This window comes from Rhizobium sp. CFBP 13726, assembly GCF_014841925.1.
Lineage (GTDB): Bacteria > Pseudomonadota > Alphaproteobacteria > Rhizobiales > Rhizobiaceae > Neorhizobium > Neorhizobium soli.
The window spans coordinates 1,132,024-1,247,366 of the sequence record NZ_JACYUU010000001.1 but is presented as its reverse complement, the minus strand read 5'-3'; the positions used below and the strand labels follow the sequence as shown (position 1 = coordinate 1,247,366).

The 115,343-nt window shown below is 61.1% G+C and carries 99 protein-coding genes (2 of these 99 only partly in view); 55 read left to right on the top strand and 44 right to left on the bottom strand.

Annotated elements, in window-relative coordinates:
- The 8 genes from IFT66_RS06075 to IFT66_RS06040 form a co-directional block, all read left to right on the top strand.
- Positions 1–323 carry the final stretch of a two-component system sensor histidine kinase NtrB gene (locus tag IFT66_RS06075; RefSeq protein ID WP_192076996.1) on the top strand. The gene continues 823 nt to the left of window position 1, outside the view, so the window shows 323 of its 1,146 coding nt (coding positions 824–1,146); its start codon lies off the left edge, out of view; it ends in the stop codon at positions 321–323.
- Complete coding sequence (gene ntrC / locus IFT66_RS06070; RefSeq protein WP_062456396.1) at positions 323–1,774, top strand: nitrogen regulation protein NR(I); 1,452 nt, start codon at positions 323–325, stop codon at positions 1,772–1,774. Before IFT66_RS06075 ends, ntrC begins: the two co-directional genes overlap by 1 nt.
- Positions 1,775–1,992: 218 nt before the next feature.
- The gene (locus tag IFT66_RS06065; RefSeq protein ID WP_192076995.1) at positions 1,993–4,269 is read left to right on the top strand and encodes a sensor histidine kinase NtrY-like; all 2,277 of its coding nucleotides are present in this window, start codon (positions 1,993–1,995) and stop codon (positions 4,267–4,269) included.
- A complete protein-coding gene (ntrX, locus tag IFT66_RS06060; protein ID WP_113110622.1) occupies positions 4,259–5,623 on the top strand; it encodes a nitrogen assimilation response regulator NtrX in 1,365 nt (454 codons plus the stop codon). The genes IFT66_RS06065 and ntrX overlap by 11 nt, the downstream gene beginning before the upstream one ends.
- A 9-nt stretch (positions 5,624–5,632) precedes the next feature.
- On the top strand, positions 5,633–6,493 hold the full coding sequence (locus IFT66_RS06055; RefSeq protein WP_192076994.1) for a D-amino-acid transaminase: 861 nt from the start codon (positions 5,633–5,635) through the stop codon (positions 6,491–6,493).
- Between the two features lie 106 nt (positions 6,494–6,599).
- On the top strand, positions 6,600–6,842 hold the full coding sequence (gene hfq, locus IFT66_RS06050; protein ID WP_007757453.1) for an RNA chaperone Hfq: 243 nt from the start codon (positions 6,600–6,602) through the stop codon (positions 6,840–6,842).
- Between the two features lie 2 nt (positions 6,843–6,844).
- Positions 6,845–8,275 (top strand): GTPase HflX, encoded by a 1,431-nt coding sequence (gene hflX / locus IFT66_RS06045; RefSeq protein ID WP_192077152.1) that lies wholly within the window; start codon positions 6,845–6,847, stop codon positions 8,273–8,275.
- A 272-nt stretch (positions 8,276–8,547) separates the two neighbouring features.
- Entirely contained in the window at positions 8,548–9,819 is a 1,272-nt protein-coding gene (locus IFT66_RS06040; protein ID WP_174196563.1) for an MFS transporter, read from the top strand.
- Between the two features lie 92 nt (positions 9,820–9,911).
- Here IFT66_RS06040 and IFT66_RS06035 read toward each other — a convergent pair whose 3' ends face one another.
- The 5 genes from IFT66_RS06035 to cysG all read right to left on the bottom strand — a co-directional run bounded on the left by IFT66_RS06035 (position 9,912) and on the right by cysG (position 14,816).
- Complete coding sequence (locus IFT66_RS06035; protein ID WP_062456411.1) at positions 9,912–10,727, bottom strand: ferredoxin--NADP reductase; 816 nt, start codon at positions 10,725–10,727, stop codon at positions 9,912–9,914.
- Positions 10,728–10,855: 128 nt separating this feature from the next.
- Entirely contained in the window at positions 10,856–11,365 is a 510-nt protein-coding gene (locus IFT66_RS06030) for a DUF934 domain-containing protein (protein ID WP_062456415.1), read from the bottom strand.
- Complete coding sequence (locus IFT66_RS06025; RefSeq protein ID WP_192076993.1) at positions 11,365–13,038, bottom strand: nitrite/sulfite reductase; 1,674 nt, start codon at positions 13,036–13,038, stop codon at positions 11,365–11,367. The genes IFT66_RS06030 and IFT66_RS06025 overlap by 1 nt, the downstream gene beginning before the upstream one ends.
- Positions 13,039–13,059: 21 nt before the next feature.
- Positions 13,060–13,374, bottom strand: a complete 315-nt coding sequence (locus IFT66_RS06020; RefSeq protein WP_092660729.1) for a DUF2849 domain-containing protein — start codon at positions 13,372–13,374, stop codon at positions 13,060–13,062.
- On the bottom strand, positions 13,374–14,816 hold the full coding sequence (gene cysG / locus IFT66_RS06015) for a siroheme synthase CysG (RefSeq protein ID WP_192076992.1): 1,443 nt from the start codon (positions 14,814–14,816) through the stop codon (positions 13,374–13,376). Before cysG ends, IFT66_RS06020 begins: the two co-directional genes overlap by 1 nt.
- A 224-nt stretch (positions 14,817–15,040) precedes the next feature.
- On the opposite strand from cysG, the gene IFT66_RS06010 reads away from it, so the two are divergent.
- Both IFT66_RS06010 and mazG read left to right on the top strand, forming a co-directional pair.
- Positions 15,041–15,622: a nucleoside deaminase gene (locus tag IFT66_RS06010; protein WP_192076991.1), complete on the top strand. Its 582-nt coding sequence runs from the start codon at positions 15,041–15,043 to the stop codon at positions 15,620–15,622.
- A 17-nt stretch (positions 15,623–15,639) separates the two neighbouring features.
- Complete coding sequence (gene mazG / locus IFT66_RS06005; protein WP_192076990.1) at positions 15,640–16,470, top strand: nucleoside triphosphate pyrophosphohydrolase; 831 nt, start codon at positions 15,640–15,642, stop codon at positions 16,468–16,470.
- 60 nt (positions 16,471–16,530) lie between these two features.
- Here mazG and IFT66_RS06000 read toward each other — a convergent pair whose 3' ends face one another.
- The 3 genes from IFT66_RS06000 to IFT66_RS05990 form a co-directional block, all read right to left on the bottom strand.
- Positions 16,531–16,917 (bottom strand): hypothetical protein, encoded by a 387-nt coding sequence (locus tag IFT66_RS06000; RefSeq protein ID WP_192076989.1) that lies wholly within the window; start codon positions 16,915–16,917, stop codon positions 16,531–16,533.
- Between the two features lie 635 nt (positions 16,918–17,552).
- Positions 17,553–17,750, bottom strand: a complete 198-nt coding sequence (locus IFT66_RS05995; protein WP_062456430.1) for a hypothetical protein — start codon at positions 17,748–17,750, stop codon at positions 17,553–17,555.
- Positions 17,751–17,891: 141 nt separating this feature from the next.
- Positions 17,892–18,347: a DUF3828 domain-containing protein gene (locus IFT66_RS05990; RefSeq protein WP_192076988.1), complete on the bottom strand. Its 456-nt coding sequence runs from the start codon at positions 18,345–18,347 to the stop codon at positions 17,892–17,894.
- Positions 18,348–18,651: 304 nt separating this feature from the next.
- On the opposite strand from IFT66_RS05990, the gene IFT66_RS05985 reads away from it, so the two are divergent.
- Complete coding sequence (locus IFT66_RS05985) at positions 18,652–19,929, top strand: AAA family ATPase (RefSeq protein WP_192076987.1); 1,278 nt, start codon at positions 18,652–18,654, stop codon at positions 19,927–19,929.
- A 5-nt stretch (positions 19,930–19,934) separates the two neighbouring features.
- On the top strand, positions 19,935–20,657 hold the full coding sequence (locus tag IFT66_RS05980) for a hypothetical protein (protein WP_192076986.1): 723 nt from the start codon (positions 19,935–19,937) through the stop codon (positions 20,655–20,657).
- A 508-nt stretch (positions 20,658–21,165) separates the two neighbouring features.
- Here the strand turns inward: IFT66_RS05980 and uvrB are convergent.
- The gene (uvrB, locus tag IFT66_RS05975; RefSeq protein WP_192076985.1) at positions 21,166–24,144 is read right to left on the bottom strand and encodes an excinuclease ABC subunit UvrB; all 2,979 of its coding nucleotides are present in this window, start codon (positions 24,142–24,144) and stop codon (positions 21,166–21,168) included.
- Positions 24,145–24,574: 430 nt separating this feature from the next.
- Here uvrB and IFT66_RS05970 point away from each other — a divergent pair, with 430 nt between their 5' ends.
- Both IFT66_RS05970 and IFT66_RS05965 read left to right on the top strand, forming a co-directional pair.
- On the top strand, positions 24,575–26,053 hold the full coding sequence (locus tag IFT66_RS05970) for a DUF1800 domain-containing protein (RefSeq protein ID WP_192076984.1): 1,479 nt from the start codon (positions 24,575–24,577) through the stop codon (positions 26,051–26,053).
- 2 nt (positions 26,054–26,055) lie between these two features.
- Positions 26,056–27,228 carry a DUF1501 domain-containing protein gene (locus tag IFT66_RS05965; RefSeq protein WP_192076983.1) on the top strand — a complete coding sequence of 391 codons (1,173 nt, stop codon included), beginning with the start codon at positions 26,056–26,058 and terminating at the stop codon, positions 27,226–27,228.
- Between the two features lie 65 nt (positions 27,229–27,293).
- Here the strand turns inward: IFT66_RS05965 and IFT66_RS05960 are convergent, their stop codons facing one another.
- Positions 27,294–27,689, bottom strand: a complete 396-nt coding sequence (locus IFT66_RS05960) for an acyl-CoA thioesterase (protein WP_062456448.1) — start codon at positions 27,687–27,689, stop codon at positions 27,294–27,296.
- Positions 27,690–27,920: 231 nt separating this feature from the next.
- On the opposite strand from IFT66_RS05960, the gene IFT66_RS05955 reads away from it, so the two are divergent.
- The 5 genes from IFT66_RS05955 to IFT66_RS05935 all read left to right on the top strand — a co-directional run bounded on the left by IFT66_RS05955 (position 27,921) and on the right by IFT66_RS05935 (position 34,357).
- The gene (locus IFT66_RS05955; RefSeq protein WP_184653320.1) at positions 27,921–29,750 is read left to right on the top strand and encodes a methyl-accepting chemotaxis protein; all 1,830 of its coding nucleotides are present in this window, start codon (positions 27,921–27,923) and stop codon (positions 29,748–29,750) included.
- Between the two features lie 256 nt (positions 29,751–30,006).
- A complete protein-coding gene (locus IFT66_RS05950; protein ID WP_092660750.1) occupies positions 30,007–31,356 on the top strand; it encodes an extensin-like domain-containing protein in 1,350 nt (449 codons plus the stop codon).
- A 350-nt stretch (positions 31,357–31,706) separates the two neighbouring features.
- Positions 31,707–32,534, top strand: a complete 828-nt coding sequence (locus IFT66_RS05945) for a sulfite exporter TauE/SafE family protein (RefSeq protein WP_192077151.1) — start codon at positions 31,707–31,709, stop codon at positions 32,532–32,534.
- Between the two features lie 126 nt (positions 32,535–32,660).
- A complete protein-coding gene (locus IFT66_RS05940) occupies positions 32,661–33,599 on the top strand; it encodes an ABC transporter ATP-binding protein (RefSeq protein WP_192076982.1) in 939 nt (312 codons plus the stop codon).
- A complete protein-coding gene (locus IFT66_RS05935; RefSeq protein WP_062580942.1) occupies positions 33,596–34,357 on the top strand; it encodes an ABC transporter permease in 762 nt (253 codons plus the stop codon). Before IFT66_RS05940 ends, IFT66_RS05935 begins: the two co-directional genes overlap by 4 nt.
- Before the next feature lie 358 nt (positions 34,358–34,715).
- Here IFT66_RS05935 and IFT66_RS05930 read toward each other — a convergent pair whose 3' ends face one another.
- Complete coding sequence (locus IFT66_RS05930) at positions 34,716–35,918, bottom strand: MFS transporter (protein WP_192076981.1); 1,203 nt, start codon at positions 35,916–35,918, stop codon at positions 34,716–34,718.
- Positions 35,919–35,994: 76 nt separating this feature from the next.
- On the opposite strand from IFT66_RS05930, the gene IFT66_RS05925 reads away from it, so the two are divergent.
- The 3 genes from IFT66_RS05925 (at position 35,995) to IFT66_RS05915 (ending at position 37,953) form a co-directional block, all read left to right on the top strand.
- Positions 35,995–36,996, top strand: coding sequence for an AraC family transcriptional regulator (locus IFT66_RS05925; protein WP_192076980.1), 1,002 nt, complete (start codon positions 35,995–35,997; stop codon positions 36,994–36,996).
- Between the two features lie 69 nt (positions 36,997–37,065).
- The gene (locus IFT66_RS05920) at positions 37,066–37,242 is read left to right on the top strand and encodes a hypothetical protein (protein ID WP_192076979.1); all 177 of its coding nucleotides are present in this window, start codon (positions 37,066–37,068) and stop codon (positions 37,240–37,242) included.
- A 78-nt stretch (positions 37,243–37,320) separates the two neighbouring features.
- A complete protein-coding gene (locus IFT66_RS05915; RefSeq protein WP_207105878.1) occupies positions 37,321–37,953 on the top strand; it encodes a hypothetical protein in 633 nt (210 codons plus the stop codon).
- On the opposite strand, the gene IFT66_RS05910 is transcribed toward IFT66_RS05915, so the two are convergent.
- The 3 genes from IFT66_RS05910 to cobS are packed head-to-tail and all read right to left on the bottom strand — an operon-like array spanning position 37,950 to position 39,697.
- Positions 37,950–38,654 carry a TIGR02281 family clan AA aspartic protease gene (locus IFT66_RS05910; protein WP_192076977.1) on the bottom strand — a complete coding sequence of 235 codons (705 nt, stop codon included), beginning with the start codon at positions 38,652–38,654 and terminating at the stop codon, positions 37,950–37,952. The two genes, IFT66_RS05915 and IFT66_RS05910, sit on opposite strands and share 4 nt — an antisense overlap.
- The gene (locus IFT66_RS05905) at positions 38,651–38,887 is read right to left on the bottom strand and encodes a DUF1289 domain-containing protein (RefSeq protein WP_113167041.1); all 237 of its coding nucleotides are present in this window, start codon (positions 38,885–38,887) and stop codon (positions 38,651–38,653) included. Before IFT66_RS05905 ends, IFT66_RS05910 begins: the two co-directional genes overlap by 4 nt.
- A gap of 18 nt (positions 38,888–38,905) precedes the next feature.
- Positions 38,906–39,697, bottom strand: a complete 792-nt coding sequence (gene cobS / locus IFT66_RS05900) for an adenosylcobinamide-GDP ribazoletransferase (protein WP_192077150.1) — start codon at positions 39,695–39,697, stop codon at positions 38,906–38,908.
- Between the two features lie 209 nt (positions 39,698–39,906).
- On the opposite strand from cobS, the gene cobT reads away from it, so the two are divergent.
- Both cobT and IFT66_RS05890 read left to right on the top strand, forming a co-directional pair.
- The gene (cobT, locus tag IFT66_RS05895) at positions 39,907–40,923 is read left to right on the top strand and encodes a nicotinate-nucleotide--dimethylbenzimidazole phosphoribosyltransferase (RefSeq protein ID WP_062456473.1); all 1,017 of its coding nucleotides are present in this window, start codon (positions 39,907–39,909) and stop codon (positions 40,921–40,923) included.
- A 6-nt stretch (positions 40,924–40,929) separates the two neighbouring features.
- On the top strand, positions 40,930–41,322 hold the full coding sequence (locus IFT66_RS05890) for a diacylglycerol kinase (RefSeq protein WP_113110605.1): 393 nt from the start codon (positions 40,930–40,932) through the stop codon (positions 41,320–41,322).
- A gap of 19 nt (positions 41,323–41,341) precedes the next feature.
- On the opposite strand, the gene IFT66_RS23700 is transcribed toward IFT66_RS05890, so the two are convergent.
- Both IFT66_RS23700 and IFT66_RS05880 read right to left on the bottom strand, forming a co-directional pair.
- On the bottom strand, positions 41,342–42,862 hold the full coding sequence (locus tag IFT66_RS23700; RefSeq protein WP_274604802.1) for an endo alpha-1,4 polygalactosaminidase: 1,521 nt from the start codon (positions 42,860–42,862) through the stop codon (positions 41,342–41,344).
- A gap of 38 nt (positions 42,863–42,900) precedes the next feature.
- Entirely contained in the window at positions 42,901–44,436 is a 1,536-nt protein-coding gene (locus tag IFT66_RS05880) for a sensor histidine kinase (RefSeq protein ID WP_192076976.1), read from the bottom strand.
- Between the two features lie 136 nt (positions 44,437–44,572).
- Here IFT66_RS05880 and IFT66_RS05875 point away from each other — a divergent pair, with 136 nt between their 5' ends.
- The 4 genes from IFT66_RS05875 (at position 44,573) to IFT66_RS05860 (ending at position 47,518) form a co-directional block, all read left to right on the top strand.
- Positions 44,573–45,157 (top strand): thermonuclease family protein, encoded by a 585-nt coding sequence (locus tag IFT66_RS05875; protein WP_192076975.1) that lies wholly within the window; start codon positions 44,573–44,575, stop codon positions 45,155–45,157.
- Positions 45,154–45,804, top strand: coding sequence for a uracil-DNA glycosylase family protein (locus tag IFT66_RS05870; RefSeq protein ID WP_446737874.1), 651 nt, complete (start codon positions 45,154–45,156; stop codon positions 45,802–45,804). Before IFT66_RS05875 ends, IFT66_RS05870 begins: the two co-directional genes overlap by 4 nt.
- 50 nt (positions 45,805–45,854) lie before the next feature.
- Positions 45,855–46,346, top strand: a complete 492-nt coding sequence (locus IFT66_RS05865) for an Lrp/AsnC family transcriptional regulator (RefSeq protein WP_062456489.1) — start codon at positions 45,855–45,857, stop codon at positions 46,344–46,346.
- Positions 46,347–46,462: 116 nt separating this feature from the next.
- Positions 46,463–47,518: an alpha/beta fold hydrolase gene (locus tag IFT66_RS05860; protein WP_192076974.1), complete on the top strand. Its 1,056-nt coding sequence runs from the start codon at positions 46,463–46,465 to the stop codon at positions 47,516–47,518.
- Positions 47,519–47,558: 40 nt separating this feature from the next.
- Here the strand turns inward: IFT66_RS05860 and IFT66_RS05855 are convergent, their stop codons facing one another.
- The 9 genes from IFT66_RS05855 to IFT66_RS05815 all read right to left on the bottom strand — a co-directional run bounded on the left by IFT66_RS05855 (position 47,559) and on the right by IFT66_RS05815 (position 56,104).
- A complete protein-coding gene (locus IFT66_RS05855; protein ID WP_113167581.1) occupies positions 47,559–48,746 on the bottom strand; it encodes a GAF domain-containing sensor histidine kinase in 1,188 nt (395 codons plus the stop codon).
- Positions 48,747–48,956: 210 nt separating this feature from the next.
- Positions 48,957–49,829 carry an NAD(P)-dependent oxidoreductase gene (locus tag IFT66_RS05850; protein ID WP_192076973.1) on the bottom strand — a complete coding sequence of 291 codons (873 nt, stop codon included), beginning with the start codon at positions 49,827–49,829 and terminating at the stop codon, positions 48,957–48,959.
- Positions 49,830–50,005: 176 nt separating this feature from the next.
- Positions 50,006–50,416: a CopD family protein gene (locus IFT66_RS05845; protein ID WP_062456502.1), complete on the bottom strand. Its 411-nt coding sequence runs from the start codon at positions 50,414–50,416 to the stop codon at positions 50,006–50,008.
- A gap of 3 nt (positions 50,417–50,419) precedes the next feature.
- Positions 50,420–50,983 carry a DinB family protein gene (locus IFT66_RS05840; protein ID WP_192076972.1) on the bottom strand — a complete coding sequence of 188 codons (564 nt, stop codon included), beginning with the start codon at positions 50,981–50,983 and terminating at the stop codon, positions 50,420–50,422.
- Between the two features lie 122 nt (positions 50,984–51,105).
- Positions 51,106–52,554: a hypothetical protein gene (locus IFT66_RS05835; protein WP_192076971.1), complete on the bottom strand. Its 1,449-nt coding sequence runs from the start codon at positions 52,552–52,554 to the stop codon at positions 51,106–51,108.
- 173 nt (positions 52,555–52,727) lie between these two features.
- Positions 52,728–53,546, bottom strand: a complete 819-nt coding sequence (locus IFT66_RS05830; protein ID WP_062580912.1) for a class I SAM-dependent DNA methyltransferase — start codon at positions 53,544–53,546, stop codon at positions 52,728–52,730.
- Positions 53,547–53,598: 52 nt separating this feature from the next.
- The gene (locus IFT66_RS05825; protein ID WP_062456514.1) at positions 53,599–54,429 is read right to left on the bottom strand and encodes an ABC transporter permease; all 831 of its coding nucleotides are present in this window, start codon (positions 54,427–54,429) and stop codon (positions 53,599–53,601) included.
- Positions 54,426–55,208 (bottom strand): ABC transporter permease, encoded by a 783-nt coding sequence (locus IFT66_RS05820; RefSeq protein WP_062456516.1) that lies wholly within the window; start codon positions 55,206–55,208, stop codon positions 54,426–54,428. Before IFT66_RS05820 ends, IFT66_RS05825 begins: the two co-directional genes overlap by 4 nt.
- 122 nt (positions 55,209–55,330) lie before the next feature.
- Entirely contained in the window at positions 55,331–56,104 is a 774-nt protein-coding gene (locus IFT66_RS05815) for an ABC transporter substrate-binding protein (RefSeq protein ID WP_425503175.1), read from the bottom strand.
- A 327-nt stretch (positions 56,105–56,431) separates the two neighbouring features.
- On the opposite strand from IFT66_RS05815, the gene IFT66_RS05810 reads away from it, so the two are divergent.
- A complete protein-coding gene (locus IFT66_RS05810; RefSeq protein WP_192076970.1) occupies positions 56,432–58,756 on the top strand; it encodes an OmpA family protein in 2,325 nt (774 codons plus the stop codon).
- 49 nt (positions 58,757–58,805) lie between these two features.
- On the opposite strand, the gene mobB is transcribed toward IFT66_RS05810, so the two are convergent.
- The 3 genes from mobB to IFT66_RS05795 are packed head-to-tail and all read right to left on the bottom strand — an operon-like array spanning position 58,806 to position 60,876.
- Complete coding sequence (gene mobB, locus IFT66_RS05805) at positions 58,806–59,324, bottom strand: molybdopterin-guanine dinucleotide biosynthesis protein B (RefSeq protein WP_192076969.1); 519 nt, start codon at positions 59,322–59,324, stop codon at positions 58,806–58,808.
- On the bottom strand, positions 59,321–59,947 hold the full coding sequence (gene mobA / locus IFT66_RS05800; RefSeq protein WP_199864757.1) for a molybdenum cofactor guanylyltransferase MobA: 627 nt from the start codon (positions 59,945–59,947) through the stop codon (positions 59,321–59,323). Before mobA ends, mobB begins: the two co-directional genes overlap by 4 nt.
- Positions 59,944–60,876 (bottom strand): DMT family transporter, encoded by a 933-nt coding sequence (locus IFT66_RS05795; protein WP_192076968.1) that lies wholly within the window; start codon positions 60,874–60,876, stop codon positions 59,944–59,946. Before IFT66_RS05795 ends, mobA begins: the two co-directional genes overlap by 4 nt.
- Positions 60,877–61,104: 228 nt before the next feature.
- On the opposite strand from IFT66_RS05795, the gene IFT66_RS05790 reads away from it, so the two are divergent.
- Positions 61,105–63,666, top strand: coding sequence for a methyl-accepting chemotaxis protein (locus tag IFT66_RS05790; protein ID WP_192076967.1), 2,562 nt, complete (start codon positions 61,105–61,107; stop codon positions 63,664–63,666).
- 78 nt (positions 63,667–63,744) lie between these two features.
- Here IFT66_RS05790 and moaA read toward each other — a convergent pair whose 3' ends face one another.
- Complete coding sequence (gene moaA / locus IFT66_RS05785) at positions 63,745–64,731, bottom strand: GTP 3',8-cyclase MoaA (RefSeq protein ID WP_113110841.1); 987 nt, start codon at positions 64,729–64,731, stop codon at positions 63,745–63,747.
- A 210-nt stretch (positions 64,732–64,941) separates the two neighbouring features.
- Between moaA and IFT66_RS05780 the strand changes: the two genes are divergently transcribed.
- From IFT66_RS05780 to IFT66_RS05770, 3 genes are read left to right on the top strand one after another with little or no spacing between them, the layout of a single operon-like run.
- The gene (locus tag IFT66_RS05780) at positions 64,942–65,328 is read left to right on the top strand and encodes a gamma-butyrobetaine hydroxylase-like domain-containing protein (protein ID WP_174196587.1); all 387 of its coding nucleotides are present in this window, start codon (positions 64,942–64,944) and stop codon (positions 65,326–65,328) included.
- A 31-nt stretch (positions 65,329–65,359) separates the two neighbouring features.
- On the top strand, positions 65,360–67,183 hold the full coding sequence (locus IFT66_RS05775; protein ID WP_062456538.1) for a monovalent cation:proton antiporter-2 (CPA2) family protein: 1,824 nt from the start codon (positions 65,360–65,362) through the stop codon (positions 67,181–67,183).
- Entirely contained in the window at positions 67,180–67,788 is a 609-nt protein-coding gene (locus tag IFT66_RS05770) for a pyridoxamine 5'-phosphate oxidase family protein (protein WP_062456541.1), read from the top strand. The genes IFT66_RS05775 and IFT66_RS05770 overlap by 4 nt, the downstream gene beginning before the upstream one ends.
- Positions 67,789–67,798: 10 nt before the next feature.
- Here the strand turns inward: IFT66_RS05770 and IFT66_RS05765 are convergent, their stop codons facing one another.
- The gene (locus IFT66_RS05765) at positions 67,799–68,869 is read right to left on the bottom strand and encodes a GGDEF domain-containing protein (protein WP_062456544.1); all 1,071 of its coding nucleotides are present in this window, start codon (positions 68,867–68,869) and stop codon (positions 67,799–67,801) included.
- 264 nt (positions 68,870–69,133) lie between these two features.
- The gene (gene fumC / locus IFT66_RS05760) at positions 69,134–70,525 is read right to left on the bottom strand and encodes a class II fumarate hydratase (RefSeq protein ID WP_113167664.1); all 1,392 of its coding nucleotides are present in this window, start codon (positions 70,523–70,525) and stop codon (positions 69,134–69,136) included.
- A 390-nt stretch (positions 70,526–70,915) separates the two neighbouring features.
- On the opposite strand from fumC, the gene IFT66_RS05755 reads away from it, so the two are divergent.
- Positions 70,916–72,907 (top strand): L,D-transpeptidase family protein, encoded by a 1,992-nt coding sequence (locus tag IFT66_RS05755; RefSeq protein WP_446737865.1) that lies wholly within the window; start codon positions 70,916–70,918, stop codon positions 72,905–72,907.
- 67 nt (positions 72,908–72,974) lie between these two features.
- On the opposite strand, the gene IFT66_RS05750 is transcribed toward IFT66_RS05755, so the two are convergent.
- On the bottom strand, positions 72,975–73,643 hold the full coding sequence (locus IFT66_RS05750) for an HAD-IA family hydrolase (protein ID WP_192076965.1): 669 nt from the start codon (positions 73,641–73,643) through the stop codon (positions 72,975–72,977).
- Between the two features lie 187 nt (positions 73,644–73,830).
- Between IFT66_RS05750 and rpiA the strand changes: the two genes are divergently transcribed.
- The 4 genes from rpiA (at position 73,831) to IFT66_RS05730 (ending at position 78,218) form a co-directional block, all read left to right on the top strand.
- The gene (gene rpiA / locus IFT66_RS05745; RefSeq protein ID WP_192076964.1) at positions 73,831–74,526 is read left to right on the top strand and encodes a ribose-5-phosphate isomerase RpiA; all 696 of its coding nucleotides are present in this window, start codon (positions 73,831–73,833) and stop codon (positions 74,524–74,526) included.
- Between the two features lie 19 nt (positions 74,527–74,545).
- Entirely contained in the window at positions 74,546–75,133 is a 588-nt protein-coding gene (locus tag IFT66_RS05740) for a DUF2059 domain-containing protein (RefSeq protein ID WP_062580883.1), read from the top strand.
- A gap of 135 nt (positions 75,134–75,268) precedes the next feature.
- A complete protein-coding gene (gene gor / locus IFT66_RS05735) occupies positions 75,269–76,657 on the top strand; it encodes a glutathione-disulfide reductase (protein ID WP_192076963.1) in 1,389 nt (462 codons plus the stop codon).
- Positions 76,658–76,844: 187 nt separating this feature from the next.
- Entirely contained in the window at positions 76,845–78,218 is a 1,374-nt protein-coding gene (locus tag IFT66_RS05730; RefSeq protein WP_113110585.1) for a class II 3-deoxy-7-phosphoheptulonate synthase, read from the top strand.
- 66 nt (positions 78,219–78,284) lie between these two features.
- Here the strand turns inward: IFT66_RS05730 and IFT66_RS05725 are convergent, their stop codons facing one another.
- The gene (locus tag IFT66_RS05725) at positions 78,285–80,021 is read right to left on the bottom strand and encodes a pilus assembly protein TadG-related protein (protein WP_192076962.1); all 1,737 of its coding nucleotides are present in this window, start codon (positions 80,019–80,021) and stop codon (positions 78,285–78,287) included.
- 1 nt (position 80,022) lies between these two features.
- Positions 80,023–80,442 carry a TadE/TadG family type IV pilus assembly protein gene (locus tag IFT66_RS05720; protein ID WP_062456567.1) on the bottom strand — a complete coding sequence of 140 codons (420 nt, stop codon included), beginning with the start codon at positions 80,440–80,442 and terminating at the stop codon, positions 80,023–80,025.
- A gap of 187 nt (positions 80,443–80,629) precedes the next feature.
- On the opposite strand from IFT66_RS05720, the gene IFT66_RS05715 reads away from it, so the two are divergent.
- Together IFT66_RS05715 and bluB are read left to right on the top strand one after the other, a co-directional pair.
- Entirely contained in the window at positions 80,630–81,460 is an 831-nt protein-coding gene (locus tag IFT66_RS05715; protein ID WP_192076961.1) for a TolB family protein, read from the top strand.
- Between the two features lie 81 nt (positions 81,461–81,541).
- Positions 81,542–82,243 carry a 5,6-dimethylbenzimidazole synthase gene (gene bluB / locus IFT66_RS05710; RefSeq protein WP_192076960.1) on the top strand — a complete coding sequence of 234 codons (702 nt, stop codon included), beginning with the start codon at positions 81,542–81,544 and terminating at the stop codon, positions 82,241–82,243.
- Here the strand turns inward: bluB and IFT66_RS05705 are convergent, their stop codons facing one another.
- Together IFT66_RS05705 and IFT66_RS05700 are read right to left on the bottom strand one after the other, a co-directional pair.
- Positions 82,244–82,933 carry a hypothetical protein gene (locus IFT66_RS05705; RefSeq protein ID WP_092660813.1) on the bottom strand — a complete coding sequence of 230 codons (690 nt, stop codon included), beginning with the start codon at positions 82,931–82,933 and terminating at the stop codon, positions 82,244–82,246.
- A gap of 85 nt (positions 82,934–83,018) precedes the next feature.
- Positions 83,019–85,337, bottom strand: coding sequence for an NADP-dependent malic enzyme (locus IFT66_RS05700; protein ID WP_062456577.1), 2,319 nt, complete (start codon positions 85,335–85,337; stop codon positions 83,019–83,021).
- Between the two features lie 218 nt (positions 85,338–85,555).
- On the opposite strand from IFT66_RS05700, the gene IFT66_RS05695 reads away from it, so the two are divergent.
- A complete protein-coding gene (locus IFT66_RS05695) occupies positions 85,556–86,371 on the top strand; it encodes a UDP-2,3-diacylglucosamine diphosphatase (RefSeq protein ID WP_062456580.1) in 816 nt (271 codons plus the stop codon).
- A 24-nt stretch (positions 86,372–86,395) separates the two neighbouring features.
- Here IFT66_RS05695 and dgcA read toward each other — a convergent pair whose 3' ends face one another.
- The gene (dgcA, locus tag IFT66_RS05690) at positions 86,396–87,376 is read right to left on the bottom strand and encodes an N-acetyl-D-Glu racemase DgcA (protein ID WP_192076959.1); all 981 of its coding nucleotides are present in this window, start codon (positions 87,374–87,376) and stop codon (positions 86,396–86,398) included.
- A gap of 58 nt (positions 87,377–87,434) precedes the next feature.
- Here dgcA and IFT66_RS05685 point away from each other — a divergent pair, with 58 nt between their 5' ends.
- From IFT66_RS05685 to IFT66_RS05665, 5 genes are all read left to right on the top strand, one after another.
- A complete protein-coding gene (locus tag IFT66_RS05685) occupies positions 87,435–88,640 on the top strand; it encodes an ABC transporter permease (protein ID WP_371816186.1) in 1,206 nt (401 codons plus the stop codon).
- Positions 88,641–88,651: 11 nt separating this feature from the next.
- Positions 88,652–89,497 carry an ABC transporter ATP-binding protein gene (locus IFT66_RS05680; protein WP_342344749.1) on the top strand — a complete coding sequence of 282 codons (846 nt, stop codon included), beginning with the start codon at positions 88,652–88,654 and terminating at the stop codon, positions 89,495–89,497.
- Between the two features lie 8 nt (positions 89,498–89,505).
- Complete coding sequence (locus tag IFT66_RS05675; protein WP_062456594.1) at positions 89,506–90,876, top strand: MlaD family protein; 1,371 nt, start codon at positions 89,506–89,508, stop codon at positions 90,874–90,876.
- A 22-nt stretch (positions 90,877–90,898) separates the two neighbouring features.
- The gene (locus IFT66_RS05670) at positions 90,899–91,507 is read left to right on the top strand and encodes an ABC-type transport auxiliary lipoprotein family protein (protein WP_062458021.1); all 609 of its coding nucleotides are present in this window, start codon (positions 90,899–90,901) and stop codon (positions 91,505–91,507) included.
- 366 nt (positions 91,508–91,873) lie between these two features.
- Positions 91,874–92,212: a hypothetical protein gene (locus IFT66_RS05665; protein ID WP_192076957.1), complete on the top strand. Its 339-nt coding sequence runs from the start codon at positions 91,874–91,876 to the stop codon at positions 92,210–92,212.
- Positions 92,213–92,586: 374 nt separating this feature from the next.
- On the opposite strand, the gene IFT66_RS05660 is transcribed toward IFT66_RS05665, so the two are convergent.
- A complete protein-coding gene (locus IFT66_RS05660; RefSeq protein WP_192076956.1) occupies positions 92,587–99,942 on the bottom strand; it encodes an apolipoprotein A-IV repeat region-like domain-containing protein in 7,356 nt (2,451 codons plus the stop codon).
- A gap of 466 nt (positions 99,943–100,408) precedes the next feature.
- On the opposite strand from IFT66_RS05660, the gene IFT66_RS05655 reads away from it, so the two are divergent.
- On the top strand, positions 100,409–100,777 hold the full coding sequence (locus IFT66_RS05655; RefSeq protein ID WP_062456603.1) for an Hpt domain-containing protein: 369 nt from the start codon (positions 100,409–100,411) through the stop codon (positions 100,775–100,777).
- A gap of 119 nt (positions 100,778–100,896) precedes the next feature.
- A complete protein-coding gene (locus IFT66_RS05650) occupies positions 100,897–101,217 on the top strand; it encodes a 2Fe-2S iron-sulfur cluster-binding protein (protein ID WP_062456606.1) in 321 nt (106 codons plus the stop codon).
- A 448-nt stretch (positions 101,218–101,665) separates the two neighbouring features.
- Here IFT66_RS05650 and IFT66_RS05645 read toward each other — a convergent pair whose 3' ends face one another.
- Positions 101,666–102,280, bottom strand: coding sequence for a DUF922 domain-containing Zn-dependent protease (locus tag IFT66_RS05645; RefSeq protein ID WP_082471927.1), 615 nt, complete (start codon positions 102,278–102,280; stop codon positions 101,666–101,668).
- Between the two features lie 106 nt (positions 102,281–102,386).
- Between IFT66_RS05645 and folP the strand changes: the two genes are divergently transcribed.
- Genes folP through folK form a run of 3 tightly spaced genes read left to right on the top strand, consistent with a single transcriptional unit; the run spans position 102,387 to position 104,129 of the window.
- The gene (folP, locus tag IFT66_RS05640) at positions 102,387–103,253 is read left to right on the top strand and encodes a dihydropteroate synthase (RefSeq protein ID WP_446737864.1); all 867 of its coding nucleotides are present in this window, start codon (positions 102,387–102,389) and stop codon (positions 103,251–103,253) included.
- The gene (gene folB / locus IFT66_RS05635) at positions 103,253–103,618 is read left to right on the top strand and encodes a dihydroneopterin aldolase (protein ID WP_113167795.1); all 366 of its coding nucleotides are present in this window, start codon (positions 103,253–103,255) and stop codon (positions 103,616–103,618) included. Before folP ends, folB begins: the two co-directional genes overlap by 1 nt.
- A complete protein-coding gene (gene folK / locus IFT66_RS05630) occupies positions 103,587–104,129 on the top strand; it encodes a 2-amino-4-hydroxy-6-hydroxymethyldihydropteridine diphosphokinase (protein ID WP_249406345.1) in 543 nt (180 codons plus the stop codon). The genes folB and folK overlap by 32 nt, the downstream gene beginning before the upstream one ends.
- Here folK and IFT66_RS05625 read toward each other — a convergent pair.
- From IFT66_RS05625 to IFT66_RS05610, 4 genes are all read right to left on the bottom strand, one after another.
- Positions 104,119–104,673: a hypothetical protein gene (locus tag IFT66_RS05625; protein WP_062456618.1), complete on the bottom strand. Its 555-nt coding sequence runs from the start codon at positions 104,671–104,673 to the stop codon at positions 104,119–104,121. The two genes, folK and IFT66_RS05625, sit on opposite strands and share 11 nt — an antisense overlap.
- 103 nt (positions 104,674–104,776) lie before the next feature.
- Positions 104,777–105,850 carry a YcjF family protein gene (locus tag IFT66_RS05620; RefSeq protein ID WP_192076955.1) on the bottom strand — a complete coding sequence of 358 codons (1,074 nt, stop codon included), beginning with the start codon at positions 105,848–105,850 and terminating at the stop codon, positions 104,777–104,779.
- Entirely contained in the window at positions 105,847–107,313 is a 1,467-nt protein-coding gene (locus IFT66_RS05615; protein ID WP_192076954.1) for a YcjX family protein, read from the bottom strand. Before IFT66_RS05615 ends, IFT66_RS05620 begins: the two co-directional genes overlap by 4 nt.
- Before the next feature lie 81 nt (positions 107,314–107,394).
- Complete coding sequence (locus tag IFT66_RS05610; protein WP_192077145.1) at positions 107,395–107,904, bottom strand: SixA phosphatase family protein; 510 nt, start codon at positions 107,902–107,904, stop codon at positions 107,395–107,397.
- Between the two features lie 265 nt (positions 107,905–108,169).
- On the opposite strand from IFT66_RS05610, the gene dksA reads away from it, so the two are divergent.
- Positions 108,170–108,589: an RNA polymerase-binding protein DksA gene (gene dksA, locus IFT66_RS05605; protein ID WP_062456626.1), complete on the top strand. Its 420-nt coding sequence runs from the start codon at positions 108,170–108,172 to the stop codon at positions 108,587–108,589.
- A gap of 106 nt (positions 108,590–108,695) precedes the next feature.
- Here the strand turns inward: dksA and IFT66_RS05600 are convergent, their stop codons facing one another.
- A complete protein-coding gene (locus IFT66_RS05600; RefSeq protein WP_192076953.1) occupies positions 108,696–109,784 on the bottom strand; it encodes a flagellar biosynthetic protein FliO in 1,089 nt (362 codons plus the stop codon).
- A gap of 275 nt (positions 109,785–110,059) precedes the next feature.
- Between IFT66_RS05600 and cckA the strand changes: the two genes are divergently transcribed.
- The 3 genes from cckA to alaS form a co-directional block, all read left to right on the top strand.
- A complete protein-coding gene (gene cckA / locus IFT66_RS05595; protein WP_062456632.1) occupies positions 110,060–112,681 on the top strand; it encodes a cell cycle histidine kinase CckA in 2,622 nt (873 codons plus the stop codon).
- Between the two features lie 246 nt (positions 112,682–112,927).
- On the top strand, positions 112,928–114,016 hold the full coding sequence (gene recA / locus IFT66_RS05590) for a recombinase RecA (protein WP_062456635.1): 1,089 nt from the start codon (positions 112,928–112,930) through the stop codon (positions 114,014–114,016).
- A gap of 228 nt (positions 114,017–114,244) precedes the next feature.
- Positions 114,245–115,343 carry the start of an alanine--tRNA ligase gene (gene alaS / locus IFT66_RS05585; protein WP_192076952.1) on the top strand. It continues 1,559 nt past the right edge of the window, so only the first 1,099 of its 2,658 coding nucleotides appear in the window; the start codon lies at positions 114,245–114,247; its stop codon lies off the right edge, out of view.

The window sequence follows — 115,343 nt, the reverse complement described above, 5'->3', positions numbered from 1 at the left end:
TGACCACCGCCTACCGGCCGGGCATCCGCCTGTCGGTTGCCGGCACGCGGGAGAAGATCTCGCTGCCGCTGGAATTTTGCGTCATCGACAACGGTCCGGGCGTGCCGGCCGATATCCTGCCGCATCTGTTTGACCCTTTCATCACCACCAAGACGAACGGTTCCGGCCTTGGTCTGGCGCTGGTTGCTAAAATCATCGGTGCCCATGGCGGCATCATCGAATGCGACAGCCAGCCGCGCCGGACGATATTCCGCGTTCTTATGCCCATGCACAAGGAAGAAGGCGGCGATGGCCGCGCCTTGAACTTCACAGGAAGCGATTAATGACTGCCACGATCCTTGTCGCAGACGACGACGCAGCCATCCGCACGGTTCTCAACCAGGCGCTGACCCGCGCCGGTTATGACGTCCGCATCACATCGAATGCCGCAACGCTATGGCGCTGGATTTCCGCCGGCGAGGGCGATCTCGTCGTGACCGACGTGATCATGCCGGACGAGAACGCGTTCGATCTATTGCCGCGCATCAAGAAGGCACGACCGGATCTTCCGGTACTGGTGATGAGCGCGCAGAACACGTTCATGACCGCCATCAAGGCCTCGGAGAAGGGCGCGTACGACTACCTTCCGAAGCCGTTCGACCTCACCGAGCTGATCGCCATCATCGGGCGGGCGCTGGCGGAGCCGAAGCGCAAGCCTGCCCGTCTCGACGACGATACGCAGGACGGCATGCCGCTGGTTGGTCGCTCGACGGCGATGCAGGAAATCTACCGCGTTCTGGCGCGTCTGATGCAGACCGACCTGACGCTGATGATTACCGGCGAGTCGGGCACCGGCAAGGAACTGGTCGCCCGCGCGCTGCATGACTACGGCAAGCGCCGCAACGGCCCGTTCGTCGCCATCAACATGGCGGCAATTCCGCGCGATCTGATCGAGTCGGAACTGTTCGGCCATGAGAAGGGAGCCTTCACCGGGGCCCAGAACCGCTCGACCGGCCGTTTCGAACAGGCAGAAGGCGGCACGCTGTTTCTCGACGAAATCGGCGACATGCCGATGGATGCCCAGACACGGCTTCTTCGCGTTCTTCAGCAGGGCGAATATACGACGGTTGGCGGTCGCACGCCCATCCGCACCGACGTGCGCATCGTTGCCGCGACCAACAAGGACCTGAAACAACTCATCAACCAGGGTCTGTTCCGCGAGGACCTTTATTATCGCCTCAACGTCGTTCCTTTGCGCCTGCCACCTCTCAGAGATCGCGCCGAAGATATTCCCGATCTCGTCCGGCATTTCATGCAGATGGCGGAGAAGGAGGGCCTCGACGGCAAGCGTTTCGAAACGGAAGCGCTGGATGCGATGAAGGCCTATGCCTGGCCGGGCAACGTCCGCGAGCTGGAAAACCTCGTGCGCCGCCTGATGGCGCTTTATCCACAGGATGTGATCACCCGCGAGATCATCGAAACGGAGCTTCGCTCCGATGTGCCGGATAGCCCGATCGACAAGATGACGGCCCGTTCAGGGTCTCTCACCATTGCCCAGGCCGTCGAAGAGAACATGCGGTCATACTTTGCCGGTTTCGGCGAAAACCTGCCGCCGCCAGGTCTTTACGACCGGGTTTTGACGGAAATGGAGTATCCATTGATCCTTGCCGCGCTGACGGCCACCCGTGGCAACCAGATCAAGGCAGCAGATCTTCTCGGGCTCAACCGCAATACGCTGCGCAAGAAGATCCGGGAACTCGGGGTTTCGGTCTATCGAAGCTCCCGCGGTGCGTAAGCGGTAGCGGCTTTTCTGCCACAATCGCTTGACACTCTTGCCTCATCGTTGCATTTTCGCCACAAAGCGTTGCTTAAACGTCACGCAGATTTACGCTTCGGTCCGAGCCTCCCGGCTTTGCCCGAGCAGCGCGAGTTTTCGTTGCAAATGAATGACTGGCGACTGCGTCCGGATGAGATATCCGCACCTGCCACGCCACGAAGGCCGGGGTTTTGATCATGACGGATGGCGCTGCATTGCAGTCGGCCGAGACAGAGCCGGCAGCTGTGGTTCACGATCGGCGTGCGTCCTTCGCGCTGCCGGGCCTGCTTCTTGCTGGTGGTGCGCTTATCTGCGCCACGCTGACATTGTTCGTGCTGTTGGGCGTAACCCCGGTAGCGCCGACAACCAATGTCGTCATAGCCTCTGCCGCGGTCAATTCGCTGTTCATTCTCGGCCTTGTCTACCTGATCGGCAGGGAGGTCGGACGACTGGTCAAGGCCAGGCGTCGTGGCCGTGCCGCGGCCCGTCTGCATGTGCGCATCGTCGTCCTGTTCTCGTTCGTGGCCATCACGCCGGCCGTGCTGGTTGCGATTTTCGCCAGCCTGACGCTGAGCGTCGGCTTGGATCGCTGGTTTTCGCTGCGCACGCAGTCGATCGTCCAGTCTTCGCAGGACGTTGCGCGGGCCTATATGATGGAGAACGCAAGTTACCTTCAGGGCCAGACCGTCTCGATGTCGAACGACCTTGAGCGGAACCGGGCGATGTATTATCTCGACCGGACCGGTTTCATCGATCTGCTGACCCGTCAGGCACGGGGTCGTGGTCTGCTCGGCGCCTTTCTGGTGCAGGAGGATGGCCAGGCGGTTGCGCAGGCCGACATCAAGACGGAAAAACCGCTTCCGGCCATTCCGCAGGATGCGCTCAAAAGTGCCGCCTCCGGCCAGCCGACGCTGATCCCGCCCGGCATCACCAACCTGGTCGGCGCCGTCATCAAGATCGACACGATCCCGGGCGCGTTTCTCTATACGATCCGGGCCGTCGATCCGCGCGTCATGAACGCGATGCGGCTGATGGAAGAGAACACAGCCGAATACAAGGCGATGGAAGCGGGCCGCATGTCGCTGCAGGTCGCCTTCGCCGTACTCTATCTCGGCTTTGCGCTGATCGTACTTCTCGCCGCCATCTGGGCCGCCATCGCGGTTGCCGACCGTATCGTGCGGCCGATCCGGCTGCTGATCAGTGCGGCAGACAGCGTCGCGACCGGCAATCTCAACGTGGTCGTGCCGGTACGCACTGTCGACGGCGATGTGGGCAGCCTGTCGCGCACCTTCAACAAGATGATTTCCGAGATCCGCAGCCAGCGCGACGAAATTCTTGAGGCCAAGGACGAGGTCGACGATCGCCGCCGGTTTATCGAAGCCGTGCTGTCGGGCGTGACCGCGGCCGTCATCGGCGTCGAGGCCGACCGCCGCATCACCATCGTCAATCCGACCGCGGAAGACTTCCTCGGTGCGCCTGCCGAGGAGTTGATGGGCAAGACGCTGGATGACGTGGCGCCTGAAATCAACCATGTGCTGACCGAGGCGACCGCCCGCTCGCGTGGGGATTTCCGCAAGCAGGTCAATCTGATGCGCAACGGCACCGAGCGGACGCTGTCCGTGCAGGTAACCCGTGAAGAGCAGCGTTCGCCGCAGGATGCCTATGTCATCACGCTGGATGACATTACCGACCTCGTCATTGCTCAGCGCTCCACTGCCTGGGCGGATGTGGCGCGTCGGATCGCGCACGAGATCAAGAACCCGCTCACCCCGATCCAGCTTTCCGCCGAGCGCCTGAAGCGCCGCTATGGCAAGCAGATCGATGCCAGCGACCGGGCTGTGTTCGACCAGTGCACCGATACGATCGTGCGCCAGGTGGGCGATATCGGCCGCATGGTCGACGAATTCTCCTCGTTTGCCCGCATGCCGAAGCCGGCCAAGGAAGATGCGGACCTGCGCGATATCCTGCGCGATGCCATCTTCCTGCGCGAAATGGGTGAGACACATGTGGACTTCATTCGCGAGCTCGGAGATCAACCGCTGAAAGGTCTGTTCGATGCCCGCATGCTGGGCCAGGCTTTCGGAAATCTCGTCAAGAATGCTGTCGAGGCGATCGAGGCGGTTCCGAGCGATCAAGAGCGCGACGGCCGCAAGATCATGGTTCGCGCGGCTCTCGAAAAAGGCCGGGACACGTTCGTCGTCGATATCATCGACAACGGCAACGGACTGCCGACCGAAAACCGGCACCGCATTCTGGAGCCGTATATGACGATGCGCGAGAAGGGCACGGGCCTTGGCCTCGCGATCGTCAAGAAGATCATCGAGGAGCACGGCGGACAGCTGGAGCTGCACGATGCCCCTCACGATTTCGATCATGGCAAGGGCGCCATGATCCGGGTGCTGCTGCCGCATGTCGAGCGGGTGGCAAAGCCCAACACAGATAATAACGATAGGGAACTGGCATATGGCATCTGATATTCTTGTCGTCGATGACGAGGCCGACATTCGTGACATCGTTTCGGGGATCCTGTCCGACGAGGGCCATGAAACGCGAACGGCCCACGATGCGGACAGCGCGCTTGCGACGATATCCGACCGTGTGCCACGGCTCGTCTTTCTCGATATCTGGATGCAGGGATCCCGTCTCGATGGGCTCGCGCTCCTCGAGGAGATCAAGTCCCGTCACCCGGACCTCCCTGTCGTCATGATTTCCGGTCACGGCAATGTCGAGACGGCGGTATCGGCCATCAAGCGCGGTGCCTTCGACTTTATCGAAAAGCCGTTCAAGGCCGATCGGCTGATCCTGATTGCCGAGCGGGCGCTCGAAAACTCCAAGCTGAAGCGCGAAGTGACCGAGCTGAAGCGCCGCACCGGTGACGCAGCAGAACTCGTCGGCACGTCGGTTGCCGTGTCGCAGCTTCGCCAGACGATCGAGAAGGTATCGCCCACCAACAGCCGCATCATGATCCTCGGCCCTTCCGGTTCCGGCAAGGAGCTGGTGGCGCGGATGATCCACAAGAAGTCCTCCCGCGTCACGGGGCCGTTCGTGGCGCTCAACGCCGCAACGATCACGCCCGATCGCATGGAGATCGCGCTGTTCGGCACCGAGGGTGGTCCCGGCCAGCCCCGCAAGATCGGCGCGCTGGAAGAGGCGCATCGCGGCATTCTCTATCTCGACGAGATCGGCGAAATGCCGCGCGAGACGCAGAACAAGATCCTGCGCGTGCTTGTTGATCAGCAGTTCGAACGCGTCGGCGGTTCCAAGCGGGTCAAGGTGGATGTGCGCATCATCTCGTCCACAGCCCTCAATCTCGAGAGTCTGATTGCCGAAGGGGCGTTTCGCGAGGATCTCTATCACCGCCTCGCGGTCGTGCCGGTCAAGGTGCCGGCGCTTGCCGAACGGCGGGAGGATATTCCGTTCCTGGTCGATATGTTCATGCGCCAGATCTCCGAGCAGGCCGGCATCCGCGCCCGCAAGATCGGTGACGATGCCATGGCGGTGCTGCAGGCGCATGACTGGCCGGGCAATATCCGCCAGCTGCGCAACAATATCGAACGCTTGATGATCCTTGCCCGCACCGACGGTCCTGATACGGCGATATCAGCCGACATGCTGCCGCCGGATCTTGGCGACATGCTGCCGAAAGTCTCGGCGAAGGGCGATGTCCACATCATGACGCTGCCCCTGCGTGAGGCACGCGAAATGTTCGAACGCGACTATCTCGTCGCGCAGATCAACCGCTTCGGCGGCAACATTTCGCGCACCGCGGAATTCGTCGGCATGGAGCGCTCGGCGCTGCATCGGAAACTGAAGTCGCTGGGCGTGTAAGGGATCACCATGCGTATCGCTTACGTCAACGGCCAGTATGTCAGGCACTCCGAAGCTGCGGTTCATATCGAGGATCGCGGTTTCCAGTTCGCTGATGGTGTCTACGAAGTCTGCGAGGTCCGGGACGGGCTGATCGTTGATCTGACGCGGCATCTGAACCGGCTTGACCGGTCGCTGAGCGAGCTGCGCATGGTCCAGCCCATGAGCCGCGCGGCACTCACGCTCGTCATCCGGGAAGTGCTTCGCCGCAACCGGGTTCGCAACGGCATCTTCTACATGCAGGTGACACGCGGTGCGGCGAAGCGCGACCATTTCTTCCCGCCGGAGGGCACGGCTCCGACCATCACGATCACCGCCAAAAGCACCGATCCGTCTCTGCTTGCCAAGAAATACGCGACCGGCATCAAGGTGATCACGCTCCTTGAAAACCGCTGGGATCGAGTCGACATCAAGACTGTCGGCCTCTTGCCCAACGTTCTTGCCAAGCAGCAGGCCCGTGATGCGGGTGCCCATGACGCGATCTTCGTGACGCGCGACGGCATGGTGCTGGAAGGTGCGTCGGCCAATGCCTGGATCGTCACGCCGGATGGCGAGCTCGTCACGCGGCCGGCCGAGCACGGGATCCTGAAGGGCATCACCCGCACCACGGCGATCGATGTTGCGGCAAAGCTCGGCCTGGTTTTTGTCGAGCGGGAGTTCTCCGTGGACGAAATGCATGGCGCCCGCGAGGCCTTCATGACATCCGCAACCGGCATTTGCGTTCCCGTCGTCGAGGTCGATGGTAAGCCCGTCGCGAACGGCCATCCAGGCACCGTCTCAAGCGATATAAGGGACGCTTTTTTCGCGATTGCGGAGAAGACGGCGATTTGATAACCACACTGTCAGGGGAAGGGAAACACGAGGGCGTTTCCCGCTTAACTCTAGAAATTTTGATCAGCTTCCGGCAATGACCGGCAAGAAAGAAAGAAGCGACGCTATGGCGGAACGTTCTCAGAACCTGCAGGATTTGTTTCTCAACACAGTCCGCAAACAGAAGATTTCCCTGACGATATTCCTGATCAACGGGGTGAAGCTCACGGGCGTCGTGACCTCGTTCGACAATTTCTGTGTGCTTCTACGCCGTGACGGACACTCGCAGCTCGTGTATAAGCACGCTATCTCCACCATCATGCCGGGCCAGCCGATGCAGATGTTCGAGACCGAAGAAAACGCTGCTTAAGGATCGATAGAATCTCCAATCGCGATACCTCGAACGAATCAATAGTCCCGGAAGCTGAAAAGCACCGGGACGACATGCGCGCAGTCGTCATCGTGCCTGTGCTGAAACAGAGCCGGACACGCAGCGGGCAGGGTGAGGCGACAGCCACGCCTGTGCCCTCAAGACCTGCCGCACCGCAGCGATCCAACGAAGCCCGGCTGGAAGAAGCGACCGGCCTTGCGCGCGCGATCGATCTCGAGATCGCCGAAGGCATGATCGTGACCGTCGGTCAGCCGCGTCCGGCCACGCTGATGGGCACCGGCAAGATCGAAGAGATCAAGGCACTTCTCGACGAGAAGGATGCCGGGCTCGTCATCGTCGATCATCCGCTGACACCTGTCCAGCAACGCAATCTCGAGAAGGAATGGGGCGCCAAGGTCATCGACCGCACCGGCCTCATTCTGGAAATCTTCGGCCGCCGTGCCTCCACCAAGGAAGGCACGCTGCAGGTCGATCTCGCTCACCTGAATTACCAGAAGGGCCGCCTCGTTCGGTCCTGGACCCACCTTGAACGCCAGCGCGGTGGTGCGGGCTTCATGGGCGGTCCCGGTGAAACCCAGATCGAAGCCGACAGACGGCAGTTGCAGGACAAGATCATCAAGCTCGAGAGGGAGCTTGAACAGGTCGTGCGGACCCGCCAGCTGCACCGCGCCAAACGCCGCAAGGTGCCGCATCCGATCGTGGCGCTTGTCGGTTATACCAATGCCGGCAAGTCGACGCTGTTCAACCGCATTACCGGCGCCGGCGTTCTGGCCGAGGACATGCTGTTTGCGACGCTCGACCCGACGCTGCGGCGGATGAAGCTGCCGCATGGCCGCACGGTCATCATGTCCGATACGGTGGGTTTCATCTCCGATCTTCCAACCCACCTTGTGGCCGCCTTCCGTGCGACGCTGGAAGAGGTGCTGGAAGCCGATCTCGTGCTGCATGTGCGCGATATGTCCGATCCTGATAACGCCGCCCAGTCGGCTGACGTGCTGCGCATCCTCGCCGATCTCGGGATCGACGAGAAGGAGAGCGAGAAGCGCATCATCGAGGTCTGGAACAAGATCGACCGGCTCGACCCGGAAAGCCACGACGCGCTGTTCGAGCGTGCCCAGGGCCGCGCCAATATCATGGCCGTCTCGGCGATTACGGGCGAAGGCGTCGACGCGCTGCTCGATGAAGTCTCGAACAGGCTGTCCGGCGTGCTGACCGAGGCCGAGATCGTGATCCCGGCCGATAAGCTGGCACTCGTCTCCTGGGTCTACGGCAATGCCGTGGTGAGCGAGCGTGAGGACAATGAGGACGGCTCGGTGACGCTGGTCGTCAAACTCACGGATCGGCAGGCTTCTGAACTGGAGCGCAGGCTCGGGAACGGCGCAAAGCCGGACAAGGAAGAGTGGGAGCGGTAAGACGCTCCTTCTTCATTCCCTGTAGCTGCTGCGAAGGTTCGCGTGAGCGTATTTCCCTCCAATGGATGGTAATTCGCTTTGTGAACCTATGTCGGAAAACACCAGTCCAGTAATGCTCTATTGTGATACGTATTCATCTTCGTGGTGCGAAGCTAACACACTGACAATATTTGAGTATTAAATAGGATTTACGGGTAATTCACGGGCGGCGGAAGCAACCAAAGCTTGGCGGATGCATTTAGGCTGCGCTCTCCAGCTAAGGTTCGCTCCTGATGACATCATCCGTTCTTCACAAATCTGCGGGTGGCAATCCACCGCGCATCTTCTCCGACCGATCTCTGGCGGCGCTCTGCCTCCTCAATTTCTTTCTAGCCGATGCGCGTGATGGGCTCGGGCCGTTTCTTGATGCTTTCCTTGCGACGCAAGGCTGGTCATCGATGTCACTCGGCCTGATCGCCACGGTCGGGGGTTTGATCGGGCTTGCCGCAACGCCGCTTTGTGGGGCGCTGGTCGATGGAACGTCGTGGAAACGGGCGCTCGTTGCCATTCCGGTCGTGGTGGTCACCGCTGCAGCGCTGGTGACGCTTCTTTCCCCCAATCCGGCAATTGTCTGGATCGGTCAGATCGGGACCGCCGTCGTCGGCGCCGTGATCGGTCCGGCACTGGCCGGCCTGACGCTGGGTCTCGTCGGCGAGAAGCTGTTTTCGCAACAGATCGCTCGCAACGAGTTCTGGAACCACACAGGCAATTTCGCCTCGCTGTTTGCCGTCTATGTCATCATCTCGCTGTTCGGCCAGGGTGGCATGATCTGGCTGATGATCGCGACGGCGTTCGGTGCTCTTGCGGCAGTCGCAATGATCGATCCTGATCGCATCGATCACAAGGTCGCCCGCGGCCTTGCGGCGAACGACGGCAGCGGAGCAGACGCTAGCGCGGCGGAGGCGCCATCCGGGTTCAGTGTGCTTCTGAAAAGCCGGGGACTTATTCTGCTTGCACTGATCCTGATGATCTTCCATTTCGGCAACGCGCCGATGAGCCGGTTGATCGCCCAGCAGTTCGCCATCGAACTCGGAACACCATTCCGGACCACGGCGATCATCACAGGCATTGCCCAGCTTTCGATGGTGGCTGTCGCGGTCGTGACGCCGTTCCTGATCCGAAGGCTTGGCCTTGCCGCGACGCTTGCGATCGGGCTTGCAGCGCTGCCGATCCGCGGGTTGATCGCCGGCAGCTTTGACGGTTTCTGGGTCGTGTGGCCCGTCCAGATCCTCGACGGCGTCGGTGCCGGGCTGCTTGGCATCGTCACACCGGTTGCAGTGGAACGCATCCTGAAGGGTACAGGCCGTTTCAATGTCGGATTTGCGAGCTTGATGACGGTCCAGGGCCTCGGCGCATCGCTCAGCAACGTCGTTGCCGGCTATGTGGTCAGCCAGGGAGGCTATGCGGTCTCGCATCTCGTCGGGGGCGGCGTCGCGCTGATCGCCGTGGCCGTCTTCGCGATCTACCACAAGGAAATCGCGCCATCGCAAAAGTCGATTGGCTGAAAAATGAATGCCGCGATCCCGGCTCAGTTCGGGGATCGCGGCATTTATATTCAAATCATTAGGTCGGTCTTTTAAACCAATATCTCAGAAGCTCAGCCGACGAACGCGCGTTCGATAACGAACTCGCTCGGCTTGTTGTTGGCACCTTCGGTGAGGCCTGCATTCTCTAGACGTTCCTTGGTGTCTTTCAGCATCGCAGCCGAGCCGCAGATCATGCCGCGGTCGACAACGGGGTCGAGCGGCGGCACGCCGAGATCGGTGAACAGCTTGCCATTGTCGATCAGGTCCGTGATGCGGCCCTGATACGGGAACGCCGCGTCGCGGGTGACGGTCGGATAATGCTTCAGCTTGGTGCCGACGACTTCGGAAAGGAACTCGTGATTGCGGATCTCTTCCATCAGGTCGAAACCGTATTTCAGCTCCGCCACTTCGCGGCAGGTATGGGTCAGGATGACCTCATCGAACTTCTCGTAGGTTTCCGGATCGCGGATCAGGCTTGCGAACGGAGCGATGCCTGTACCTGTCGAGAACATGTAGAGACGCTTGCCCGGCGTCAGCGCGTCGAGCACAAGCGTTCCTGTCGGCTTCTTGCGCATCAGAACCGTATCGCCCGGCTTGATCGCCTGCAGATGCGAGGTCAGCGGGCCATCCGGAACCTTGATCGAGAAGATCTCGATCTCCTCGTCCCAGGAGGGGCTGGCAATCGAATAGGCGCGGTAGATCGGCTTATCGCCGACCATCAGGCCGATCATGGCAAATTCGCCTGACCGGAAGCGGAAGCCTGCCGGACGTGTCATGCGGAAGCGGAACAGATGATCCGTGAAATGCTCCACCGAAAGCACGGTTTCGGCGTAGACTCCATCCGGGATCTTCACGGCAAACTCTTCGGTCTTGGCAGGTGCGTTCATAGTCTCGTCCGTTACTCGGTCAGATTGGTTTCGCAGCAGCGAAATACACTATCGAGCCGCGCTTATGAAGCAATCGGCCGCGCTTTCTGGCCGATCGCTTAGAAAATATGTCTTCTGAGGTCAGCTTTTCAAGCCGGCACAGAGCGGCGGCGCCAGCTATAGCCTTCGCCTGGCTCCGCAGGACGGGCCGTTGGCTGGTAGTGAACGTCAATGCCGGGCAGGCGGCCTTCCTCCAGACGCTGCAGCGCCGTCGCGTTGGTGACCGCGAAACTGTCGATGCCACAGCGCAGCATCAGCGGCACCTGATCGATCAGCACGTCGCCCACGGCGCGCAACTCGTTCTTGTAGGCCAGACGATCGCGCAGCAGCGAGGCATGGCTGAAGGCGCGGCCATCGCTGAAGGCCGGAAATTCCACCGCCACCAGTTCGATGCGGTAGAGATAGGGCTCAAGCTTCCGGACGTCGTCGGCGGGCTTGATCAGCACACCGAGACCGACATCGTTGCTGGCTTCCGCCTTCTCGATGAATTCGGCAAGGGCTAGAAGCGGCTTCTGCTCGCCCTCGGCCTTTACCTCTTCCGTCTCGATCACCCATTGGTCGTTGGCGACGAAGCCGGTTTCTCTCCAGATCTTCGCCATCACGCCGCCTCCGCCTTCGCGTCACCGTAGAGCGCATCCTTGAAGGGCTGCGGTCCAACCCGGCGATAGGCGGCGAGGAAGGTTTCTTCCTGGCCATGCCGAAGCCCGAGATAGGTGTTGACGATGGTTTCGATCGCGTCCGTCACCTTCGACGGCTCGAAGCCGCGACCGATGATTTCGCCGATCGAGGTGTTCTCGTCGGCCGAACCGCCAAGCGTGATCTGGTAGAGCTCGGTGCCCTTCTTCTCGACGCCCAGAAGGCCGATATGGCCCACATGGTGGTGGCCGCAGGCGTTGATGCAGCCGGAGATCTTGATCTTCAGCTCACCGATTTCCGCCTGCCGCTCCGGGGAGCCGAAGCGCGTGGAGATTTCCTGCGCGACCGGGATCGAACGGGCGTTCGCCAGCGCACAGTAATCCAAGCCGGGACAGACGATCATGTCCGTGATCAGGTTGGAATTTGCCGTTGCCAGATTGTGTGCGGCGAGGGCGCGATAAAGCGGCTCGAGATCGGCCAGCGCCACATGCGGCAGGATGACGTTCTGCTCGTGGCTGATGCGGATTTCGTCATGGCCGAATTCTTCGGCCAGATCGGCCATCGCATCCATCTGCACGTCGGACGCATCGCCCGGAATGCCGCCGATGGGCTTCAGCGAGATGGTGACCATGCCGTAGTCCGGATGCTTGTGCGGCTGAACGTTCTGATCCACCCAGCGGGCAAAGTTCTCGTCCTGCCGCTTCCAGCTGGCGAGTTCCTCCCAGCCCTCGGCGCGGTTCGCCAACGCGGGCGGTGCGAAATAGGCGGTGATCGCCTCGATATCCTGTTCCGGCAGTTTCAGCTCGGTGCCCTGCAGGTGCTGGAATTCTTCTTCCACCTGACGGGTCAGTTCCTCGACGCCGGTTTCGTGCACGAGGATCTTGATGCGGGCCTTGTACTTGTTGTCGCGGCGACCGTTTAGATTGTACACGCGCATGATCGCGGTCGTGTAGGAGAGGAGATCCTCTTCCGGCAGGAAGTCGCGGATCTTCTTGGCGATCAGCGGCGTGCGGCCCTGTCCGCCGCCGACATAGACGGCAAAGCCGATCTCGCCCTTGTCGTTCTTCTTCAGGTGCAGGCCGATATCATGCACCTGGATCGCGGCACGGTCGCGCTCAGCGCCGGTCACGGCGATCTTGAACTTGCGGGGCAGGAACGAGAATTCGGGATGGACCGACGACCACTGGCGCAGGATTTCCGCGTAAGGTCGCGGATCGGCGACTTCGTCGGCTGCAGCGCCTGCGAAATGATCCGCGGTGACGTTGCGAATGCAATTGCCCGATGTCTGCAGCGCGTGCATTTCGACGGTTGCGAGTTCGGCGAGGATATCCGGCGTATCCGACAGTTTCGGCCAGTTGTACTGGATGTTCTGCCTGGTGGTGAAATGGCCGTAACCGCGATCATACTTGCGGGCGATATGGGCAAGCATCCGCATCTGCTTTGCATTCAGCGTGCCATAGGGGATCGCGACGCGCAGCATGTAGGCATGCAGCTGGAGATAGACGCCGTTCATCAGGCGCAGCGGCTTGAACGCATCCTCGGCAAGCGCGCCGGAGAGGCGGCGCTCCACCTGATCGCGGAACTGCTCCACGCGGCTTTCAACAAATGCGTGGTCGAATTCGTCGTAACGATACATGATGTTCCTGAACTCTCGGTATCAGACTGCGATGAATGCCGGATCGGCGTGGCTGTAGCCGGCGGCGTAATCCATTGTGGGGCCCTGTGCACGGATGCGCTCGCGAAGACGCGTGGGCCACAGCCTGCCTTCGGTTTCCTCGACATCGATGACATTGACGTCGACAACCTTGTTTTCGGCAAAGTCACGCTTGCCGATCGCTTCCAGAGAGGAAACGGCTTCCGCATGGCGCGCCACGAGCGCGTCCTGTAGGTTTTCCGTCCAGCGGCCGGCGGCATCAAGCCAGACGGCGATGCCATCGGACAGGCGGTTGGCAGTCAGAACCTTGTCGGCCATTATTCCACTCCAATGCTTGCCCGCTCAACCGTCCTTGCAAAGGCGGAAAGCGGTTCGGACTTCTCAAAATTCGCACCAGCGACGGCTTCGCCGATAATCACCATGACCGGGCCATCGAGATCGTCCCTGGTCTCCAGCGCCGGCAGTTCCTGGAGGACGCCGTGGAACAGCTTGCGGTCGGTGCGGCTGGCATTCTCGATCACGGCGACGGTGGTGAGCGGGGAGACGCCGGCCTGCATCAGCCGTTCGGCGACCGATGCTGCAACCGTGCGGCCCATATAGACGGCGATGGTGGCGCCTGAAATTGCAAGGCTTGCCCAATCGGGCAGGGCTTTGCCGGTGAGATCATGACCAGTGGTAAAGATCAGTGACGAGGCGACACCGCGCAGCGTCAGCGGCAGTTCGAAATCGGCCGCCGCGGCAAAGGCCGAGGTGATGCCGGGGACGATCTCATAGGCGATGCCGGCTTCACGCAAGGCTGCCATTTCTTCGCCGGCGCGGCCATAGACCAGCGGATCGCCGCTTTTCAGGCGCACGACGCGCTTGCCCTGGCGACCGAGATCGACCAGCAGGCGATTGATTTCGTCCTGGCTCTTGGAATGGCAGTTCTTGCGCTTGCCGACCGAAAGGCGTTCCGCATCGCGGCGGCCCATATCGACGATCGCTTGGGGAACGAGTGCATCGTAGACGATCGCGTCCGCTTCCATCAGCACGCGCTGGGCACGCAGTGTCAGGAGATCTTCGGCGCCAGGACCTGCGCCGACCAGCCAGATCTTGCCTTCGGCCTTGCCGGTGACCGAGAGAAGATCGTCTGCGGCACGGCGGGCGGCGGTATGATCATTGGCGTCGACGGCATCGGCAACATCGCCGGAGAAGAACCGGCGCCAGAAGATTCGGCGCGAGACGCCGCGCGGGACGGCGCGTTCGACGGCATCGCGGTAATCGGTCGCCAGCGAGGCAAGTTTGCCGAGCGATGGCGACAGCATCTGATCGATGCGTGCACGGATCATCTGGGCGAGAACAGGACCCGCACCCTCGGTGCCGATGGCGATGGCGAGCGGGGCGCGGTTGACCAGTGCGGGCGTGAAGAAATCGCAGTGATCGGGCTGGTCCACGGCGTTGGACGGAATTCCGTGCTCCCGGGCAGCGATGACGATGGTCTGGTCGAGAGCCTGATCGCCGGTGGCGGCAAACACGAGCGTCGCGCCTGCCACCTGCGCGGCGGCAAAGGTCTCGCGGATCGGCTCGATCTTGTGCTCAGTGAGCCATGCCGCATAATCGGCCTGCGGATCATTCGCATAGGCGATGATCAGCGCGTCCGTATTGGCGATCAGCCGCGCCTTGGCATAGGCCTCGTCGCCGTTGCCGAACACGGCAACGTTTTTTCCGCGCACGCGAAAAAACGCCGGGAAGACCGACAGGCGTTGAAGGCTCTGAGACATGCGATTATCCTGCATCATATGATCCTGAATATCCACAATGCGGTGGCATAATTGAAGAAATGGATGTGCAAAAGGCCGGGGCGCCCGGTATTTCTGTTTCCCGTTCGCTCGCTTCTTGAGCAAAAGCCACCGCCAACCTTCCGTTCTCTGTGAGCAGCCCCACACGACCATAACCCTACAACCGTCCAATTTCGCTCTGCGGCAGACCTGGAGATGAGTGCACCATGACCATTGCTTCCCGCCTTCTCGATGTCATCGAGCACGATATCCTGCCTCTGACCCAAACGGGCGTTGCCGCCGGCAACAAGGTGTTCGGGGCGGCAATCCTGCGCAAGTCTGATCTGTCGCTGGTGATCGCCGAGACCAATAACGAGCTGGAAAATCCGCTCTGGCATGGCGAAGTGCACACGCTGAAGCGCTTCTACGAGATTGATTCCGGACTTTCCGCCAAGGATCTGATTTTCCTCTCGACTCACGAACCGTGCACGATGTGCATGTCGGCGATTACCTGGGCCGGGTTCGACAATTTCTACTCTTTCTTCAGCCACGAGGACAGCCGCGATGCGTTTGCCATTCCGCATGACCTGAAGATCCTGAAGGAGGTGTTCGGGCTGGAGCCCGGCGGCTACCGACGCGCCAACGCCTTCTGGAATTCCTACTTCATCGCCGACCTCATCGAGGCCGAGGAGGACGACGCCATCCGGCAGGACCTGAAGGCCCGGGCGGAGCGGATCAGGCAGCGCTACCAGCTGCTGTCGCAGAGCTATCAGGCCGGCAAGGCTGACAACACGATACCGCTCAATTGAAGGCCAAGGATTTCGGCATGCATGCTTCGAAGGATATTTCCCGCCTGATCGAGATCATGGCGGCGCTGCGCACGCCGGTGACCGGTTGCCCGTGGGATCTCGAACAGAGTTTCGAGACGATCATTCCCTATACGATCGAGGAGGCCTACGAGGTGGCCGATGCGGTCGAGCGGCATGACATGGACGATCTGCGCGAGGAACTGGGCGACCTGCTTTTGCAGGTCGTGTTTCATGCTCGGATGGCGGAGGAGGCCGGTGCGTTTGCCTTCGGCGACGTGGTCGAGGCCGTCACCACCAAAATGATCCGCCGGCATCCGCATGTGTTTGCGCGCTCCGATGCGGATACGCCCGGCGCCGTGAAGCTGCAGTGGGATGCGATCAAGGCCGAGGAGAAGCGCGAGCGGGCCGAGCGACGGGCGCTGCGCGGCACGACGGACACCGCCAAATCCGGCTTTCTCGGCAGCGTGCACCGCGCTCAGCCGGCGCTGAGCGAGGCGGTGAAGCTGCAACAGCAGGCCGCACGCGTTGGGTTCGACTGGTCGGAACCCGGCCCGATCCTCGACAAGATCGAGGAGGAGGTTGCCGAACTGCGCGAGGCCCTGGCGGCCGGACAGCCCGAAAAAGTGTCCGACGAACTCGGCGACCTCATCTTCGCCCTCGTCAATATCGGCCGCCATGTGGACGCCGATCCGGAGACGGCGCTGCGCGGTACCAATGCTAAATTCCGTAGACGTTTCAGCCATATCGAGACGGAGCTTGAGAGATCGGGTGAAACACTGGAGGCAGCAACGCTGGAGCGGATGGAGGGGCTTTGGCAGGCGGCGAAGGCGATTGAGCGGGCGCTGTAAGCCGGTCGCGTAGCGCCGCCTCTCTCGGCCCGGCGGGGCTGGTTCAATCCTCCGGCCGCGTTATGGCAGGGTTGGCGGGGGCAGTTTTTCGCGGGCCCGGTAGGCCGCCATCCATCGCTTGGCATCCTCGTCCGGTAGTGCGTTTCGGGCGACCTCGACACAGGCATCCTGCAATTCACGCTCGATGGCGGAGGGCGATGCGAACATCTTGCCCTGCCGGCCGAGATCGGCGCGGGCGGCAAGCGCGATGAGGTAGATCAGGGTAAAGCTTTCGGGGTAGTCGGGGCCGAAATTGATCAGACAGGCCGGGGCGCGGGTGTCTAGATCGACATGCAAGCATCGGTTGGCGCGACGGCATTCGCGCCGGAGGCAGGCCTGCGGAAAGGCCAGGATCTCTGCCGTGCAGCATGCCAGATGGGTCTCGATTTCCGTGATTTCGACAGACATGGTGCTTCTCCTGTCCGGTTTCGGATGATCCGCCCGCCGGGCAGACTCGTGCCTTGGCGATCGACGGATGGAAAATTCGGACGGGGCGCCGGAAGCTGCCTCGATATAGAAAATTGTAGGTGACACCTTTCGGCCCCCGTTCGGCGGTTTTTGCCCGCGACTGCGGTCTCTCTGCAATGACCCGGCCGGGCGGTTGTTCGCCGCCGGCTTCCCGGTGCTTCCGACGGATCAGGAATCCGGCGAAACCACCCGGCGGGCCACCTTGTGTGCCGCACAGGCACATCCGGCGCGCTCTTTCGGGCATCGGAAACCGGCGGTCGGTCCGTGACCCGCCTGTTTCCCCCGTGTCGCCGGAGGGAGACCATTTTCCGCGGACCCGGAGCATGGGGTGTTGCGTCCTTTCCCCATGACCCGCGCCGGTTCCGCCTCGCCGGGACGCCTCCCGGTGTATCCGCGACGGAACGCAGCATTATAGGCACGGAAAAAATCCATGAGGATGTAACATGCGTTAAGTCATTGAAATTTAGTGGGTCGGTGCGCCAAAATCCGCCGCAGCGCAAACAAAAGCGCTGTTATCGAGGCGCTTCTAAGGACCGGAAATGCGGGCGTTGCGCCCTCGGCGCGAAAGCTGCCGCTCAGCGCGGCGCGGTGCCGGCCAGTTTTGACTGCACGAGATCGACGCTGCCGCGAACATGGATCGTCACCGGTTTGCCACCGGCACCCGTGACCGCCAGCGCAATCACCGAGACGTCTTCCTCATAAGTGGTGACGTAAAGGACCTGAGCCTGATTGACGTAAACGGGCTGATTGTGGGTGTTCTTGAAGCCAATCATCGTGGCTGTGCTCCATCTTCGTTGTGAAGAAGGTATCGCATGGAAGGGGTTGATGGAGGGTGAATGCGGGTGGTGATGGTGTATGGGGATGTGGAGGCGCTTTGGCTGGCGGCGAAGGGTGGCGCCGCGACCCGCGCGGATCTAGTGGCCGCCGAGCAACTCGCGCAGGCCCCATTTGACCTCGCCCTTGCGGTTTTCGATGTCATCCACCTTCCAGCCACCGTTTTCGCGAACCAGCGTGTAATGCAGCGTGACCGGCGCAAAGTTGCGGAAGAACACATCGAGTTCGACGCGGTCGCCGCTTCCTTTGAGCGGCCCGAGACGCACATTCGTCGCCTCCCCATCCTGCCCTGAGATTACCGGATCGAAATCGATCGTGCCGATCTCGTCATCGGACGTACGGGTGCGATCGGCGACAAACAGCTTGGCCAGCCCGCGCGAGAAGAACGGCTGGTAAGGCGAGGGCGCATCCGCCGCCGTCTTGTCGAGATCATAGGCATAGAGCGCCTTGATCAGCGCTTCCGGGGTTTTGTAGGTCTCTGCCTGGACGGCAAAGGCGGAGAGGACGAGCAGGGTGAGGGCTATGAGGGTGCGCATTGGGTGGCCGAGGTGTTGGTGGGGTGGGGTGGTGTAAGGACACACGCTTGCAATGAGGCAATTTGGCACCGAGTCAATCAAGCACTTTTGAAGTATGAGCAATTCTCGAAGAGCCGTGGCAAAGCTTGGCCAGTTAGCTAGCAGGCCTCAATGTGCTGGACATTCTGTTGACGGAAATATAGTTGATCGCATGCAGTCAATGGTTATAACTGGATGAAGTCTGTTTACAACGCCCATCCCTGCCCGCTATGAGCAGACAAATGCGGCCCCCGCTGGCGTGATCAGACTACTGCGACGGTGAAAAATGCTGCGTTCAATTAAAATAAGTCGTTTTAAGTCGATTCGTGACATGGATCTAGATTTTGGTCGCGTCAACCTGTTTATCGGAGGGAACGGCGCAGGAAAGTCAAATTTACTAGAAGCTATCGGCGTGGTTTCAGCAGCGCTATACCGCGGCGTATCGGACAGTGAACTGGCTCGCAAAGGCGTGAGGTTGACACCCCCGGCGCTTATGAAGTCGGCTTTCAAGAACTTCGATCTGCCAAAAACCTTCCGCATTGAAGCGTCGCTTGACCCCGGAATCAATTACGCTATCGAGCTTTCTGCTAGCGAACGTGATACTCATTTAAGTTTTTTCTCGGAAAAATGCGAATTCAGGGGGACTAAAACGTTTGGGCGCAGTGGTAGAGGTGTCACGGTACTAGGAAGCAAGGTTGCTCAGAAAAGCTGGGTTTCCAGCCGAAGCTTATGGGATCAGTCCCGTGTCGCATTTCCGTATCCAGAAGAAGTGCAAACTGCATTCGACGAATTAGCCCGTTATGCTATCTATTCTCCCCAAACCGAATTTTTACGCGAAATCAAATCTGGCAAAGCCGACGAGCCGCCGGTAGGCCTTCACGGCGAAGGCCTCGCTGCAGCTGTTGCCTCATTGATGGAGCAGGCGCGGCAAATGAGGCCTTCAAAGAAGGCTAGCGCAAACGCCGAACGATCAATCCTTACTGACGCCATTTCTCTCGTCTGGCTTCCTGGGTGGACTAGAAGTGTACGCGTCGGATCGCTTGATTCGATTCTAAAATCGCGAGAACTAGCCAGCACTGATGGCAATGTCATTTACTTCATAGATCGCTTTATGAATGAAAAAAGAAATAAACTCTCAGCCTATGACAGTAGTGAAGGAACTCTTTTTCTATTATTTATGACTGTTCTTATGGCTCACCGGGATTCACCAAAGATTTTTGCTCTCGATAATGTCGATAGTGCCCTTAATCCCGCGATGACTAGGAAAGTTATTGAGTTAATAACGAGCATCTCGCGAAAGAAAACTGAAAATAATCTAGCTCTTGGCCCAGCTCAGGTGTTTCTGACTAGTCATAATCCCACGTCACTAGATGCGTTTGATCTGTTTGACGATGACCAACGAGTTTTCATTTTGTTTCGCAACGATGACGGCCATACCACCGCGAAGCGCTTGAAACCAAAGAGTGGTTGGAGCCGAGAGGACTGGACCGCAAACTTCTCCGGAAAAAAATTAAGCCAATTGTGGATTGATGGCGAAATTTCCGGCGCTTTGGGGAGTATGTGAATTCAATGCGTATTGGTATCGTTTGTGAGGGACCAACAGACTTCTACGCAATAAAGTATTTTGCCAAGACGGCGTTGTCTCGACGGGGGGTGGAAGCGGATTTTTTTGACTTACAACCCCAGATGGACGCTACCCAAGCTCCGGCGGGATGGACATACATTGAAAACTGGCTAAGGCGCATGGATCCGGTTGCCCGATCGAAGCGCTATTTCGGCGGCGGATTGTTTGAAGATGATCTTGATAAATCAAGATGCGATTTAATCATCGTCCAGATGGATTGCGACCACTTGACCGCAGATTCCTTTGTGAACTTTGTGTCTCACACCTATAGTCTCGCTCAATCGTCTGCCATGAGTAATTATAATTTTTCTGAGCTTGTATTAGGTTCTTGGTGTGGCTTGAGCCAGCTAACATCAGCAGATTCTCAGAAGTATGTTCTTTGTCCAGCGGAACAAAGTACTGAAAGCTGGTGCGTAGCGGCCTTTAAGCGAGAGGATATAGATCCTGACACCTTAAGCGGCAGCGCTTTGGTAAACAAATTCATGAGTACTTTACACCGGTCTGAAGGACGCGCGCCGACGGTTGTATATGCGGAAATTGATAAATCGATCAGACGCAGAGAAAAGTTTTGCAAGAGACACGCAGAATCTTGTTTTCCTCATGTTGAGATCTCCACATCATTTAGGATGATGATTGACAAGGTCGCTTCCGCAGCGCAGCTTGTGTAGATTCTTTTGATATTTGAAATATTCGACTTCACTTATTGTAGATTTGCCAGTTCTTTTCTCAGCTTTGACACCATTTAATTGTCATCAGAATATTTGATTGAATGTTGTCAGATTATGGGATCTTCGCTCACAAATGACAACCGCGCCGGTCTCCTTGTTTTGCCCTTCGTGCAGCGTTTCTGCTGCTTGACGTCGCCCGGAGCCGACGCCGGGCTTGGCGCGGGTGGCGCTGGGTCCTCGGATCAAGCCCTAGGATGACGGAGGAAAGGTAGCGGCTGACGGGGAGCAGGCCTCGAGGATGACGGAGAGGGTGGATGACGAGGGGGGGGGCGACGTCCGCCGTTCTTGCTCCCGTTGCATGAAAAGACCCTCTCTGTCCTGCCGGACATCTCCCCCACAAGGGGGAGACCGGCGCGTCGCTCGACCGCAGCGGGTGATCGGGTGCGCGTGCCCGTCATCCGCCCTGCCGGGCACCTTCTCCCCGCGGGCGAGGAGAAGGGATTTTTGGCTACCGTCCCGGCCGTCCCGTCTTCCCCTTCGTTCTGCGCTTTTGCTGCTTGGCGTCGCCAGCATCCTCGTAGCTGCCTGCGCCGACCTTGCCGCGGACGATGGGGCGGGGGTCGTCCTTGCCTTCGCCCCGTTCCGGCTGGCCTTCCAGCAGCGGCGAGAAGCGTTTCTTGGTGCTGATCGTTTCCGGCGGGCGTTCCGGCAGGGCGCCGGGGGCGGGTTTTTCGGTGCGGCCGACGGTCATCTCGTCGAGGGAGTTGCGGCGGAACAGTGGGGTGGCCGTGTCTGTGCCCGGGCCCATGTCGTCGAGCGAGGGTTTGGCGAAGTAGGAGGGAGACGCCTCGTCTCCGGCCTTCGCGGCTTTGCCTTTGCCACCGCCCAGCGAGGTGCGGGTGGCTTCGGCGCTGCGGCGGACGCCTTCCTGGGCCTTGGATTCCTCGCGGGCGATCGGGTCGTCCATGGTGGCGAGTTCGGAGGCCTTGAGGCGTTTGATCTCGTCGCGCAGGCGGGCAGCCTTTTCGAAATCGAGGTCGGCTGCGGCGTCGCGCATGGATTTCTCCATGGCGTTGAGATGGCTCTGCAGGTTGTTGCCCACGAGGTGGCCGCCGTCTGCAAAACCCTTGCCGGATGCGCCTGATATATCGGCGCGGACGTGGTCGCGCTCGTAGACGCTGTCGAGGATGTCGGAGATGCGGGCCTTGACCGATTCAGGCGTGATGCCGTGTTCGGTGTTGTAAGCGACCTGCTTTTCGCGGCGGCGGGCGGTTTCGTCCATGGCGCGCTGCATCGAGCCGGTGATCTTGTCGGCGTAGAGGATGACCTTGCCATCGACGTTACGGGCGGCACGGCCGATGGTCTGGACGAGCGAGGTTTCCGAGCGCAGGAAACCTTCCTTGTCGGCATCGAGAATGGCGACGAAGCCGCATTCGGGAATGTCGAGACCTTCGCGAAGCAAGTTGATGCCGATCAGCACGTCGAAGGCGCCGAGGCGCAGGTCGCGGATGATCTCGATGCGTTCCAGCGTGTCGATGTCCGAGTGCATGTAGCGGACGCGCACGCCCTGTTCATGCAGGTATTCGGTGAGGTCTTCGGCCATGCGCTTGGTGAGCACGGTGACCAGGGTGCGGTAGCCCTTTTCAGCGGTCTCGCGGATCTCGCCGAGCACGTCGTCGACCTGGCTGCGGGCGGAGCGGACTTCGACCGGCGGGTCGATGAGGCCGGTCGGGCGGATGACCTGTTCGGCAAACACGCCGCCGGCCTGTTCCATTTCCCAGTTGCCGGGCGTTGCCGACACCGCGACGGTGAGGGGGCGCATCGCATCCCATTCCTCGAAGCGCAGCGGCCGGTTGTCCATGCAGGACGGCAGGCGGAAACCGTATTCGGCCAGCGTCGCTTTCCGGCGGAAGTCGCCCCGGTACATGCCGCCGATCTGGCTGACGGAGACGTGGCTCTCATCGATGAACAGCAGCGCGTTGTCAGGGATGTATTCGAACAGCGTCGGTGGCGGCTCGCCAGGCGTGCGGCCGGTGAGATAGCGCGAATAGTTCTCGATGCCGGCGCAGGAGCCGGTCGCCTCGAGCATCTCGATATCGTAGCGGGTGCGCTGTTCGAGACGCTGCGCTTCCAGCAGGCGGCCGCCCTTTTCGAGCTCGTCGAGGCGGAGCTTCAGCTCTTCCTTGATCGACTTGATGGCGCCGTTGAGCGTGGGGCGCGGCGTCACATAGTGGGAGTTGGCGTAGATCTTGACCGATTTCAGGTCGCCGGTCTTGTGGCCGGTGAGCGGGTCGAATTCGGTGATGCTGTCGATCTCGTCGCCGAACATCGAGATCCGCCAGGCGGCATCTTCAAGGTGGGCCGGGAAGATCTCGATCGTATCGCCGCGCACGCGAAACGATCCGCGAATGAAGTTGATGTCCTGGCGTTTGTACTGCTGGGCCACGAGATCGGCGAGCAGCTGGCGCTGGTCGAGCTTGTCGCCCACGGCCATCTGGAAGGTCATGGCGGTGTACGTCTCGACGGAGCCGATACCATAGATGCAGGAGACCGAGGCGACGATGATGCAGTCGTCGCGTTCCAGCAGCGAGCGGGTGGCGGAGTGGCGCATGCGGTCGATCTGTTCGTTGATCGAGGATTCCTTCTCGATGAACGTGTCGGAGCGCGGCACATAGGCTTCCGGCTGGTAATAGTCGTAGTAGGAGACGAAATATTCCACCGCGTTGTCGGGGAAGAAGTTCTTGAATTCGGAATAGAGCTGCGCCGCCAGCGTCTTGTTGGGCGCAAGGATGACGGCCGGCCGCTGCGTGGCCTCGATGACCTTGGCCATCGTGAACGTCTTGCCGGAGCCGGTGACGCCGAGCAGGACCTGCGAGCGTTCGTTGTTGTTGATGCCCTCGACGAGGTCCTTGATGGCGGTCGGCTGGTCGCCGGCGGGCTGATAGTCCGAGGCCATGCGGATGGTGACGCCGCCTTCGGATTTCTCGGGACGGTGGGGACGATGCGGCGTCCACATCTTGCCGTCCTTGAACAGCGGGTTGCCGCTTTCGATCAGCGCCGACAGCGCCTCCACCGTGGCGGTGACGGCGCCGGTGGCGAGGTGTTCCGCCTCTTCCAGCGATACGTCCATGCCCGCGACCGGATTGAGGCCGGCGGCGGCGCGGGTTTTCGGATCCGACGAGCCGCCCATCGACGTGCCGCGGGACGATTTCGACGAGGTCGTGTGCTTGGCGGTTTTCGGCGTCTCTTTCGCGGCGGCCTTGATGGCCTCCTCGCGGGCGGCGATCTCGATCTTCTTGCGGTGCTTGCCGGCCTTGGAGGCGATCTCGCGCTGGGTCTCGACGCCGGACATTTCCGCCTCGGCTTCCAGCTGTCTCACCCAGTCCGAGACATTCCCCTCCAGCGGCGCGCCTTCAAACGACGATTGCGGGGATTCCTCGAAACCGCTGGGCTTGGAGGATGGGGATTTTTTCGGAGATCTGGCCATGGCGCGAATATGGAGGCGGGATGGTGGAAAGTGAAGAGGGGGATGAGTGGAAAATGAGTACAAAAGGGCAACGGGGTGGTTTGTGCTTTTGGCGCGGTCTCCAGCAGATCCCGAAGGCTGCCATTGTTCACAGTTCTACGATGCATAGCGTGGGCTGCGTCTCTCACATCCCCACGCCGTAAAGTGACCGGATGACAGAATGTTGTATCGACCGTGGCTGGACAGGCGAGCCGTCGTTGGCGATATCGCAGCTGATGGCATTCTTGCCGAGGCATGTCGAAATCGTTTAGAGGGGCCACTTCCGAGGTTCTTCGGTCCCAGACCGCGGTTGGCTGGCGGCAAATCGTCCGGGTCGCGAAATGGCCGTAATTGTCTTTCGTTTCGGACACATTCGTCTCCGACTCTGGGGGACTGAAACAGGAGTGGCCGGATGGCGATTTCGAGACCGACATTGGCAGCGATTCGCTACGGGTACGGATTGCGTCCCGGAGAAGAGCCGCCGCGCGATGCCGAGGCTCTGCTGGCCCAGCTTGATCAGGCTGCCAAGCGGAAACTGCGGTTTCCCCGCGAGGGAGCGGGTGGCCGCCGCGAGACGGCCTCTCGGGTGATGTCGTTGCGGGCGGCCGAAGCGAAGGCGGCGAAGGACGGCAAGCCGAACGAAAGCATTCGCAAGGAAACCCAGAAGGAAGCGCTGCAGATCTATCGGCAGGATGCGATGGCGCGGCTGGCGCAGGCGATCCTGTCGCCCTTCGGGTTTCACGAACGGTTGGCATCGTTCTGGACGGACCATTTTTCCACCAGCGCGCTCAAGTCGCTGCCGATGCGGATGGTCGTGCCTTTGTACGAGGCGGAGGCGATCCGTCCCAATCTGGCCGGGTCGTTCGCGAACCTGCTGAAAGCCGCCATGCTGCATCCCGCGATGCTGATCTATCTCGACCAGAGTGATGGTGCCGGCATGGACGCCCCCGCGGGGCGGTCGGGCGGGCGTGCCGTGAACGAAAGCCTTGGCCGCGAACTGCTGGAACTGCACACGCTGGGAGCTGGGAGCGGGTATACCCAGGAGGATGTCCGGGCCGCCGCGCTGATACTCACCGGACTGTCGGTCGATCGCCGCGCTCTCGAAGTCGTCTACCGGCCACGCATTTCCGAAGGCGGCTCGATCAGCTTGCTCGGAGAGGTTTATGAGGACGACGAGGCGGGGAGCCAGGACCATCTGCGGATGCTCGAGGATCTGGCTGTGAACCCGATGACGGCGGAACATGTCTGCCGAAAACTGGTGATCCACTTCGTTGCCGACGAACCTCCGGCGGATGTGGTTGCCGCGATGACGGCGGCCTGGGCTGAAACCGAGGGCCATCTGAAGGCCGTCTATCGTGCCATGCTGGATCATCCCCGTGCCTGGAGCGATCCTGGACAGAAGATCAAGCGTCCGTTCGAATTCGTCGTGTCCGGATTCCGAGCCGTCGACATTTCCGATAAAGACCTCTCCCGGTTGCTGGACGAGATGGACGACGATGAGCAGGAAGACGACGGACCGATGCGAAAGGCGCTGAAGATGGCCAGCAGCACGGCTGCCCGCGAGGATGCCAAGCAACGTGCCGCACGCGCCAACGACCTGACGCTTGCCGCGCTCCAGCGGATGGACCAGCCGATCTGGCAGCCACCGAGCCCGGCCGGCTATGCCGACCTGGCGAGTGTCTGGCTGTCGCCGGGCCAGCTGAGCGAGCGGATCGCCTGGGCGCGGCTGATGGCCGGCCGTTTCGGCCAGAGGCGCGATCCCGGCACGTTTCTCGATGCGGCGCTCGGGGACGCGGCGGGCCAGAATACCAGGGACGTGATTGCTCAGGCACCCGACACCAACCACGCCATCGCGATGGTTCTGGCGTCGCCCGAGTTCAACAGGAGATAGCGATGACGATCAAGCCAAGCTTTTCGCTCTCCCGCCGCGGCTTTCTGGCCGGCGCCTGCTGTGCCGCTGCCGCACCCGTGCTGACACCGGTCAGCTTTGCGGCTGCTCCTGGCGAAAGCCGGTTCGTGACGATCATATTGCGCGGAGGGATGGACGGCCTGGATCTGGTGCAGCCCTATGGCGATGCGGCTTTCGCCGGATTGCGACCGACGCTCGGTCTGACGCCCGGGACCGGACTTGTTGATCTCGACGAATTTTTCGGTCTCAACCCGGCGGCGTCGGCATTGATGCCGCTCTGGCGGGAGAATGCGCTGTCCTTCGTGCACGCGGTCGCGACGCCCTACCGCGACGGGCGCAGTCATTTCGACGGCCAGACAATGCTGGAAAACGGTGGTACCGACGCATCGCAGAAGAGTGGCTGGCTCAACCGGACGCTGGCGGTCATTCCGCGCACCGACGGCCGCAAGGCGCTCGACATCCATACGTCGATGGAACTGATCCTGAGCGGGCCGAACAAGGCCGACAACCGTCCGGGAACGGGCGACGTGGAGATGGCGCAGGACGAGATCGGCTTTCTGGAGCGGCTCTACGCAGCCGATGCGCCGTTTGCCGCGGCGATGGAGGAGGTCAAGCGGACGGGGTTTTCGGCTGACGGGTACCGCCAGAAGCGGAACCGCAGCGTCGTCGACATGGCGCGGCTTGCCGGTGGCATGCTGCGGGAAGACTACCGGATTGCCAGCTTTTCAATCAACGGCTGGGATACGCATTTGGAGCAGGCTAGCCAGTTCGGATCGATGGCTGGCGAGCTTGCCGCTGCCATCGTGGCGCTCAAGGACGCATTGGGTGCCGACGCGTGGGCCCGCACGGTGGTGCTGGCAGTCACGGAATTCGGACGTTCCGTGCGCGAGAACGGCACCGGCGGAACCGATCACGGCACCGGCGGCGTTGCCGTTCTCGCCGGCGGTGCGGTGTCGGGTGGGAAGGTGATGGGGACGTGGCCCGGTCTTGCCGAGGACAGGCTTCTGGATGGCCAGGATCTGATGCCGACCGGCGATGTGCGCGAGATCGCCGCGGCCATGCTGCACAAGCAGTTCGGCATTGCACCGGACAAGCTGACGTCGCGCGTCTTTCCCGGGCTGTCCTTCGACAGGTCCTCCATCTATCTTCAGGGGTAACTGGCTATCTACAGCGATAGACCGGCTATCTGCAGGGATCGACTAGGGCCGGTCCGACCTGGCCACTATTCTGCGGGAACGGGTCTTGGCTTGCCGTCGTCTCCCAGCGCCACCATGACGAAGGTCCCGGCCGTTACCTTTTCCAGCATCCGGTAGCGCGCGCGCTGGGCCCAGGCTTCGACATTCAGCGTGATCGAACTCGTGCCGACGCGGGTGATCTCGGTATAGACGTTCAACGTGTCGCCGATCTTGACGGGGAGCTGGAATGCCATTTCCTTCACGGCTGCGGTCACCGTGCGGCCATGCGCCCGCTCGGTGGCGCGGATGCCGCTGGCAAGGTCCATCTGGGCCATCACCCAGCCGCCGAAGATATCACCGGCTGGATTGGCGTCGGCCGGCATCGCAAGTGTGCGCAGTGTCAGTTCGCCGGTCGGAGAGGCAGGTTGCGGCTGTTCGGTCATTCGTCACGTCCTTGCTGAGTCTCGTATCTGTTGAGACCAGACTAGAGCGAAAGACGGGTCCGGCCCACCCTTGTTTTGGATTGGAGCAATGCTCCAGCAACATGGCTTGGATACATGCCGCTTTGGTGCGTGCGCACCCAATCCGAGTAAGTGTTTCCGCCGCTTACATGCTTTACGACCTGCTAACCCTCTTCACCTAAGCTCCGCGCAGTTTTACTGGAGGGGGAAACTATGCAGCGTATCGCTATTTCTTGGCGTCTCTACAGCCTTGTCGTCCTGTCGCTCGTCATTCTCGGTGGCGCGATGGTGTTCAGCCTGTTTCAAAGCTATCGTTCGTCGGAGCAGGAGCGCAAGGCGGGTCTTGCCCAGATGAACGACAACGCTGTTGCCATCCTGAAGAAGTACCAGGGTCTCGAAGCTGCTGGCACGATGAGCCGTGACGAGGCGCAGGCAGCCGCCAAGGCCATCATCAGCGCCATGCGCTATGGCGGCGGATCGGGGTATTTCTGGATCAACGACATGCACCCGACCATGGTGATGCATCCGATCAAGCCGGAACTGAACGGGTCCGACCTGACCCAGAACAAGGACCCCAACGGGAAATTCCTGTTTGTGGAATTCACCAATGTGGTGAAGGCAGGCGGTCAAGGCTTTGTCGACTATTACTGGCCCAAGCCCGGTGCCGCCGAACCGGTCGAGAAATACTCGCATGTTATCGGCTTTTCGCCCTGGGGCTGGATCGTCGGTACCGGTGTCTATACCGATGACCTAAAGGCGATGTTCCGCCAGGACGCGATGAAGTTTGCCGCCATGTTTGCGGGTGGTGCGGTGCTGCTGCTTGCCGGCGCCTGGTTTGTGGTCAGAAGCGTGACCCGACCGATCCGTCAGGTAAAGGGCGTGCTGACCGCGATTGCGGCCGGCGAGACCGGCATGGCTGTTCCGTGCACGGCTTATCCGAACGAGGTGGGCGAGATGGCACGTGCCGTCGAAGTGCTGCGTAACAGCGTCGAAGAAAGTGCGGCACTTCGGGCACGCGAGGCCGATCAGCAGCGTGCCATGGCGACGGAACGTTTTGAAAGCGAGCGCAGCAGCGGTGCTGCGGCGGAGAGACAGGCGCGGGCGATCGGCGAGCTGGGATGGGCGCTGGAGGCACTTGCCGCCGGCAATCTCTCCGTTTCGCTCGGTGATATTGGTGCTGATTATGCGAAGCTGCGGCGCGATTTTAATGCGGCGGTCGAAGCGCTTCACAATGCCATCGCTGCGATTTCGGAAACCGGCCATGTGGTGCGCGACAGCGCTTCCGACATTTCCGGCGCTACCGGCAACCTTGCCAAGCGGACCGAGCAGCAGGCTGCGGCACTGGAAGAGACGGCAGCCGCACTCGACGAGATCACCGCGACAGTCGGAACTGCGGCGGAGCGGGCTCGCGAGGCACGCGTCATGGTCGCCGAGACCAAGGCAAGTGCCGGCCGTTCCGGCGAGATCGTCCGCAGCGCGGTGGATGCGATGGGCCGTATCGAGGCGTCGTCCAGCCGCATCAGCCAGATCATCGGGGTCATCGACGAGATCGCCTTCCAGACCAATCTTCTGGCGCTCAATGCCGGCGTCGAGGCGGCACGGGCAGGTGAGGCGGGTCGCGGCTTTGCAGTCGTTGCGCAGGAAGTGCGCGAACTGGCGCAGCGCTCGGCCAACGCCGCCAAGGAGATCAAGACGCTGATCAGCACCTCGGTGCACGAAGTCGAGACCGGCGTCGCGCTGGTGCGGTCAACCGGTGATGCGCTGGTGGAGATTGCCGTGCTGGTCGAAAAGGTCAACGCCCATGTCGAGACGATCGCAACGACCGCGCACGAACAGTCGGGTGGGCTTCGGGAGATCAACGCGTCTGTCAACCACATGGACCAGATGACCCAGCAGAATGCCGCCATGGTCGAGGAGACGACGGCTGCCAGCCAGACCCTGGCCGAACAGAGCCATCATCTGCAGCATCTGCTTTCGACCTTCCGACTGAATGGCGAGGCCGTAAAGGACACTCGTCAACCGGACCGGGTTCGCGCGGCCTGAGTGACTGACGTCGATGCGCCCGTCCGCAGCTTGCGGGCGGGCGTTTTTACGCGCGGCGGACATTTGATGGTCTTCACAAAGGTGCAGTTGTAGTGTGTGGCAGCTCGCGCTGCCTGCATGAAATGACCATGAAACGGCCTCGATTGGGCAAGGCTTCGTTTACCGAATCTTCCTACAATTTGCGCTTGTGTGATTTCGGCACCAGAGGGTGGCAACTGGTATGGCGTATGCGCTTCTCGAGAAGCAGGCCCAACGGATGGCCCCGAAGACTTTTATGCGCAAAGCTTTGGCGCTGCTGATGGTCTCCACCATGCTTGCCGCCTGTTCTTCCAGCGACCTTGTTCCGCCTGCGTCGATCGATAGCGGGACGCGCGTCGGCGCGATCCAGCCTGTCGCGCCGCTGCCGCCCGACACGATCGCCCAGTCGCCCTACCAGACAAACGCCGGTTATCAGGCTGGTCCTTCGCCAGCCGCTTCGGTTGGCATGATGAATGCTCCGGTCGCCTCGAACAGCCCTCCCGGTGACGGGGGACATTATCTGCGCGCGCCGCAACCGATGCAGTCAGCCTCGCTGGCGCCACCCGTATCCTCCTCGCCGCTCGGGCAGGGCGGAATGCCCACCGCCTCGCCTGAAGAGGGCGTCAACATGGATAGCGAGCTCGGCTTCGATCCGGACGAGAGCGGTGTGACGGGCCTTGCGGAAGAGCAGGACAGCGATATCGCCGAAGGCGTCGGCGACCAGCCGGTGGTCGATGGCATCGGCACGGACAATCCGCGTGCACTGAGTGCGAGACGCCAGCCGATTTCCAACGTCGAAGATGATCGTGTCATTGTGCCGCCGAAGCGTTCCGGCGCGGGCGCGCGCGATGAAATGATGAATGACGGATTGGCCGGCGGTAGCCAGGTCTGGGGCGACCGTTCGCCCGTGACGCCGCCGAGCCGTGCGCCGGTTCGCAGCCAGCAGGTGGCGATGCTGCGTCCGAACAATCCAACGATCCAGTCGGGTCCGATGAGCGAGCCGGACAAGCCGTTTCTGCGCAACGTCATGCCGCAATCGGAAGTGAGCTGCCGGGCGGAACTGCGCCGGATGGGCGTCGAGTTCCGGGATCAGCCACGCATCTCCAACGGTCCGAGCTGCGGCGTCGACTACCCCGTGAAGCTTTCCGGTCTTTCCGGCGGCATCGATGTCAAGCCGGCGGTGACGCTGAACTGTCAGGTGACGCTTGCCTTCGCCAAGTGGGTGAAGAGCGAACTCGCACCATCGGCACGTCTGCGCTACCTCTCGGGCATCCAGAAGATCCAGCCGATGGGTGGCTATTCCTGCCGCCGCATGAACAATTCGCGGCAGCGCTACAACCCGATGTCGGAACATGCCAAGGGCAATGCGATCGATATCGGTGCCATCGTGCTGAAGAACGGTCACGATATCAACGTGCGCAAGAAGGGGCTGTTTTCCTTCCGCGAGGGCGCGCTGCTCAAATCCGTGCGGACCGACAGCTGCAAGTATTTCAACACGGTGCTCGGACCCGGTAGCAATGCCGAGCACTGGAACCACTTCCACTTCGACCTGCGCCCGCGCAAGGGCGGTCGGCGCTACTGTAGCTGACGTCCACGCTACGGTTGCCCAAGCTCACGCAGCACAAGAAAAAGCCGGCTCTGGGTTTTCACCCGGAGGCCGGCGAAAGTGGAGACGGCTCGCGGGGGGAAGCCTGTCTCCCGGTAGGAGACCCGCCTTTGGCTGAGGCGGGGTGATGCGGCAAGCGAAAGAAAATGCTGAAAAGGATCTGGTGATAACGGCCGACCGGTTTGGTGTTGCGGCACTCCAGAAACCTGGAACCGGGCGCCCATTGCTTGCCTCTGCGCAATCATGCTGTCAGAACGTCACGGGAAAATGACAGCGGCATGCAGAATCCAATTTTTGAGCGCTGCCTTCGGAGACGAACGATGCAGCCTCTCATGCCGCCGCTGGCAGACCTTTTGCCCTTCATCGCAGCACTTCTGGCAGCCGGTGTGCTGGCGGGCCTTCTCGCCGGGCTGTTCGGGATCGGTGGCGGGGCGATCCTTGTGCCGATCTTCTTTCACGTGTTCGGCCTGTTGGGCATTTCCGACGGAGTGCGCATGCATCTGGCGCTCGGCACCTCGCTTGCGATCATCGTGCCGACGTCGATCCGCTCCTTCATGGAGCATCGAAAGAAAAACGCCGATGCTGTCGACATCGATCTCCTGAAGGGCTGGATCATTGCCGTGCCGCTCGGCACGATGATTGCCGCCGTCGTCGCCGCATGGTCGTCCAGCACCGAGCTCAGGATCATCTTTGCCGTCATCTCGCTGCTTCTGGCGCTGCGGATGATATTCAACCGGGCAAGCTGGCAGCTGGGCGACGATCTGCCCAAGAACCCGGTCAAATTCCTTGTCGGTACGGGGATCGGTATTCTCTCAGGGCTGATGGGCATTGGCGGCGGCGTGATGAACAACACGTTCATGACCCTCTATGGCCGCACCATCCACCAGGCCGTCGCGACATCATCCGGCGTCGGCGTGCTGATTTCGCTGCCGGGTCTGATCGGCTACGTCTGGGGCGGATGGGGTGAGCCCGGCCTGCCGCCGTTTTCCACCGGCTATATCAACTGGATGGCGGTGGCTTTGCTGATCCCGGTGACGCTGTTGATGGCACCCTATGGCGCAAGGCTGGCGCACGCGCTGTCGAAGCGGCAGCTGGAGTTCGGTTTTGCGTTGTTTCTGGTGGGAATTTCGATCCAGTTCTTCTTGAGCGTGTTTGCCTGACACCATTGGTCGCGAAATCCGAACGCAATATTCGACTGCCTGGGGATGGTTGCACGATGGGTTGAGCCTATATCTGATGCCAATTCAGAAATTCAGTTCCCCATTCAAGTCTCCCAGCGAGTAACAATGACTTCTATCGTTTCCATCCGCCAGCTGACCAAGACCTACGGTAATGGTTTTCAGGCGCTGAAGGGCGTCGATCTCGATATCGAGGAGGGCGAAATCCTCGCGCTTCTCGGCCCCAACGGCGCCGGCAAGACGACGCTGATCTCGATCATCTGCGGGATCGTCAACCCGAGTTCCGGAACTGTCAAAGTCGGGGGCTACGACGTCGTGAAGGACTTTCGCAAGACCCGTTCGCTGATCGGACTGGTGCCGCAGGAACTCACCACGGACCAGTTCGAAACCGTGTGGAACACCGTCTGCTTTTCACGCGGCGTCTACGGCTGCAAGCCGGACCCGGCCCTGATCGAAAGGATCCTCAAGGACCTCTCTCTCTGGACAAAGAAGGACAGCATGCTGCGCGAACTTTCCGGCGGCATGAAGCGTCGCGTGCTGATTGCCAAGGCGCTGTCGCATGAGCCGAAAGTGCTGTTCCTCGACGAGCCGACCGCGGGCGTCGATGTCAACCTTCGCCGCGACATGTGGCTGGTGGTGGAAAAGCTGCGCGAAAGCGGCGTCACGATCATTCTTACCACCCACTATATCGAGGAGGCGGAGGAGATCGCGGACCGGGTCGGCGTCATCGATGGCGGCAGCCTTCTTCTGTTGGAGGAAAAGGCAAAGCTGATGACGAAGCTCGGCCGCAAGCAGCTGCGGCTGGAGCTTGCAGCACCGCTTTCCGCGCTGCCGGAAAGCCTGGAATCCTACAATCTGACGCTGTCCGACGATCGCACGACGCTGATCCACGACTATCAGGGCGAGGAAGCGCAGGACAGTATCGCCTCGCTTCTGGCGACGCTTGCGCGGGAAAACATCCATTTCCGCGATCTCTCCACGCGGCAAAGCTCGCTGGAGGATATTTTTGTGGCGCTGGTGGCTGAAAAAGCGGGAGAACAGGCATGAATTTCGAAGCCGTCAAATCGATCTATTTCTTCGAAATGGCCCGCATGCGCCGCACGCTGCTGCAAAGCGTGCTGTCGCCGGTCATCACCACGTCGCTCTATTTCATCGTGTTCGGCACGGCGATCGGTTCGCGCATCCAGACCATCGAAGGCGTGTCCTACGGGTCGTTCATCACGCCGGGCCTGATCATGCTGACATTGCTGACGCAATGCGTTTCGAACGGCTCGATCGGCATCTACTTCCCGAAGTTTACGGGCACGATCTACGAGATCCTCTCGGCGCCGGTGGCGATGACCGAGGTGCTGCTCGGCTATGTGGGGGCGGCGGCGAGCAAAGGGCTGATCATCGGTCTGATCATTCTGGCGACCGCGTCCTTCTTCGTGGAAATTCGCATCGCCCATCCATTCATGATGATCCTGTTCCTGGTGCTGACGGCTATCACCTTCAGCCTGTTCGGCTTCATTATCGGCATCTGGGCGAAGAACTTCGAGCAGTTGAACGTCGTGCCGATGCTGGTCGTACCGCCTCTGACGTTTCTCGGAGGCAGCTTCTACTCGATCGACATGCTGCCACCCTTCTGGCAGGCGGTCAGCCACCTTAACCCGGTGCTGTATCTGGTCAGCGGTTTCCGCTGGAGCTTTTATGAGATCGCCGACGTCAATCCGATGATCTCGGTCGGCATGATCGCGCTGTTCCTGGTGATCTGCCTGTCGGTGTTGGGCTGGATGTTCAAGACCGGGTATCGGCTGCGGAACTGACGGGGCGGTCTTTGCCAGCGGCAGTTACAGAAACGCCCGCAACATCAGTGCTGCGGGCCTCAGACTGCTGACAAAGGTCTTGTCTAACAACTCTCGATGTCAACTGGGACAGTGAGCCGGGTCACAAGGTCTCCTCATCCTCGCCCTTGTGGCGAGGATCCAGTCAGCTCAAGTCCTTGAGCTGAAAGAGTCTTTGACCCGACAGACGTCGGGTCGCTGGATCCCCGCCACAAGGGCGAGGATGAGGGAGAGTGGGGTGTTGCTCTCGCCAAACAAGCTTCGTCAGGGTTTATCAGCAGTCTGACGCCCGCAACATCGCTGTTGCGGGCGTTTCTTTTGGGCGGTGGTTCAGGCCTGTCTAGCCCAATGACAGTCGCCGGCGTTCGCCGCGGGCGGCCATGACCGAGGTGCCGGCGAGGGCGGCGAGGCCGAGGAACGAGATGACGGCGATCGGTCCCTGTGTTTCGATCAGGATGCCGCCGAGGACGGCACCGCTGGAGATCGCGATCTGGAAGGCGGGGATCACGAGCGCACCGGCACTTTCGGCCTCGTCAGGGGCGTGACGCACGACGAAACTCTGGATGCTGACCGGGAATGCACCGAAGGCGAGGCCCCAGAGGGCGATTGCGACAGCTGAGACGACAAGCGATGTGCCGCCGATCGCCAGTATCAGTGCCGATACGGCGACAAGGCTGCCGAAGATCGTCACCGACAGGCGCGCGCTGCGTTCCGAGACGATGCCGCCAAGGATGTTGCCGACGAAGCCTGCGATGCCGTAGCCGAGCAGGATCAGCGAGATCGTTTCGACGTCAAGCTTCGGCACGCGCTCCAGGAACGGGCGGATATAGGTGAAGCCGGCGAAATGGCCTGCGACGAAGAGGAGGATGGTGAAGAGTGCGGTGCGAATGGGCGGGCGGCGCATCAGGGCAGCGAGCGTTCCGAGACCTGCATGGCCGGTCGGTGGCAGGGCGGGCAGGGTGAAGGCCTGCACGGCCAGTGCGACCACGCCAACGGCTGCTGAGAGGTAAAAGGCTGAGCGCCAGCCGAGCGTCGAACCGAGCCAGGCGCCGAGCGGGGCAGCGCAGACGGTGGCAAGCGAGACGCCGGCCATGATGATGGCCATGGCGCGCGGCATGCGGGCCGGCGGAACGAGGCGCATGGCAAGTGCTGCCGACATGGCCCAGAACCCGCCAAGGCCGATGCCGAGCAGGACACGGGCGGCCAGCAGCATGACGATGTGATTGGCGACCGCCGCCAGCAGGCTCGATATGATCAGAAGCGTGGTCAGGGCGAGAACCGTCCAGCGCCGGTCGATATTGCGGGTGCCGATGATGACGCCGGGGCCTGCGATGGCTGCAATGACGGCGGTCGTGGTGATCGACTGGCCGGCAACGCCGGTGCCGACGCCGAGATCCGCCGACAGCGGCGTCAGCAGGCTGACGGGCAGGAATTCCGCGGTGACAAGGCCGAAGACGCCAAGCGTCAGCGATATGACAGCTCCCCAGCGCGCGGGTGTGTCGTCGGCCTGCGGCGACGTGGCTCGTTGGACGCTCATATCCATTGGTATAGACTCCTGACTGAATGATGCGCCCTGGATAGGCTTCACTCGCCGGATGATCCATGCTAGATAATCCGATATGCTTGATCATTCGTCCAAACTGACATCTGACCTTACGTCCGATCCGCTGACCGAAATGTTGCGGGGGCTTCGCCTTGATGGGGTCGACTACGGCCGCTGCCGTCTGGCCGAGCCGTGGGGAACGGCGTTTCCGGCGCAGGACGCCGCGCGGTTTCATTTCATCAAATGCGGCCGGGCGATCATCAAGACCGAATCCGGCGACTGGCAGGAGTTGAAAACCGGCGATGCGGTGCTGATCCCGCGGGGTGAGGCGCATGTTCTGGCGAGCGCTGCCGATGCGCCGACCTTGCCGTTCGAACACTACGGCCGCAAGGAAGTCTGCACCGGGATTTATGATCTGAAATGCCGCAATACGGCAGAGAGTGGCGGTACGCTGGTGTTCAGCGGCTCCCTGCGCTTCAACGTCGACCGGCTGCATCCGCTTCTCCAGATGATGCCGGAGACGATGCTGACCAGTGATCTCGCCAAGGATGATCCGGCCATTCCGCATCTTCTCGAGGCGATGACGCGCGAAGTGGATATGGACCGAGTCGGCGCCGGCGGCATTCTGGCGCGATTGGCTGACGTGCTGATGGCGACGATGATCCGCACCTGGGTGGAACACGGTTGCGGCGAGACGCGCGGTTGGATTGCAGCCGTCCGGAGCCCCGATGTCGGCCGGGTGCTCGCGGCCATCCATCTTCAGCCGGAACGCGACTGGAACAATGTGGAACTGGCGCGGCTGATGGGCATCTCCCGCTCCGGCTTCGCAGAACGGTTCGCGCGCGTCGTCGGCGAAACGCCGGCGCGGTATGTGGCAAGGGTACGGATGCACCAGGCCCGGCTGTGGCTGAAGGACGGGATGCGCGTGGCGATGGTGGCCGAGCGGCTGGGCTATGACGCCGAGGCCTCGTTCAGCCGCGCCTTCAAACGCGTGATCGGCGATCCGCCGAGTCTGTTTCGGAGAAAGGATCTCCCATCAGTTACGTCTGCTGGCCCGATTACGTCTCTGGCATCTTGATTTCCGAGAGGATCGATTGTCAGGGCATCGAAATCATGCGATTTTCCAGAGGCATCCCAGGATCCCGATATGGCAAAAAACACCGCTGAAGTTTCCACAAGAGGCGCCGTGAAGGAGCGTGTCCAAATCCAAAATCCTGTCACCGGACGCTGGGTGAAGATCGATACCGCCACTGGCCGAATAATCGACGAGAAGAAGACGCCGGGCCCTTACAAGGGCGTGATTTTGAGAGGCGTTAACCGATAGGTGCCCCTGTTATTTTCACCTCTGTCTGAAGCTGTTCTCGGGGAGCCTCCCAGAAGGTTGATTCCGAAATGTGCCTTCGTGATGCGTCAGTTGGGGGATCCTCCGCATATCGATATCGCGATCAAGGACGCGGTCGAGCAAAAGCTTGCAGACGCCGGCTACAAGGCGGTCGATGCAAGTAGCACAACCGGCGGGAAGGACTATCTGGAGAGAATACTGGGGCTGATCCGGTCCACCGGATTTACCATCGCAATTTTCTCGGAAGATACCCGCTCGACGGCGATGGCAAATATTGCCTTGGAGCTTGGGTTTGCGGCCATGAGCGGCAAACCTCTTATCATCGTAAAATCAAAAAATGGAACGGCTCCCTCCGATCTCAAACGAACGGACTGGGTAGAATACGATCCCTATGACGTAGCCTCTTTTGAAGAGAACTTCGGCAAGGCGTTGCAGGAACTTTCGACTTTCGAGCATTTTGAGAGGGATCTTCTGAGCTTGGCGCTCGAGGCGAGATCGATCGACTGTGCGATCGCTTTAGAGCGATGCAACAAAGGCTTCCTCCTCTCCGCCGAGAGGAGCTTCATCGAGGGTGCCAAGACAATCCTCGCAAGGGTAGACGGCATCAAGGATGACGTGAATATCAGCGACCTTGAAAGGTTGCGGCTGGAAATAAAAGCCTGCATTCGTCAAGCCGAGGCGGCCTTGGACTAATCCTTCAGCCTCAGCTCGTCGGACTGCATCTGCATCGAGCTGAGTGTGGAGAGGAAGGTCATGCCGAGGAGGCTCTCGTCGAGCCTGCCTTCTTCCGCCACCATGGCGCGGACATCGCGTCTGACGATCGGGCCGATCGAGACTTCGTTCAGGCGCACGGGTGCTGCCTGGGCGCGGCCGTTGGCGGTCATGACAGTTACCGAGTAGCTGAGTGCCGAAGGATCGAGACCGATCCGGTTGGCATCCTCGTAGGTCAACACGATGCTGCTGGCGCCGGTATCGACCAGCATCGGCAGGACCTTGCCGTCGACGCCGACATTGGCCTTGAAATGGTCGCCGAGCGTCTTGTGGATGACCACTTCGCTGCTGCCGTCGCTGGATGTGGTGACGACCGCGGTGCCGGGCATCAGCCCTGCCGTCATGCGGGCACCAAAGCTGCTGAAATCGTTTCGGTAGAGATAGCCCGCAACCAGCGCCATGATGATGACAAGCCAGATGGCAAGCTGGCGGGCAACGGTTCCGAGGTTGCCGCGGCGGCCCTGCAGGACGCCGGCGGATAAAAGTGCGGCGATCGGGATCAGATAGACGAGGCTGCCGAAATCCTCGTTGGCCATGCCGAATGTGCGGCCGCTGTCGTGGTTGTAGACGAGCAGCGCCAGACCGGCACCGAGGATGAGGAGGACAACGGTAAAGCCGTTCATGCGGTGGTTGTTTCCTTCCTGACGGTGGCGTTTGCTGTTCTTCTGCGCTTGAGCTCACCGAGCTTTTCGGGTTCGACGGTGTCGAGCCGTGTGGGCAGCAGATCCATCAGCTGAACGCGCTCGTCATCGGTGAAACCGGTCCATCCGGCTATCTCGTCGCCGGTGCGTCCGCAGCCGAGGCAAAAGCCTGTTTTCATGTCGATCGAACATATCAGTGTGCAAGGCGAAATCATCGCGTCCATATCGTGGGTTCAGAGGCCGAGAGCAAGGGCTGATAACAGGGCGATCTCGCAGAGTTGTTGCGTGGCACCGATCGTATCACCGGTATGCCCGCCGAGTTTTTTCGAGACGTAGCGGGTAAATCCCCAGGCGGCGGCGGCAGACAGGGCAAGCGCGATCAGCGCATGCAGCAGGCCGAAACCGGGTATGAGCAAGACAAGGCCGGCGGCAGCGCCGATCACGAGCGCGATGTTGCGGGCGTCGTCGTCGGGCATTCCGGCACCGGCTGCGACGCCGTTGTTTCGAGCGGGGGGCAGGGCGCGCCAATGGGCAACCAGCAGTGCGCGGCTGACGGCGGCGCTGGAGAGAAGGGCAAGAGCCGCCGCTTCCGGCGAAAGCCGCGCAATGCCGGCCAGTGCTGCGGCACGCAGGCCGAAGGATAGACTAAGCGCGACGACGCCGTAGGAGCCGATGCGGCTGTCCTTCATGATGAGGAGCGCATGATCTGCATCGCGTCCGCCGCCAAGACCGTCGGCGGCATCGGCAAGGCCGTCTTCGTGCAGCGCGCCGGTCAGGAGGGTGATCAGTGCGAGAGCGATCACAACCGGCAGGAGCGTATCTCCAGCGGTTGACTGGATGCTGCAGAGGCTCAGGAGAAGGAGAGCGGGAAGAAACGCGATCAGCAATCCGGCGACCGGAAAGGCGCGCACGGCGCGTGAGACGGTGCCATCATAGCCGGCAAAGAAGCGATCCGGCACGGGCAGGCGGCTGAGGAACCCTACCGAGCGGGCGAGATCTGCAACGAAGTGGTTTGCGTGTAGCAGTTTGTCTCTCCTGCCTTTGCGAGGCCTGTTTTGAGAATGGGTTTTTCGGCCGCAGCCTTTTTGACCTTGTCCCGTCCGACCTGACCTTGTCGCGTCGCTGATAGCCGATTATGAGATGGCGCATAAAGTATGATTTGCTGAATGATCAATCCCTACCCGATCCAGCGTCAGAAGACGATACCGCCCGAAAAGACCGAAGAGAGTTTTCCATGAGCATGACCGGCCTGCCGTTCGACGATTTCCGCACCCTGATGCAGAACCTTCCCGGCCCCGATGCAAGGGCATTGGTGGCGGCCCGCGAACGCGACGCGCAACTGACAAAGCCGGCGGGCTCGCTGGGACGTCTTGAGGAGATCGCCTATTGGCTGGCGGCCTGGTCTGGGCGGGCGCCGAGCGTGACGCGGCCGCTGGTGGCGATCTTTGCCGGCAATCACGGCGTCACCAGACACGGGATTACGCCGTTTCCCTCGTCCGTGACGCAGCAGATGGTCGAGAATTTTGCGGCTGGCGGTGCGGCGATCAACCAGATCTGCGTCACGCATGATCTAGGCCTCAAGATCTTCGATCTGGCGCTGGATTATCCGACCGGCGACATCGCCACCGAAGCGGCACTGTCCGAGCGCGACTGTGCGGCGACGATGGCATTCGGCATGGAGGCGATTGCCGGCGGTACCGATCTTCTCTGCATCGGTGAAATGGGGATCGGAAACACGACGGTTGCGGCCGCGATCAACTTGGCGCTCTACGGCGGCGAAGCGGAAGACTGGGTTGGTCCCGGGACCGGTTCGCATGGCGAGCTTCTTGCCCGCAAGGTGGCTGTGGTGAAGCAGGCGGTGGAGTTCCACAAGGAGCATCTGTCGGACCCGCTGGAAGTGCTGCGTCGCCTCGGCGGACGCGAGCTTGCAGCGATCGCCGGCGCTATTCTCGCCGCGCGGATGGAAAAGATCCCTGTTCTGCTCGACGGCTATGTGGTTACGGCTGCGGCCGCTATCTTGAAGGCGGCCAATCCGTCGGCGATCGACCACTGCCTGATCGGCCATGTCTCTGGTGAGCCGGGGCATCTGAAGGCCATCGAGAAGCTTGGCAAGACGCCGCTTCTGGCGCTCGGCATGCGGCTGGGCGAGGGTACCGGTGCAGCGCTTGCGGCCGGTATCGTCAAGGCGGCGGCTGCGTGTCACACCGGCATGGCGACTTTCGAGCAGGCCGGCGTCAGCAACAAGGACTGATGCTGGATGGAAAAGACGCCGCTGGACAGCCATATCGAAAAAGCGGCGACCTTTCGCAGGATCATCGCCTCGTTCCGGTATTCGATGCAGGGCCTCGCCAGGCTCTGGCGCGAGGCGGCGTTCCGGCAGGAGGTCTATGCCTTCCTGATCGGGATCGTCATATTCGCGGTCGCCGGAGCGGGCTTTGGCGACTATTTCATCTTCATCATCCTGATGCTGGTGCTGTTTTGCGTGGAAGCGCTCAACACCGCGATCGAGGAACTTGTCGATAGGGTGTCGCCGGAGATTTCGGTTGTCGGGCGGCATGCGAAGGATCTCGGATCCTTCGCCGTGTTCTGCCTTCTCTGCGCCAACGGCCTGTTTGCGCTCTACGTGGTGGTAAAGCCGATCTGGATCTGATCCGAACGGCGCTCGTGCCTCAGCCGATGATGTCGAAATCGGCGGCGGTGAGGCCGAGGTTCTTGTCAAGTTGGGCAAATTGCACGGCGGCGGTCTTGCCGGCGCCATCGGCGTCGTAGAACAGTTTGCCGGTCAGCTTGTCGTAGATGATCCGGTCGCTGGCATCATGCGCCTTGGTGCCGGTGTGGAATGCGCTGGACAGGAGATCTCCGACCTTGCCGGCCTTGGTGAAGATATCGTCGTCCAGCCAGATGGTGTCGTCCTTCGCACTGAAAGCGCTGATCGTGTCGATGTTCGACGCACCGAGCTTCGTATCGAACACGAAGATATCGGCGCCGCTGCTTCCTGTGAGTGTGTCCTTGCCGGCGCCGCCGTAGAGTTTGTCGTTTCCGGCGCCACCGGAAAGCTTGTCGTTGCCGGATCCGCCGATCAGGGTGTCGTTGCCTTTGCCGCCATCGAGGCGATCATTGCCGTTGCGTCCGTCGATCCGGTCACTGCCGCCGAGACCGTCGATCGTGTCGGCAAGCTGCGAGCCGCGCAGGCTATCATTCTTGTCGGTCGGGCGGATGAAGGCGGGGTCGCCATCGTGGGGTGCCGACAAGCGGTCGAGATCGCGGTCTGGTGCGGCGTATGGGATGAACCCGTCTTTCAGAGCGAGCTTGTTGAATTCGTCGATCCGCGTTGTGCCGTTGATATAATCGACGGCGAAGACCGGTTTGCCGTTCGCGAGGAAATCCTTTTTGAGGACATCGATCGTTTCGCGGTCCGGATTGAGCTTGTTGTTTTCGTCCGCATCGCCACCATAATAGACGTCCTCGACTGCGATGCCGCCGATCGCGCCGAGATAGGCCTTTTTGCGGGCGCTGTCGGAGCCGAGGTCCTCCATGATGAAGGCGCCGTTTTGCGGAATGACGAAAAAGTCGGGGTTGGTCTTGCGGGCATGCTCGGTCAGCGCGACGATGAAATCCACCATGCGCTGAGCCGCCTGCTTGGTGTTTGCCGGATCGCCCGGCTGCCTGTCCTTGGCCGAGGCTTCGGCGCCCCAGAAATAGTAGGCATCGACGATGTCGAGATAGGCGGCGTCGAAGCCTGCGTTGACGATGGCATCGAAGTCACCGGTCTTCTTGTCGTTGAAGATCAGATCCTGCCAGTCCTTGTCCCAGTAGCGAACCTTGCGGGATTCCGGCCAGTCGGCGTTGACGGGACCGAGCCAGTCGGGGGCTTTCGACGTCAGCTTGTCGCTGGCTTCGCCGCCCGCTGTCCATGTCGTCTTCCAGTAGTCGCGGAACTCCGCGGCTTCGCCGATCGAGATATAGGACGCGACCACCGAGGGACCGCCCATGCCGTCCTTCATCCGGGTGACCTCGTCGGCGGTAAACCGCTCCACATTGGTGCCGTCGCGTGTTGAATCGATGACGAGGAAATCGTGGGTCGCGGAGATAAGCAGACCGGCATCGAGCGGATTGCCGTTCGTGCCCTGTAGCTCATAGCCCCAGTTGTTGACTGTGACTTTGCCGGACGAGGTTGTGAAACTGACCATTTGGTGCCCCGGCTCGTGACTGATGTCGCAACGTGATGTTAAGCGAAGCTCTTGCGGCGGCGCTCGATGGCGGGGGCGTCGGCGATGGCGGGGACGCTTTGGAGGATGCGGGTCGAGGGCAGGATGGCGATGGCTTCGGTTCCTTCGCGCAGCTTCGAGCGCAGGATGAACTGGCCGTCGTGCTTGGCGAGGATCGCCTGGACGATCGGCAGGCCGAGACCGGTCCCCTGTTCGGCGTTCTTGATGGCAATCGATCCCTGACCGAAGGCGGAGAGCACGATCGGGATTTCCTCTTCCGGAATGCCCGGTCCGTTATCCTTGATCGCCACATACTGGCCGCCGCCCGCGGTCCAGCCCACCTTGACGGTGATTTCGCCACCCTGGGGCGTGAACTTGACCGCGTTGGAGAGAAGATTGAGCATGACTTGGCGCATCGACTTCTCGTCGGCCCAGACCTGCGGCATGTGCTTTTCGAACTGGTCGCGGATGGTGATGCTTTTCGCCCGGGCCCGCAGTTGGACCATGCCGATGCAATCTTCCGCCACTTCCAGAAGCGACAGCGAATCCTCCGTCAGATCGTAGCGGCCCGCTTCGATGCGCGACAGGTCGAGGATCTCGTTGATGAGGTTCAGGAGGTGCTGGCCGGAGCGGTGGATGTCGCCGGAATATTCCCGGTATGTCGGGTTGGCGAGGGGGCCCAGGACCTCGGAACTCATCACCTCCGAGAAGCCGAGGATAGCGTTGAGCGGGGTGCGAAGCTCGTGCGACATCGAGGCAAGAAAGCGGGATTTTGCCAGATTGGCTTCTTCTGCACGGCGGCGAGCCTCGTCGGACATGGACTTCGCCACTTCGAGCTCGGCGATCAGATCGTCCTTTTCCGACTGATAGGACATCAGCGTCAGGTTGGAGCGGTAGAGGCGCTCGGCGACGTAATGGAAAAACACGACAGCCGTCGCGCACATGGCGGTAAGGCCGATATCGAGGACCTGACCCGACAGGATGGCGATGCTGAGAAGCGCCGCAATCATCGGCACGAAGCCGTAGAGAACGCTCTGGCGCAGCATGAACGTGCTCATGGCGGTGTAGGACACCGCAAACAGAAGCACCGCACCCTTGTAGAAATAGAAGCTGTCGCCAGCGCAGGTGGAGCAGCCCTGAAGCGCGAAGGCGCCCCAGCCGCAGCCGAGCAGGATATGTCCCGTCAGAAGGCGTCTACGCCATTTCCTGGTGTCGGCAGCCGTTATCTCCACCTTGCTCGCACGGCGTGCCAGAAGCACGTTGATCGCGTGCAGGCACAGCATCAGCAGCGCCCAGGCGAAGATGTGGATATCCGGATTGAGATAGAAGCCGATGGCGGTGACGACAGCAACGACGAGCGGCGTCATCAGTGCCGCCTGCAAACCGGAGCCGATATGGATGGAGAGCATATCGCGATCAAACGCAAAATTGCCATTGGACGACGACTGCAGTCGATCACGGGTCGCACGGACAGCCTTCGAGACAGCCTTGTTGCGGTGGCTGCGCGTGCGATCGACGATATTCTTGTCGGTTGATGTGCTGACGCCGCTACTCATAGGCTGTGTACTGGGCCTGTAAACTGATATCCCCGGGGTACTTGAGAGGCTAATCCGCAAACCTTAAGAAGATGCTGCCGGGAAAGGATTTGTTTGCCATTTCCGTGAAGCTTCCGTTTTGTTGTAAGGCTCAAATGTGACCCGTATCGTTAAAATAGGCCGCGACGCCGTGTTCCTGGCGGCGTTCATCTTCCTGGGCTCGCTGATCATTGCCAAGCTCGATATCGGCCAGGGAAGCGCGATAAACGGTCCGTTTTTTGCGATCGATGGCGATACGCTGGCCGCCGGTGCTGAGCGGCTTCGGCTTGTCGATATCGATGCGCCGGAGGCTGGCCAGACCTGTGGCGATGGCAAGGGCGGAGAGTGGGCTTGCGGCGATGCGGCTCGCGAAGCCTTGTCGAAGCTTGCGGCGAGTTCCATGACCGAGTGCCGCGGCGACGCGCGTGACCGTTACCGGCGCGTTCTGGTCTCCTGCCGCCGCGGCGACCTCGACATCAATGGCGAGATGGTGCGCCAGGGAATGGCTGTGGCATCCGGTGGTTACGGACGCGAGGAGGCGGCCGCGAAGGGTGCAGGCGAGGGGATCTGGGCCGGACCGTTCGAGAGGCCGAAAGCGTACCGGGCGGCGAAGGGGGCGATGGATGACGACGAGGGTACAACGGCGCTTGTCGATCGCGTAGGCGAGATGTTCGACCGGCTGAAGGCTGCGGTTTCGTGGTGAATGGCGATCCGGCTGGCATCGCGTCCCTCGCGGCCTCGATCGCGCAGTGTCGCATCTGTCGCGATCATCCACTGAAAGGTGAAGCGGACCGGCTGCCGCACGAGCCGCGGCCGGTTGCCGTGCTGTCTGCCACCGCCCGGTTGCTGATCGCCGGGCAGGCGCCGGGCTTGAGGGTTCACGAGAGCGGTCTGCCGTTCAACGATGCCTCGGGCAACCGCCTGCGGGACTGGATGGACGTGACGGGCGAGGAGTTCTACGATGCGCGGCGCCTTGCGATCGTGCCGATGGGGTTCTGTTTTCCGGGCTATGACGCGAAGGGCAGCGACCTGCCGCCGCGTAAGGAATGTGCGCCGGCCTGGCGCAGCCAGGTGATGGCGGCGATGCCGCAGATCGATACGATCCTCGTGATCGGGCAGTATGCGAGTGCATGGCATCTCGGGGCGCAGCGCAAGCCGAGCATGACGGAAACAGTCAGAAACTGGGGGCAGTATTTCTTCGCCAATGAGGGCCCGCGCGTTCTTCCGCTTCCGCATCCGAGCTGGCGCAATAGCGGTTGGCTGCGGAAGAATCCGTGGTTCGAGGCAGAGGTTATTCCAGCGCTTCGGCATCATGTGGATAGCTTGGTGCGGGGAACAAATTTCGCTTAACTGTGCGATAATGGGGTATATAACGGAAAATCATTTCGAAAGGACGTTTGATGGACCGCCTGGACCGCAAGATTCTGCGCATACTGCAAGAAGACTCCACGCTCGCCGTTGCAGATCTCGCAAAGAAGGTGGGACTGTCGACGACTCCGTGCTGGCGGCGCATCCAGAAGATGGAAGAGGACGGCGTGATCCGCCGTCGCGTGGCGCTTCTCGATCCGGTCAAGGTCAATACCAAGGTCACGGTGTTCGTCTCCATCCGCACCGCAAGCCACTCGATCGAATGGCTAAAGCGGTTTTCCGAAGTGGTGGTGGACTTTCCCGAAGTGGTCGAGTTCTACCGCATGAGCGGCGACGTCGATTATCTGCTGCGCGTGGTCGTCCCCGACATTGCTGCCTATGACGCGTTCTACAAGCGCCTCATCGCCAAGATCGAGATCCGTGACGTGTCGTCCGTGTTCGCGATGGAGCAGATCAAGTACACGACTGAACTGCCGCTCGACTATATGCTGCTCGACAATCAGAAGTCCGGCGACAGCGACTGATGGTCAAGGCGCTTCACAGGGCTGTTATTTTCGATTGCCCTTGTTGAGGCCGAACCTACCTTGGAGCGTGTGACCCTGTGCCTTCAGGTACCGGGCGCAAGCCTCAAGGAGACCTGATGCCCACACCTTTTCTGCGTTCTATCGTTGTCGTTGCTGCCGCCATCGCGCTTCCGGGCGTCGGCGCCGCACAAAGCGTCTCGTCCGAGCATCCGACCTATGGTCCGAGACTGGAGGGCTTCGAGTATCCGTTCAAGACCGAAGTGTTCAGCGTGGCGGGACAGAGGCCGGATGCTGCGGCCGCAGGCGACAGCCAGCCGCTGGAAATGGTCTTCATGGATATCGCGCCTGAAACACCGAACGGGCGCACCGTGGTGCTTCTACACGGCAAGAATTTCTGCGCGGCAACCTGGGAGGCGACGATCGGTCGGCTGACCGGCGCCGGTTACAGGGTGATCGCACCCGACCAGATCGGTTTCTGCAAGTCGAGCAAGCCGGCCGCCTATCAGTTCAGCTTCCAGCAACTGGCGCAAAACACCAAGGCGCTGCTCGACGCGCGCGGTATCGACAAGGCGACGGTGGTTGGTCATTCGATGGGCGGCATGCTGGCGACGCGGTTTGCGCTAATGTATCCGGACTTTACCGAGCAGCTGGTTCTGGTGAACCCGATCGGTCTCGAAGACTGGAAGGCGAAGGGCGTGCCCTACCAGTCGATCTCGGCGGCCTTCGAAGGTGAGCAGAAGACCAGCTTCGAGAGCATCAAGGCCTACCAGCAGAAGTTCTATTATTCCGGCCAGTGGAAGCCGAGCTATGACAAGTGGGTGGAGATGAGCGCCGGCATGTCTGCGGGCGAGGGAGGAGATCAGGTGGCCTGGAACCAGGCGCTGACCTCCGACATGGTCTTTACCCAGCCTGTTGTCCACGAGTTCGGGCAGGTGAAAACGCCGACCCTGCTCATCATCGGCACGACGGACAAGACGGCTCCGGGCGCTAACCGCGCCAGCAAGGCGATCGCCGCATCGCTCGGCGATTATACCAAGCTCGGCAAGCAGGCGGCGGAATCGATCCCCGGGGCGAAGCTGGTGGAGTTCGACGATCTCGGCCATTCCCCGCAGATCCAGGATCCGGACCGGTTCCACAAGGCGCTGCTCGACGGGCTGAATGATCGCTCCTGATACTGGGAACCGCGTTCGCTTCAGTGAACGCGGTTCCTGATCAGCTTTCCGGCACGATTGCCGGCATGCGGAAGGTGAACACCGTCTGGGTATCATCAGAGGTGACATCGATATGGCCGCCATGCGCCTTGGCGATCTGCGACGCGATGTAGAGGCCAAGGCCTAGACCCTGATCATGGGTGCCCGCGTCGCTGCGGCTGAAGGGCTGGAACAGTTTTTCGATCGCCTTGCCGGTGATCGCGGTTCCGGCATTGGCGATTTCCAATTTCAGTTCGTCCCCTTCGACCGTTCCCAGAATGCGGATCGGATGTTCTGTAGAGCCGTGGGTGATCGCGTTGCCCAGAAGGTTGGAGAACATCTGCGCAAGGCGGTCATGGTCGACATCGAACAGGCCCGGCAGCTCTATCTCGACGTCAATCTGCCGCTCTGGATGGGCAGAGCAGATTTCCGAGACGACCTGTATCAGTGTGGGGCCAAGCGGACGATCTGCTTCCCGGCGCAGACCCAGACCGCCACCAAGCCTTCCGCGGGCGAAATCCATGACGTTATCGATCAGGCCGGACATGCGCAGGATACTGCCGCGCATCATGTTGAGCACCCTGGTGGACCGCTCGCTTTGCGCTTCGCGCTGCAGGATGTTGATGCCGCCGTCGAGCGACGCAAGGGGATTTCGAAGATCGTGGCCGAGGACTGCGATGAACTGTTCCCGCAACCGAGCCGTCGCTTCCGCATCGAGCAGGCTTGCATTGGCCCGATCGAGCTTCTCGTCGGCTTCCAGATGGTAGGCAATCAGTTCGGCAAACAGCTTGAATGTTCCAATCACCTGCGGATTGTTGAGCGCTGCCGGCTTGGGATCTATGGCGCACAGGGTTCCGAAATAACGGCCATCCGGCAGGATGATCGGCATGGAGATGTAGCTCTTCAGTCCGTAGAGCTTCGGGGTTTGATGCTGGAAGTAGACAGGGTCTTCGGCGACGTTGTCGATGACGATAACGTCGCGCGATTGCCGGACTTCGTGGCAGAGCGTCGTTTCGACCGGCAGTTCTCCTCCGGCCGGGAGTCCGAAATGGATGTTGTCCAGAACCTGGCAGGCAACCCACCGATCCTCCGTGACGCGAACCACTGCCGCATATCCCATCCCGGTCGCGCGACAGACAACATCAAGGATCGTTGGTACGGCACCGATACGCTGGACTGCGTCTATGTCGTCCTGAAAGTCATGCGCCATAAATATTCACCAATCCGGCTGACCTTGGTCCTCCAAAATACCCTCTACCCATGGGGCGTCTCAAGGACATCCACCACGCGTCAGGCTCACCGTCGTGGCATAATGCCGATGTAACCGCGAGTCCGGGTTTGCACCAGTCTGCTGTAGCTAAGGATAGAGCAACGGCCAATGTCAACGGGCCGTCGCCACGACTACTGTCGTATCGATAAATTACTTCCGCTCCAACCGTGCCAGCAGCGAAGACGTGTCCCAACGCTTGCCGCCCATCGCCTGCACTTCAGCATAGAACTGGTCGACCAGCGCGGTCATTGGCAGGTTTGCGCCGTTGCGACGGGCTTCGGTGAGGACGATATCGAGATCTTTGCGCATCCAGTCGACGGCAAAGCCGAAGTCGTATTTGCCCTGGCCCATCGTCTTGTGGCGGTTTTCCATCTGCCAGGATCCGGCAGCTCCCTTGGAGATGACGCCGACGACGGTCTCGATGTCGAGGCCTGCCTGCTTGCCGAAATGCACGGCTTCCGCCAGGCCCTGGACGACGCCGGCAATGCAGATCTGGTTCATCATCTTGGTCAGCTGGCCGCTGCCGACCGGACCCATCAGGCCGACCATGCGGGCATAGGCCTCGATCACAGGCTTTGCCGTGTCGAAGGTTTTCTGATCGCCGCCGCACATGACAGTCAACACGCCGCCTTCGGCGCCCGCCTGGCCCCCGGAAACCGGTGCATCGATAAAGCCGATGCCTTTTTCGCCGGCGGCTGTCTCCAGTTCACGGGCGACTTCGGCGCTGGCCGTCGTGTTGTCGATCAGGATCGCACCGGATTTCATGCCAGAGAGAACGCCGTTCTCACCTGTGGTCACCTGGCGCAGATCGTCGTCGTTGCCGACGCAGATGAAGACAAAATCGGCATCTTTTGCCGCTTTGGCTGGCGTTGCACCGGTGGCTCCGCCGAACTTCTTTGCCCACTCGGCAGCTTTGGACGCGGTGCGGTTATAGACGGTGACGTCATGGCCGCCCTTTTCCTTCAGGTGGCCTGCCATGGGGAAACCCATAACGCCAAGACCGATGAATGCCACTTTCGCCATGCCGGAACTCCCTGGATTGCTGTGATGCGAGGATTAGAACAAAGCAAGGCCGACGGGAAGGGCAAAGCGCTCGCAAGCCTAACTAGCTGACCTGTCACGACGCTCCACCCGCCGGCTGCGGCGCGTTGGAAATTGGTTCGGTGATACCGTCGTGCAGAGCAGGGTCTTTCTTCTGATCAGAAAGGCTTGATCACGGCGAGTGCCACGATCAGCACGAGACAGATCATGATGATCGGCATGCCGAGACGCACGAAGGCGTTCGGATCGCGTTTCGGATCGGCCGCCATCTTGCGCATGGCCGCCCCCTGCATGCCGTGCAGCGCGGAAAGCAGGATCACCAGCACGAACTTGGCGTGAAGCCAGCCGCCGGAAAAGCCGACGTAACCGATCGCCAGCCAAAGGCCGAAGATCCACGCGCCGGCAAGGGCTGCGGTCGTGACGGTGCGGTCGTATTTGCGCAGCGACTGGATGACGCCGACCCGGATCGTCGGGGGCACCATGGAGATGACGAAGGCGTTCACCAGCATGCCGCCGATCAGCAGAAAGTCGGAGATGAGGTGCAGGGTCTTGAGAACGAAATACAGCATGGGTCAGTCACTCCAGATCATGGATTCGGTAAAGCCGAGTTCGGCGAAGTCTTTTGCGCGCAATGCCTGTTCCTGCGGATCGGACGGAAAGAACTCGTCGAGCTGCGGTGGGGAAACAGGGGTGGAAGACAGCATCGCATGCACCTGGCCGCGATGATGGATCTGGTGCTGGAAGAGGTGCAGCAGAATTCGATCGGCACGCTCGACCTGGACATGGTTTTGTCGCGGGATTCGGATTTCCCCGGCGAGGTCGGCCTCGCTCATGCGGCGACAGTGATCGATCAGGCGACGGTCGACGGCCCGTTGTTCCCGATCGAGATCGGCGAAGGCGGGGAAAGGTATCTGCGGCTCGAAGGCCGAAGCGCCGGGACAGTGTCCTTCGAGCGCACCGACGTAAAGCCAGTCCACCGTGAGAATGTGGTTGAGCGTGTGGATGATCGACGGGAAGAAGCTTTGCCGCGGCGCGCCAACGTCCTCAGCCGACAGCAGGGCACAGGCTTTGAGCAGCCGGTGATTGGCCCAGGCATTGTTATAGGCCTGAGTGAGAATATAGCGCTGCGGCCCCATCGCCACCTCCATTGCGAAGTTGGTTTAGCCGTTCGGCACGGAGATGAGAAGATGGAAGTTGATGTGGCTGCTCCGATGATGAACGGGGAGCTCAATGCCTGGACAGTATCCGATGCTGGATCTTACGTTTCCTGCTTTTTGTTCTGGGGATTGCGCTTGGAATCCCGGAAGTAGGAGGATCCTGGCTCGAGGCTGTCAGCAATGTCGTTCCACAACCGACGCAGGCGGCGGACGTGCAGATCGTCCGAAATCCATGTCATCAGATGTTCGGCGGCTTTCGTGATCAGTTTCGGCTCGCTGCTGACCCGCTCCCGGGCCCACTTGGCGTATTCGTCCACCGAGACCGGGCGGGCATTCGTACCGTCCATGATCATGAAGTTCATTTTCGCGATGTCAGCCAGCTTGCGCAGGTTGCTGGTCGGCGACATGAGGATGCTCATGTAGATGTCGTCGAATTCTTCCGGAGAATCGACGCTGTCGATGGCGCGTTCGAGGTCGAAGATCGTCCGGATGTTCAACTCCCGCAAAGCCAGGAATCGCTCGAGGCCGACGATATGACAGAGCTGCGCCTGGGCGACCCAGTCGATGCACTGATAGATCCCGAACGGCGTTTCGACGTGAAGGAGGATGGGATTGTAGGTGGCAAGGTTCTGGATGTCGTAGATGCCGCAGTCTTCAAGACGGAAGCGGATTTCGTAATCGATGCCGTTGATCACATCGAGCGACACGATCGGGGTGATGGACACGAAGCGGTCGTCGCTCACCTTGACCCAGGTGAAGATCTGCTGGAGCTTGACGAAGAGGAACTTGGTCGAGCTCTGCGGGAGCAGCCCGAGCATCGGCGCGAGTGCTATCCATGTGAGCGGCAAGGATTGGCCCGTGGTTTCGGCACTTGAGGTTGCCCCGCCAGTCAGAACACGTCCGATGCCGCCGAGCGGGTCCGGAAAGGCTGCAAACAGGATGGCCGCAAAGAGAACCGATGCCAGGCTTTCGATGGTGATTCTCAAGAATGTGGTCGACGAAAGATCGAACACAGCGAGGCGGGCAAGAAGGGTGCGTGCCGAGGAAATGTAGGCGCCGATAAAGGCGAGCGAACCGATCACGATAAGCTTCGAGGAGGTGTCACCGCCGACGAGACCGGGCACAGGGCACTGAACGGAGATTTGCAGCCCGCAGCAGATCGCGGAAATGAAGATGTGGAAGCCGATATAACTGAGAAGGACAAACCCCAGCGACGACAGGAACAGACGATACGCGAATGTCACGCGGCCCTTTGCCGCGAGACTGATAAACTGCCGCAGCTTGTCCGCTTCCGGGAGAGCATCGAATTTGTCCTTCTCCGGAAAAACCAGATCGGCCGTGTATTTCGAGCGGACGAATTCGAAGGATGGATTGGTCCCGAGTCGCGAAGCTACGGTGTTTGAGGCACTGCCTTTTTCACTGCTGAAGTTGACGTAGAAATCCTGGATCTGTCGCAGCCGGCGCAAGCGCACTTCGTTTCGAGCTGCGAAGATGAGAAGCGGGCCAAGCAGGGCGATGACGAGAGCTATCCAGTCAATGCTCGAAAACAAGCCGCCCAAAAACGATAGTTTTGAGAAGGGGCTATCCAGCAGCCCAGTCCAAGACGTGGCATCCATAGCAATCCCCCCAATCAATCCGAATGCTATTATCGGTTGATTGGGTAAGATTTGCGCAACTTATACGTAATGTCAATATGACTCGACGAACCGTCCAGTTTAGGAGCTCAGCCCTTCAACTTCGCAATCACGAGATGGCCGGGGCTCGGGTTGCCGTCCTGCATCCGCACATTGATTTCGGTCATTTCCACGACCGTAAAGCCGGTCTCTTCCAGCCGCGAGCGGATGTAGGATTCCGAGTGGACGAAGCGCTGGTGGGGGCCGACCCGGTAGGGGGTGGTGTCGGATGCGGGGAGCGTTTCGGACGAGAAGGCGAACAGGCCACCCGGCACCATGTTTTCGGCAGCACCGAAGAACAGCGGTTCTAGCGCGCCGAGATAGGGCAGAACGTCGGTTGCGGTGACGAGGTCGAAGGGCTCGTCGTCGTTGTCGTCAAGGAAGTCCTCGACTTCCGCGACGTAAAGGGTCTCGTAGAGATCCTTCTCATGGGCGATCTCGACCATGTTTTCGGAAAGATCGATGCCGGTGATGTCGTCCACCATGTCGCGCAGGGTCCCGCCTGTGAGACCGGTGCCGCAGCCGAGATCGAGCATGCGCTTGAACGGGCCAAGGTTCAGTTCCTGCAGACGCTGGCGCAGGATGACGGGCACGGCGTAGCCGAGCTGTTCGACAAGGATGTCCTCGAAGCTTTCGGCATGCTGGTCGAACAGGGTTTCGACATAGGCGTCCGGCGCTCTCGGCGGCGTTTCGCCGCGTCCCATCGAGGCGATGCGGACTGCTGCGCCGCCGTGATCCTCGGGGTCGATTGCCAGCACGTCTTCGTAGGCTTTTACCGCCGCGTCGATATCGCCGGCCTTTTCCAGCGCCAATGCGCGGTTATAGGCCTCGGCCAGAGCTTCCTCGTCGATCTTCGTCATCGCCATCATCCTTTTCGTTGCGAAGCGCTTTAATCGTCGAAGCGCCGTTTGGCAATCTGGACTAGCGTTTCAGATGACGGGTCAGGCGGGCTTCCATGAATGCCCAGAGGTGCCTCAGCGCTTCCACCATCGTCAGGTAGAAGATCGCCGCCCAGAGATAGGTCTGGTAGTCGAAGGTGCGCGAAAAGGCGTAGCGCGTCTCGCCCATCAGATCGAAAACGGTAACGATGGCGACCACGGCGGAGCCCTTGATCATCAGGATCACTTCGTTGCCGTAAGGGCGAAGGGCCACGATCAGTGCCTGCGGCAGGATGACCTTGCGCAGCGTGATGCGCTTGGAAATGCCCAGCGCCGCGGCGCCTTCGTGCTGGCCGCGCGGCACGCTTTCAATGGCACCGCGGAGAATCTCGGCCTGGTAGGCGGCGGTGTTGATCGTCAGCGAAAACAGCCCGCAATACCAGGCTTCGCGGAAGAACCACCAGAGACCGACGGATTCCAGTTCCGCCCGGAAGCTGCCGAGACCGTAATAGATCAGGAAGAGCTGCGCGAGCAGCGGCGTCGAGCGGAACAGATAGACATAGGCGTAGGCGATCGTGTTGAGCACGCGGTTCTTCGACATGCGGGCGAACGCGATCGGCAGCGAAAGCAGCGCGCCGAGAACGATGGAGATGCCGACAATCGAGATGGTCGTCCACAGGCCGTTGAGGTAGCGCGGCCCATAGCGCTCAAACTTCGCCGTATCCCAGCCGTTAATGACCATCATCACCAACGCTGCTGCGAGCAGGCCCCAGAGTACCAGAACGACGATGCCCGCAACCTTGGCAGCGGTCAGCGGCCTCGCGACGACGGCGGGCGCAGGGCGTGGCGCTATCAGCTCTTTCACAAAGCTCATCGCGATACTCCCGAGCGTTTGGCCCAGCGTTCGATGAAGCCCAGTCCGAACGAGGAGATCATCGCAAGCACGAGATAGAGAAGGCAGGCGATGGTATAGAAGAAGAACGCCTCACGGCTGACGCGCGCGGCAATGCCTGTCTGGCGGATGATATCGGCAAGGCCGATGACCGAGACGTAGGACGTATCCTTCAGCAGGATCAGCCAGAGATTGGTGAGGCCCGGCAGCGCGATGCGGATGAGCTGCGGCAGGACGATCAGGAACATCGTGCGCCAGCGCCGAAGGCCAAGCGCATCGCCGGCCTCATACTGGCCGCGCGGGATGGCGCGAAAGGCAGAGAGAAGCACTTCCGACGAGTAGGAGGAGAACACGACAGCGAGAGCTACCATCCCAGCCACGAAGGCGTTGATCTCGACGCGCCCGTCATAGCCGAAGGTCGACAGCACTGTCTGGAGAAGGATCTGGGCGCCGTAGTAGACGATGAACAGCGTCAGCAGCTCGGGAAGGCCACGGAAGATCGTCGTGTAGATGCCGGCGGCCAGCCGCAGCAGCCGTTCCTCCGACTGTGCTGCGAGCGCGATCAGAAAGCCGATGACGAGGCCGACCGGCAGGGTCGCCAAGGCCAGCGTGATCGTGACCTTGACGCCAAAGGCGATCTCGTCGCCCCATCCGGCGTCGCCGCAGGCAATCAGGGAACCTTGGCCGAGCCAGGTAAAGATGCCGGCCGGGCCGCAAAACGGGTCGAGCGTATCGAAGAGGGCGGAGAGCCATCCGCTCATAGGGTCATTCCGGTTCGTTCCCCATGCGGCTTTTAAGGCGCCGCTTCAGTCATAGGTGTCATTAAAAAGGAAAACGGCGGAAGGGCAAGCCTTCCGCCGTTCATATTCCGGCGTATAGACGATTACTTGTCGCCGTACACGTCGAAGTCGAAATACTTCTTGTTGATTTCGGCGTATTTGCCGTTGGCGCGGATCGCGGCGATCGCGGCGGTGAACTTGTCGGCCAGTGCCGTTTCGTCCTTGCGCACGGCAATGCCGGCGCCTTCGCCGTTGATCTCAGCATCGACCGGGAGCGGTGCGAGGATCTTGCAGCAGTTGCCGGCTTCGGACTTTACCCATTCCGACAGGACGACAATATCGTCAACCACGCCGTCGATGCGGCCGTTGGTGAGGTCGAGCTTGTACTCGTCAGACGTCGGGTAGAGCTTCAGTTCGGAATCAGGAAAATGCTTTTCGGTGTAGTTCGAGTGGGTGGTCGAACCCTGGGCGCCTAGCGTCTTGCCCTTGAGCGAGGCCGCGGTCGCATCCTTCAGAGGCGAATCCTTCGGTACGGCGACTGCCGGCGGCGTGTTGTAGTATTTCTTCGAGAACGCAACCTGCTGCATGCGTTCCGGCGTGATCGACATGGAGGCGATGATAGCATCGAACTTCTTCGACTGCAGCGCCGGGATGATGCCATCCCAGTCGTTGGTGACGAAGGTGCAGGTGACCTTCATTTCGTCACACAGCGCCTTGGCGATGTCGATGTCGAAACCAGTCAGATTGCCGTTGGATTCGAGAACGTTGAAGGGCGGGTAGGCGCCCTCGGTGCCGATCGTGAGCTTTTCCTGGGCAAGCGCGGATCCGGCGAAAAGCGATACAGCCGCGATGGATGCAGCTGCGAAAAGGCGGGACATGGTCATAATGATCCTCTCTGTTGGCAAGACCGGCGGCGTTGAATTCATACGCCATCCGGGTTGCGGGGCTTAAGGCCAGCTCGCCCCGTCTGACGTTTTATAGATACCGGCTAACGGGAAATTGCAACGGCATTTTCCTGCCCCATGACACCTCGCGGGAGGTGAACGCGGCATTCAGTTGTCATTCATGTGGTTGGGAACAGTCTTTGCGGAACCATATCGGTTGAATACCCGTTCAGCCGGCGCGTCAGCCCGAGGTCATTCTTTCGAACGATGCATAATACGGGATGCGCCAAGGGAAGAGACGCTTGAGAAGAGGAAGATTGCATGTCTAAAAAATTCAGACTGTTTGCCAGCGTGGCTGCGCCGGTGCTGTCGCTGCCGCTGATGCTGCAGCCGGTTGGTGCCATGCCGCTGAAGGCCGCCATTGAAGTCAACCAGGCTCCGGCCTCGGTACCAGGTCTCATCCAGGTGCAGCAGGAAGTCATCGCGCCTGAAGATGGTGGTGGCGAAAAGCCGCAGCGTCCGCGCCGCGAAAAGAGCGAAGCAGGCCAGGGCGAAGACAAGCCAGAGCGGCCGCAGCGTCGCCAGGCCGCGGAAGACGGTGGCGGTGCCAGCGAGCGCCCGCAGCGTCGCCAGCAGACTGAAGACAACGGCGGCGCAAGCGAGCGTCCAGCACGCCGCGCGCAGGCTGAACAGGGCGAGCCCGAGCAGAAGAAGCCAGCGCGCCGCGATGCCGAGCGTCAGCAGGATGCACCTGCAGCAGGCGAACGCCCGCGCCGTGAAGCGCAGGGAAGCGATGCCAAGGAGCGTCCGCCTGCAGCGGACCGTTCGAATGCCGAAGGCGAGCGCCCGAAGCCATCCCGTGACCGCGCCGATCCGTCCAAGGCCGATGCTGCCGACAGGGCGAAGCCGGACGATGCAAAGCCGGCCAAGCCTGAAAAGGCACAGGCCGATCGTGCAAAGCCAGACCAGGCCGATCCGGATCAGGCTCGTCCGCAGCGCGAAAAGGCAGGCGATGAACAGTCGCCGGAGCGTCCGCGCGCGCAGGGCGATCGCAGCAAGGTAGATCCGAAGGCCGACCCCAAGGTGGATCCGAAGGCTGCGGAACGCAATGCTCGCGACACCGACGCTGAGAACGGGGCTACGCCACCGCGCGACGCCAAGGATCGCAACCAGCGCGACCAGACCCGTCCGGATACTGCAGCGCAGCCAGACGCGGCTCGCCCAGACCGTAATCAGGCTGACCGTAACCCAGCCGACCGCGACCAGAACAACCGTCGCCCGGGTGATGCCGATCAGGCCAATCCGAACGAGCCCGGCCGTGATCGTCCCGATCGCAACCAGGCCGATCGCAACCAGCCGGAGACCGATCAGCCCGCAAACGGCCGTCCGCGGCCGCCGCAGGTTGCCGATACGCCTGACAAGGTGGAGCGCGCCAAGGAACTGGCGAAGGATCCGAAGTCTGCGCAGCGCGGCGAACAGCCGACCCTGCCGGTCGAAAACGGTGCAGCGGTGCTCGACAGCGCCAAGGAAGATGCACGTCCGCGTCGTCCGGACCGCGATGGTGAGCGTCCGCGCCGCGACCGCGATCGCGATGCCCAGCAGGCGGATCGTGCACCGCCACGTTCCGACGCTGATTCCCAGTCCAACACCCGGGAGACAGCCGACCAGAGGCGCAATTTCCGCGAACTGTCCGAAGAGCGCGGCGAACGGCTCGACCGTCGTCCGCAGTTCGATCGCCCGCGTGGCTGGGATTATCGCGGCCAGGACGGCCAGGACGTCGGTCGTAACGATCGCGGCAGGGATCGTGGCCGCGTGATCATCTCGATCGACAACCAGTCGGTCGTGCGCCACGATGACAGCCGCCGCTTCTATGAAGAAGACGGTCGCCAGCCGGAATACGAGCGTCTGCGCGATGGTCGTGTACGTGAAGTGATCGAGCGCGACGACGGCACCCGGATCGTCACCGTGCGCAACCGTTACGGCGAGATCGTCCAGCGGTCGCGTATCGTGCGCGGGGGCGAGGAATATGTGCTCTACTATGCGCCGGAACTGTCGGAACAGAACCGCGGTGCAGATTATACCTGGCGCGATCCGGGTGACGATCTGCCGCCGATGCGTCTCGACGTTCCGCTCGACGACTACATTATCGACACGTCGTCGGAGCCTGACCGGAACTACTACGAGTTCCTCGAACAGCCGCCGGTCGAACAGGTCGAGCGCGTCTATTCGCTGGATGAGGTTCGCTACTCGGCCCGTATCCGCGACAAGGTTCGTCGTATCGACTTGGATACGGTCACCTTCGCAACAGGCAGTGCCGAAATTCCGATGAATCAGGCAAGCTCGCTGCGCAAGGTTGCGGATGCGATCAACCAGGTGCTGAAGAAGGACCCGGCTGAAACCTTCCTGATCGAAGGCCATACCGACGCCGTCGGCGCGGATGACGCCAACCTCGTCCTGTCCGACGAGCGTGCGGAAAGCGTTGCCCGCGTTCTGACCGACGCTTACGGCATCCCGCCGGAAAACCTGGCGACCCAGGGCTACGGCGAACGCTACCTGAAGGTTCGCACCGACGGACCGAACCAGGAAAACCGCCGCGTCACCATCCGCCGCATCACGGCGCTGGTAAAGCCGGTTGCGTCGAAATAGTACGGTTCACCAGAGTTGATCAGAGAGCGCCCGGTTTATCCGGGCGTTTTCATTTCTGCGGGAGAGAAACGACGTCCGCGATGAAATCCGCGATGGCGACCGTGTCGTCGAGATCGAAGACGGGCAGGGACGTACCCTCCACCGCATGATCGGCAGCGATGGCAACAATATGCGGATCGGTCGGAGCCAGTGGCTCGCGGCTTTTCGATTCGATCCTGCGAGCCTCAATCTTGGGCACTGGCTCGCGCTTGTAGCCCTCTATCAGCACCAGATCGCAGGGCGCGATACGATCGAGAACGTCCTGCAGACTGGGTTCCGGATCGCCGCGCAGCTCGTGCATGATGGCAAACCGGGTGCCGGAGACGATCGTCACTTCATGCGCGCCGGCCTGACGGTGCCGGAACGAGTCGGCGCCGACCTTGTCGATGTCGAAATCGTGGTGGGCGTGCTTGATCGTCGAGATCTTGTAGCCGCGGCGGGTGAACTCCGTCACCAGTCGCACGGCAAGACCAGTCTTGCCGGAGTTCTTCCAGCCTGCAATTCCAAAGACACGGGGCGGCACTGTCATCTCAGAGCCTCGGTGAAGCGCTTGGCCAAGGCCAGATCCTCCGGAGTGTTGATATTGAGAAAAGGATCGAGCATTTCGCCGCCGATGTCGAGAACTGGGAAATCCACATAGACCGTCGAATGGCGATCCAGAAATGCCCTGAGGCGACGGTTGTCGGGATCAACAAGCCATTTTTCGAGGTCGTCGGCGATCGACTTCGGCCAGAGCGCGAAAACGGGATGCGTACGACCATCCGACGTAGCGACGGCAATGGTTTCAGGGCCAGCGTCGGCTTTGAGATGTGCCACCAGATCGAGCGGCAGGAACGGACTGTCGCAGGGGACCGTCACCATATGGGACGCATCGGTGTCCTGCGCCTGCAGGTCGAAAAGACCGGCCAGGACGCCTTCGAGCGGGCCGGCCTGGCCCGGTCTCAAGTCGGGAACGAGACGTAGCCCGCGAATATTCTCTGGGGCTTCGGGCGCATTCAGAACGATCGATATCACCTGAGGCGCGAGCCGATCGACGACATGGCCGAGGATCGTCTTTCCGGCGAGCGGCAGATCAGCCTTGTTTTGCCCCATGCGGCTGGATCGGCCGCCGGCGAGAATGAGAGCCGGGAGATTGTTTAAGGCAGTTATCATCGGCCCGTTTCTCTCGTCTGCGTGGAGCCGGGCGGGGCGACGTCGGCGGCGGTCGCGACCTGCTGCTTCCTCTTTTTCTCGCGCGCGAACGTGTAGAGACCGGAGCCGATCACGATTGCCGCTCCCGCAAGCATGCTGCCGCTCGGCTCCTCGCCGAAGAACAGGATCCCGATCGCCAGAGCCCAGATCAGGCTCGTGTAGCGGAACGGCGTCACAAACGAGACCTCTCCCGTGCGCATCGCCATGATCACGGTCTGATAACCCGCAAAAACCAGGAGCGATGTCAGGACGAGAATGGAGAAGGTGCCGGCGCTCACCGGTTGCCAGCCACCCATCGGCATGATCAGGATAATGCCGAGAAGCGTGTTGGCGAAACTCGTGAAGAAGGTGATGCTGATGGTCGGGATTTCGGCGCTGATCCGCCGGGTCGTCAGGTCGCGGCAGGCGGTGAAGCATAAAGCGATGAGCGGATAGATCGCGTCCGCCGAAAAGCCTTCCGCGCCGGGGCGCAGAATGAGAAGGACGCCAACGAGCCCGACCCCGATCGCGCTCCAGCGCCGCCAGCCAACCGGTTCACGAAAAATGAGTGCTGCGCCAAGCGTGACGACCAGTGGCAGCGACTGCATGATGGAGAAAGCGGTGGCAAATTCGAGCCGGGCGAGCGCGGTGAAATACGCAAGGGTGGCGCCGAGTTCGCAAAATCCTCGCAAAAGGACGAGGGGATGGCTCAGCGTTTTCAGCGAAATCGACGCGCGAAGGTGGCGCGCGATGAAATAGACGAGGGTTGTGGTCATGACCCCGCGCACGGCAATGATCTGTGCAATGCTGAGCTCTGACGTAACGGATTTGACCAAAGCGTCGTTGAAGGTAAATGCCGCCATGGCGAACGCCATAACCAGGGCGCCGCGTGCGTTTTCGGACAGACTCATGATGTCTCCTCGGGACCGCGCCGTCTTAGCGCAGCTTCAAACGGTCCGCCAGCAGCCACATGTCCCCGTTCTTGCGAAATCGCAACTCGGACGTCCTTGAGTTAACGCTTGTTCAACCGAATTTGCAGATTGTGTGCAGCAATGTTACCCGCATGACGTGGGGGCGCTTGCTGGATAACCCGCGAATGAACAGCGGAGCCGGGGGCTACTCAACAACCCGGGGGTTCCATGTCATTCGTCGATCGTCTGCTTCAAAGACGCAAAATTGTCACCAAGGTTCTTCTCTTCGTCGTGCCACTGGTGCTTCTGATTGCAGGCGTGGGAATGGCTGGCTTCTATACGGCCGAAACGCTGAACGGTCATATGACCGTGACGCGTGCCACGATCGAAAATATCGGCGATTTCGAAGATCTCCAGTCATCGCTTCAGGCATTCACCGAGGCTCCGTCGGATCAGACCGTCGCGACCCTGCGGTCCAGTATCGCGCGTCAGGCTGACGGCGTCGGCCGGTTGCAAGGGCTGTTGCAGACCGAGGGTGACCGTAACCGGATAGCCGTTGTCCGCGAGCTTGCGGCTAAGCTCTCGGCCGACACGGACGGGCTGTGGGCGATCGAACAGATGCGCAAGCGCAATGTCGAGGAGATCAATCAGATCCTCAAAGGCGTGCGCGATGCTTCCAACGGCGTCGACAAGCAGGTCGAGATCATCCAGAAACAGTTTGACGGCAAAGAGAAATTCGCCAAGCGGCAGCTGTTTGAAGCCTACGCGTATCGATCCGTCGCGCGTCGGCTGGAAAATCTGCGCAATGCCGTGCGGGCCTCCGAAACCGACGAAGCCACCGTCAAGGGCGCGGAGCTTTACGGCCACACGCTCAAAAAGGAATTCGCGATCGTCGCTCCGATGCTGTCGTCCAACGGCAAGGCGGCCATGGCGCCGATCGAGCAGTCAGCCGATCAGCTTCTGGCCGTCATCGCCAGCGACAAGCCGGTTGCCGACAAGGCCCAAGCTTTGCGCATTGCGACAAGTGCCTTCATGAGACCGCAGGGGGAACTTGCCGCCGAAGTGACGAAGAAATCCGGTGACGCAGCCGAGCGTTTCGTCGATCTCGAAGGCGAGGTGGAAGTGCTGAAGAGCGTTCTCGACCAGATCGACCAGTCGCTCCAGATTTCGAACGCGATGCAACTGCATGCCGAGCGTTTCATGACGGTGCCGACCGATGAAGCACGTTCGCATATCATTGCCGACATCGTGGCGCTGAGGGCAACAAGCGCAAAAGTCTCCGAACTCAATTCACGCAATGCCGCCACCCGCGACTTTGGACCGACCCTTGCGACACTGCTGAGCGCGCTGGAGAAGAGCACGGCGACGACGATTGTCAACGCGGGTGAATGGACTGCGGCACGCACGAAGGCGACAGAAACGCTGACGGCGGGCATGGCCGGCCTCAAGAACTTCGTGGCTCAGGCGCAGGAGGTCGGCAAGGCAGACAGCGAGCGTTCGGCCACGGTTTCCGTGATTGCCATGGTGGCGGGCACGCTGCTTGCCATCGCCGGCGGCCTCATGCTGGTCGAGACGCTGCGCGGACCTTTGCGCCGCGTCACCGAGATCATGAAGCGTCTGGCCGATGGCGATCTCGATGTGAAGATCGAAGGCCGCGAGCGGGGCGACGAGATCGGCGACATGGTGCGCTCGGTCAGCGTGTTCCGCGATTCGGCGCTGGAGAATATCCGGCTGGAAAAAGAGGCGACGTCGGCACGGGAGCTTTCGAGCGCCGAATCGGACCGCCGCACAAGCGAACGTGCCCGGATTGCCGCCGAACAGCGTCAGGCGCTGACCGCTCTCTCGAGCGTTCTCGGCCAGCTTGCCGAAGGCGACCTGGAGCAGACCATGGATGAAAACCTGCCCGAGGATTTCGTCGAGATGGCCCGCACATACAACCGCGCTGTCGAAGAGTTGCGCGGCACGCTTGCCGACGTCCGTTCCACGGCCGACGAGATCGAAGGCGGCACGGGCAATCTTGCGGCATCCGCCGACGACCTTGCCCGGCGCACGGAGCAGCAGGCGGCGGCACTCGAGCAGAGCTCACGTGCGCTCCGCCATCTCGGCGACATCGTCCGCGCAACGGCGCAGAGCGCTCGCGAAACCTCGACGTCCGTCAACGAGACTGAAGCTTTCGCGGTGCGTTCGGGCGAGGTCGTGGCACGCGCTGTCGGCGCCATGGGCGAGATCAGCCGGTCGTCGGAGAAGATTGCAACCATCATAGGCGTCATCGACGAGATCGCCTTCCAGACCAACCTGCTTGCGCTCAATGCCGGTGTCGAAGCCGCACGCGCAGGTGAGGCGGGTCGCGGTTTTGCCGTGGTCGCGCAGGAAGTCCGCGAACTGGCGCAACGCTGCGCAGGCGCTGCCCGCGAAATCAAGGGACTGATCTCGGCAAGTTCCGCGCAGGTCACGAATGGCGTGCACCTGGTTGAGGAGACAGGTGGCGCGCTCTCGCAGATCATCGCCCATGTGACCGACGTGCGCAAACTGGTGACGCAGATCTCCGATGCTGCCGAGGAACAGTCGACGGGGATCAGCCAAGTCACCCGCGCGGTTCAGGAAGTGGAACACATCACCCAGCGGAACGCCGCGATGGTGGAAGAAAACAATGCCGAGATCCACGGCCTGCGCCAGCGGGTCGGCGTTCTCTCCGAGAAGATCGAGCGGTTCAAGACCCGCGAACCGCACGCACAGTTCGGCATGGGGAGTTATGACCGGCGCGATCAGCCGCGACGCGACGTCGCCTGAGACGATCGCTGCAGTCCCAAAATGAAAAGAGCCGGCTCATGCCGGCTCTTTTCACATCTGAGCTTTGCTTCGTTTACATCACCCGCCGGTGACGCTCATGTGGCGCGAGACGGCGGGGCGGTTGTTGCGGTCGATGATGAAGTCGTGGCCTTTCGGCTTGCGCGAAATCGCCTCGTCGATCGCCGCCGAGAGAACGGCCGGATCGTCGGATGCGCGCAATGCGGCACGAAGATCGGCGGCGTCGTTCTGGCCGAGGCACATGTAGAGTGTGCCGGTGCAAGTCAGTCGCACGCGGTTGCAGCCCTCGCAGAAGTTATGCGTCATCGGCGTGATGAAGCCGACGCGGCCACCGGTTTCCGCGACCTCGACATAGCGGGCAGGGCCACCGGTCTTGTAGGGGATGTCGGTGAACGTGAACTGCTGCTCGAGATCGGCGCGCAGCTTCGACAGCGGCAGATAGCGGTCCGTGCGGTCTTCCTCGATCTCGCCCATCGGCATGGTCTCGATCACGGTCAGGTCCATACCGCGGCCATGTGCGAAGCGCAGCATGTCGGCAATCTCGAATTCGTTGAAATCCTTGAGCGCGACCGCATTCAGCTTGATCTTCAAGCCCGCCTTCTGCGCCGCATCGATGCCTTCCATGACCTTGGAGAAGTCACCCCAGCGTGTGATGGTCTTGAACTTGTCGGGATCGAGCGTATCGAGCGAGACGTTGATGCGACGCACGCCGCAATCGTAGAGTTCCTGTGCATGGCGGGCGAGCTGGGAGCCGTTCGTCGTCAGCGTCAGCTCGTCGAGATTGCCCTCTTCGATGTGGCGACCGATCGAGCGGACCAGATACATGATGTTCTTGCGCACCAAAGGTTCGCCGCCGGTTAGCCGAAGCTTGCGGACGCCCTTTGCGACGAAGGCCGAACAGAGCCTGTCGAGCTCTTCCAGCGTCAGCAGGTCCTTTTTCGGCAGGAACGTCATGTTTTCAGCCATGCAATAGGTACAGCGAAAGTCGCAGCGATCCGTGACCGAGACACGCAGATAGGTCACCGCGCGACCAAACTTGTCGATCATCGGTGCGTTGGTCGCGGCAGGGCCGGCAGTCAGTGGCGGTATGACAAATGAATTCACGGGTAAATACTCCTGACGCCAGAACTTGGGTCCGATCCGGGGCAACGTCAAGGTTTGTACTCCTTAACGTGATGATGGACCGTTCACGGCGAACGGGCTTGCGAGGCATGAGCGAAGTCCATAATCGTGAGACATTCAAATTGGAAGAGAAACATGACTGACGTTCCCAACGACAGCTGGCCGACGGAATTGCGGGTTTCGCCGGACAAGAGAACACTGACCGTGCACTTTGAAGACGGTGCGTCTTACGCCCTGTCCGCCGAGATGATGCGCGTGCTCTCGCCTTCCGCAGAAGTTCAGGGCCACAGCCCGGACCAGAAGGTGACGGTACCGGGAAAGCGCCTTGTGGGCATACGCAACGTGGTCGCGACCGGCAATTATGCGGTCCGCATCGCGTTCGACGACGGCCATGACAGCGGTATCTTTACCTGGCGCTATCTGCGCGAGCTAGGGACCGAGGGCGACGCGCTTTTCCAGGGTTACGAAAATGATCTGGCGGCCAAGGGACTGAGCCGCGATAGTGTCACGCAGACGCGCTAAAGCGATTTCGAAAACAAAGGGGATTGTCGGGGTGGCAGCGGAATCAAATGCGGGCGATCTGGTTCAGGTCGTCGCGCTTCTCGGGGCAGCGGTTATTGCGGCACCCCTCTTCAAGAAGATCGGTCTCGGATCCGTGCTCGGCTATCTCGCCGCCGGTTTGGCGATCGGGCCTTTTGGACTGAAGCTTGTCTCGGATCCGCAGGCGATCCTGCACATTGCCGAACTCGGCGTCGTCATGTTCCTGTTCGTCATCGGCCTGGAAATGCAGCCATCGCGGCTTTGGAGCATGCGAAAGGATATTTTCGGGCTTGGCGCACTTCAGGTGTGCGCCTGTATTGTTTTGCTGATGGCTGTCGGGATCGGCTTCGGTTATCCGGCGCCTGTCGCCTTCGTCGCCGGCACCGGCTTCGTCCTGACCTCGACGGCAATCGTCATGCAGATGCTTCAGGAGCGCAACCATCTGCACACGCCGAAGGGCCAGCATATCGTTGCGATCCTGTTGTTTGAGGATCTCGCCATCGTGCCGCTGCTGGCTATCGTCGCCCTCTTGGCGGCGCAGGGCGAGGCCGTATCCTTGACCGAGCGGCTGCAATCGGTCGGCATCGGGTTTGCAGCGCTTGCCGCACTCGTTCTTGCCGGGCGATACCTGCTTAACCCGTTCTTCCGGCTGCTTGCCAACTCCGGCGCCCGGGAGGTGATGACCGCTGCGGCTCTTCTCGTCGTGCTCGGATCGGCGCTGCTGATGCAGTTTGCGGGATTGTCGATGGCGATGGGCGCGTTTCTTGCGGGCGTTCTCCTGTCCGAATCATCCTTCCGGCATCAGCTCGAGGCCGATATCGAACCGTTTCGCGGCATCCTGCTGGGTCTGTTCTTTCTCGGCGTCGGCATGGCGGTCGATCTGTCGGTGATTGCCGCCAACTGGCAGCACGTTCTCCTTGCCGTGATCGCCTACATGATCGTCAAGGGACTGGTGATCTATGGGGTCGCGAGGCTGCTCGGCACGTCCCACGCCGAAGGTCTCGGCCGTGCGATCCTGATGGCGCAGGGCGGCGAATTTGCGTTCGTGCTCTACGCGGCGGCCGCCTCCGTCGGCATCTTGGATTCCGATACGAATGCCGTGCTGACGGCGACGATCGTTATCTCGATGGCGGTGACGCCGCTGGTCGTTGCGATCTACGTGCGCACCGCGCCGAAGCCGGAAGTGGATACGAGCGGTCTGGCCGAGCCAGAGAATATCGAAAATACGGTGCTGTTGATCGGCTTCGGGCGTTTTGGACAGATCGTCAGCCAGCCGGTTCTGGCGCGAGGCTATACGCTGTCGATCATCGACAGCAATGCGGAGTTTATCCGCGACATCGGCGATTTCGGCTTCAAGGTCTATTACGGCGACGGTGTCCGACCCGAGATCCTGCATGCAGCCGGTGCGGCGACGGCAAGGGCGATCCTGATCTGTGTGGACGACAAGGAAGCGGCGCTGAAGATCGCCGAGATCGTCAAGGAAGAGTTCCCGCTCGTTCCGGTTCTCGCCCGCGCCTATGACCGCGGTCATGCGATCGATCTTCTGAAGGCCGGCGTCGATTACCAGATCCGCGAAACCTACGATTCGGCGCTGAGCTTCGGAGGCGAGGTTCTGCGCGCTCTGGGTGAGGCCGACGAGACGGCGCTTCAGATGGTCGAGGAATTCCGCGAGATCGATCGCGAACGGTTTGCGCTGGAACAGGTCGGCGGCATTTATGCCGGCCGGTCGCTGATCAAGGGCAATGCGCAACCCGCAGACATCATCGCCGCAAAAACGGCGCGCGAACGGGAACGACGGGCGGCCGCACAGGACGCGGCGCAAGGGGCAGCAAGATGACAATCATCACAACGGTCGACGAACTGAAGGCGATCTATGGCGACAGCAGCGAGGCATCGCTTGCCAAGGTGACCCGCTTCCTGACGGCTGAATATCGGCAGATGATCGAGGCGTCACCGTTCGTGGCGCTGGCAACCGTCGGGCCGGAAGGGATCGACTGCTCGCCGCGCGGCGATCTCGGCGGGGTGGTGCGGATCGAGGACGAGCGGACGCTGGCGCTTCCGGACTGGCGTGGCAACAACCGCATCGATTCGCTGATCAACATCGTTCGAGATCCGCGGGTCGCCCTGATGTTTCTCGTGCCGGGCTCGACGATGACGATGCGGATCAATGGTCGCGCGGTGGTGTCGGTGGAACCCGGACTGCTTCAAAGCTTCGAGATGGACGGCAAGCACCCGCGCAGCGTGACGGTGATTGCTATCGACGAGGTCTATTTCCAATGCGCGCGGGCGCTGATGCGGTCGGAACTGTGGAACCCAGCTCGGTTTGTTGATCCGAGGACCCTTCCGACGCCCGGCACCTTGCTGAAGGCGGCAAAGGCCGACTTCGACAAGGAGACCTATGACCGCGACTGGGCGGACCGTGCCGCCAAGACGATGTGGTGAGAGCAGGCGATCACTTCTTGTAGATCAGCCAGCTCTTGCTGACGTAATCCTTGGTCATGCTGTCTTCGTAGAACACGGTCCGGTTTCGTCCGGAGTTCTTGGCATGATAGAGCGCCGTGTCTGCGCGGGCGTAGAGATCGCCCGGATCGGCTGCCTGCGAGGCCATCGAGTATCCAAGCGAGATGGTGACTGGCCCATAGTTGATGCCCGAGCGGGAATTGCGGAAGGCGCGCGTTTCGAGAGCACGACGCACCCGCTCGCAGATGATCATGACCTCGTCGGGCGTGTTGCCCTGAACGATGATCGCAAACTCCTCGCCGCCTGTGCGTGCGACGAAGACTTCCTTGCGGACGTTCGAACGGATGACCGAGGCGACGGTCGACAGGATCTTGTCGCCGACCGGATGGCCGTAGCTGTCGTTGATCTTCTTGAAATTGTCGATGTCGGCAAGGACCAGCGCCGTCACGGGCAGGCTTGGCGCATGGTCGAAGATCGTTGCCAGGCGCTCGTCGAAGGCGCGTCGGTTGGAAAGCCGCGTCAGGGAATCGGTATTGGCGATCCGCTTGTACTCGTCGAGTTCGCGGCGAACCTGATCCATTTCCTGCGAGCGTTGCTCCATGTCGCCGGCGGTCTTTTCGCCCTGCGCGATCTTGTCACCGGTGGCATCGTTGAGGAGGCTGACGGCGTTGCGGATCAGCTCGCTCGAAAAGCTGCTTTTGGCATTGATACGGACGGCGGTCTCGCCAAGAAGACGGCTGTAGCTTTCGAGCGACGCCTGTTCCTGACGCAACAGCTTCAAGACAGAGTCCAGCTCCGTCAAGATGCGGTCATGCGCCTTCTCGATGACATCGACCTGACCCGTTCCCAGGTGCCGGGCAGAAAGGTCGTCGAGTTCCTCTTGCGTCGCGCGTGAGCCCAGCGCCGCAAGATCCTGTGCCAGCTCGGGGTTGGAGCCGATGTAAGCTTCATAGAATAGCTGATAATTACGCGGTATCGAAGCGACCCCCATCGCCCGAATTGCGTATATGACTTGACTGATCAAATCACTGGATTGCGCCTTCGGCGCCACACCCGTCGTCATCGACGACCCCCACTAGACCTCATCCACTGTGTGGATAAATTTATATGTGACGAATATTGGAAAACAATTAAGAGCAGTTTGTATTTGCGCAATTTTGTACGGGTTATTTTAATTATGATTCTATGTTATATTGCGTGAAAGTGCAAATCTTGGCTGAGCTTGCGATACGCGCCAAACATATGTTTCGGTCTAGCTCATTCCGGATGTAATCTTGACGACGGGGCCTATCGGTTGACCGACCCCGTCATCGCTATTGCGACCGATTTACTTGGGGCCGATCATGTTTTCCGGACGGACATACTGATCGAACTCCTCGTTCGTCAGATAGCCACCGCCAACGGCTTCCTCACGCAGCGTGGTGCCATTCTTGTGCGCGGTCTTGGCGATCTTGGCGCAGGTGTCGTAGCCGAGCCTGGAATTCAGTGCGGTGACCAGCATCAGGGAGTTTTCGACGCCCTTGCGGATATTGTCTTCACGCGCTTCGATGCCGACGACACAGTTGTCGGTAAAGGAAACGGCAGCATCACCGAGCAGCTGAACCGACTGAAGGAAGTTGTAGGCCATCATCGGATTGTAGACGTTCAGCTCGAAATGCCCCTGGCTGCCGGCGAAGGTGAGGGCAGCATGGTTGCCGAAGATGTGGGCGCAGACCTGTGTGAGCGCTTCCGACTGCGTGGGGTTGACCTTGCCCGGCATGATCGACGAGCCCGGCTCGTTTTCCGGCAGCGACAGTTCGCCAAGGCCGGCACGCGGACCGGAGCCGAGGAAGCGGATGTCGTTGGCGATCTTGAACAGGGCGGCTGCTGCCGCATTGATCGCGCCGTGCGAAAACACCATCGAGTCGTGTGAGGCGAGCGCCTCGAACTTGTTCGGCGCCGTCACGAAGGGGAGGCCGGTGATCTTCGAGATTTCGTCGGCGACCTTTTCGGCAAAGCCGACCGGGGCGTTGAGGCCTGTGCCGACGGCAGTGCCGCCCTGAGCAAGCTTGGAGAGCGCCGGAAGCGTCAGCTCGATATTGGCGATCGCGGAGGCGACCTGCGCGGCATAGCCGGAAAATTCCTGGCCGAGCGTCAACGGCGTCGCGTCCTGCGTGTGGGTGCGGCCGATCTTGATGATGTGGGCGAAAGCCTTCACCTTGGCTTCCAGCGCCTCATGCAGGTGCTTGAGCGCCGGCAGGAGATGGCGGACGATGGTTTCGACGCAGGCAATGTGCATGGCCGTCGGATACGTATCGTTCGACGACTGGCTCATGTTGACATGGTCGTTCGGGTGCACAGGCTTCTTGGAGCCCATGACGCCACCGAGGACTTCGATCGCCCGGTTGGAGATCACTTCGTTGGCGTTCATGTTCGACTGCGTGCCGGAACCGGTCTGCCAGACCACAAGCGGAAAATGATCGTTGAGTTTGCCGTCGATCACTTCCTGGGCAGCGTCGACGATCGCCTTGCCGACGGTCTGGTCAAGGCCTGCCAGTTCCATATTCGCAACGGCTGCGGCCTGCTTGACGATGCCGAGCGCACGGACCACGGCCAGCGGCTGCTTTTCCCAGCCGATCTTGAAGTTTCCGAGCGAACGTTGCGCCTGAGCGCCCCAGTAGCGGTCTGCGGCCACGTCGATCGGGCCAAAAGTATCGGTTTCGGTGCGCGTTGTGGTCATCGTGTCGCCTCTGTCTCCCATGCCCGCGAACGCGGGCGAACTATCGCGTGCCGGGCACGAAACCGGCGCCGGCATTACTATACCATTACCGGGTGACTTCAAGCGCAGCCGGGGTCGATTTGTGACCGTGTCCGCGTGCCATTTCGGTCACGCCGGGTGGAATTGTGCCCGATGGAACAATGGTCGGCCAAATAAACTAGGTTACCCATTGGTGAAAATTTAACGAATAATTTCTTAATCTTCGCCGGCGTTCGCGTATGCTTTGCCACTCAGATCCGGCTTTGTGTGCGCTCGGGCGTTTCTTTCCACAGGCCACGCGATCGGATAGATGGCGGGCTGCATGAATTGATCCCGCAGATTTGCAAGCGGGTGGAAATGACGGGGACAAAATTGCCGCAAGATACCAAAAAGACTTCGCTCGCTCTGGCTTTGGTTTCCGGAATTTCGGCCTTTGCCGTCCTGGCCGGCCCCGCCAACGCCCTGACCCTGATGGATTTCCTGAAAGGCGGCCCTGGCAAGAGCCGCGCCGCCGACAACGGCGTTCCGGGTGTGACGACTGTTGCTCCCACCGAAAAGGCGCTGGCCGATCCCGAGCCGCTGCCGAAGGTGTCCGGACCCCGCTACTATACGTATAAAGCCGATGCCAGCCGGGCCGTGACGACCGCAGGCTTTGCCGCGGCCTCAGCGACCGATGCGACCCGCCTGATCGCGCAGGCAAAGGTATCGGCCCCGTCTGCGATCGCGTCCGCACTCGAAGACTATTACAGCAAGAACGCAGCTCCGCTCTGGGTCTCCGGCGGCGATGTCAACGACCATGCGCGGGCGCTGATCAGCGTGCTGGAAAAGGCCGCCGACTTCGGTCTCGATCCCGCCGACTACGCGTTGAAGGTTCCGAACCTGACGACCGCCAGCGTCGCGCCTGCCGAAGCGCCGGTTGCGTCGGCTGAAGCCGAGGCCACTGTCGACCCCGCAGCGGCGCCGGAAGCGGCAACCGCCACACCCGTCGCTGCCACGCCGGACACAGCTACCACCACGGCTGAAACGCCTGCCGTAGCATCACCTGCCGCCGGTCCGGCCGAGGGTCACGACCGCGATCTGATGCAGTTCGAGCTTGCTCTGTCTGCCAAGGCATTGATGTTTGCGCAGGATATGACGCGCGGGCGCATCGATCCGAACAAGATCTCCGGATTCCACGACTTCAAGCTGAAGACCGTCGATCTGAATGGCGTCATGGCTTTCCTGGCGACAGGTCAGGAACCCGGCGCCTATCTTGCAGGCCTTGCTCCGCAGGATCGGCATTTCACGGCTTTGAAAGCCGAGCTTGTCAGGCTGCGTGCTGAAGCTGCGAGTGAAGCGACCGCCGTGAAGCTCCCGGACAATCTGCTCCTGAAGCCGGGCAACAGCAGCCCTGATCTGTCAGCTGTTGTGGCGGCGATCCAGCATTCGGGGTCCGATGCGCTGAAGACCAAGCACGAAGCGACGCTTGCGAGCTACCAGCAGACGCCGGAATACACGCCCGAGCTGGTCGATCTGGTCAAGACGTTCCAGAGCGAAGCAGGCCTGAAGGCCGATGGCGTCATCGGTGCGGCGACCGTTCGCAAGATGGTCGGCCATACGTCGCAGGACAAGATCGAAAAGCTTGTGGTCGCCATGGAACAGGCGCGCTGGCTGCCGAGCGATCTCGGTCAGCGCTACGTGTTCATCAACCAGCCTGCATTCCGCGTTTACTACAACGAGAACGGCGCCGAGCAGTTCTCGATGCGCACAGTTGTGGGATCGAAGGCGCATCAGACGTTCTTCTTCCAAGACGAGATCGAGACTGTCGAGTTCAACCCATACTGGGGCGTGCCGCAGTCGATCATCGTCAACGAGATGCTGCCGAAGCTTCGCGCGGACCCGTCCTATCTCGATCGTCTCGGCTATGAAGTCGCGGTCAATGGCAAGGCTGTGCCGTCGCGCAGCGTCAACTGGTACACTTCGACCCAGAACGTCTCGGTTCGTCAGCCTCCGTCGAGCGACAATGCTCTCGGCGACCTGAAGATCCTGTTTCCGAACGCCCATGCGATCTACATGCATGACACGCCTTCGAAGAGCTTCTTCCAGCGTGACATGCGTGCGCTCAGCCATGGCTGCGTGAGACTTGCAGAGCCGCGCAAGATGGCTGCGGCCGTCCTCGGCATTTCCGAGCAGGAGGTCGATGCTCGGATCGCCGGTGGTGAAAACGTTGCGGCCAAGGTGACCGCAAAGATCCCGGTCTACGTTTCCTACTTTACCGCATGGCCGAACAAGGACGGAAAGGTCGAGTATTTCGACGACGTCTACGATCGCGACGCGGCCGTGAGAAAGGCATTCGAGGCAACCACGAAGGCACGTTCGGCTTAAAGCTGAAAATCTTGACGTCCAATTGGAAACGGCGGCCTTCGAGCCGCCGTTTTCGTTCGTATCGACTTCAGATCATCTGCCGGATGACCTGGACGGTCAGATCGTCGAAGTGATCAATGACGATGTCAGCGTTGAGGTCCACGACCGGGACGTCGGAATAGCCGAAGCTGACGGCGATCGAACCAATCCTTGCATTTTGCGCGGCGAGGATGTCGTTGATGCTGTCGCCGATCATGATGCTGCATGCCGGGTCGGCGCCTGCCTTCTCGATCGTGCCGAGAATATGCCCGGCATCGGGTTTGCGGACCGCAAACGTGTCTCCGCCGGTGATGACGTCGAAACGCGAGGCAAGGCCAAGGCCCTGCATCAGCGGCAGCGCCAGTTCTTCCAGCTTGTTGGTGCAGACGGCAAGCCGGACACCTGCACATGCGAGGCGATCAAGACAGTCGATGACACCGGGATAGACCTTGCTCTTGCCCGGCATATTCGCCTTGTAATGCGCCATGAAGCGATCGAAAAGCCGCGCGGCCAGTTCGTCGTCGAGCGGCGTCTTGCGCAGGTGGAAGGCGCGGGCGATCATCATCCGCACGCCCTGGCCGACGAGATGGGTGATGTCCTCATAGGCGACAGGCTGCAGATCGGCCGCGGCAATCGTGTGATTGAGGCTATCGATGAGATCGGGCGCGGTATCAACGAGGGTACCATCCAGATCGAAGATGACGAGGGGAGTTTTCACGGGTGCCTCTTGGTTTCGATGAATGCCGGCTGGAATATCAACACAGAAAAAAGCAAGGCAGCGACTAACACGGAACCGGCGACGCCGCAAAACCTCAGCAAGCCTGTGTGCAAGACGTTAGGCTCTTTCGTTTGTCAAAAGAGCCGTGTAAACAGCGACCGCAGGAACATTCTGGAGCTTTTGGCGGATGGACGCCCGAGAACTGAAGGTCAAGGCGGCTGAGGCTGCGCTGGGATATGTCGAAGACGGAATGCGTCTTGGCATCGGCACAGGCTCGACTGCCGAAGAGTTCGTTCGTCTCCTGGCCGAAAAGGTGCATGGCGGCTTGAAGGTTCTCGGCGTGCCGACCTCGGAGCGGACCGCCCGCCTTTGCGTCGAACTCGGCGTTCCCCTCAAATCGCTCGACGAACTGCCGGAGCTCGATCTGACGATTGACGGTACCGACGAGGTGGACGGGAACCTGACCCTGATCAAGGGCGGCGGCGGGGCTTTGCTGCGTGAAAAGATCGTTGCGGCGGCGTCTGCTCAGGTGATCGTGATTGCCGACGAAAGCAAGGTCGTGGAAACCCTCGGCGCGTTTCCGCTGCCGATCGAGATCAATCCGTTCGGGATGGCCTCGACACGCATTGCCATCGAAAAGGCTGCCTCCAGGCTTGGTCTTTCCGGCGAACTGAAGCTGCGCCGCGGTGGCGAAGATGTGTTTCGCACCGACGGCGGGCACTATATTCTTGACGCATCTTTTGGCCGCATTCCTGATGCAGAGGCCTTGTCAGCTCAACTTCATCTCATTCCCGGCGTCGTCGAGCACGGGCTGTTCATTCACATCGCGTCCTTTGCGATCATCGCCGGCGAGGCTGGTGCGCGGACGTTGAAGGCGAAATAACCTTAGGAGCAATCAACCCATGATCAAATTCGCGGTTCTTGGCCGTGCTGCCGCCCTCGCAATTGTGATGTCCGGCGCCGTTTCCGTTTCTGCTCAGGCCCAGGAAATTCCTGAGGCCCATATGGCGGCTGCGCGCGATGCTATCGCTTCGCTCAACGTCACCGATCGGTTCGACAACATTCTGCCCAACATGGCCGAAGCGTTGAAGGGTCAGTTTATCCAGTCTTCGCCGAACTTCCAGGAACAGATCAACGCCATCGTCGACGAAGAGGCGCTGGCGCTTGCTCCGCGTCGTGCGGATCTCGAAAAGGAAGCCGCGACGATCTACGCCAAAAGCTTTTCCGTCGATGAGCTGAAGACGATCTCGACCTTCTTCACGACCGAAGCCGGCAAGAAGCTTTTGAACAACCAGCCGCTGGTTGCCCGCGAACTCGGACGTGCGGCTGAAATCTGGGCCAACGGCATTTCGCGCGACCTCAACACCCAGGCGACCGCCAAGCTGCGCGGCGTTATCGATGCCAACCCGATCAAGGCACCTGTCGTTGATACGCCGGCACCTGCGGCGGCTGGCGCCAAGCCGGCTCCGACGCCTGCTGCCAAGCCCTGATCGACTGATTCAAAAGACTTCTGAAAAGCCCGGAGAAATCCGGGCTTTTGTTTATGGCGGCTGCAGCATTATATGTGGCTGGCACCTATCTATGCCCCAAGCATCCCACCCATGTTCTTTCTTCAGGAGCCTGCCATGACCGCCTATGACTATGACCTGTTCGTGATCGGTGCAGGCTCCGGTGGCGTCAGGGCAGGGCGCGTTGCCGCGTCGCTCGGCAAGACGGTTGCCGTGGCCGAGGAATATCGGTTCGGCGGCACCTGCGTCATCCGCGGCTGCGTGCCGAAGAAGCTGCTTGTCTACGCGTCGCAGTTCTCGGAGCATTTCGAAGATGCTGTCGGCTTTGGCTGGACGGTCGGCGAAACCAGCTTCGACTGGAAAAAGCTGATCGCGGCCAAGGATGCCGAGATCGCGAGGCTCGAGGCGATCTACAAGCGCAACCTCTCCAATAGCGGCGCCGAGGCGATCGAAGATCGGGCCGAGCTTGTCGATGCCCATACGGTGCGCCTGGTGAAATCCGGAAGAACCGTGACGGCGGACAAGATCGTGATTGCCACGGGCGGCACACCCAACCCGCATGTGGCCCTTCCCGGCTATGAGCTCTGCATCTCGTCCAACGAGGCTTTCGATCTGCCGGAACTGCCGAAATCGATCCTGATCGCCGGCGGCGGTTATATCGCGGTGGAATTCGCCAACATCTTTCATGGCCTCGGCGTCGAGGTGACGCTGATCTATCGCGGCCAGGAGATCCTGTCGCGGTTCGACCAGGACATGCGCCACGGACTCCGCAAGGCGATGGAAGACAAGGGGATGCGGGTCATCCTGACAGACGTGATCGCCGAAGTGACGAAATCTCCGGCCGGTCATCTCATCGCGTCGACCATGGGCGGCGAAACGCTTGCCGTTGATACGGTGATGCTGGCGCTCGGTCGTGATCCGAACACCGATGGATTGGGGCTTGAGGCTGCCGGTGTCGAGGTGGACGAGCTCGGAGCCATCGTCGTCGACGAGTATTCGCGCTCCAATATCGAAAACATCTATGCGCTCGGCGATGTCACCAACCGGGTACAGCTGACGCCGGTCGCGATCCATGAGGCGATGTGCTTTATCGAGACCGCGTTCAGGAACAATCCGACCAAGCCGGATCACGAGCTGATTGCGACGGCGGTGTTCTCGCAGCCGGAGATCGGCACGGTCGGTCTTTCGGAAGAGGAAGCGGCCAAGCGCTATGCCGAGCTCGAAGTCTACCGCGCGGAATTCCGGCCGATGAAGGCAACGCTCTCCGGCCGGCAGGAAAAGACGATCATGAAGCTGATCGTCGATGCCGAGAGCCGCAAGGTGATCGGATCCCACATCCTCGGCCACGAAGCCGGAGAAATGGCGCAGCTGATCGGCATCTGCCTCAAGGCCGGCGTGACGAAGGACGATTTCGACCGCACAATGGCGGTGCATCCGACGGCTTCGGAGGAACTGGTGACCATGTACACGCCGAGCTACCGCATCAGGAATGGCGAGCGGGTCTGAGATCTGTTTGGACAAGAACGAATATAATTTAGCAATGTAAGATGTTTCGGCGTCGTTTGTTGCACTGGTGGAAGCCCTGGCGGGCGCTTATCTACCCGCTATGCAAACGAGGCCGTTCGGTCTATAAGCCCCGCAAAATTTGAAGCTTTGCCCGGCGGGGGAGCCGGGGTGGAAACAGGTGAGTATCATGGCGCAGAACTGGACCCCGAGCACGTGGCGGAACAAGCCGATCCAGCAGGTTCCGGACTATCCGAACATGGCTGCATTGGAAGCAACCGAGGCACAGCTTTCCACATTCCCGCCGCTCGTGTTTGCGGGTGAGGCTCGCCGCCTGAAATCCCAGCTTGCCAAGGTGGCGGAAGGTGATGCCTTCCTTCTGCAGGGCGGCGACTGCGCCGAAAGCTTTGCCGAGCATGGCGCCGACAACATCCGCGACTTCTTCCGCTCGTTCCTGCAGATGGCCGTCGTGCTGACCTACGGTGCGCAGCTTCCTGTCGTGAAGGTCGGCCGGATCGCCGGCCAGTTCGCCAAGCCGCGCTCGTCCAATATCGAGAAGCAGGGCGATGTCGAGCTGCCGTCATACCGCGGCGATATCATCAACGGCATCGATTTCACCGAAGCCTCACGCATTCCGAACCCGGAGCGCCAGCTGGATGCCTATCGCCAGTCGGCGGCAACGCTGAACCTTCTGCGTGCCTTCGCGATGGGTGGCTATGCCAACCTCGAAAACGTCCACAAGTGGATGCTGGGCTTCGTGAAGGACAGTCCGCAGGGCGAGCGTTACCGCATGCTGGCCGGCCGGATCAGCGAGACAATGGAGTTCATGCGGGCGATCGGCATCACGGCCGACAATCAGCCGAGCCTGCGCGAAACAGATTTCTTCACCAGCCATGAAGCCCTGCTTCTCGGCTATGAGGAAGCTTTCACGCGCGTCGATTCGACATCGGGCGACTGGTACGCGACGTCGGGCCACATGCTGTGGATCGGCGACCGCACGCGCCAGCTCGACCATGCGCATGTGGAATACTTCCGCGGCATCAAGAACCCGATCGGCCTCAAATGCGGTCCGTCGCTGCAGCCGGACAATCTGATCCAGCTGATCGACGCGCTGAACCCGGCAAACGAGCCGGGCCGGTTGACGCTGATTGCGCGTTTCGGTCACGACAAGGTTGCCGATGGCCTGCCGAAGCTGATCCGTGCCGTCGAGCGCGAAGGTCGCAAGGTCGTCTGGTCCTGCGATCCGATGCATGGCAACACGATCACGCTCAACAACTACAAGACCCGTCCTTTCGAGCGGATCCTGTCGGAAGTGGAAAGCTTCTTCCAGATCCACCGGTCGGAAGGGACCCATCCGGGCGGCATCCATATCGAGATGACCGGCAAGGATGTGACCGAATGCACCGGAGGCGCCCGTGCGGTGTCGGCCGGCGACCTGCAGGACCGCTACCACACGCACTGCGATCCGCGCCTCAATGCCGACCAGGCGCTGGAACTGGCGTTCCTCCTGGCCGAGCGCATGAAGAGCGGTCGCGACGAGAAGCGAATGGTCGTCAACGGCTGAACCCCGGTTCGACGCAACGCAAAAGGACGGCGTGAAAACGCCGGCCTTTTGCGTTTCAACGGTCGCCTACTGGACGAGAACGGGGTTGCGGCAGGACGCGCCACCGACCTGGACATCCGCTTCACCAACGCGCACGCCGAGGGTCAGCAGGACGTTGTAGAGGACGGTGTCGACCGGGCTCATGGCCGCACCGAGCGTGGCACCGACGGCAGCGATAATGGGTTGCGGCAGTCCAAGCCCAAGGCCGAGAAGGTCTACCCGCACAACGAGCTTGGAAAGCAGGCTCGTCGTCAGCGACTCAAGCACGTTCTTGACCGACGTCGACTTTACCCTGTTCGCGCTGATATCCGCCGGCGAGAACGTCAATCGCTCTGTCTTGAGATTGGTCGAGGTGGTTTCCGCCATGGCGGAGACCTTGAGAAGAAGGGTCGAGATGATGTCGGCTCGCGTGACACGCGGATCTTTGCCGAAGTTCGTGAATGCAGTCGTATCGACGTCGCCCAATGCGATCGACGCGATGCCCGGGACGGCGTCGACATCGACGCTGGCGCTGTTGGCCGCGCCCGTACAGGTGATGCCGGCAAGCCGTCCTTCGGCATAGGCAACTTCCAGGTAGAGGGGGACGCGGACCTTGAGCCCGAGGATCGCCTGAAGGCCATCAACCACGACCTCGACCGCCACGCGTGTCTGAGCGGTGCGGACGATCGTGCCCGGCGCGCCGACTGCGAGGTAGGACGACCCGACCGGCGGCTCCCCGATCGCAACGGTCACCTTGGACGAGGCGACACCGGGAATGGATGTCCCAAGGTCGACAGAGAGCTGCTTGCCGCCGCTGGCAGCGGTTGCGGCCGCCGACAGCAGATCGAAGACGCTGGTGTTGACAGATAGTCCACTCGATTGGCCGATCAGCTTTTGAGATACGGGTCCCAGCTTCAGAGTATCCTCGAGCTTGACCATGACCTTCGTCTTGTTGAGCGTCTTTTCGAGATTGGAGAGGACCGTCGAGACCGAGGGGGTAAGTCCGGTCGTCTTGCCGAGGGCTCGGACAAACTTGCCATAGTTGATGTCGGTTGTGAGAACATCCGCGTAAGTCCCTGACTGGAGACCAAGATCAAGAGCAAGTTGGTCGATCGTCTTCAAGGCATTGACCTGGGCATCGGCGAGGGCCCGATAATCCATCGCCTTCAGGGAAATCGTCGTTCCGAGCATCTGGCCAAGCAGGGCATTGAGGACACCCTCGTTGACGCTTGCCAAACGACTGCCGATCGAGAAGGACGCAAGCTTATCCGTTGCTGCTGTGCCGGATGCGGCAAGTGCCGGCGGGGTGGTGAGACTTGCCCCGAACATCAGGTTGCTCTTGCTGCGGAGCGTCAAGCGGACCGCATCGGGCGGTGTTGCGCCGGCGACAAAACGGTTCGCGGCAGGCTGCGCGGGATCGGGTACATAGCGGCCCCTGGTGATCTCGGCATAGCTGCCATAGGCTTCGAGCGCCGTCTTGGGGTTGAATGGGACAACCCCCTTGGTCGTCAGCAGGCCGCCGGCGCTGACGACGCCAATGCTTTGACCGTTCATCGCGAAAAAGTCGAAAGCGGATTTTTCCGCAGTCGAAATGTTGGCCGCCGCTGCAATCGCGGCAAGGTCGGCGCTTGCCTGCAACTGCCGCTGCTGCAGCGTCAGGCTGCCATAGTCGACGCCGAGAGCCAGCGCTCCGATGGCAAGCGGCATGGCAAGTGCAGCAGTAATGGCAATGTTGCCGGCCCGGTCACCGGCGATAGTCTGACGACGCTTCAGGCGGAAAATCATCTCAAATGCCTCCGATCCGCATGGTCGAATAGCGCCTTATGTGCTTGTCCGGCATGGCGTAGCTGTAGAGACTGAAAATCGGCAGGGTACTTGCGTCGTATTCGATCGATACGGTGAACTGGTTGGGGTTGCTCGGGTCGCTTTGCACCTTCGTCGTGAAGTTCTTCTTGTCGAGAAGCGCATAGTCCATCGTCGACTTGGTGAGATACTCCTGCACCAGCTTCTGGCGTTCGCTGGCATCGAGGCCGGCAACAGCCGTGCGTGCCGCATCCGCGGCAATCTGCTGCACGGCGTGGGCCGCAGCGAGGTAGACGCCATAGCCGATCAGGCTGAAGAGCATCAGAAGCAGGACCGGCGCGATGATCGCGAATTCGACGGCGGAACTGCCCGAACGGCATCGCAGCAAGGACCGGATTCTCATCACCAACTCCCATTGTATGAGTATATTCGAATATAATGTTATGCGGTTATAAAGAATCCATGAATCGCGTCCGTCAGTTTTTAATGATGTGTTTTTAGAGTTCCGAAGGCTTATCTCGCGTGACTTGCCACCTTGTGTTCAGGCGTCGTAACCTCACGCTGGCAGCAAATCGCCGGGAGAGGATGCAATGCGCAGTTCGGTCGAAATCTATAATATCCGGACGCGACAGAGCCGGATTGTCTGGCAGACGAGCGCGCTTTTCGAAGCGCCGAACTGGGCGCCGGACGGACGTTTCCTCATGCTCAACAGCGACGGGCTGATCTATCGGCTGCCCGTGGCCGGCGACACGCCTCCGATCATCGTTGACACCGAGTTCGCGGTTGCCTGCAACAACGACCATGGCATCTCGCCCGACGGCACGCTGATTGCGATTTCCGATAAGGTCGAATTCGGCAAGTCCGCGATCTATGTGCTTGCCGCGACCAGGGGCAAGCCAAGGTTGGTAACACCGAAGCTTCCCTCCTACTGGCACGGCTGGTCTCCGGACGGACAGCGCTTCGCCTATTGCGGCATCCGCGACGACGTTTTCGATATCTATACGATTGCGGTCGAAGGCGGCGAGGAGATGCGGCTCACCCATGGCGAAGGCCGCAACGACGGGCCTGACTACTCCCCGGACGGGAACTGGATCTATTTCAATTCGAGCCGTACGGGCACCATGCAGATCTGGCGCGTGCCGGCTTTGGGCGGCTCGGCGGAGCGCATCACCGACAGCCCCTATGGCGACTGGTTTCCGCATCCGTCACCGAAGGGAGACAAGATCGTTTTCGTGTCCTATGACGGCGACGTGTTCGATCATCCGCGCGATCTCGATGTCCGGGTTCGGCTGATGGATATGGATGGCAGCAATGTCGAAACGCTGTTCGAACTGTTCGGCGGGCAGGGCACGATGAATTCGCCAAACTGGTCACCGGACGGTGACGAATTCGCCTATGTCAGGTATTTTCCTGTTTCGTGATGGGCTTGCGATATCTGGTATGGTCGGGCATAGCCTCGGCAGTTTTGCTTCAGCCGTCGCAAGTATTGTTGGGGATAGACGATGCCGCCAATTCCAGAACCGTCCGACGATACGCAAGCGGGCCTTGCTCCGGCCGGCGCCTTTTCCGCGGCGGAGCGGGCAGCGATCTACCGGGTGATCGAAACGCGACGCGACGTTCGCGATCAGTTCCTTGCCGATCCCTTGAGCGACGAGCTTGTCTCCCGTCTTCTGGCGGCCGCGCATGCCGCACCGTCAGTCGGTTTCATGCAGCCGTGGAATTTCATCCTCGTCCGTGACCAGGCGATGCGGCAGGCGGCCTGGGAGGCCTTTTCAAAGGCCAATGACGAGGCGGCGGAGATGTTTTCCGGCGGCGAGCGCGATCTTTATCGCAGCCTGAAGCTTGAAGGCATTCGCAAGGCGCCGCTATCGATCTGCGTTACCTGTGATCCGGACAGGGCGGGACCGGTCGTGCTCGGTCGCACCCACAATCCGCGCATGGATGTCTACTCCACCGTCTGCGCCGTGCAGAACCTGTGGCTTGCCGCGCGCGCCGAAGGCGTCGGTGTCGGCTGGGTCAGCATTTTCCGCGATGAGGACGTGCGCAGGCTGCTGGGTATCCCAGAGCGCGTGGCGATCGTCGCCTGGCTCTGTCTCGGCCATGTGGACAAGCTCTACAGCGAGCCGGAACTGGCCGTGCGCGGCTGGCGCCAGCGCCTTGCACTGGAAGACCTGGTGTTTTCCGAGCGCTGGCAGGGAGACTGACTACTGCTGTTGCTGCGGACCATTTTCGCGGGGGTGGCGCAGATCAATACTGGCTTCAGGGAGAAAAATCGGACCCACCGTGCGGACCTTTGCGGAGGTTTCGTAATTCCGCTCCGGTACCGGCGGCGTGGGATCGATCGCAACCTTCTGGACGGTGGCAGGCTTGCGGGTCCGCAGGTCGGTGATGCTGCCGGAATAGGCCTCCTCATCCTTCGGTAGCGCGATCCCCTTCACCCGGATCCGTTCCTTTTCCTCCTCCTTCGCGACATCCTGGAAATCGGACGGAATGCAGGCATTCTGACGGATGGCAACGATGGTTGCGCCGCGCTCTTCCCCGGTGACGGACAGGTTGCGGGCTTTGTTGCGCTCGTCAACAAGCACTTCGCGGTTTTCCTCCAGGGCTTGCAGCTGCTCGAGGAGGGGTTCGCACTGGTCGGCCTTGGCCGCGCCAAAGGAAACAATGCTGCCGCCACCGCATCCGGCGCGCCGCATGTCGACGCGAAGTTTGCGGATGTCGGAGTTTGCCTGGCTGAGGTCCTGCGCATATCGGCGCATCTCAGCGGTATTGCCGATCACAACGGGTGTGCTGTGAAGCTTGCGGTACAGATCCGCGCAAAGCTGCGCATCCCGCGCCAGGACGGAGGCGGGGACGAAGACGAGCGGAATGAAGATCAGGCCGCGAAATCGCATCGCTTTTCCGGCAATTCGTTAAAACCCATCAAACATAGGCCGGGGCGGATGAAGATATCCTAAACCGCCCCGGCTTCTGTGAGACCTAGCCGAACAGCGACTCTGGCTGCGAGGCTTCGACGACGGCCAGAGCCGCCATATTGACGACGCCGCGGGATGTGACGGACTGGCCGAGAACATGGGCGGGTTTTGCCGTGCCAAGCAGGATCGGGCCGACATGCAGCGCGTCCATCATGGTGCGCACCAGGCCAAGCGAGATGCTGGCCGCATCGAGGTTCGGGAAGACCAGCAGATTGGCTTCACCGGACAATGTGGTGCTCGGCATGGCGCGCTTGCGCAGTTCCTCGGAAAGCGCCGAGCCACCCTGCATTTCACCGTCGACTTCCAGATCCGGCGCCCGTTCGCGAATGATGGCGAGTGCGTCGCGCATCTTCGCGGCGCTTTCGGAATTGCGCGAGCCGAAATTGGAGTGGCAGATGAGGGCCGCCTTCGGCTTGATGCCGAAGCGGCGCACTTCCTGGGCCGAGAGAATGGTGATCTCGGCAATCTCTTCGGCGGTCGGATTGTAGTTGACGAACGTGTCGGTGAAGAAGATCGCACCGCGCTGCGAAATCAGCAGGCTGAGGCCGGCGAGCGTCTTCGTGCCTTCGCGTTTGCCGATGATCTGGTTGACGTCGCGCAGATGCCGGTCGTAGCGGCCTTCGATGCCGCAGATCAGTGCATCGGCCTCGCCGCGCTGGACCGAGAGCGCGCCGATGACCGTGTTGCTGGTGCGCACGATGGTTCGTGCCGCTTCGGGGTTGACGCCCTGGCGACCGACAAGCGCGAAATAGTCGTCGACATAGCCGCGGTAACGCGGATCGTCTTCCGGGTTGACGACGGCGAAATCGACATTCGGGCGGATGCGGATGCCGAAACGCTGGAGACGCGCTTCGATGACCGAGGGACGGCCGATCAGGATGGGCCTTGCAATCTGCTCTTCGAGCAAGATCTGTGCGGCCCTCAGAACCCGTTCGTCCTCGCCTTCGGCGAAGATGACGCGGTTTCTTTCGGCAGTCTTGGCCGCCGTGAAGATCGGCTTCATCACGAAGCCGGAGCGCCAGACGAATCGGCTAAGCTGGTCGAGATAAGCTTCGAAATCCTGGATCGGACGAGCGGCGACGCCGCTTTCGGCCGCAGCCCTTGCGACGGCCGGCGCGATGCGCAGGATCAGCCGCGGATCAAATGGCGATGGGATCAGGTAGTCGGGGCCAAAGATCGGCGTTTCACCGGAATAGGCTTTCGCGGCGACGTCAGAGACTTCTTCGCGGGCAAGTGCTGCGATCGCCTTGACCGCCGCCATCTTCATTTCTTCGTTGATCGTGCGGGCGCCGCAATCGAGTGCACCACGGAAAATGTAGGGGAAGCAGAGGACGTTGTTGACCTGGTTGGCGAAGTCCGAGCGGCCGGTGCAGATCATCGCGTCGGGACGTTCGGCGCGTGCAAGTTCCGGCATGATTTCCGGCGTCGGGTTGGCGAGCGCCATGATCAGCGGCTTTTCGGCCATCTGCACCAGAAGTTCGGGCTTCAACACGCCCGCGGCCGACAGGCCGAGGAAGACGTCTGCGCCGGCGATATTGTCGGCCAGAACGCGGTTGTCGCTCTTCTGGGCGTAGATCGCCTTCCACTCGTCCATCAGCTCGACGCGGCCCTCATAGACCAGCCCTTCGATATCGTGGACCCAGATGTTTTCCTTCTTCGCGCCAAGCGACACGAGAAGATGCAGGCAGGCAAGCGCTGCCGCACCGGCGCCCGACGTGACGATCTTGACGTTGTCGATCGTCTTGCCGGCAAGCTCCAGGCCGTTGAGGATCGCGGCGGCGACGATGATCGCCGTTCCGTGCTGATCGTCATGGAAAACCGGGATGTTCATCTTTTCGCGAAGACGACGCTCGACTTCGAAACATTCCGGGGACTTGATGTCTTCGAGATTGATGCCGCCGAAGGTCGGCTCCAGTGCCGAGATCGTCGAGACCATGGCTTCGATGCCCGGCGCGTCGATTTCGATGTCGAACACATCGATGCCGGCGAATTTCTTGAAGAGGACGGCCTTGCCTTCCATCACGGGCTTGGAAGCGAGCGGGCCGATATTGCCGAGACCGAGCACGGCAGTTCCGTTGGAGACCACGGCGACCAGATTGGCACGCGCGGTAAATTCCGCGGCCATTTCCGGATTGTCGCGGATCGCAAGGCAAGGGGCGGCCACACCCGGGGAATAGGCGAGCGCCAGATCGCGCTGGTTGCCGAGCGGCTTGGTGGCCTGGATTTCCAGCTTGCCGGGGCGGGGATAGCGGTGGAAGAAGAGAGCCTGTTCGTCGAGATCTCCGGTTACCGGCGATGGTTTCGGATTGTCGTGCCCATCCATGCTCTTATGGCTCCTCGTGTCGATTTCCGTCCTGACATGCGAGTCCCCTCCTTACATCAATCGATCCATCGAGAAACTACAATATTTGCGATGCTGTCGGATTTTGCCGCCGGTTTCGGGTGGTCGCCGACTGCGGCGATCGCGCCCCTGTCATCATCCTGAAACACGAGTCTGATTTTCGAAGGGTAGGACAAGGTAGGTAACGAAGGGACGTTTCCGTGGCCGATGCAATCGAGACAAGGCATTTCAGAACCCTGTTCATTTCGGACGTGCATCTCGGCTCCAAAGCCGCCCGCACGGACTTTCTCCTCGATTTCCTGCGCTACCACGAGGCGGAAACGATCGTGCTGGTCGGCGATATCGTCGACGGCTGGCGGTTGAAGCGCAGCTGGAACTGGCCGCAGGGCTGTAACGACGTGGTTCAGAAGCTTTTGCGCAAGGCGCGCAAGGGCACGCGGATCGTCTACATTCCGGGAAACCACGACGAATTCCTGCGCGATTTCCCCGGCATGCATTTCGGCGGTATCGAGGTCGCAGACCGGATGATCTACGAGATGGCAGACGGGCGGAAATACCTGGTGCTGCACGGTGACGAGTTCGACGTCGTGGTGCGCAATGCGCGTCTGCTCGCCTATCTCGGTGACTGGGCCTATGATGCGGCAATCGCCATCAATGTCGGTCTTGCAGCGGTGCGCCGCCGCATCGGCCTGCCATACTGGTCATTCTCCGCCTGGGCGAAGCTGCAGGTGAAGCACGCCGTGAATTTCATCGGCGAGTTCCAGAAGGTTGTCGTCGACGAGGCTCGTCGCAACAATGTCGATGGCATCATCTGCGGCCATATCCATCATGCGGTGATGGAAGACATCGACGGGATCCACTACGTCAACACGGGCGACTGGGTCGAAAGCTGCACGGCGATTGCCGAGCATCGCGACGGGACGCTGGAACTGATCTCCTGGCAGAAGATCGCGAAGACTGCGGAAATCACGACGCTGCCTTCACCGGAGACCATTAGGGGCATGCAGGCTGCGTAACGGCCTGTCGGTGCAAGGGACTCATTATCCCCAGAGATTCGTCCGGGGCGGATAGACCAGCGATCCGTCGTATCGCAGCCCGTCCGGGCGGTCTTGCGCCAAGAGTAGCGGACCGTCGAGATCGGCGTAGTCGGCATCCTGCGCCAGAAGAACTGCGGGGGCCATGGCAAGCGAGGTTCCGACCATGCAGCCGATCATGACGGCAAAGCCCAGTCGCTGGGCCTCCTCCTTCATGATCAGCGCCTCCGTCAGCCCGCCGGTCTTGTCGAGCTTGATGTTGACGGCGTCGTAGCGGTTTCTCAAACTTGCAAGATCGCCGGTCGCGTGCACGCTTTCGTCAGCGCAGATCATCACCTTGCGGCGGATGGTGGCAAGGATTGCATCCTTGCCGGCTGGCAGCGGTTGCTCGATCAACGAGATACCGAGGGCGTCGGCCACATCCAGATGTCGGGCCAGATTGTCCTCTGTCCAACCCTCGTTGGCATCGACGATCAGACGCGAATCGGGCGCTGCTTGCCTCACCGCCCGCATTCGGCTTTCGTCATCGTCTGTGCCGAGCTTGACTTTGAGGAGAGGGCGCGCCGCATTCCTGCGCGCATCCTCTGCCATTGCCTCCGGCTCGCCAAGCGACAGCGTGAAGGCGGTGATGAGCGGCTTTTCGGCAGCATCAATCATCGATGCCACCGAACGGCCAAGGCTTTTGGCTTCCAGATCCCACAAGGCGCAGTCCACCGCGTTGCGGGCGGCTCCCGGTCGCAGGCGCGTCTGCAGTGTGTGGCGATCCATGCCATCGTGCATCATCGAAGCGAGGGAGTTTATCTCGTCGAGGACGCCTTCGGTTGTTTCACCGTAGCGTTTGTAGGGAACGCATTCGCCCCGGCCGGTCAGGCCGTCGCGGGTGATCGCACAGGTCACCACCTCGGCTTCTGTCTTGGAACCGCGGGAAATCGTAAACACCCCCGCGATCGGGAATTTCTCGATTGTTGCTTCGAAGTGACGCGTCATGGTTTTCCACCTGGGCGTTGTGGCAAATCCGTTCAGGGTCGCTATATTGCCGCTCTCAGTGCTGCGATCAACAGCAGATCGCAGCCGCGTGCTGCTTAACCTAAGCCGAAAGAAACCTGTGCCGTCACAACCTGCCGAAATCAAAGCCGAAGACCTGCCCGGCGGCGATGGCGAGCGCTACATTCTGGCCGGAGAATGGCGCAATCATTCGATTTCGCCGGTCCTCAAGGCGTTTGGCGATCTTGAAAAGAGCAGCGGGTCTGGATCCCTCGAGATCGACGTCTCGGGGATCGACGGAATCGATACATCCGGCGCCTGGCTGATTCGCCGTCTTCTGTCGGCAAAAGCCGAGCAGGGTCGCGACGCGAAGTTGGTCGGGGCGGAAGGGACGATTGAGGAACTGGTTGGCGCCCTTCCGGAAAAGACCCCGGCACCGCCGCCCAACGATCAGGACAAGCGGTCGCTGTTTGATCGCGTGTTCAGCCCGGTCGGCAAGACGATGACCGAATTTGCCGGTGACTTCGTTGCCGCCATGCACATTCTCGGCTCGGCGGTCCGTGGCGCACAGCTGAAATTCGGCCGCGGATCCGGCGTCTCTCCGGCATCCGTCGTGACGCATATCGACCGGATGGGCGTGCGTGCGGTGCCGATCATCCTCCTGATGTCGTTTCTGATCGGCGCCATCATTGCCCAGCAGGGCGCTTTCCAGCTCCGGTATTTTGGCGCGGAAATCTTCGTCGTCGACTTGGTCGGCATTCTGCAGCTTCGCGAAATTGGCGTTCTGATCACGGCGATCATGATCGCCGGCCGTTCGGGAAGCGCGATCACCGCCGAAATCGGCTCCATGAAGATGCGCGAAGAGATCGACGCGCTGACCGTCATCGGCCTCAATCCCGTCGGTGTTCTCGTCTTCCCGCGTCTCGTGGCGCTCACGATCGCACTGCCGCTTCTGACCATCGTGGCAAACCTGTCGGCCCTCTACGGCGCTGCGGTGATCACGCTGGTCTATTCCGGCATCACATTCGATACGTTCCTGTCTCGCCTCAAGGAGGCGGTCGACTTCTCGTCGGTGGCATCAGGCATGATCAAGGCGCCGTTCATGGCGCTGGCAATCGGCATCGTGGCGGCTGTCGAGGGAATGAAAGTCGGCGGCAGCGCAGAATCGCTTGGCCAGCACGTCACCTCGTCGGTGGTGAAATCGATCTTCGCGGTGATCCTGATCGATGCGATGTTTGCGATTTTCTATTCCGCGATCGATTTTTGATGGGGACCGGCGTGGAAGACGTTCAAACCTTTGACAATACCAAACTCGCGGAGACGAAGAGCGACGAGCGCAAGGTCGTGCTGTCGGTCAAGGATCTGACGGTCGGCTTCGGCTCGAAGCTCGTGCTGGACAATCTGAACCTCGATATTTACCGGGGCGAGATCCTCGGCTTCGTCGGAGCGTCGGGCACCGGTAAGTCGGTGCTGATGCGCACGGTTCTCAGATTGCTGCCGCAGCGCTCAGGTACGATCGAGATCCTCGGAGTTGATTATGCCACGGCCGACGAACAGCAGCGCGTGGCGCTCGATACGCGGCTCGGCGTGCTGTTCCAGCACGGTGCGCTGTTTTCGGCGCTGACGGTGAAAGAAAACATCCAGCTGCCGATGCGCGAGTATCTCGATCTGCCGCAGTCGCTGATGGACGAACTCGCCTATGTGAAGCTCGAGATGGTGGGCCTGCCGCCCGATGCGGCTGACAAATATCCGTCCGAACTATCCGGCGGCATGATCAAGCGTGCAGCCCTTGCGCGCGCTCTTGCGCTCGACCCCGATCTGGTTTTCCTCGACGAGCCGACATCCGGCCTCGATCCCATCGGCGCTGCCGATTTCGATGCCTTGATTGCAAGGCTGCGCGATACGCTTGGCCTCACCGTCTACATGGTGACCCATGACCTCGACAGTCTGTTTTCCGTTTGTGATCGCATTGCCGTGCTTGGGCAGAAACGGGTCTTGGTGGAAGGCACGCTTGAGGATATGTTCGCCTTCGACGATCCGTGGGTTCAGTCCTATTTCAAGGGCAAGCGCGCGCGTTCCGTCGTGACCGATGAGACCAGGCCCGACGGCGAATCTGAGAAGTGATGTAACCTATGGAAACTAAAGCAAATTACGCCCTCGTCGGCTTTTTTACCTTGCTGGTAATGGCTGCCGCTTTCGGGTTCGTCTACTGGATGGCTTCGTCCGGCCGGGGAGGCCCCACCGCTGAGCTGGCGATTCGCATTCCGGGCTCCGCAAACGGTCTTTCCGTTGGTTCGGCGGTGCGCTTCAACGGCATCCCGGTCGGCTCCGTGCGCAGCCTCAGCATCGACCCGGATGATCCGCGCTACTCGATCGCGTTCACCGAAGTGCGCGCCGACGCACCTGTCTACCAGTCGACCAAGGCCGTTCTGGAAGTTCAGGGCCTGACGGGCGCTGCCTATGTGGAAATGTCGGGTGGTGCCAAGGGTGAAGAAAACATCCTGCAGAAGGCGATCGAGAGTGGCCGTCCAGCGGTGCTGATCGCCGACCAGTCGAGCGTAACCAACCTTCTTGCGACCGCCGACAAGATCCTCGACCGGGCCGACCAGGCGATCGGCGACATCCAGGGATTTGTCGGAGACGCACGTGGTCCGCTGACGCAGACCATTCGCAACGTCGAGACGTTTACGGCTGCGCTCAGCAACAATTCGGACAGCATCGACAAATTCCTGAACAGCCTTTCGACGCTGTCGGCGACGGTCGATCGCGTCTCCGGCACGTTGAACTCGACGCTCGAAGCAGCTGACCAGCTGGTACGGGCGATCGATGCCGAACGGGTCAACCAGGTTGTAACGAACGCCGAACGGGTGACTCGCAACATTGCCAATGCCTCGGACAACTTCGGCCCTCTGGTGCAGAACGTGACCCAGGCGGCTGCGAGCTTCCAGCAGGCAGGCGTCGATGCGCAGAGCGCCCTGAAACGCGCCGATACGCTGATGGCGGCTGTCGACGTCAATCAGGTCGGCGCTACGATCCGCAACATCTCGTCGGCATCCGAAGACGCACGCCAGACGCTCAGCTCGGCGCGCGACGTGATCGACGACGTGTCGCGCCGCCGCGACGACATCAACGGTGCGATCTCCAACTTCACGGACATGTCGACCAAGCTGAACAACGCATCGAACCGCGTCGACGGAATTCTGGCGAAGGTGGACGGGCTGGTCTCCAGCGACGACTCGCAGGGTCTGTTTGCCGAGGCGCGCAAGACGCTCGAATCCTTCCGCACCGTCGCCGACAATATCAATTCGCGCGTTGGACCGATTGCCGACAACCTGTCGCGCTTTTCGTCCGGTGGCCTGAGAGACATCCAAACGCTGATCAACGACACGCGCGGAACCGTGCAGTCGCTCAATCAGGCAATCAGCAATTTTGACCAGAACCCCCAGCGCCTGATCTTCGGCGGCGAAACGGTGAAAGAGTACGATGGCAGGACACGGCGCTAACATGCGGGGAGTTCAGGGTTTCATGCAAGGATCTGCGATGCTTCGCGTCATGCGCCATCCGATCATCATCGCAGCCCCTTTGATGGCAGCACTTCTGGCCGGTTGTGGCAGCAAGGCGAACAACGACACGTTCGACCTGTCGATCACGCCGATGGCAAGTGGAGCAACCGCGAAGAGCCGGCAGATCCTGGTGCCTGAACCGACTGCGGTCAAGATGCTCAACAGCGACCAGGTCGTTGTGCGTATTTCGCCCTCCGAGGTTCAGTATCTGGCCAATTCCCGCTGGGGCGACAGGCTTCCGGCACTGGTCCAGTCGAAGCTGGTCGAAGCGTTCGAAAACTCAGGACGGGTTGGCGGCGTCGGCAAGCCGGGGCAGGGTCTGGCGATCGACTATCAGGTCGTAACCGATATCCGCAGCTTCGAGGTGGTGACTGAGGGCAACAGGCTTGCCACGGTGGAGATCTCGGCAAAGCTCTTGAACGACCGCAACGGCAGCGTTCGTGCGCAGACCGTCTTCAAGGCAACGGTGCCGGTCGCCGGAACCGAGAACCGCCGCTTCATCGAAGCGCTGGACAAGGCATTTGCACAGGTCGGCGCGAATATTGTCGACTGGGCTCTCAAGGCCATGTGATCCTTTTCGCGCGGGGACGACCCGCGCGATATCGGCCTGGCGGAGACTTCTCTGCCGAACAATTCGCGGCAGAGAAGCACTTTCCTGCAGTACGTAATCTTACCCGAGCGAACGCTACCCAAGGGCGCTGGCGGTCAAGCTTGGCGATGGTCCCAAGCATCGCGTTAGGATGCCCACCCGGCTCCCGGACCCGCTCTGCCAGCTGAGCGATACGATACTGGTTCCAGCACTGCGATCCTCACGAGATCTGACATGCGTCTGTGACAGCTGGCTTTGCAATCCGAACTAATAGCCTGGCCGTTATGGAGTTGACCTGCGCTATAAACAGCGCTCCGATCTCGGTTGCCTCTCCTGAAAGCCAAGCGAATGGCCGAACTTCCAATTCCCGTCTATCTTTTCACGCAGTCCGGTTTTGCTCCCTCCGGTGACACCGTGGTCAGCGTTGCACCGTTGGAAAGTGTCGTGGCGGTTTATGGCGCAGGCGGCGTGGTGGGCGAAGGCGGCCTGGCTTCTGCCTTTGGCGGCGCCGTGGTGTTTCGCAACGATGTCTCCGGCGCGTGCTATATCGGCGTCTGGGGCGCCCGGAACGCGTCACGCTTTCGCAGCGACCTTCGTGCACGGATGGAGATCAGGCTGCTCAGGCACGCGCCCGATGCGCGGCTCAGTTTCTGGGGCGCGGCAAAAGAGCGGCCGTTGAGGAACTGAGTAGAAAGAGGGCCAGACGTTAGGTTCGCTCCGATGCAGTGCAGCCCATCGAAAGCCGGCTTGATGGGCGACTGAGCGTTCTGTGAAGAGTACCGGCGAAAAACTCCGCAGGTCGGTTTGGAAACTGAGCCTGTCACCAAACTCCTCTCACCCTCGCCCTTGTGGCGGGGATCCAGTCAGCTCGTGTCCTTGAGCTGAAGGAGTCTGTGACCCCAACAGCCCTCGTGCCGCTGGAATTTCGGCACAAGGGCTGGGATGAGGGAGGTCGGGGTATCCCTCTCGCCAACAGCTTCTTCAGGGTTTATCCGCCAACGAAAAAGCCGCCCCGAAAGGCGGCTTTTCTTGTTTTTGGCATTCCCTGCGGAATGGATCGATCAGCTGAAACGTCCGGCCGCGTGGGCGAGCATGGTGTAGACCTTGCCCGTATCCGAGGTCAGGTAGCTCTGGGTGACCGTCTTGTCGCGATCTGTGCGGGCGACATCGGCGAGCAGCTTTTCGAAATCGGCGATGTAGCGATCGACGGCGGTGCGGAATTCCGGCTCGCGTTCGTATTTCCGCTTGATGTCGTCGAACGTCTGCTGACCCTTCAGCGTGTAGAGGCGGCGTGTGAACACGTCGCGCTCGCCGCGCTGGTAACGGCGCCAGAGGTCGACCGAGGCGTCGTGATCGATCGCGCGGGCGATGTCGACCGACAGAGAGTTGAGCGATTCCACCATGTGGCGCGGGTTGCGGTTGTCTCCGTTGGTGCGAACCGGCTGGGCCGGTTCGGCTGCTGCCGGGCGTGCAGGCTGCTGCGGCTGGCGAGCAACTGTGCCGGCTGTATCGTCACGAGACGCACCGCGAAGGAGATCGCTGATCCAGCCGCCTTCACCTGGACGCTGCGTTGCTTCAGGTGCGCGGGAGACCGGGGCCTGAGGCTGTGCGAGAACCTGCGTTACCGGTGGCGTCTGTGAAGGCGCCTGGGCAACCGGCTTGCTGACGCCCTGTGCGATGCTCGGCGTCGGACGATCGAGTGGCAGACTGTCACGAAGGACAGACGAGCCAAACGGTGCGCTTGTCGCGGCGGCTGGTGCCGTCGGGGCTGCAGGGCGCGGGGCCGCCGGCTGCGGAGCCGGCTGGGCGACCGGAGCAGGGCGCGACACTGCAACCGGCTCGGACACGTCGAGGCTCTGGGCGGAGCGGCCGACTAGCTGCGAGATGTCCTGCAGGGCCTTGATCTGTTCAGCCACGGCACGGCGCATGGCGGCTGCGCTTTCCTTGGCTTCTTCGGGCAGATCGAACGCGCCGCGCTTCAGTTCGGTGCGAGTCGCATCGAGTTCCTGGCGAATGTCCTGGGCCGAGCGGCGGATCTCGTCGGTTGCGCCGGTAAAGCGGCCGATCGCCTCTTCAACCGAAACCCGCAGCGTATCGCGCAACTGCTGGGCTGCGCCATCGGTGCGGTTTGCGGCGTCGGCCAGCAGGCGCTCAATGTCGCCCATCGAACCGGTGATGCTGCCGCGCAGGCGTTCGGATAGATCGCGGGCGCGTGTCTCGGCATCCGACAGTGTCGTCTCGATGGCGCGGCTTGCCTCGTTGCCAGCCTCGCTCAGCGTCTCGCGCATAGCCTGGGCCGTGAGGTTGGCACGCTGCTGGGTTTCGCCCAGGCCGCGACCGATATCGGCGAAGGAAGCGTGCAGGCTTTCGCGCAGCGATGCGCCGATCTGCGAGGTGCGATCTTCGGCGCGGGTAAAGGCGCCATCGACGAGGGAGGTCAGACCATTGAGCGTGCCTTCGATTTCCTCCGAACGCTTGACGAGACCGGCAGAGAGCGTGCGAAGCGCGGTCTGGCGTTCGTCGAGCGTGCTTGCAAGGTTCGACTGGGCAGCGCCGAGCAGCTCGGACGCCTGAGCGAGAACCTTGGAGTGATCGTCGAAGCGACCGACGATGCCGCCGACCTGGCTGAGCGTCTGGCCGGAAATGCTGACCAGGCGATCGATGTTGTTTTCGAGCAGGCGGCTCGAACCATGCACGAGGTCGGCCGCGCTGTTGGCCGATTCGGCAAAGCGGTTGGCGGTCGCATCGAGCTTCTGATCGGCGTCGGACAGCTGTTCGCTGACACGGTCCGCTGCCTGGCCGAGATTGCGGGCGGCCTGTTCGACCAGCGATGCGATGCCGGAATTGCTTTCGGCAAGACGCTCGATCAGGCTGTTGACGTTTGCCGACAGGCTCTGCTCGACGGCGCGCATGGCACCGGTGGCATTCTCTGTCCGCTGGCTGATGGCAGCGAGCGTCTCGTTGGTACGGGCGGAAATCGCCTCCACCAGTGCGTCGTTCTCGTTGCGGATGCGGTCGGTCGTATCGCGGGCGGCCGTGGAAAGGCGCTCGGCGCTTTCCTGTGCGGCCTGGCTGATGCGCTCGGCGGCGGACCGGCCGGTCTCGGCATATTCCTCGACCAGCGGCCGTGCCTTTTCGTCGATCAGCTTGGAGAGTTCGGCCGAACGGCTTGAGAGCATCGAGTTCAGGTCGCGGGTGCGGCTGTCGAGCGACGAGCGGATCGATTCGCCACGGGCAGCGAGCGCCTTGTCGACGGCCGTGAGAGCGCTGTCGAGTTCGCCTGCGGTTTCGGCAAGCGTGTCGCGCAGAGACGTACCGCGGGCATCGAGCGCCTTTTCGGCATCGCCAAGCGCTTCCGAAATCGCGTTGACCTGTTTCTTCACCAGGCTGTCTGCTTCGGCGACCTTGTGGACGATCGCGTTGCCGGCTTCCGAGAAGGCCTGCGCCACGGTTGCCGCCTGACCGGCAAGCCGGTTCTGGGTTTCCGAAATGCGGTCGACGATATCGTTGGAGCGCTGTTCGATCGAGCGGGCAAACTCATCGTTGCGGGTGCTGAGTTCTTCTGTGAAGTCTGCGCCGGCGCGGGCAAGAAGCTCTGCCGAACGGCTGGCTTCGCTATCCATGCCCTGCGCTGCGGCGCTGACGGCGTCGCGGAGGCTGGAGGCGAGGCCGACAGCCTTGCCTTCGATGGTGCGCGACACGGCGTCTAGGCCGACGGTGAGCGCCCGGTCCATGGTGCCGAGGCGTTCTTCGATGCGGGCGGTGCGTGTATCCAGCGTTTCGGCGATCCGATCCGACGTTTCGGATCCGATGCGCTCAAATTCCTGCGTGCGGGATGCGAGCGCCTGATTGATGCGGTCTGCAGTTTCTCCCGACAAGCGCTCCAGTTCGGCCGTGCGATCACTCATCACGGTAGAAACGCGATCGGTCGCAAGGCTGGTAACGCGCTCCAGTTCCGCGGTGCGGGCGCCGAGTGCATCGGCGATACTGTTGCCGGCCGTGTCGACCAGGCTGGTCGCATTGCCCAGTTCCGAGCGGATGCGTTCTTCCAGACCACCGAAAGTCGTCTCTATCCGGGTGCCGGCGCCATCGAGGGCGGTAGAAACGCCGCCGACAGTTTCTTCGACGCGGCTCGAGAATCCCTCTGCGGAGGCTGTGATTTCGCGGGCGGCTTCGTTGAGCTGGCCTGCAATCGCGCCGACGTTTTCGCGAAGACGCGTTTCCAGGTTTTCACCGGCGCCGTCGATCGTGGCGCGCAGCGATTCCTGCTGGGCTTCGAGGGACATTTCCAGCATGCCGGCGCTGGTTGCGATGGTGGCGCCGATCGATGTTGCCTGATCCAGCATCAAGTCGGCCAGATGGTTTTGCGCATTGGTGAGCGTGCTGGCAATCAGGCCGCCGCGATCGTCGAGTGTCGAGCGAATGCGATCGTAGCCGCCATCGAGTGTAGACGAGAGCTGGCGGTTTGCCGTGTCGAGCGTCTCGGCCATCTGACCGTGTGCCGTCGTGACCTTTTCGGATATGTCGCGGCTTGCGGTATCGACGACGCCGGAGATCTGTACGGCAGCGGTGCCGACCGTGTCGCTGATGGTGCGGGTTGCTCCATCCAAGGTCGAAGCGATGTTGCGCGTTGCGTCGCCGACGGACTGAGAGATGTTCTGGGCGCCCGAACCGACCGTCGAGGAAATCTCGTAGTTGGCGGCGCCGAGCGTCTGCGCGATGTCCTGTCCGGCTGTGGCAAGCGTATCCGCGAGCTGCTGGTGACCGAGGCCGATCGTTGCAGCAATCCGCTGCTGGGTGGCGTCGAAGGTTTCGTCCATCCGCTGCAGGCCATCGGCCATGCCGGTTTCGAAGCGGCTGGTGCCATCGGTGAGGGCGGATTCAATACGTGTGGCTGCGCCACCGACCGAGTTTTCGAGACGAGCGCTGCCACCGTCGAGGATGCGGGACAGTTCCGCAGCCTGGGTTTCGAGCGTGATGTCGAGGCCGAGCTGGCCGTCCTGGTAGGCACTGCGGATTGCATCCGTGCGATCTGCAAACGCGCTTTCGATGCGTTCCGCTGCACCGCCGACGGATGTCTCAAGCTGCGCGCTGCCGGACTGGATGATGCGCGACAGTTCCGAGGCGTGGGTCTCGAGCGTGATGTCGAGGCCGAGCTGGCCTTCCTGATAGGCGCTGCGGATGGCATCGGTACGATCGGCAAAGGCGCTTTCGATGCGCTGGGCTGCACCGCCGACGGACGTCTCAAGCTTCTCGCTACCGCCCTGGATGATGCGGGTGAGTTCCGAAGCGTGCGTTTCGAGTGTGATGTCGAGGCCGAGCTGGCCTTCCTGATAGGCGGTGCGGATCGCATCGGTACGATCGGCAAAGGCGCTTTCGATACGCTGGGCTGCGCCGCCGACGGATGTCTCAAGCTTCTCGCTGCCGCCTTCGATGATGCGGGTAAGTTCCGAAGCGTGCGTTTCGAGTGTGATGTCGAGGCCGAGCTGACCTTCCTGATAGGCAGTGCGGATTGCGTCGGTACGATCTGCGAACGCCGTTTCGATACGCTGGGCTGCGCCGCCGACGGATGTCTCAAGCTTCTCGCTGCCGCCTTCGATGATGCGGGTGAGTTCCGAGGCGTGGGTTTCGAGCGAGATGTCGAGACCGAGCTGACCTTCCTGATAGGCGTTGCGGATCGCTTCGGTACGATCGGCGAAGGCGCTCTCGATGCGCTGGGCTGCGCCGCCGACGGATGTCTCAAGCTTCTCGCTGCCACCTTCGATGATGCGGGTGAGTTCCGAGGCATGCGTTTCGAGCGTAATGTCGAGACCGAGCTGACCTTCCTGATAGGCGTTGCGGATCGCGTCGGTGCGATCGGCAAAGGCAGCTTCAATGCGGCCGGCAACCCCTTCTACGGAATTCTCGAGGCGTTCGCTGCCGCCGTCGAGAATGCGCGCCAGTTCCGAGGTCTGGGTCGCAAGCGTGATGTCGAGACCGATCTGGCCGTCCTGATAGACGCTGCGGATCGCTTCGGTGCGTTCGGCCAACGTGGCTTCGATCCGTTCGGCTGCACCGCCAACAGACTTATCGAGCCGTTCGCTGCCGCTGTCGATGATGCGGGAGAGCTCGGAGACGTGGCTTTCGAGCGAGAGATCGAGACCCAGCTGGCCGTCCGTATAGGCCGTGCGGATTGCTTCGGCGCGAGCGGCAAACGTGTGTTCAATACGGCTGTCTGCATCCGATACGGCGCCGATCAGAGCTGCCGTCTTTTCTTCGAGTGCGCCTGTGAGGCGATCTTCGTGCAGGGCAAGCGAAGTCGCGATGTCCATCGATCGGTCATCGAAGATCTCAGCGAGGCGGTCGCGGTTGGCGGCAAGCGTCGTGTCGAGGCTCGTCACCTTGCGCTCCAGTTCGCTGCCGAGCCGGATCTCGCTGTCGGACAGCGCCTTCGACAGGACTTCAGTCTTGTCGTCGAACATCGAGGAGAGGCGCTCGGGTGTTCCCGACATCAGCTCGCTGATTGCCGAGGTGCGGCTGTCGAGGACTTCTGTAAGACGATCGTGGCTGCCGGTGACCGCATCGATGAGGGCGTCCGCGCGCGAACCGACGGCGTCCTCGAAACGGGCCTGGCTATCGGAGAGTGCGGTGGCGAGTGCCGTGCCGCGTTCGACCATAACGGCGTCTACCTTGTTGTGGGCGTCGCCGAAGCTGTGGCTGATTTCGTTGCTGCGGGCAGCAAGCGCATCGGAAAATTCGCGGGCGCGGTTTTCGAGCATGGAGTCCAGCACTTCCTGGCCGGTTCCAAGCGTCGTTGCGAGCGCCAGCGACTGGTCGGTCAGTGCATTGCCGATCCGGTCGATGCTGGACGACAGGATGCCTTCAATTGCATCCGAACCGCCTGCGACGGTTTCGTTGATGCGGGCGAGGCTGTCCATCAGCTTGCTGTCGAGCGTGCCGGCGCGCTGGTCGAATGCCGTGGTGAACTGCGACAGGCCGTCGTCGAAGGTTGCCGAAAGCTGGCCAACGGTTGCCTGGAGACGGTCTTCGAAGAGGCCGGAGCGGAGGTCGAGATCCATGATCGCGTCGTCGGAAGCAGTCTGCAGGCTCTGACGGAAGGTGGCGCTCTTCTGGTCGAGCGAGCGGTTGAGCGCGGCGATTGCCGTGTCCAGCGTGCCGCCGAGTGTCTTCTCGCTGTCGTTCAGGCCCTCGGTGATCTCGCGGGTACGGGCAAGCAGCGTTTCGTTGAGCTGACGGGTGCGGTCGGCGAGGGCGGCGTTGAGCTTTTCGGTGTTGGCATCGATGGTCGACGCACGGGTTTCGAACTGGCCGAGCAATTCCTGACCGCGTTCGGACATGGTCGATGTGAGCGTGTCGAGGCGGATATCGAACTCGGTGGCCAGAGCGATACCGGACGATGCCAGGCTCGAGACGAGGTTTTCGGCACGGGCCGCCATCAGGGAGCTGAGCGCTTCACCGGCAGCGTCGGATTTTGCGATGAGAGACGCGGCGCGGGTGTCGATCATCGAGGCAAAGGCCTCGCCTGACGTGGCAAGGCGAACGGAGATCTCCTCTGTCGACAGCGACAGGTCTTCCTTCAGCTGCTCGTGCACGCCGACGATCGACGAGCGGATACGTTCTGCGTGGTTGACGATCGCGTCGCGCTCGGCGCCGAGTTCGTGAACCAGGCCGCGGACGCGCAGCTCGTTGTCTGTATAGCTGCGTTCCAGCGCGTTGACTTCGGAATGAACCAGCGTTTCCAGCTCGGAGGCACGCGCAATGGTGCGCTCGATGCCTTCGTTCATCGCAGACACTTCGCGGCGGACAGCCTGGCCGACCGACATGATGCGCTCGGAGGCGATTGTTTCCGGTTCGGAGAGACGCAGGGCCACTTCCGCCATCGAGCGGGCCGCATTGCGCAGATCGGCAGCTCTCGCCATCATGATCGCGAAGGCGAAGAACAGCATGATCGGCAGCAGGATGCCGACAACGAGGGCGACGATTCCCGGTGCAGCGAGGACGCCGGCGACCGAGGTGAATTCCCACAGCTGGCTGCCGTAGATCAGCTGGCCGAGACCGATACCCGCAACAACCCAGAAGAACGAGATAATGGCGGCGTTGCGGACGGCGCTCTTGATCGAGCCGCCTTCGAGCGAACGAAGAATCGCATTCGGGGTGCGGCGACCGGCGTCATTGGCCGGCTCGAAAGCGGGCTGTCGGGCTGTCGTTTCGGGACCGGCCTGACGAGGCGGAGCGGATTGCGGATTTTGTGAGGACGATGGGGAGCGCTGCCTTGGCGTATCCGACACTCTGGTCTCCGAAGCGGTCTGAGTTGGTCGGGCGCGAGGCTGCTCGCCGTTGAAGTCGATCTTCAGCGCTTCTTCCAGTGCCTGGAAAGCCGTCTCATCGACCGACTCGCTGCTCGTTTTCTTCGCCATGCGGTTACGCCTCGTTACACTCACCCGGCGCTTTCGTTCCAGCTCTGCCGCCTGCAGGCTGGAAGTCGGGTCGCCGACCGGAACCCGGCCCGTGCGTCATGCTGGCCGCAATTCCACTTTACTCACAATTCGAACGGCCGTTGTTGCAAACGGATGATAATGAAAGCTTACCACCGTTCCGCCGTCAGACGCAGGATGGTTTACACACCCATCTCAACCGTCCTGTAGTGACACATTCGTGTCTTTCACACAATTGCTCGGCCGGGATCGGCCCGGAAAGCAGATTTGTTGTTAACAGAATTTAAACCACGAAAAATGTCGAAACCCCTGACATTCCGTGAGGTTGATGGAAATTAACCATGTCCCGAAATTTGCGCCGTGATTGTGCCGGAATTTAACGGGATAGGCAGCCGCTGTCCCGCATCACTGGGACGCATGATTGAGCCCCAAAGAGGAACAGAGTTTCATGTCAGCGGCGAATACTGCTTTTTCAACGCCCACTAGCCCGCGCGGGGCATGTCCTTCGCAGTCGCGCCCGATCGATCTCGTGCATCTTGCCCGCCAGACGATGGGCGACAAGACACTGGAAAACGAAGTGCTGATGATGTTTGCCCGCAACGCCCGCCGGGCGCTGCAGGACATGACGGGCGCAGACGCTGCCGGGGTTGCGATGACGGCGCATCGCCTGAGGGGGGCTGCATCTGCGGTCGGCGCGTTCGGCGTTTCCAAAGCGGCAGAGAAACTGGAAGCAGACGGTGCCGACGCCGCGCATTTGGCCGCGCTTGCCGCGTGTGTCGTGGAAGCCGAGAACTTCATCCTGAAACTCTGCCGCTGATCCGTGACAGTTGGAGGGCGCCGCAAGACAACGGCGCGTCGTCCGTTCGTGTTGACTGGACCGGTGATTTATCGGAAGACAACCGGCCAAGACTGCCACTCAATGCGGATTTCCTGATTATGACGAAACTGACCCTCGTTGCCTTCGACGGTACGCGCTTCGATATCGAAGCTGACAACGGCTCCACAGTGATGGAGAACGCCGTGCGCAATTCCGTGCCAGGCATAGAGGCCGAATGCGGCGGCGCCTGTGCCTGTGCCACCTGTCATGTCTATGTCGACGATGGCTGGACCGAAAAGGTCGGTCCTCCGGCAGCGATGGAAGAAGACATGCTCGACTTCGCCTTTGAGGTGAAGCCGACCTCGCGGCTGTCCTGTCAGATCAAGATCAAGGCCGATCTCGACGGTCTGATCGTGCACGTTCCAGAACGTCAGGCCTGAACCAAACCAGACGACCCTCTTCCAAAAAAATGCCTCGCTGCGCAGTTAGCGCAAGCGAGGCAAGGCAGGCGCATAGCCGCAAGGCGAGGGAGGAAAACGCCTGCGGCCGCAATTGCGCCGGGGAGACCTGTGAAGCTTGTACAAGGCAACAACGCGGGACCTCTCTCGGTCCAAGTGCCTGATCGCGGCCGCGAACATCTGCGGCGCCTGAACGGGTGGATCCTGGCACCGTGGCCGGGATCGCGGGCGGCTGGATAACCCTTGATATGGGTCGTTCACAGCGCCGTTCTGTTGCTACGGTTTTAGCCCAGACACACACATTAGTATATTGTTATAAGTCACCGATGAATGACAGGGTGGTGCGAAAGCTCCGCGCAAGTCTCGGGAAAGGTCGGGCTACGGGTCGGTTGATTGGCTGTGCCGATCGATGTCGTCTTTCGCTGCCCGATCAGTCGCGCTTCATCCGGTATTTCAGAAGACGGGTCATCCGCTCGTCGAAGTTCTTCGACTCGACCTGGTCGAACCGCATCTGTTCCCGGTCGTGTGCTTCCAGGAGATCGCGAGTCGCATCGGCCACCTTCTTTTCGAGACTATCGCAACTGCTGGGCGTCGATAGGTCCAGAAGCTGTCTCTCGAGAATGCGGGCGTGGGTGCGGGCAATCTCGGCATGGCGTTCTTCGTGGCGCTTGATGTCTGCCGAAAGCGTGTCCCATATCATGCCAAGATCCGCGTCTGCACGACGTCGATTGATCCAGCGTGGCAGAACGATATGGGTACGCAGTGTGACCCTTGCGGCGCCGACCGTGCAGCGGTTGGCGCGTTCGACATAGGTCACTTCCCCGCCGAATTTGATTTCGGTTGCACCGGGATGACGGTGGCCGGTCGTGCGGGTCAGCGGACCGCGTTTCTCCAGCTCCTTGTCGAGGTCTTCGGCAGTTTTGCCGCCGATCTGAAAATACGAGTAAGTCTTGGTGATGATCGGTGCGGCCGATGCGGGAGAGGCGAAGACGCCTGCAAGAAGTACGGTACCGATGAGACGGCGAACCGCGCGCATTGAAAACATTCTGTGGCCTGCAACGTTGAACTTTAAAAGAGCTTGGGGCATAGCGAGACCAAGCGCAACACGAGGTCCCTGAATTTTGCGTCAACTCTCCGAAGATGATTGGCCGGTGATATCGCGGCGCAACACGCACTGGCAATTGGCGCGCGGACGCGTGCTGGAACTCGGCGCGCAAGGCCATATCATGGCGATCGTCAACGTGACCCCAGACTCGTTTTCCGACGGCGGTCGGCATGCGCAAACGGATGGCGCCGTGCGGCATGCGCTGAGCTGCGTCGCCGAAGGTGCTGCCATCCTCGATATCGGTGGCGAATCGACACGGCCCGGCGCGGCGGCGGTGACGCCTGCCGAAGAACAGGATCGCATCCTGCCGGTGATCGAGAAGCTTGTCGGCGAAACCGACGCTATCATCTCGGTCGATACCTATCGTGCGGTAACGGCGCGGCTGGCGACGGCTGCCGGCGCCCACGTCATCAATGACGTACATGGACTTCAGCGCGAACCCGATATGGCTGACGTCGCGGCCGAGACAGGTGCCGGTATCTGCATCATGCATACGGGACGCGACCGGACGGATCGACGTGCGGACATGATCGAAGACCAGCAGTATTTCCTCACGCGGTCTCTCAAGATCGCGCATGCTGCCGGGATCAAGGATGCGGCGATCGTGCTCGATCCCGGGTTCGGATTTGCCAAGAACCGGGACGACGACATGGAACTGATCGCCCGCTTTCGCGAGTTGCAGTCACTCGGATTTCCCTTGCTCGCCGGGACGTCGCGGAAGCGGTTTGTCGGTTCAGTCACGATGCGGGATCCGGCCGATCAGCGGGATATCGGCACGGCTGCAACGACTGCGATCCTCCGACTCGCTGGTGCGGCGATCTTCCGGGTTCATAATGTCGCGGCCAACCGCGATGCCCTGCTGATGGCAGATGCGGTTCTGGCGTCCCGTGCGGCGCAACGGGAGGAGAGCTGATGGGGACCTACAGCATCGCCTTGAAAAACTGCGCCTTCTTCGCTCGTCATGGAGCCTTTGCGGAAGAAGAGAGGCTCGGTCAGCGATTCTATGTCGACCTCGTCATGCATGTGGATGCCGAAGAAGCGCTGGAGGACGACAACGTCGAGAGCACCGTGCACTATGGCAAAGCCTATGAAATCGTCGAGAGGATCGTGACCGGCACGCGCCGCAACCTGATCGAGACGCTGGCCAAGGACATTGCTAAGGCGCTTTGCGCCTGGTCGTCGCAGATCCGAAGGGTCGAGGTGACGGTGCGCAAGCCGAGCGTGCCGATCCCGGGAATTCTTGATCATGCCGAAGTCAGGATCGAGCATGTCGCGTGACGGCTCGATGGAATTGGTAGCCCTTGGGCTCGGCGGTAACGTCGGTGATCCGCGGGCTGCGATGGCAGATGCGTTGAGGGAACTCGATGCCCGATCGGACTGTCGGGTGCTCGCCGTATCCCGGCTTTATGCCACGCCGCCATGGGGAAAGACGGATCAGGCCGAGTTCCTGAACTGCTGCGCCCTGATCGAGACGTTGCTGCATCCCGAGCCGCTTCTCGATGTCGGTCTTGATATGGAAAGGCGGCGCAAGCGTGAGCGCGTCGAGCGCTGGGGCCCGCGAACGATCGATATCGATATCCTGACCTACGGCGACAGCGCGTATCACTCCGAGACGCTGGAGCTTCCGCATCCGCGCATGACGGCGAGGGGCTTTGTGATGATGCCGCTTGCCGATATCGCGCCGGATATGGTCCTTGGAAAGAAAAATGTCCGCGACTGGCTGGCAGAGGCGGACATCAAAGGCATCAGGATTGCTGACGCAAACAGGGACTGGTGGATTACGGCTTGATCGAACCGACGGCGATCGAATCCAGATCGCGATCCAGCGACAGGCCGATCACGGGCACCATCTGGTCTTCGACCTTCACCGAAATGGTGATGTTCATCTTGTTCTCGCCGCGCAGGCTGGCGACCATGGCGCCGTTCAGCTGGGCACGGTTGATGCCCATCACGACCTTGTCGCCATTGACGGAGCCTGAGACGATGTCGAGGCCCTTGCCCTGGGCGCCGTCCAGGAACTTGCCGGAATAACCGGTGCTGCTCTGGCTGATGACCGCGGACATCGGCTGCTGGAAGACGCCGACGCGGCAGGTGCCGTCGAGCTTGATACCGACAGTGCCATCCGGCTGGGCAGCGCCAATCAGGTTGCAGCTGAACTTCGTACCCTTGTACTTGCCCGCGACGATTTCGCCCGGACCCTTCCAGACACCACCGACCTGCTGGAAAAAGGATTTGTCACGCGAAGCCGCGGAGGCCTCCGGTGCCAGGGCGGGAGCAGTTGCGATGGTCAGTGCAACGATGCCACCGAAAAGCGAAAAGAAGCGCGAATACATGTGCTTTCCCTTGGAAACCAGAAACTTCAAGTGCCTCGCAAATTAGCTTGGAATGGTTAATGACTGGTATCTTTTCGGGTCATTAAGGGTCACAGAGGCGCGATCAATCGGTCTTGCGCGGGCCGACGGGAGAGATGTCGGACATGAAATCGCCGATCCCCGGGCGCTTCACAGCGTGGAAGGGAAGAGGGCGGCAAAGATCCATCGCGGCAATGCCGATACGCGCCGTCAGTAGGCCGTTGATGACACCTTCGCCGAGTTTGCTTGAAAGTCTCGATGCCAAACCATGGCCCAGAACCTGCTGCGCGATTCCGTCTCCAACCGCGATCGAACCTGTTACCGCCAGATGCGCCATCACGTCCCGCATGAGCTTCAACAGTCCGAGCGTGCCTGGGCGCCCGCCGTAGAGGTCCGCCATCGCGCGGATCAGTCGTGTCACCTCGAACAGGACATAGACGAGATCAACGACCGCGCGGGGGCTGACAGCGGTGACGACCGAGACCCGTTTCGAGGCGCCAAGAATGAGGACGCGTGCCTGCCGGTCGAGCGGCGACAGGAGTTCTCGCTCGGCGAGATCGATGAGTTGTGGCCCGTCGATGATGTCGTCTTTCGTCGCATCGAGCGCGGCACGTCCGCGGGCGGTCTCCGCCCGGTGACCTGTCAGTTTCGTGAGCGCGGCGACGACGGTTCTGGCTGCCGTCGGCCTTGGCGATTTCAGGGCGTCTTCCGCTTGCGTCTTCAGCGTCTGGACCGCAGCAAGCCGCATCATCCCGATGATTTCGCGACCGACCATGACCAGAAGCGCGACGATGCCGACGCCCAACGCTGCCGCTGCGGCGTAACCGAGCCAGTCGGACCGTGCAAAGAGATCCCGGATGATCCGATCCGCCCAGAGGCCGAACGCAAGCGACAGGAACGTGCCGAAGGCCGCGGCCGCGAGGTTGGCGAAGGAGAAACGCTTCCGCTTCACCGGCACGGCGACGGCCAGCGCGTCTGCTGAAAGTTCCTGGGGGCTGATGAACGGATCGAGCTCGTCCGGCGTGATGGCAACGCCATCGTCAAACCGGCGGGGTGCGCGGTTCGGGTGGGTCTGCGGCTCTTCTTTTGTCGGAATGTCGTCGTCCACGGCGAAGGAAGACGGGCGGCGGCGGTCATCGGTGATCTTGCGGTCGGTCATGCGAGGCGATCTCCCAGCAGGAACTGCATGGCGCGGTCGAGCCTGATATGCGGGACCGATAGGGTGATGCCGCCCTTTTCGTCGAGAGCCGGGGGACGGAAGCGCACCACGTTGACATCCGGAAGCTCGGAGCCCGGCTGACCGAGCTGCCGAAACAGGGCTTCCGGGTCGGCCGGAAGGTCGCCAGGGAAGATCGCCGTCTGCCGCGTGCCGTCGAAGACTTCGCCATTGATGGTTTCGCCTGCCATCGGTGTGCCGACGATGACCGGCAGTTGGTGACTGCCGTCCTTCACGGAAGCTTCACGCGTGGCGCGCACGGAGGCGATTGCCATCACGTCGATGCCGGCGCCGGCCATGCCGATCCGCTCGATGGCGCGGTCGACGAGGCGGCCGGTCAGGCGCTCCAGCCGGTCGTGGCTTTCATGATGCAGATGGTCGGCCTTAGTGGCCGCGACCAGCACCTTGTCGATGCGTCGGCCGACCAGCGACGAGAAGAAGCTGTTGTGGCCGGGACGGAAGCAGGCGAGTACGTCGGTCAGTGCGCGTTCCAGATCCTGCACGGCCTCAGGGCCGCGGTTGATCGCCTGCAGCGCATCGATCAGCACGATCTGCCGGTCGAGACGCGCGAAATGCTCGCGGAAGAAGGGTTTGACGACGATTGTCTTGTAGGCGTCGTAGCGGCGCTCCATCATTGCCCGGAACGACCCCTTCGGGGCCGGCGTATCCGGAAGATCGGCGAGGGGCGCAAAGGTGAGGGCGGGCGAACCTTCCAGGTCGCCGGGCATCAGAAATCGCCCGGGCGGCAGGGTGGAGAGCGAGCGCTCATCAGATTTGCAGGCTTTCAGGTAGGCCGCAAAACTCTCGGCCAGCCGACGCGCGGTTCCTTCGTCCGCCGGTGCGTCCATGTCTATGCCGGAGGCGAACGAAAGCCAGTCCTTCGACAACTCGGCGCGAATGCCGGTCCGGGCAAGGTCTACGGTGTTGCGGCTGAAGGTCTGGTAATCCTGTGCCAGCAGCGGCAGATCGAGCAGCCATTCGCCGGGATAGTCGACGATGTCGATCGACAGCCTTCCGCGGGAAAACATCCGGTTCCATCCACTGGCGCTCTGGTATTCCAGCGTGACGCGCAGTTCCGAGATCGCGCGCGTCGAATCCGGCCAGATCCGTTCGCGCACCAGTGCGTCGATGTGATCCTCATACTGGAAGCGCGGTATCGCGTCGTCCGGCTGCTGCTCGAGCCGCGCCTGCGAGACCCGGCCGGATCGCATTGCCTCGAACAGTGGCAGCCGGCCGCCGTTCAGGAGATTGTGGACAAGCGACGAGATGAACACCGTCTTGCCGGCACGCGACAAGCCGGTAACGCCAAGCCGCATCGACGGATTGACCAAGTTCGAGGCGCGATCGGCGAGATTATCGAGAGCAATCTTCGCGTCGTCGGTGATACTGGTGAGCGCTGGCGGCAAGGTGTCGTTCCAAAACTGTTTGTCGCTATATAGGGACCGTCAGGCAATGCGCAAAGGGATGGGATGCCTTGGAATCTGTGGTCACGGCGTGATGAAATCCGTCAGGTTCCATGCGGGTTGCGAGCTGTCGCTTCGGCCTGCGTGATCGATGACAGCAAGGCCTGCCGTCGGATACCCTGAGGGCAGGGCGCGGGCTGCATGCTCTTTTCCGATCAGTTCCCCGAACACGTCCTCGATCGTCGGGTTATGCCCGACGAGCATCACCGATCCGCTGCGGTCGCTGGTGAAAATCAGCGCAAGATAGGTGCCGACCGATCCGTTGTAGACCTCGTCGATGAATTCGGGCTCGATGGTTTCGCTGATTGCGCGGCGCACCGCCTCCGCAGTCTGGCGGCAACGCATAGCCGTCGAACTGATGACCGCGTCGGGGCGGTAGCGACGGTCCGCCGCCTTGTCGGCAACGATTTCCGCTTCGGCGAAACCGTCCGTCGTCAGTGTTCGATCGAAATCTCTCTGACCCTGTTCCGGGTTGGCCGCCCGGCCGTGCCGGAGAAGGTAGATGCGTGACGGCGGCGGCGCGAGTGTCGGCATATCGGTGAAAGACGCCATTTCATTCTCCTTTGACCGCCTGGACGGTAATTCCGTGACTTCTGAACTTCAACCACGCCTGCGCCATGATTGCCAGTTGCGCTGCTCAGGAACCGGTTTTAACCGCAGTCGATTAAAGCATAGAAAATAGTCATTTAGCTGATTTTTGTGACAATTTTAAAATTGCCTCAATAACGAGCGGAAGGCTTGAACCGGAACAACCAAAGCGATATAGAGCGGCCACGAGATGTTCTTCAGGAGAATCGCGTTGAGTGAGAAGATCGATCTTAGCAATTATGTACTCTCGGAAACCGACGAGTTCATGAATGCAAACCAGAAGGCGTATTTCCGGGCAAAACTGACGGCCTGGAGAAACGATATCCTGCGGGAGGCGCGGGAGACTCTGGATCATCTGGCAGAGGAAAGTGCCAACCATCCCGATCTGGCCGATCGCGCATCTTCGGAAACCGATAGAGCCATCGAGCTTCGTGCCCGTGACCGGCAGCGCAAGTTGATCTCCAAGATCGACGCGGCGATGCAGCGCATCGACGACGGGACCTATGGCTATTGCGAAGAAACCGGCGAGCCAATCGGACTGAAGCGTCTTGACGCCCGGCCGATCGCAACCCTGTCGATCGAGGCCCAGGAGCGGCACGAGCGTCGCGAAAAGGTCTATCGCGACGAATGATTTCTGCTTGACGCATGGTCTACGGCAGAAACGACAAAAGGCACGGGAAACCGTGCCTTTTGTCGTTTGATGTCATGGATACGTGCAAAGCCCGCGGCCCTGCATGTCATTTATCGCGCGTGGCGGACATTTCCCCAAATATACGGGCGACTTCGTCCTGAAGTGATGGCTCGGCAGTCGCGCCGGTAATCGGTGCGACAGCAGGATCGCGCTGCGGCAACTGGCGGTTTGGTGCAGGCGCTGCGATCGTCTCGCGGCCGGCGTTTTCTCGCGCCGCAAGGTTTTGTGCCATTTCCTCTTCCAGAATTTTCTCGAAATCGCTCCCGAGCATCTTCGGCTTTTCGAGAGCCGACTGTACGCCGGTCGCGAGGTCCTCGGAATTGATCGGAACAACGCGCGACGGTTCGGCCGGCTGGTCGGGCTCGGCGTGAGCAAGAACCCGACTGCGCGCGGCTTCAAGCGCGTTTGCCGCATCGTCGACCCTGGATGGTGCAGGCTGCGGGATCGCCGTGATCGCTGCCGCGGCGATCGGCGCTGCGGCAACGCCAGCGGCTGTCGAAACCGTTGCCGGGATGACGACGGTCGGTGCCGGACGCTGTGGCTCGGGGGCGGACTGTCTTGCCGGCGGATCCAGTCGCTGCGGGGCGGGTGGCGATACGGACGCAGTCGGCGTCGGCTCCGACCGGGATACCGGGCTCACAGGGCGAGCGGGAATGGGAGATGGCTGGGTCGCGAGTGGTGGCTTCGCACGCGGGGTGTCGTCGCGCACTGAAATCTCCCGCATGGCCTCAGATCGTTCGGCCTCCGGCAGAGCTGCCGGGCGAGGGTCCGGACGCTGCCTCTGGGCAAGTGCGGGACGCGGTTCAGAAGGCGCGCTTTCAAGGACGGGTGGCTGTGAGGGCGAGTTCGTCGCGATGCCGGTTTCGATCACGATATCGGTCGGCCCGCCGATCATGACGAGGTGCTCCACGCCGTCGCGGCGGATCAGCACGAGGCGGCGGCGTGCATCGACGGCTGCCGCATCCAGCACCTGCAGCCGCGGATTGCGGTTGCGTCCCCCGCGGACGAACGGCGACGGTCCATTGCGACCGCGCAGCATCCACAAGATGCCGAACAGGAAGAGAAGCCCGATGCCGACACCGAGGACCGCGATAACCATCCGGCTGCCATAGGCGCCCATCAGTTCTTCGGCCATATGCTGATACTCCTCATGCCAATCGTCACATTTGAAAAGACGACAATTTTCGCTTCGATCAAGGGGTGCTGCGATGCTGTCTTGATGGAAAACATCACTTCGGAGAGGAAAGATAGGGCACAAGTCTTCACTGTCCCGGGTTTTCTGGCACAACGGAGCTTTTTGCGTCGCCGACAACTTGCTAAGAAGGAATCATAGGGTTTTCGGCTCCGTGGAGCATGACGGCCGCAGTAGGATGGCTTCGGCAGTCGGCCGTTGCGAAATGCGAGGGATTGATGACGAAGTTGCAGCAGGGCGGCAACTACGAGACCCCACTGGTCGAGCGTAAGACGCGGGGTGGAACCATTCTTCGGATCGTGCTTCTGGCGCTGGTGCTGCTGGGCGTTGCAGTCGCTTTTGTGGTTTTTCAGCAGGCACTCGACAATGAAATTGTGCTCGGCCTGCTGGGCATACTTGCCATGGTCGGCATATTTTTCCTCGTCTCTTCGATGATTGGCCTCGTGGAAGTCATGCCGCAATCGCGGTCCGACGATCTCGCCCGCGCTTTCCTGGCCGGCCATCCGGACGGTATCCTGATCACGGACATCAAGGGTCGCATCGTCTACGCGAACGCTGCCTATGGTCGGATGACCGGTGCGACGAAAAAGAGCGATATCCAATCCCTTGAAACGCTTCTGTCCAAGTCGCGCGAATCCAACGAGGCGCTCTACAGGCTGACATCCGCGCTGCGGGAAGGCCGCGAGGGTCATGAAGAATTCCGCCTGCTGCAGCCGCTTGGCCGCAGCACGGGCACTGCCGTCGTTGGAGAGAATGGTGCGGGCGCCTTCTGGTACAGGCTGAAGGCCGGCCTTCTGGCGGGTTCGGGAAACAACAAGGCGCAGCTCGACATCTGGCAGATTACCGACACGACCTCGGAACGGTCGGACCAGGAGCGCTTCTTTCGCGAACTGCAAAACGCCATCGACTACCTCGACCATGCGCCGGTCGGGTTCTTTTCCGCGGGCAAGAAGGGCGAGATCTTCTATCTCAACGCCACGCTGGCTGAATGGCTGGGTCTCGATCTGACCAAGTTTTCTCCGGGATCGATGACGATCGACGATCTCGTGGCGGGCGAGGGCATGGCGCTGATCCAATCGGTTCAACCGGCGCCAGGCCTGAAGCGTACGGAAACGCTCGATCTCGACCTGCGCCGTGCCAACGGCCAGAGCCTGCCGGTGCGACTTGTTCACAGCGTCAGCTCCATGCGCGACGGTGCGCCCGGCGAAAGCCGCAGTGTCGTGATCAACCGGCCGCATGGTGAGGACACCGATCAATCCGCGTCTGCGATGCGTTTCACGCGCTTTTTCAACAACACGCCGATGGCCATTGCATCCGTCGATGGCGAGGGCCGGATCCTGCGCATCAATGCGCCGTTCCTGCGACTGTTCGCCGGGGTTCTGACCCGCGACGACGTGGAAAGTGGTGCGTCGCTGGAGCGTATCGCGCACGAGACGACCCGCGATCAGCTGATGGCGGCGCTTGCTGCCGCACGCGACCGTCAGGGCGACATTACTCCGATCGATTCGCGGCATCCGGGCGACGAGACCCGCTATCTGCGTTTCTACGTCAATGCGGTGATCGACGAGAGCGACGAGGCACCCGAAGAGGCGGCCATCATCTATTCCGTCGAGACGACCGAGCAAAAGGCGCTCGAGACGCAGATGGCGCAGACCCAGAAGCTGAATGCGGTCGGCACTCTTGCCGGCGGTATCGCGCACGATTTCAACAATGTGCTGACGGCTATCCTTCTGTCGTCCGATCACCTGCTTTTGCAGGCGCGTCCGTCCGACGCGAGCTTCGCCGATCTGATGGAAATCAAGCGCAATGCCAACCGGGCCGCCGTTCTGGTGCGCCAGCTTCTGGCCTTCTCGCGCAAGCAGACGATGCGTCCGGCGGTGCTGAACCTCACCGATGTGGTGGGCGACCTGCGGATGCTGGTCGACCGGCTGATTTCCGGCACCAATGTCAAGCTCGATGTCGACTACGGGCGCGACTTGTGGCCGGTGCGCACCGACCTGTCGCAGTTCGAGCAGGTTCTCATCAACCTCTGCGTCAACGCGCGCGATGCGATGCCGCAGGGCGGCACGATCCTGATCAAGACCCGCAATGTGACGGCCGAGGAAACCGCCGCCTTCCATCAGGCCGATCTGCCGGCGGAAGATCTCGTGATGGTCGAGGTCGCCGACAGCGGCACGGGCATTCCGCCCGAGATCATGGACAAGATCTTCGAGCCGTTCTTCACCACCAAGGAAGTGGGCAAAGGGACAGGTCTCGGCCTTTCGATGGTCTATGGCATCATCAAACAGTCCGGCGGCTATATCTATCCGGAATCCGAAGTCGGTCGCGGAACGAGTTTCCGGCTGTTCCTGCCGCGTCACATTCCCGAAATACCGGTCATCACGCCAGAGGCCGCAGAGGCTGCAGCTCTGGCAGCCGCACAGCCTGTGGCTTTGAAAGCGCCGGCAGAGGATATGGATCTCACGGGCAAGTCTGCGGTCGTGCTGCTTGTGGAGGATGAAGAAGCGGTTCGCCGGGGCGGCAAGCGGATGCTGGAGACACGCGGTTATACCGTGCACGAAGCCGGATCCGGCGTCGAAGCACTCGACATCATGGACGAGCTCGAAGGCAAGGTTGATATCGTCGTTTCCGACGTTGTCATGCCTGAGATGGACGGGCCGACGCTTTTGACGGAACTGCGGAAATCCTATCCGGATCTGAAGTTCATCTTCGTCTCCGGATACGCGGAGGACGCGTTTGCGCGCAACCTGCCGGCCGATGCGAAGTTCGGTTTTCTGCCCAAGCCGTTTTCGCTGAAGCAGCTTGCCGTTGCGGTTCGCGAGATGCTCGACTCGGACTGATTTTCTGATCCGCCTGCCAACCTTTATGGAGCCTCGCGATTCGTCCGTCGAACCGCGAGGCTTCTTGCTTTAACGCCTGACTTTCCACAGGTTATGCGCGCGAGAACGTTCCAGGAACGAATTCGCGATAACGCTGTTCTATCAAGCTGATAAAAGCCTCTTGATTGATGAGAACAAAAAGAGTACACGATGTCCATCGGCTGCTTCATTGCTTGCGTGGCGGCAATAACCTAAAGGTGGGACCTCATGGCACAGAATTCATTGCGGCTCGTAGAGGATAAAGGCGTGGACAAGAGCAAGGCGCTCGAAGCAGCACTCTCACAGATCGAACGATCCTTCGGTAAGGGATCGATCATGAAGCTTGGCTCGAACGATAGCATCGTCGAGATCGAGACAGTTTCCACCGGTTCCCTGAGCCTTGATATTGCGCTCGGCATCGGCGGTCTGCCGAAGGGTCGTATCGTCGAAATCTATGGTCCGGAAAGCTCGGGCAAGACAACGCTTGCCCTGCAGACCATTGCCGAGGCTCAGAAGGGTGGCGGTGTTTGCGCCTTCGTTGACGCGGAACACGCACTCGATCCGGTTTATGCCCGCAAGCTCGGCGTCGATCTGCATAACCTCCTGATCTCGCAGCCGGACACCGGTGAGCAGGCGCTTGAGATCACCGATACGCTGGTGCGTTCCGGTGCTGTCGACGTTCTCGTCATCGACTCGGTTGCGGCATTGACGCCGCGTGCCGAAATCGAAGGCGAAATGGGCGACAGCCTGCCGGGTCTTCAGGCCCGTCTGATGAGCCAGGCACTGCGCAAGCTGACAGCGTCGATCTCCAAGTCGAAGACGATGGTGATCTTCATCAACCAGATCCGCATGAAGATCGGCGTGATGTTCGGTTCGCCGGAAACGACGACAGGCGGTAACGCGCTGAAATTCTACGCGTCCGTTCGTCTCGACATTCGCCGCATCGGCCAGGTCAAGGAACGCGAAGAAGTCGTCGGCAACCAGACACGCGTCAAGGTCGTCAAGAACAAGATGGCGCCTCCCTTCAAGCAGGTCGAATTCGACATCATGTATGGCGAGGGCGTTTCCAAGACCGGCGAGCTCGTTGATCTCGGCGTCAAGGCAGGGATCGTCGAGAAGTCGGGTGCCTGGTTCTCCTACAACAGCCAGCGTCTCGGTCAGGGCCGCGAGAACGCGAAGTCGTTCCTGCGAGACAACCCGGAAGTGGCGCGTGAAATCGAGACGTCGCTGCGCCAGAATGCCGGCTTGATCGCCGATAAGTTCCTGCAGAATGGCGGACCCGATGCCAATGACGGCGACCAGGCCCCGGACCCTTGATCGGACCTGGGTTGGGATGCCGGTCTAGGGCATCCTGACGCTGATCTTCGCCGGTTTTTCGGCTTTCAAATCTTGCCGGCCGCCATCGCAAAGATGCGCGGCCGGTCTGCGTTTCGGGCGGGTTTGGGATGATTAGGGGTGCTGTGGCTGGACAGTCGGGAACGCGGACGATACAAGCCTTTCGTCTTCGAATAACAGCATCGCACCCGGCGATAAAAAGGGCTTAGCATGAGCGGCGTGAATGAAATCCGGTCGACGTTTCTCGACTATTTCCAAATGAACGGCCACGAGGTTGTGTCCTCGTCCCCGCTTGTGCCGCGCAATGACCCGACGCTGATGTTTACCAATGCCGGTATGGTGCAGTTCAAGAACGTCTTTACGGGTCTTGAAAAGCGCCCTTACACCACGGCCACCACCTCCCAGAAATGCGTGCGCGCCGGTGGCAAGCACAACGATCTCGACAATGTCGGTTACACCGCCCGCCATCTCACCTTCTTCGAGATGCTCGGCAACTTCTCGTTCGGCGACTACTTCAAGGAAAACGCGATCGAGCTTGCCTGGAAGCTGGTTACCGAAGGGTTCGATCTGCCCAAGCACCGGTTGCTGGTCACGGTCTATTCGGAAGACGAGGAAGCTGCGACGCTGTGGAAGAAGATCGCCGGCATTTCCGACGACAAGATCATCCGCATTCCCACCTCCGACAATTTCTGGCAGATGGGCGATACCGGCCCCTGCGGTCCGTGCTCGGAAATCTTCATCGACCAGGGCGAGAATGTCTGGGGTGGACCTCCGGGCTCGCCTGAAGAAGACGGCGACCGCTTCCTGGAATTCTGGAACCTCGTGTTTATGCAGTACGAGCAGACGGCACCCGGCGAGCGTACGCTGCTGCCGCGCCCGTCGATCGATACCGGCATGGGTCTCGAGCGCATGGCCTGCGTCCTGCAGGGCAAGCAGAGCGTGTTCGACACTGACCTGTTCCAGACGCTGATCGGCACGATCGAGGATGTCCTGAGCGTGAAGGCCGAGGGCAGTGCCAGCCACCGCGTCATCGCCGACCATCTGCGGTCGTCCGCGTTCCTGATTGCCGACGGCGTGCTGCCATCCAACGAAGGCCGTGGTTACGTGCTTCGCCGCATCATGCGCCGCGCCATGCGCCATGCGCAGCTGCTCGGTGCCAAAGAACCGGTCATGTACAAGCTGCTGCCGACGCTGGTGCAGGAAATGGGCCGCGCCTATCCGGAACTGGTGCGCGCAGAGGCGCTGACCGCGGAAACGCTGAAGCTCGAGGAAACCCGCTTCCTCAAGACGCTCGAACGTGGTTTGTCGC

Excerpts from the sequence above, each read along its gene's own strand:
- ntrC (WP_062456396.1), top strand. The coding sequence starts at position 323 with ATGACTGCCACGATCCTTGTCGCAGACGACGACGCAGCCATCCGCACG.
- IFT66_RS06065 (WP_192076995.1), top strand. The coding sequence starts at position 1,993 with ATGACGGATGGCGCTGCATTGCAGTCGGCCGAGACAGAGCCGGCAGCT.
- ntrX (WP_113110622.1), top strand. The coding sequence starts at position 4,259 with ATGGCATCTGATATTCTTGTCGTCGATGACGAGGCCGACATTCGTGAC.
- IFT66_RS06055 (WP_192076994.1), top strand. The coding sequence starts at position 5,633 with ATGCGTATCGCTTACGTCAACGGCCAGTATGTCAGGCACTCCGAAGCT.
- hfq (WP_007757453.1), top strand. The coding sequence starts at position 6,600 with ATGGCGGAACGTTCTCAGAACCTGCAGGATTTGTTTCTCAACACAGTC.
- IFT66_RS06040 (WP_174196563.1), top strand. The coding sequence starts at position 8,548 with ATGACATCATCCGTTCTTCACAAATCTGCGGGTGGCAATCCACCGCGC.
- IFT66_RS06035 (WP_062456411.1), bottom strand. The coding sequence starts at position 10,727 with ATGAACGCACCTGCCAAGACCGAAGAGTTTGCCGTGAAGATCCCGGAT.
- IFT66_RS06030 (WP_062456415.1), bottom strand. The coding sequence starts at position 11,365 with ATGGCGAAGATCTGGAGAGAAACCGGCTTCGTCGCCAACGACCAATGG.
- IFT66_RS06025 (WP_192076993.1), bottom strand. The coding sequence starts at position 13,038 with ATGTATCGTTACGACGAATTCGACCACGCATTTGTTGAAAGCCGCGTG.
- IFT66_RS06020 (WP_092660729.1), bottom strand. The coding sequence starts at position 13,374 with ATGGCCGACAAGGTTCTGACTGCCAACCGCCTGTCCGATGGCATCGCC.
- cysG (WP_192076992.1), bottom strand. The coding sequence starts at position 14,816 with ATGTCTCAGAGCCTTCAACGCCTGTCGGTCTTCCCGGCGTTTTTTCGC.
- IFT66_RS06010 (WP_192076991.1), top strand. The coding sequence starts at position 15,041 with ATGACCATTGCTTCCCGCCTTCTCGATGTCATCGAGCACGATATCCTG.
- mazG (WP_192076990.1), top strand. The coding sequence starts at position 15,640 with ATGCATGCTTCGAAGGATATTTCCCGCCTGATCGAGATCATGGCGGCG.
- IFT66_RS06000 (WP_192076989.1), bottom strand. The coding sequence starts at position 16,917 with ATGTCTGTCGAAATCACGGAAATCGAGACCCATCTGGCATGCTGCACG.
- IFT66_RS05995 (WP_062456430.1), bottom strand. The coding sequence starts at position 17,750 with ATGATTGGCTTCAAGAACACCCACAATCAGCCCGTTTACGTCAATCAG.
- IFT66_RS05990 (WP_192076988.1), bottom strand. The coding sequence starts at position 18,347 with ATGCGCACCCTCATAGCCCTCACCCTGCTCGTCCTCTCCGCCTTTGCC.
- IFT66_RS05985 (WP_192076987.1), top strand. The coding sequence starts at position 18,652 with ATGCTGCGTTCAATTAAAATAAGTCGTTTTAAGTCGATTCGTGACATG.
- IFT66_RS05980 (WP_192076986.1), top strand. The coding sequence starts at position 19,935 with ATGCGTATTGGTATCGTTTGTGAGGGACCAACAGACTTCTACGCAATA.
- uvrB (WP_192076985.1), bottom strand. The coding sequence starts at position 24,144 with ATGGCCAGATCTCCGAAAAAATCCCCATCCTCCAAGCCCAGCGGTTTC.
- IFT66_RS05970 (WP_192076984.1), top strand. The coding sequence starts at position 24,575 with ATGGCGATTTCGAGACCGACATTGGCAGCGATTCGCTACGGGTACGGA.
- IFT66_RS05965 (WP_192076983.1), top strand. The coding sequence starts at position 26,056 with ATGACGATCAAGCCAAGCTTTTCGCTCTCCCGCCGCGGCTTTCTGGCC.
- IFT66_RS05960 (WP_062456448.1), bottom strand. The coding sequence starts at position 27,689 with ATGACCGAACAGCCGCAACCTGCCTCTCCGACCGGCGAACTGACACTG.
- IFT66_RS05955 (WP_184653320.1), top strand. The coding sequence starts at position 27,921 with ATGCAGCGTATCGCTATTTCTTGGCGTCTCTACAGCCTTGTCGTCCTG.
- IFT66_RS05950 (WP_092660750.1), top strand. The coding sequence starts at position 30,007 with ATGGCCCCGAAGACTTTTATGCGCAAAGCTTTGGCGCTGCTGATGGTC.
- IFT66_RS05945 (WP_192077151.1), top strand. The coding sequence starts at position 31,707 with ATGCCGCCGCTGGCAGACCTTTTGCCCTTCATCGCAGCACTTCTGGCA.
- IFT66_RS05940 (WP_192076982.1), top strand. The coding sequence starts at position 32,661 with ATGACTTCTATCGTTTCCATCCGCCAGCTGACCAAGACCTACGGTAAT.
- IFT66_RS05935 (WP_062580942.1), top strand. The coding sequence starts at position 33,596 with ATGAATTTCGAAGCCGTCAAATCGATCTATTTCTTCGAAATGGCCCGC.
- IFT66_RS05930 (WP_192076981.1), bottom strand. The coding sequence starts at position 35,918 with ATGGATATGAGCGTCCAACGAGCCACGTCGCCGCAGGCCGACGACACA.
- IFT66_RS05925 (WP_192076980.1), top strand. The coding sequence starts at position 35,995 with ATGCTTGATCATTCGTCCAAACTGACATCTGACCTTACGTCCGATCCG.
- IFT66_RS05920 (WP_192076979.1), top strand. The coding sequence starts at position 37,066 with ATGGCAAAAAACACCGCTGAAGTTTCCACAAGAGGCGCCGTGAAGGAG.
- IFT66_RS05910 (WP_192076977.1), bottom strand. The coding sequence starts at position 38,654 with ATGAACGGCTTTACCGTTGTCCTCCTCATCCTCGGTGCCGGTCTGGCG.
- IFT66_RS05905 (WP_113167041.1), bottom strand. The coding sequence starts at position 38,887 with ATGATTTCGCCTTGCACACTGATATGTTCGATCGACATGAAAACAGGC.
- cobT (WP_062456473.1), top strand. The coding sequence starts at position 39,907 with ATGAGCATGACCGGCCTGCCGTTCGACGATTTCCGCACCCTGATGCAG.
- IFT66_RS05890 (WP_113110605.1), top strand. The coding sequence starts at position 40,930 with ATGGAAAAGACGCCGCTGGACAGCCATATCGAAAAAGCGGCGACCTTT.
- IFT66_RS23700 (WP_274604802.1), bottom strand. The coding sequence starts at position 42,862 with ATGGTCAGTTTCACAACCTCGTCCGGCAAAGTCACAGTCAACAACTGG.
- IFT66_RS05880 (WP_192076976.1), bottom strand. The coding sequence starts at position 44,436 with ATGAGTAGCGGCGTCAGCACATCAACCGACAAGAATATCGTCGATCGC.
- IFT66_RS05865 (WP_062456489.1), top strand. The coding sequence starts at position 45,855 with ATGGACCGCCTGGACCGCAAGATTCTGCGCATACTGCAAGAAGACTCC.
- IFT66_RS05860 (WP_192076974.1), top strand. The coding sequence starts at position 46,463 with ATGCCCACACCTTTTCTGCGTTCTATCGTTGTCGTTGCTGCCGCCATC.
- IFT66_RS05855 (WP_113167581.1), bottom strand. The coding sequence starts at position 48,746 with ATGGCGCATGACTTTCAGGACGACATAGACGCAGTCCAGCGTATCGGT.
- IFT66_RS05850 (WP_192076973.1), bottom strand. The coding sequence starts at position 49,829 with ATGGCGAAAGTGGCATTCATCGGTCTTGGCGTTATGGGTTTCCCCATG.
- IFT66_RS05845 (WP_062456502.1), bottom strand. The coding sequence starts at position 50,416 with ATGCTGTATTTCGTTCTCAAGACCCTGCACCTCATCTCCGACTTTCTG.
- IFT66_RS05840 (WP_192076972.1), bottom strand. The coding sequence starts at position 50,983 with ATGGGGCCGCAGCGCTATATTCTCACTCAGGCCTATAACAATGCCTGG.
- IFT66_RS05830 (WP_062580912.1), bottom strand. The coding sequence starts at position 53,546 with ATGATGGCGATGACGAAGATCGACGAGGAAGCTCTGGCCGAGGCCTAT.
- IFT66_RS05825 (WP_062456514.1), bottom strand. The coding sequence starts at position 54,429 with ATGAGCTTTGTGAAAGAGCTGATAGCGCCACGCCCTGCGCCCGCCGTC.
- IFT66_RS05820 (WP_062456516.1), bottom strand. The coding sequence starts at position 55,208 with ATGAGCGGATGGCTCTCCGCCCTCTTCGATACGCTCGACCCGTTTTGC.
- IFT66_RS05815 (WP_425503175.1), bottom strand. The coding sequence starts at position 56,104 with ATGTCCCGCCTTTTCGCAGCTGCATCCATCGCGGCTGTATCGCTTTTC.
- IFT66_RS05810 (WP_192076970.1), top strand. The coding sequence starts at position 56,432 with ATGTCTAAAAAATTCAGACTGTTTGCCAGCGTGGCTGCGCCGGTGCTG.
- mobB (WP_192076969.1), bottom strand. The coding sequence starts at position 59,324 with ATGACAGTGCCGCCCCGTGTCTTTGGAATTGCAGGCTGGAAGAACTCC.
- mobA (WP_199864757.1), bottom strand. The coding sequence starts at position 59,947 with ATGATAACTGCCTTAAACAATCTCCCGGCTCTCATTCTCGCCGGCGGC.
- IFT66_RS05795 (WP_192076968.1), bottom strand. The coding sequence starts at position 60,876 with ATGAGTCTGTCCGAAAACGCACGCGGCGCCCTGGTTATGGCGTTCGCC.
- IFT66_RS05790 (WP_192076967.1), top strand. The coding sequence starts at position 61,105 with ATGTCATTCGTCGATCGTCTGCTTCAAAGACGCAAAATTGTCACCAAG.
- moaA (WP_113110841.1), bottom strand. The coding sequence starts at position 64,731 with ATGATCGACAAGTTTGGTCGCGCGGTGACCTATCTGCGTGTCTCGGTC.
- IFT66_RS05780 (WP_174196587.1), top strand. The coding sequence starts at position 64,942 with ATGACTGACGTTCCCAACGACAGCTGGCCGACGGAATTGCGGGTTTCG.
- IFT66_RS05770 (WP_062456541.1), top strand. The coding sequence starts at position 67,180 with ATGACAATCATCACAACGGTCGACGAACTGAAGGCGATCTATGGCGAC.
- IFT66_RS05765 (WP_062456544.1), bottom strand. The coding sequence starts at position 68,869 with ATGACGACGGGTGTGGCGCCGAAGGCGCAATCCAGTGATTTGATCAGT.
- fumC (WP_113167664.1), bottom strand. The coding sequence starts at position 70,525 with ATGACCACAACGCGCACCGAAACCGATACTTTTGGCCCGATCGACGTG.
- rpiA (WP_192076964.1), top strand. The coding sequence starts at position 73,831 with ATGGACGCCCGAGAACTGAAGGTCAAGGCGGCTGAGGCTGCGCTGGGA.
- IFT66_RS05740 (WP_062580883.1), top strand. The coding sequence starts at position 74,546 with ATGATCAAATTCGCGGTTCTTGGCCGTGCTGCCGCCCTCGCAATTGTG.
- gor (WP_192076963.1), top strand. The coding sequence starts at position 75,269 with ATGACCGCCTATGACTATGACCTGTTCGTGATCGGTGCAGGCTCCGGT.
- IFT66_RS05730 (WP_113110585.1), top strand. The coding sequence starts at position 76,845 with ATGGCGCAGAACTGGACCCCGAGCACGTGGCGGAACAAGCCGATCCAG.
- IFT66_RS05725 (WP_192076962.1), bottom strand. The coding sequence starts at position 80,021 with ATGATTTTCCGCCTGAAGCGTCGTCAGACTATCGCCGGTGACCGGGCC.
- IFT66_RS05720 (WP_062456567.1), bottom strand. The coding sequence starts at position 80,442 with ATGAGAATCCGGTCCTTGCTGCGATGCCGTTCGGGCAGTTCCGCCGTC.
- IFT66_RS05715 (WP_192076961.1), top strand. The coding sequence starts at position 80,630 with ATGCGCAGTTCGGTCGAAATCTATAATATCCGGACGCGACAGAGCCGG.
- bluB (WP_192076960.1), top strand. The coding sequence starts at position 81,542 with ATGCCGCCAATTCCAGAACCGTCCGACGATACGCAAGCGGGCCTTGCT.
- IFT66_RS05705 (WP_092660813.1), bottom strand. The coding sequence starts at position 82,933 with ATGCGATTTCGCGGCCTGATCTTCATTCCGCTCGTCTTCGTCCCCGCC.
- IFT66_RS05700 (WP_062456577.1), bottom strand. The coding sequence starts at position 85,337 with ATGGATGGGCACGACAATCCGAAACCATCGCCGGTAACCGGAGATCTC.
- dgcA (WP_192076959.1), bottom strand. The coding sequence starts at position 87,376 with ATGACGCGTCACTTCGAAGCAACAATCGAGAAATTCCCGATCGCGGGG.
- IFT66_RS05675 (WP_062456594.1), top strand. The coding sequence starts at position 89,506 with ATGGAAACTAAAGCAAATTACGCCCTCGTCGGCTTTTTTACCTTGCTG.
- IFT66_RS05670 (WP_062458021.1), top strand. The coding sequence starts at position 90,899 with ATGCAAGGATCTGCGATGCTTCGCGTCATGCGCCATCCGATCATCATC.
- IFT66_RS05665 (WP_192076957.1), top strand. The coding sequence starts at position 91,874 with ATGGCCGAACTTCCAATTCCCGTCTATCTTTTCACGCAGTCCGGTTTT.
- IFT66_RS05660 (WP_192076956.1), bottom strand. The coding sequence starts at position 99,942 with ATGGCGAAGAAAACGAGCAGCGAGTCGGTCGATGAGACGGCTTTCCAG.
- IFT66_RS05655 (WP_062456603.1), top strand. The coding sequence starts at position 100,409 with ATGTCAGCGGCGAATACTGCTTTTTCAACGCCCACTAGCCCGCGCGGG.
- IFT66_RS05650 (WP_062456606.1), top strand. The coding sequence starts at position 100,897 with ATGACGAAACTGACCCTCGTTGCCTTCGACGGTACGCGCTTCGATATC.
- IFT66_RS05645 (WP_082471927.1), bottom strand. The coding sequence starts at position 102,280 with ATGTTTTCAATGCGCGCGGTTCGCCGTCTCATCGGTACCGTACTTCTT.
- folB (WP_113167795.1), top strand. The coding sequence starts at position 103,253 with ATGGGGACCTACAGCATCGCCTTGAAAAACTGCGCCTTCTTCGCTCGT.
- folK (WP_249406345.1), top strand. The coding sequence starts at position 103,587 with ATGCCGAAGTCAGGATCGAGCATGTCGCGTGACGGCTCGATGGAATTG.
- IFT66_RS05625 (WP_062456618.1), bottom strand. The coding sequence starts at position 104,673 with ATGTATTCGCGCTTCTTTTCGCTTTTCGGTGGCATCGTTGCACTGACC.
- IFT66_RS05620 (WP_192076955.1), bottom strand. The coding sequence starts at position 105,850 with ATGACCGACCGCAAGATCACCGATGACCGCCGCCGCCCGTCTTCCTTC.
- IFT66_RS05610 (WP_192077145.1), bottom strand. The coding sequence starts at position 107,904 with ATGCCGACACTCGCGCCGCCGCCGTCACGCATCTACCTTCTCCGGCAC.
- IFT66_RS05600 (WP_192076953.1), bottom strand. The coding sequence starts at position 109,784 with ATGGCCGAAGAACTGATGGGCGCCTATGGCAGCCGGATGGTTATCGCG.
- cckA (WP_062456632.1), top strand. The coding sequence starts at position 110,060 with ATGACGAAGTTGCAGCAGGGCGGCAACTACGAGACCCCACTGGTCGAG.
- recA (WP_062456635.1), top strand. The coding sequence starts at position 112,928 with ATGGCACAGAATTCATTGCGGCTCGTAGAGGATAAAGGCGTGGACAAG.